Source organism: Streptomyces boetiae (genome assembly GCF_031845405.1).
In the GTDB taxonomy this organism is placed as follows: Bacteria; Actinomycetota; Actinomycetes; order Streptomycetales; family Streptomycetaceae; genus Streptomyces; species Streptomyces boetiae.
Map to the genome: position 1 here is coordinate 57,672 of NZ_JAVREN010000007.1, position 113,024 is coordinate 170,695.

A 113,024-nucleotide genomic window follows, 5' to 3' on the forward strand; every position below is an offset into this window, starting at 1 on the left:
AGGGGCTCAACCTCCCGGGCGTGGCCGTCTCGGTGCCCGCCCTCTCCGCCAAGGACGTCGAGGACCTGCGCTGGGCGCTGCGCACCGGCGTGGACATCGTGGCACTCTCCTTCGTCCGCGGCGGCGACGACATCAAGGACGTGCACCGGGTGATGGCCGAGGAGGGCCGCTTCCTCCCCGTCATCGCCAAGGTCGAGAAGCCGCAGGCCGTGCGCAACCTCCAGGACATCGTGGACGCCTTCGACGGCATCATGGTCGCCCGCGGCGACCTGGGCGTCGAAGTCCCGCTGGAGGACGTGCCGTTGGTGCAGAAGCGCGCCGTCGCCCTGGCCCGCAGGAATGCCAAGCCGGTCATCGTCGCCACGCAGATGCTCGACTCCATGATCGAGTCCTCCCGGCCCACCCGCGCCGAGGCCTCCGACGTGGCCAACGCCGTGCTGGACGGCACCGACGCGGTGATGCTCTCCGGCGAGACCAGCGTGGGGCGTTATCCCGTGGAGACGGTCCGGACGATGAGCCGGATCGTCGCCGCCGCCGAGGAGGATGTCCTCGGCCGGGGCCTGACGCCGCTGGCCGAGGGCAGCAAGCCGCGCACCCAGGGCGGGGCGGTGGCGCGCGCGGCGGCCGAGATCGGGGACTTCCTCGCGGCGGGGCTGCTGGTGGCGTTCACCCAGAGCGGGGACACCGCGCGCCGCCTCTCGCGGTACCGCTCGCCGATCCCGCTCCTGGCGTTCACGCCCGACGAGGGGACGCGGGCGCAGCTTGCCCTGACCTGGGGCGTGGAGTGCCACCTGGTGCCCACGGTGCAGACCACCGACGAGATGGTGGCGCAGATGGACGAGCAGTTGCTGCGGCTCGGGCGCTGCCGGCCCGGGGACCTGGTCGTGATGACGGCCGGCTCCCCGCCGGCGACGCCGGGGACGACGAACCTGGTGCGCGTGCACCACGTGGGGGAGGAAGTGCCGCGGCGCGGCGTGTGATGTGAGACCGGTCTCTTCGGGACCGGTCCTCGCGGTGTGCCGGGTGCGGGATTCGAACCCGCAAGCCCTCACGGGCAGAGGTGTTTGAGACCTCCGTGTATCCCCTTCCACCAACCCGGCCGGATGGGCCCGGTCAGTGTACCGGCTCCGCCGCCGGGCGGGCGACTCGGTAGTCTCTTGGATTGCCCCTACCAGGCAGAAACCGAGGAGCACCGTGAGCACCCCCGACGCGCGCGACGAGTCCACCACGCCCGCGGAGGCCGCCGGCCCGGCGGCTCATGTTCCGCCCCATACCACCCGCGTCGTCATCGCCGAGGACGAGGCGCTGATCCGTCTCGACCTCAAGGAGATGCTCCAGGAGGAGGGGTACACCGTCGTCGGTGAGGCCGGGGACGGCGAGCGCGCCGTCGAGCTGGCCCGGGAGCTGGTGCCGGACCTGGTGATCCTCGACGTCAAGATGCCGGTGATGGACGGTATCTCGGCCGCCGAGAAGATCGCGGGGGAGGGGCTGGCCCCGGTGCTGATGCTCACCGCCTTCTCCCAGCGCGACCTGGTGGAGCGGGCCCGGGACGCGGGCGCGATGGCGTACCTGGTGAAGCCGTTCAGCAAGAGCGACGTGGTGCCGGCCATCGAGATCGCCGTCTCCCGCTTCAACGAGCTGAAGACGCTCACCCAGGAGGTCGCGGACCTCGCCCAGCGGCTGGAGACACGAAAGCTGGTGGACCGCGCCAAGAGCATCCTGCAGACCCAGTACGGGCTGACCGAGCCGGCAGCGTTCCGCTGGATCCAGAAGACCTCCATGGACAGGAGGCTGTCGATGCATCAGGTCGCGGAGGCCGTGATCCAGGACGCGGAAGAAAAGCGACAGAAGAACCAGAAGTAATCCCGCGCCACTCCGCCTGCCCGCGGTTTGGCCGGTAGTTAACTGTCTGTTAATTCCCCCCAAAAAGGTACAGAGCGCGCCCGGGATTGTGTCCCGGGCGCGTTCTCGTTCTGTTTCCGGTGTATGCCACAGGTCACGAGGCGATCACATCTGTCGCGATGGTGTGTCCGTGCCGCTTGCGTGGCAATAGATTCCGCTGCACGCCGCACCGGTGCGCCCTGCGTGACGGGCAGCCCTGCGGTTCCACATGATCTGGGCCCGTTCCAGGGGGTTTTCGAAGTGCGCAAAACATCGGTCGTAAGACTCGCGATACCCATCGCCATCGGCGCTCTCGTGCTCAGCGGGTGCGGTGGCGGCGGCGACAGCGGGACGACCTACAAGATCGCTTATCAGGGGCCGCTCTCCGGCAGCAATCCCGCGCTCGGCGAGAACATGCAGCAGGGCATTCAGCTGGCCATCGAGGAGGCCAACGAGAGCGGGGACTACGACTTCGAGATCGAGTACCTGGCGGCGGACGACGAGGGCGAGGAGGGCGCAGCCCCGGCCGCGGCCCAGATCGCCATCGGGGACCCCGACGTGATGGCCGTCATCGGCCCGGCGTTCTCCGGCCCCTCCAACGCCTCCCTCCCGCTCTACGGCGAGGCCGGCCTGGCCGCCGTCACCACCTCCGCCACGCTCCCGGCGCTGACCGAGGACGAGGAGCACTCCTCCTTCCTGCGGGCCGTCCCCGACGACAACGCCCAGGGCCCGGCGATGGCGCAGTTCCTGGCCGCCCAGGACGGCGTGGAGAACGTGATGGTGATCGACGACGTCACCGCCTACGGCGAGGGCCTGGCCGAGGTGGTCGTCTCCTCGCTGGAGGAGGAGGGCCTGACGGTCCAGCGCGAGAGCGTCCCGCAGAGCGAGCAGGACTACTCCGGGGCGGCCCGCACGGTGGTGCGGTCCGGCGTCGACGCTTTGGTCTACGCGGGTTACTACCAGGATCTGGGTCCCTTCGCCTCCCAGCTGGCCGACGCCGGCTTCGACGGGATCGGCGTCTCGGGCGACGGCTCCAACGACGACGAGTTCATCAACCTGGCCGGGGACGCCTCCGAGGGCTGGTACCTGACCTGCCCGTGCACCAGCGCCACGGACGACGAGGCCACCACCGAGTTCGCCGAGCGCTACGAGGAGGCGTACGGCGAGGCGCCGGGCACCTACTCGGCCGAGTCCTACGACGTGGCCAACATGATCATCGAGACGATCGCCTCCCTCCAGGACGACGTCAACCGCGAGAGCGTCCTGGAGGCCCTGACCGGCGCGCAGTTCGAGGGGCTGACCAAGACCTTCTCCTTCGACGAGAACGGGGAGCTGGCCGAGCAGGTCATCTACCTCTACCAGGTGGACGGCGGGCAGCGCGGCTACCTCGGCCCGGTCGAGGAGCTGGTGGGCGGCTGAGCCCGGCCGCGGGCCGGCGGGCGGGACGTGGGGCGCGACCCGCCCCGCCCCCGCCGGCCCGCCGCCCGGACCAGCCGCTCGATTCCCACGAGGAAGTCTTCGTCCATGTCCCTTTCCGATATCTGGGACGTACTTGTCCTGGGTGTGGTGATCGGCTCGTTGTACGCCGTCATCGCCATTGGCTACACACTTGTCTACGGTGTCCTGCAACTCCTGAACTTCGCGCACAGCGAGGTCTTCATGGCCGGCGGATTCGGCGGGCTCATCGCGCTCACGCTGATAGATCCCGTGGCCTCTCCCACCGCGTTCCAGTCCGTCCTTTATGTCGCCGGCGGCATTGCCGGCGGCGCGGCCCTGGGCGGCGCGGTCGCATTCGCGCTGGAGAAGGCCGCCTATCTCCCGTTGCGGAGACGGCACGCGCCACGGCTGGTCTTTCTCATCACGGCCATCGGCGCGTCCTTCTTTCTGTACAACTTCGCGGGCAAGCTCTTCGGCCGCGACCCGGTGGCCATGCCGGAGATGTACGACAACCACGAGGTGTTCACGCTGCTGGGCGCGCCGCTGAACGTGACCCAGCTGCTCATCGTGGCCTCGGGCATCGTGATGCTTCTGGTGGTCGATCACATCGTCAACCGCACCAAAATGGGCGCGGGAATCCGCGCGGTGGCCCAGGACCCCGAGGTCGCCTCGCTGATGGGCGTGAACATCGACAAGGTCGTCTCCCGGACGTTCGTCCTGGGCGGCCTGTTGGGCGGCGTCGCCGGCTTCCTCTTCGGCACCAACCTCCAGGTGGAGTTCACCATGGGCTTCCTGCCCGGCATCACCGCCTTCGCCGCCGCCGTGCTCGGCGGCATCGGCAACGTCCGCGGCGCGATGCTCGGCGGCCTGACCCTGGGTGTGGTCGAGTCCTTCACCGTGGAGATCTGGGGCGGGCCCTGGCGGTACGTCGGGGCGTTCGCCGTCCTGGTGCTGGTGCTGATGTTCCGCCCGACGGGCATTCTCGGCGAGCGTGTGGGGAGGACGGCGTGAGCGCGACGACGGTGGAACGGAAGAGGCCCTCGGCTGCCCGGCTGCGGCGGCGCGTCTGGTACCGGGAGCCGCGGGTGCGGCGCCTGTTCGTGCTGCTGGCCACGGCCGTGGTGCTGGCCAACGTCACCGGCGCCCAGGGCGTTCGCGGCGACCTCTTCGCCGCGCTGGAGGAGAACACCACCTCCGGAACCCTCGGGGTCTGGCTGAGCCTGGCCGTCGCGGTCTGGCTGGTGCGCGAGTTCGGGCACGACGCCATCGGCCGCGTGACCGGGCGGGTGCGCCAGGAGGTGGCCCGGCCCCACAGCGGCCCGGCCGACCTGCTGCCCGCCGGCGAGCGCGGCGCGCTGAAGGCCGCCACCTGGCTGCCGGTGGTCCTCATCAGGACCGTGCGGCTGGTGACGGACCTGCTGCGCCGCGTCGCCTGGCTGCGCTGGAGCGCGCTGGGCGGGCTGCTGGCCTACCTCATCGCCCTGCCCCTGCTGGTCTCGGCGTTCTGGCAGACCGTCCTGGTCGACCAGATCGGCATGTTCGTGCTCGTCGCCATCGGCCTGAACGTCGTCGTCGGCTGGGCGGGCATGCTCGACCTGGGCTTCATCGCCTTCTTCGCGATCGGCGCCTACAGCGCGGCGTACTGGACCGGCGGGCTGCCGACCGCGCCCCCGGTGGAGCTGAACAACTTCCTGGTGATCCCCATCGCCGTGGTCACCTGCCTGATCGCCGGCGTGCTGCTGGGCGCGCCCACGCTGCGGCTGCGCGGCGACTACCTGGCCATCGTGACGCTCGGCTTCCACGAGATCGTCTACCTGGTGGCGCAGAACTGGACCGGCTTCACCGGCGGCCCGCGCGGCGCGCAGCTCGACCGGTTCTCCGTGGACCTGGGCTTCTGGTCCTACGAGTGGGGTCTGGACCCGCGCCCCTACTACTGGCTGCAGCTCGGCTTCGTCGTCGTGGTCATCTTCCTCTTCCTGAGGCTGGAGCACTCCCGCGTCGGCCGGGCGTGGACGGCGATCCGGGAGGACGAGGTGGCCGCGGCGGCCACCGGCGTGGACACGGTCCGCTTCAAGCTGCTGGCGTTCGCCATCGGCGCCTCCACCTCCGGGATCGCCGGGGTGATCTACGCCAGCAAGCTCGGCTTCATCAACTCCGAGATGTTCGTGGTGCTGCTGTCCGTGCTGGCCCTGTCCTACGTGGTATTCGGCGGCATGGGCTCCGTGCCCGGTGTGCTGCTGGGCGCCGCGCTCCTGGTGTGGCTGCCCGAGTACCTGCGCGACTCGGTCGACCCGCAGGACCGGTACATGTACCTGGGCGGGCTGCTGGTCCTGATGATGATCTACCGGCCGCAGGGCCTGCTGCCCTCGCGGCGCAGACAGCGCGAGCTGCGGATGGCGGAGCAGGGCACCGGCGGCGCCGACGCCCTCGGTGCGCAGCCGGGAGGTGCGGTGGCATGACGGCGGACGCGCTCACGAAGAACGCCCCCGGCGCGGGCGCCCCGGCCACGCCCGTGCTGGAGGCGACCGGGGTCACCCTGCGTTTCGGCGGCCTGACCTGCCTGGACGACGTGCGGCTGCGGATGTCCCGCGGCGAGATCCTGGCCGTCATCGGGCCCAACGGGGCGGGCAAGACCTCCCTGTTCAACTCCCTCACCGGCGCCTACGTCCCCCAGCGGGGCACCATCACCTTCCTGCCCCGGGGCGGCGGCGCGCACGAGCTGCGCGGTCGCAAGCCGCACCGGGTCAGCCGCCTCGGCGTGGCGCGGACGTTCCAGAACATCCGCCTCTTCGGCGCGCTGACGGTGCTGGAGAACGTCAAGATCGCCGTGGAGACGCGGCAGCGGACCGATCCGATCTCCATCATGCTGGGCCTGCCCAACGCCCGCCGCGACGAGCGGGAGAGCGACCGGCGGGCGCACGAGATGCTGCGGTTCGTCGGCCTGGAGGGGCGGATCAACGAGCTGGCCTCCGCGCTCAGCTACGGCGAGCAGCGGCGCCTGGAGATCGCCCGCGCGCTGGCCACCGCCCCGGAGCTGCTGCTCCTGGACGAGCCGGCCGCCGGCACCAACCCGACCGAGAAGCGGGACCTGGAGACCCTGATCCGGCGCATCAACCGCGACCTGGGCGTCAGCGTGCTGCTCATCGAGCACGACATGCGGCTGGTGATGTCGGTCGCCGACCGGGTCGTGGTGCTCAACTTCGGCCGCGTCATCGCCGAGGGCGCGCCGGCCGAGGTGCAGCGGGACGCGGCGGTGATCGAGGCGTACCTGGGCGCCTCCGCCGAGGAGGACCGCGCCGCGGTCGCCGAGGTGACGGGCGAGGAGCCGATCGAGGAGCCGGGGCGGGACGGCGATGACTGAGGAAGGGACGGAGAGCGCCTTGGTGAGCGTGGGTCTGGACAAGGAGCCGGGCGCCGCCGCGGCCGGGACGGCGCAGGCGGGCCCCCCGCCGCTGCTGGAACTGCGCGAGCTGCACGTCTACTACGGGGTGATCGAGGCCCTCAAGGGCGTCAGCCTGGCCGTCGCCGAGGGCGAGGTCGTCGCGCTGCTGGGCGCCAACGGCGCGGGCAAGTCCACCACCCTCAAGGCCGCCTCCGGCATGCTGTCCCCCCGCACGGGTGAGGTCTGGCTGCGCGGCGAGCGGGTGGACGGCATCGCCTCGCACGACCTGGTGCGCCTGGGCATCGGGCACGTCCCCGAGGGGCGGCGCGTCTTCCCCCGGATGACGGTGCTGGAGAACCTGCGCATGGGCGCCTACCGCCTGCGGCGCCCCGACCCGGCCGACCTGGAGCGGGTGTTCACCCTCTTCCCGGTGCTGGCCGCCCGCCGCAAGCAGGTCGGCGGCACCCTCTCCGGCGGCGAGCAGCAGATGCTCGCCATCGGCAGGGCGCTGATGGGCAAGCCGGAGCTGCTGCTGCTGGACGAGCCCTCCATGGGCCTGGCCCCGCTGATCGTGCAGCAGATCTTCGAGATCCTGCGCGAGATCAACGCCCAGGGGACGACGCTGCTGCTGGTCGAGCAGAACGCCTCCCAGGCGCTCCAGCTCGCGGACCGGGGCTACGTCCTGGAGACCGGCGCGGTGGTCATGTCGGACGCGGCCCCGGCCCTGCTGTCCGACCCGCGGGTGCGGGCCGCCTACCTCGGTGAGGTCGCCGACTAAGCGGAGGAAGGGGGCGCCGGGCGAGAGGTGGTCACGGAGTGACGCCCGCGGCGGGCCCGGTGCCCTCCTGCGGCTGCTGCCCCTGCTGGGCGGCGGGCCGCAGGGCGCAGGTGAGGCGGGCGGTGCACACGCGCTTGCCCGCCTCGTCCGTGATCACCACCTCGAAGACCGCCGAGGTGCGCCCGGTGTGCGCCGGCGTGGCCACGCCCGTGACCGTGCCGGAGCGCACCGCCCGGTGGTGCGTGCAGTTCAGGTCCACGCCCATGGCGATCTTGTTGGGGCCGCCGTGCAGCATCGCCCCGATCGAGCCCAGCGTCTCGGCCAGCACGGCGGAGGCCCCGCCGTGCAGCAGGCCGTAGGGCTGGGTGTTGCCCTCCACGGGGAGGGTGCCCACGACTCGCTCGGGCGCGGCCTCCAGAATGGTCAGCCCCATGCGTTCGCCCAGCCGCCCCGCCGAGAACAGCGCGGGCAGGTCGACGCCGGAGGCGGCCCACTGCGCGACGACCTGGGCGGGGAAGCCGGAGAACCCGGAGGACGCTGTGCCGTTGTGCTCTGCCATGGGGCCGGTTCTATCAGGTCCCGCTCATCCGGCGGCGACGGGAGTGATCCGGATCACCACCGACTTGCTCGTGGGCGTGTTGCTGACGTCCGCGGTCGCGTCCAGCGGGACCAGGACGTTGGTCTCCGGGTAGTACGCCGCCGCGCAGCCGCGCGCGGTGGGGTAGTGGACCACCCGGAAGCCCGGCGCGACGCGCTCCGAGCCGTCCGTCCACTCGCTGGTGAGGTCGGCCAGCGCCCCGTCCGTCAGGCCCAGTTCGCGGGCGTCCTCGGGGTGGACCAGCACCACCCGGCGGCCCCCGGTGATGCCCCGGTAGCGGTCGTCCAGGCCGTAGACGGTGGTGTTGTACTGGTCGTGCGAACGCAGCGTCTGCAGCAGCAGCCGCCCCGGGGGGATCTCGGGGCGTTCCACCGGCGCGGCCGTGAACCGCGCCTTGCCCGTGGCGGTGGGGAAGCGCCGGCTGTCCCGGGGGGCGTGCGGCAGCGCGAACCCGCCGGGGTGCGCGACGCGTTCCTCGAAGTCCTCGAAGCCCGGCACCACCCGCGCGATCCGCTCCCGCACCGCCCGGTAGTCCGCCTCGAACTCCTCCCACGGTGTGGCGCTGCCCTCGCCCAGCGTCGCCCGCGCCAGGCGGCACACGATCGCCGGCTCGGACAGCAGCTCCTCGCTCGCCGGCCGCAGCCGCCCGCGTGAGGCGTGCACCATGCCCATGGAGTCCTCGACGGTCACGAACTGCTCGCCCGCCGCCTGCACGTCCCGCTCGGTGCGGCCCAGCGTCGGCAGGATCAGGGCGCGGGCGCCGGTGACGCAGTGCGAGCGGTTGAGCTTGGTGGAGACGTGCACGGTCAGCCGGGCGCGGCGCATGGCATTCTCCGTCACCTCGGTGTCCGGGCTCGCCGCCACGAAGTTCCCGCCCATCGCCAGGAAGACGTGGGCGCGCCCGTCGCGCAGCGCACGGATGGCGTTGACCACGTCCAGACCCTCCTCCCGCGGCGGCTCGAAGCCGAACTCCTCGCGCAGCGCGTCCAGCCACGCCTCCGTCGGCCGCTCGGTGACGCCCATCGTCCGGTCGCCCTGGACGTTGCTGTGGCCCCGGACCGGGCAGACCCCGGCGCCCGGGCGGCCGATGTTGCCGCGCAGCAGCAGGAAGTTGACGACCTCCCTGATCGTGGGCACGGAGTGCTTGTGCTGGGTCAGGCCCATCGCCCAGCACACGATCACGCTGCGGGAGGCGAGGACCATCTCGGCCGCCGCCTCGATCTCCTCCCGGCTCAGCCCGGTGGCCGCCAGTGTCTCCTCCCAGTCCGCCTCCCGCGCGGCGGCGGCGAACTCCTCGAAGCCGTCCGTGTGCTCCCGCACGAACTCCTCGTCCACCGCGCCGGGGCGCTCCAGGATCAGCCGGTTCAGCAGCCGGAAGAGGGCCTGGTCGCCGCCGATGCGGATCTGGAGGAAAAGGTCGGTCAGCGCGGTGCCGCGCCCGGCCAGGCCGCTGGGCCGCTGCGGGTTGTCGAAGCGCTCCAGGCCCGCCTCGGGCAGCGGGTTGACGCTGATGATCCGGGCGCCCGCCCGCTTGGCCTCCTCCAGCGCCGAGAGCATCCGGGGGTGGTTGGTGCCGGGGTTCTGGCCCGCGACGACGATCAGGTCCGCGCGGTGGAGGTCCTCGATCAGCACGCTGCCCTTGCCGATGCCGATCGTCTCGGTCAGCGCGGAGCCGGAGGACTCGTGGCACATGTTCGAGCAGTCCGGGAGGTTGTTCGTGCCGAACTCCCGGGCGAAGAGCTGGTAGAGGAACGCCGCCTCGTTGCTCGTGCGGCCCGAGGTGTAGAAGAGGGCCTGATCCGGGCTCTCCAGCGCCCGCAGCTCCCCCGCGATCAGTGCGAACGCCTCCTCCCACGCCACCGGTTCGTAGTGCGAGGCCCCCTCGGCCAGGTACATGGGGTGCGTGAGGCGGCCCTGCTGGCCCAGCCAGTACCCCGAGCGTCCGGCCAGCTCCGCCACGGAGTGCCGCGCGAAGAACTCCGGCGTCACCCGCCGCAGCGTGGCCTCCTCGGCGACGGCCTTGGCGCCGTTCTCGCAGAACTCGGCGGTGTGCGGCGAGGACGGCTCGGGCCAGGCGCAGCCCGGGCAGTCGAAGCCCGTGGGCTGGTTGACCCGCAGCAGGGTGAGGGCGGTGCGGCGCACGCCCATCTGCCTCCGGGCCATGCGCAGGCTGTGCCGGACGGCCGGAAGCCCGGCCGCGGCGTGCTTGGGGGGACCGACGGCGGGGGAGTCCTGGACGGGGTCTTCGGCAGGGGGTCTCGCGGGCATGCCGGGATCGTGCCACGGCCGTCGGGGAGTGTCACTGCTACGTGGCAGTATCGGGGCGTGGCTGAGAACGAGGCAGGCAGGGCCGGGACGAACACGGGGACAAGCGCCGCGACAAGCGCCGCGACGAGCGCCGGGGCGGACCCCGGGGAGACCGGGGCGGCCCCCGGTGCCGAGGACGTGCAGCGCACGGCCGGGGCGGTGGCGGAGGCCGCGGCCCGGCGCGAGGGCGAGCCCCCGCGCCTGCTGCTGCTGGACGGGCACTCGCTGGCGTACCGGGCGTTCTTCGCCCTCCCCGCGGAGAACTTCACCACCACCGTCGGCCAGCCCACCAATGCCATCTACGGCTTCACCTCCATGCTGGCCAACACGCTGCGCGACGAGGCGCCCACGCACCTGGCCGTCGCCTTCGACGTCTCCCGCACCACCTGGCGCTCCGAGCGGTACGCCGCGTACAAGGCCACGCGCTCGGCCACGCCCGACGAGTTCAAGGGCCAGGTCGAGCTGATCGGCGAGCTGCTGGACGCGATGGGCGTGCGGCGCTTCGCCGTCGCCGGGTACGAGGCGGACGACGTGATCGCCACCCTGGCCACCCGCGCCGCCGACGAGGGCTTCCAGGTCTCGATCGTCACCGGCGACCGGGACGCCTTCCAGCTCGTGGGCGACCGCGTCACCGTCCTCTACCCCACCAAGGGCGTCTCCGAGCTGACCCGCTTCACCCCGGAGAAGGTCCAGGAGAAGTACGGCCTGCCGCCCGCCAAGTACCCCGACTTCGCCGCCCTGCGCGGCGACCCCTCGGACAACCTCCCCGGTATCCCCGGCGTCGGCGAGAAGACCGCCGCGAAGTGGATCAACCAGTTCGGCTCCCTCGACGAGCTGGCCGAGCGCGCCGACGAGGTGAAGGGCAAGGCCGGGGAGAACCTCCGCGCCCACCTGGAGGCCGTCCGCCTCAACCGCGTCCTCACCGAGCTGGCCCGGGACGTGGACCTGGGCTGCGGCCCGGCCGACCTGCTGCGCCGCCCCTACGACACGGCCGCCGTCACCGTCCTGCTCGACACCCTGGAGTTCCGCAACGCCAGCCTGCGCGAGCGGCTGTTCGCCGTGGACCCCGGGGCCGACGACGGGACCGCCGCCGCGGCGGCCGGGGCCGCGGCCGGCCCCGAAGTGGACGGCACGCTGCTGGGGCCCGGGGCGCTGGGCCCCTGGCTGGCCGCCCACGGCGAGGGGCCGCTGGGCGTGGCCACCCTCGACGACTGGAAGCTGGGCTCCGGGTCCGTGCGCGCCGTGGCCCTGGCCTCGGCCGCGGGCCCGGCCGCCTGGTTCGACCCCGCCGCCCTGGGCGAGGAGGACGAGGGCGCTTTCGCCGCCTGGGCCGCCGACCCCGGCCGCCCCAAGGTCGTGCACCACGCCAAGGCCCTGATGCGCGTCCTCGCCGAGCACGGCTGGGAGCTCGCCGGCGCCGGCATGGACACCGCCCTGGCCGCCTATCTCGTTCAGCCCGGCCGCCGCTCCTTCGCGCTCGACGGCCTCAGCACCGAGTACCTGGGCCGCGAGCTCCAGCACGCCGCCGAGGGCGACGGCCAGCTCGCCCTGGGCACCGACGAGACCGCCGAGGCCGAGCTGCTGATGCTCCAGGCCCGCACCGTCCTGGACCTGGGCGAGCTGTTCCGCGCCCGGCTGGCCGAGGTCGGCGCCGACGGGCTGCTGGACGATCTGGAGCTGCCGGTCTCCGGGCTCCTGGCCCGCATGGAGCGCGCCGGAATCGCCGCCGACCGCGCCCATCTGGAGCGCCTGGAGCAGCAGTTCGCCGCCGCAGTCCAGCACGCCGTCGCCGAGGCCCACGCCTCCGTCGGCCACGAGTTCAACCTCGGCTCGCCCAAGCAGCTCCAGGAGGTCCTCTTCGGCGAGCTGGGCCTCCCGAAGACCAAGCGCACCAAGACCGGGTACACCACCGACGCCGACGCCCTGGCCTGGCTGGCCGCGCAGACCGAGCACGAGCTGCCGGTCATCATGCTGCGCCACCGCGAGCAGGCCCGGCTGCGCACCACCGTCGAGGGCCTGATCAAGACCATCGCCCCCGACGGGCGCATCCACACGACCTTCCAGCAGACCGTGGCCGCCACCGGCCGCCTCTCCTCCACCGACCCCAACCTCCAGAACATCCCCGTCCGCACCGACGAGGGCCGCGCCATCCGCCGCGGCTTCGTCGTCGGCGAGGGCTTCGAGGGCCTGCTGACGGCCGACTACAGCCAGATCGAGCTGCGCGTCATGGCCCACCTGTCCGAGGACGACGGGCTGATCGAGGCGTTCACCACCGGCGAGGACCTGCACGACACGGTCGCCTCCCAGGTCTTCGGCGTCGACCGCGACTCCGTGGACCCCGAGATGCGCCGCCGCATCAAGGCCATGAGCTACGGCCTGGCCTACGGCCTGTCCGCCTTCGGCCTCTCCCAGCAGCTGACCATCACCCCGGACGAGGCCCGGAAGCTGATGGACACCTATTTCGAACGCTTCGGCGGCGTCCGCGATTACCTGCACCGCGTGGTGGAGGAGGCCCGCGCCACGGGGTACACCGAGACGCTCCTGGGCCGCCGCCGCTACCTCCCCGACCTCACCAGCTCCAACCGCCAGCGCCGCGAGATGGCCGAGCGGATGGCGCTGAACGCCCCGATCCAGGGCACCGCGGCCGACATCGTGAAGATCGCGATGCTCCGCGTCGACCGGGCCCTGCGCGCCCGGGGCCTGGGCACCCGGATGCTGCTCCAGGTGCACGACGAGATCGTGCTGGAGGTCGCGCCGGGGGAGCGGGAGCCCGTGGAGGCCATCCTCCGCGCCGAGATGCCGGCGGCCGTGCAACTGCGCGCGCCCCTGGACGTGTCCATCGGCTGGGGCGACACCTGGGAGTCGGCCGCGCACTGACCCCCGGGCGGCGTGTGCCCGAGCTTGGGCCATGACTTCACTTCTTGTGCGCAGTGTGCTGTCCCAGCGTGCACAATCCACACATTGGTTGCCTCTGGGGCCCCAGTGCCTTCTGGTCCCGAACGGCGGTCTGTCGTACTGTCGTTCCGGTCAACGGCGACGCGACGGCAGATGGAGGGACGCCACGTGGCTTTGCGCACCCGGAGGATCCGCAGGGGAATCACGGGCTCGGCGGTCGCCGCGGCGGCCATGGCCGCGCTGACGGCCTCTCAGGCGCCCGAGGTGCTGGGCGGGCCGTCCCGCACGGAGCCCCCGCGGGTCGCGGCCGAGGACCCGGCCGCCGAGGACGACAAGGCACCCGCGCGGCCCGTCGAGCTGCCGTACCACACCGACCTGCCGCCGCTCGACGTCGCCGAGCCCGAGGAGGGGGGCGACGGCGCCGAGGAGGCCGGCCCGGTCATCACCGGCCCCGCCCAGGCCGGGATACCCGCCACCGTGCTGGACGCCTACCGCCGGGCCGCCGAATCCCTGGCCGAGGCCGCCCCCGGCTGCCACCTCGAGTGGGAGGTCCTGGCCGCCATCGGCCGGGTCGAGTCCGGCCACGCCCGCGGCGGCGCGGTGACCGCCGACGGCACCACCGTCCAGCCGATCCTGGGCCCCGTGCTCAACGGCACCGGCTTCGCGCACATCAGCGACACCGACGGCGGCGACTGGGACGGCGACACCACCTTCGACCGGGCCGTGGGCCCGATGCAGTTCATCCCCTCCACCTGGGCCCGCTGGGGCGCGGACGGCAACGGCGACGGCGCCGCCGACCCCAACAACGTCTACGACGCCGCCCTCGCCGCCGGCCACTACCTGTGCGCCTCCGGCCGCGACCTCTCCGTCCCCTCCGACCTGGACCGGGCGCTGCTGAGCTACAACCACTCCTGGGACTACGTCCGCACCGTCCGCGCCTGGCTCGACTTCTACCGCGGCGGCGCCCACGAGGTCCCGGACGGCGCGGGCACGCTCCCCACCACGCCCGGCGCGGGCAATCCCGAGGCCGTCGAGCCGGAGGAGACCGGGGCCCCGGCCCCCGGCCGGCGGGAGCGGCCCACCGAGTCCGCCGACACGGCCGAGCCCACGGAGCCGGCGGTGCCCTCCGAGTCCGGGGATTCGGGCACCGGCGAGCCGACGGACCCCGGCACGGGCGAGCCGACCGAGCCCGGGGAGCCCACGGAGCCCGGCGACCCCACCGACCCGGAGTGCCCCGTCGGCCCGGACCCCTCCGAGCCCTCTCCCTCTCCCTCTCCCTCTCCCTCTCCCTCGCCGGAGCCGGCCCCCACCCCCGAGCCCTCCCCGACGCCGGAGCCGGCCGAGCCCGGCGAGCCCACGGGCCCAGGCACGGGGGAGCCGGGAGAGCCGGGAGAGCCCACCGACCCCGCCTGCCCGGACCCCACCGGCCCCTCGGAGCCCGGCGAGCCGACGGACCCGGGCACAGCCGAGCCCACCGAGCCGGCCGAGCCGTCGCCGTCCCCCACCTCCGGCGCCACCGAGTCCGCCCCGCCTGCCCGTCGCGCGGAGTGACCGTCGCTCGCGCTCAGTGAGCCGTTCCCCCGTGCGGGCCGGCTGCCGTAAGCTGTCCGCTTCCCCTCCGCCCGCGCGCCGCGGGCGGAGGCGCGGGAGCCCGCCGCTCGACCGGCCTCCGGCCCCGCTGACCTGGGAAGTGCCAGATTTGGCCCGATAGGACCCCACGTGGGGCGAACCGCGCATTGACCCTGCCCCCCGGCGCCCGTATGCTATAAGACGCGCTGCGGGCCTGCGTGCCTCGGACGGAGCAGGCCGCTCGCACCTGTTGTATGTCCCCTCGGTTGTCGAGGCGCTTGACCGGTTCGCGGACCTTTTCGAGAGCGCTTCTCAGGCTGTCCGGCTTCGGCAGTGCGATAAGGGCCTCGGCGTAGCAGTGCCGACGACACATGTCCGTACCGGAGCCCTTTACCACATGACGAGCAGCACCGAGCCCACCGTGACCACCCCGCAGGTTGCGGTCAACGACATCGGTTCCGAGGAAGCCTTCCTCGCCGCGATCGACGAGACGATCAAGTATTTCAACGACGGCGACATCGTCGACGGCGTCATCGTGAAGGTCGACCGGGACGAGGTCCTGCTCGACATCGGTTACAAGACCGAAGGCGTCATCCCCTCGCGTGAGCTGTCGATCAAGCACGACGTCGACCCCAACGAGGTCGTGGCCGTCGGCGACGAGATCGAGGCGCTCGTCCTCCAGAAGGAGGACAAGGAGGGGCGCCTGATCCTCTCCAAGAAGCGCGCGCAGTACGAGCGGGCCTGGGGCACGATCGAGAAGATCAAGGACGAGGACGGCATCGTCACCGGCACCGTGATCGAGGTCGTCAAGGGCGGCCTGATCCTCGACATCGGGCTGCGCGGCTTCCTGCCGGCCTCCCTGGTCGAGATGCGCCGCGTGCGCGACCTCCAGCCCTACGTGGGCAAGGAGCTCGAGGCCAAGATCATCGAGCTGGACAAGAACCGCAACAACGTCGTCCTCTCCCGCCGCGCCTGGCTGGAGCAGACCCAGAGCGAGGTCCGCCAGACCTTCCTCACCACCCTCCAGAAGGGCCAGGTGCGCTCCGGCGTCGTCTCCTCCATCGTCAACTTCGGCGCCTTCGTGGACCTGGGCGGCGTGGACGGCCTGGTCCACGTCTCGGAGCTGTCCTGGAAGCACATCGACCACCCCTCCGAGGTCGTCGAGGTCGGCCAGGAGGTCACCGTCGAGGTGCTGGACGTCGACATGGACCGCGAGCGCGTCTCGCTGTCCCTGAAGGCGACCCAGGAAGACCCGTGGCAGCAGTTCGCCCGCACCCACCAGATCGGGCAGGTCGTGCCGGGCAAGGTCACCAAGCTGGTGCCCTTCGGCGCGTTCGTCCGGGTGGACGAGGGCATCGAGGGCCTGGTCCACATCTCCGAGCTGGCCGAGCGCCACGTGGAGATCCCCGAGCAGGTCGTCCAGGTCAACGACGAGATCTTCGTCAAGGTCATCGACATCGACCTGGAGCGCCGCCGGATCAGCCTCTCCCTCAAGCAGGCCAACGAGAACTTCGGCCCCGACCCGATGGCCGTCGAGTTCGACCCGACGCTCTACGGCATGGCCGCCTCGTACGACGACCAGGGCAACTACATCTACCCCGAGGGCTTCGACCCGGAGGCCAACGACTGGCTGCCCGGGTACGACAAGCAGCGGGAGGAGTGGGAGCGCCAGTATGCCGAGGCGCAGCAGCGCTTCGAGCAGCACCAGGCGCAGGTCATCAAGTCCCGCGAGGCGGACGCCCAGGCCGAGGCCGAGGCCTCCGGCGGTGGTGGTGGCGGCGGCGGTACCTCCGGCGGTGGCGGCGGCGGGTCGTACTCCTCGCCCCAGCCCGAGGACTCCGGCGCGCTGGCCTCCGACGAGGCCCTGGCCGCGCTCCGCGAGAAGCTGGCCGGCGGCCAGAGCTGAGCCGCCCGGCGGCCCCGCGCCGCCGCGGCACATCGCAACGAGGGCCCGCTCCGTCACCGACGGGGCGGGCCCTCCGCGTCGGTATGCGTACCGGCGCGGGCTTCCGGGAACGTGCCGGGGGGGGGGAATCACCTCGCGGCACGGTGCGTTGTCCTGTGCGTACGCGACACAGCGGAAGGGGTGCGGTGACGGTGCGAGATCCGCAGGAGTTGTACGCATGGGACCCCGAGGGCCTGGCCCGGGCCGACGAGGCAACGGGCGGTGAGCGGGGCGCCGGACCCGTCCTGATCTACCACTTCGAGGGCTTCATCGACGCCGGGGAGACGGGGGGCCAGCTCATCGAGGAGCTGCTCGACGGCCGCCCCGCGACCACGGTGGCCCGCTTCGACCACGACCGGCTGGTGGACTACCGCGCCCGCCGGCCCCTGATGACGTTCCGCCGCGACCGCTGGACCGCCTACGAGACGCCGGAGCTGACCCTGCGCCTCCTCCACGACGCCACGCACCAGCCCTTCCTCGTCCTCTCGGGCCCCGAGCCCGACGTGGAGTGGGAGTCCTTCGCGGCGGCGGTGCGCCAGATCGTGGAACGCCTGCGCGTGCGGCTGGCCGTGACGTTCCACGGCATCCCGATGGGCGTTCCGCACACCCGCCCCGTGGGCCTGACGCCGCACGGGAACCGCGCGGACCTCGTCCGCGGCCACCGCGGCGTCTTCGACGAGGCCCAGGTGCCCGGCAGCGCGGCGGCGCTCGTGGAGTACCGGCTGGCCGAGGCGGGTCACGACGTGGTGGGCGCGGCGGCGCACGTGCCGCACTACATCGCCCGCTCGCGTTACCCCGACGCCGCCCTGGTCGTGCTGGAGGCGGTCACGGCCGCCACCGGCCTGGTCCTGCCCGACGCGGCGCACGCGCTGCGCAGCCGCGCCCTGAAGACCCAGGACGAGATCGAGCGGGAGCTGGCCGAGGGGGACTCCGAGCTGGTCGCCGTCGTCCGCGGCCTGGAGCAGCAGTACGACGCCCTCGCCGGGGCCGCCTCCCGCGGCAGCCTGGTGGCCGAGCCCGCGGAGCTGCCCTCGGCCGAGGAGCTGGGCGAGGTCTTCGAACGCTTCCTGGCCGAACGCGAGGACGGGGGCGAGGGCCCCACCGGGTAGCCTGCGGGCATGCTCACTGTGGGACTCACCGGCGGCATCGGCGCCGGAAAGAGCGAGGCGGTCCGGCTGCTGGCCGCACACGGCGCCGTGATCGTGGACGCCGACCGCATCGCCCGCGAGGTCGTCGCCCCCGGCACTCCCGGACTCGCCGCCGTCGCCGCCGAGTTCGGGCCCGAGGTGCTGGCCCCGGACGGCTCGCTGGACCGCGAGCGCCTGGGCCGCATCGTCTTCGCCGACGAGGAGCGCCGGCGGGCGCTGAACGCCATCGTGCACCCCCTCGTCGGCCTGCGCTCCGCCGAACTGGCCGACGCCGCCCCGCCGGACGCCATCGTCGTCCACGACGTCCCGCTCCTCGCGGAGAATCACCTCCAGGAGGCGTACGAGGCCGTGATCGTCGTGGACGCCGCCGAGGAGACCCGCCTGGAGCGCCTGGTGCGCCTGCGCGGGATGACCGAGGAGGACGCCCGCGCGCGGATGGCCGCCCAGGCCGGCCGCGAGGAGCGCCTGAAGATCGCCGACCACGTCCTGGACAACAACGGCACCGTGGAGGACCTGGAACGCCAGGTGGAGGAGCTGTGGCGGGAACTGCGCTCCCGCGCCGGGCACTGACCCGGCCACGTGAGCGGCATGGAGCTGGAAGGCGCCGTCGCCGTGGTCTCCGCCGTCGCCGGGGGAGCCGCCTCCGAGGCCGGGCGCCACGCCTGGGGGGCGCCGCTCACCCTCGCCCGGCGGGCCGTCGGCCGCCCGGAGCCCGGCCCCGCGGCGGCAACGGACCCGGCGGGCGCCGGTCCGGACGGCGCGGAGCCCCCGGATCGGCCGCCGCCGCGACGCCCGAGGGGCCGGATCCGGACACGGTGGACCCCGCGGACCCGGAGGCCGTGCCGGCGCTGACGGGGCGGATCGCCGCCGCCGCCCGCGCCGACGAGGCGTTCGCCGCCGGGCTGCTGCGCTGGGCTGAGCTGCACCGCACCGCCGCCCCGGCGACCGTCGACGTCATCTCCGGGCAGGCGCAGGTCCGTACCGCGGTGCGGACCTGCACGGTCCTCGGTGGCATCCACCTCGGCGGCCTCTAGATCCTCCGCGCCTGCCGCCGCTCTCGACGCCCTCCCGCACGCCCCGGCGCGCGCACGCGCGCCCGAGCCGCTCCCGCCGTGCCCGATTCGCTGGTGCGAAGGGCGGGCTGCCGGGGCGTCAGACCTCGGGCAGGCCGGGGATGTCGGGGAGGGAGGGGCCCTCCCGGGTGACGAAGGAGCAGTAGGTGTAGACGAATTCCGTGCGCAGGTCGTCCGGCCTGGCCACGGGGGTGGTGTCGGCGCCGATCGAGCGGTGCAGGAAGTAGTAGCGGCCCGCGGGCAGGCGCAGCGTGAGGGAGGGGTAGTCCACACCGCTGTCGGAGCAGGCGCCGTCGCCGGGGTCGGAGGCGTAGGTCTCGCAGCCCTCGCAGGCCGCCAGGGTCCGGCTGCCGGTGTCGGGCCCGGTGTAGAGGATCTCCCGCTCGTAGGGCGAGTCGTTCAGGATACGCAGCGTCACGGGGCCGCCGCCCGCGTCGCCGTCGGGCGGCAGCTCCTCTCCGGCGGCGGGCAGCTCCTGCGCTATCCGGGCGGCGATGAGGATGTCGGCGGCGTGCTCGCCGCGGTCGTGCCCGGGGTGGTTGTCGACGAGGTCGCGCAGCAGCGTCTCGGCGTTGGCGTACTGCCCGTTGAGGAAGCCGAACCGGCCGCACTGGTACAGCCCCTCGGGCTCGGCCTCCCGGCCCTCGGCGGTCAGGGTGGCGAACTCCTCGCCCGGCAGCTCGGCCAGGAGCCGGTTCAGGGCGCGCAGGTCGTCCAGGCCCGGGCAGGGCGTTTCCCCGGAGAGGGCGTCGAGGGACGCCCGCTGCCGGGCGTCCAGCTCGGCGGGCAGGCCGGCGGCCTCGTCGGAGCCGGCGTGGTCGCCGAGGAGTTCGGTCAGCGGCTGGGCCGCCGAGGCGGGGTCGGAGGCGGCGATCCGCTGGAGGCCGCAGTCGTGCAGCGGGCCGGGCAGGTCGCCGGCGGCGCGTTCGGCCAGCCGCCGCGCCTCGGCGTCCTCCACCTCCCCCGGCAGGGACTGGAAGAAGCGCAAGGGGGAGAGGGCGGCGCAGCGGTCCCGCCCGGCCGTTTCCCCGCCCGGGGCGGTGGCGGCGGCGTAGAGGTCGTCCAGCCGCCCGCGGACGGTGCCGGCCGCCCGCGTGTCCGGGTGCTCGCGGCGGACGGCGACGTAGGCGTCGACGGCCGAGCGGTAGAGGTCCCGGGCCTCCCCGAAGGGGCGCGCGCCGGCGCGTTCCACCTCGGCGTCGGCCGCGGCGAGCCGGTCGCGCAGGTCGCTCTCCAGCGCCTCGCGGCGGGCGTTCTCGAAGAGCAGCACGCTCCCGGCGGGCAGCGACAGCAGGAGCACCCCGGCGGTCACCGGGAGCCAGGCCCGGGAGTGGCCGCCGAGCACCGGCGGCCGGCCCAGGCGCCATCCGTCCAGCGCGAAGAGGACCAGGGCGGCGGCGTAGAGCGCCGCCCACGGCCCGGGTATGCCGTCCGCGTCCGGGGGGAGCACCGCCAGGAGCAGCGTCCCGGTGGCCACCCAGCACAGGACGGCCCGGGAGCGGCGGCGCAGATAGAGGTAACCGGCGCCCAGGCCGCTGAGGTTGAGGAGGGCGGCCGTGGCGGCGGTGCGGGCGTCGCGGGGCCGGCCCGCGCTCGGCGGGTAGGCGGGCGGCGGCGGAGCGGAGGGCGGCGGCGGAGGAGGAGTGGGGGAGCCGGAGACGGACACGTCGGGCCTCCTGAACCGATGGGTGGCTGCGTCAGGACGGACGGTGACCGGGCGTCCCGCGGTTCCCGGCCCTGCCGTCCTGATGCGCCAACGGCCGGGCGCGGCGCGGAACTTGGTCACCGTACCGGCCGCCGGAGACTAGCGGGACCTCCCGGGACCGGGCCCGGCGCGGGCCGTTGCGCCCCTCACGCCCGGTGAGCGCCCTAGGGGCGGCGGCGGGCGCCCAGGCGGCGGGTGAGGCGGCGGGTGCGGTGGCGCAGCCCGCGCACGCGGCGGTGCACGGGGTCGGTGACGCGCTTGACCTGGGTGGCCACGCGGCCGGCGCTGGTCTCCTGGGAGACGCGGTCCAGCTCCTCGGCGAGGTGGACGGACCGCTTCTCGATGTCCAGTTCGTCCAGCATCCGGTCGATGTCGTTGAGGATCGAGCCGTGAAGCTGCCAGTGCCGCGGGTGTTCCTGGACGCGCTCCAGCAGGACCTTGGCGACGTGCTCGCGGCTGGTGCGGGCCGCGTCCAGCTCGACGGCCAGGAAGGACTCGGCCTCGTCGGCGGCGGCGCTGACCTGGCTGGTGATCAGCGTCGCGAAGCTGTCCACGGCGCCGGCGAGGTTGGTCATCACCTCGTGCAGCGCGGGGGCGACCTCCGGCGGGAAGAGCGGCTCGTCCTCGGCACGGCCCTCGGCCTGGCGGGCGGCCAGGTCGGTCATGCTGCGGGTGAGGGTGCGCATCAGCACCCCGCAGACCTCCAGGGTGTCCAGGCCGGTGCGCAGCACGATGCGGGTCAGCAGCGGCTCCTTGACGCGGGGGTTGAGGCGGGTGCTCTCCTCTGCCTGGTGGATGGAGGCGTCGACCTCGGCGATGTCGTGGTCCAGGCGCCTGGCCTCGTCGAGGCGGGCCGCGGCGCGCGGCAGCTGGGTGCGGTCCTCCTCGGCCTGCTCGCCCAGGTGGGTGAGGAGGCGGCGCATCCTGCGGGCCTGCGTCTCGATGTCGGCGCTGGCCGAGCCGACCCATACGGGCGGGACGAAGATGACGTTGATCAGCAGCCCCATGACGGCGCCGATCAGGGTCTCGGCGATGCGCTCCATCGCCGTCTCGGCCACCTGGGAGACGCCCAGGACGAGCATCCCGCTGATCGCCACCTCGGGGACGAACTCGTCCACCCGCGCGAGGTGGCCGATCACGAGCGTGGAGAGGATCAGCAGGCCCAGGGACCACCAGGTGAGCCCCATCAGGGTGCTGAAGCCCGCGGCGACCAGGACGCCGAGCACCACGGCCCCCACCCGGCGCGCGCCGGTGGTGAGCGTGGAGAAGAGGGTGACCTGCACGACCAGGAGGGCGGTGAGCGGGGCGAGCAGCGGCGCCGAGACGTTGGTCAGGTGGTCGGCGGCGACGTAGGAGACGGTGGCCGCCGCCGTGGACCTGAGGGTCTGGACGACGATCGGCCGGCGGGCGCGCCTGACCAGTGCGGTGAGGGTCGAGGGCACGTGGGCCACGCCCGTCCCCTTTCGTGCGGATCGGCTGATCGGGCAGGGATCTCGGGAGAAATGTACGAAAAGGATGACCTGTCGGGAGGGAACGGCGTGAATCCGGCGCTCTGCGCGTCCCCCTCGGGAAGGCGCCCGCCGGGGGCTCGCGTGCGCTGCGGAGCGTCAACGCCAGGGGTGGCGGCTCCCCGCTCCGGTTTGCGTTCGCACGCACCGCGGGCGGGCCGTACACGAGGCCGCGGCGGGGCCCGGAACCGGCCCGCGGGCCGGTGGCGCCGGGGCCGGAAGGGGTGAGAGGAGGTGAACTCCGGGGAAGGTAGACCGGAAGGGAGCGGTCCGGTTCCGCCCCGCCTCTTCCCCTGGCGGACACGGAACGTAAGCTTCCTGGTAGCCGCTCAGCCCGCGGCCGGTCCCCGCCGATTGCGGATTAAAGTATCTTGGGGAGTGCGGGATTGTAGCGGGGTCATATACGTGCAGTAGCGAGGTCAGCATGCCACTCCCTGTGAACCAGCGTATCGGTCACTACATCAAGAGGGTCGAGCAGCAGCTGGTTTCGTCGAAGCAGTCCGTACTGCGGCCGTTCAAGATCAACGTGCCGCAGTACACGGTGCTGCTCGTGCTGTCGCAGGAGGCCGGGCTCTCCGGCGCGGCGCTGGCGCGCCGGTGCATGGTCACCCCGCAGACCATGTCCTCGGTGCTGGCGACCCTGGAGGGCCGCGGGCTGGTCGAGCGGCGCAACCACCCGGTGCACAGCCACATCCTGGAGACCCGGCTCACCCGCGCCGGGCGGACGCTGCTCAACCGCGCCGACGAGGCCGTCACCGAGGTCGAGCAGCGGCTGACGGACGCCTTCGCGCCGGACGAGACCGAGCAGTTCCTGGCGCAGCTCGAGCGCTGCATGTCCGCTCTCGGCGGGGAGCCGAGCGCCGCCGCCGGGTGAGCGCCCGCGGCGGGCGTGCGGCGGGAGGACCCCCTGGCGCGGCCGGGGGGCTTTGCGTTGCCGGTGCCCGCCTGCTGCTTTCCGGGCTACTGGACGGTACATTTTCCGGACCGGACGCACCGCGTGCCGCCCAGGGGACCGGCGGCCCGGGGCTGCGCGCGCCCACCCGGTGTCATGTGCCGCACCAACAGAGCCCGGGAAGTGAATTGTGAGAGCTATAGCCCGTCTCGTCCCGATCATCGCGATGGTCGCGCTGGCCACCGTCGCGTGCAGCAGTGACGATTCCTCGGGCGGCGAGGAGGGGCAGGGGCAGGAGCTGCCGACGCCCGAGGGCACGCCGCCGCCCGTGGGGTCGGGCGATCCGGACCCCGAGCGCGCGGGCCGGTGGGTCACCGACGACGGCACGCTGGTGCTGGAGCTGACCGAGGACGGCCGGTACTCCGAGGACATGAACGGCCAGGAGGACGCCTTCCAGGGCGACTGGACGGTCGAGCGGGACTACATCTCCCTCGTCGACGACTCGGGTTACCAGGCCCTGGGGTGGTTCAGCGACGAGGACACGCTGCTGCTGGGCGAGACGCTGCTGGAGCGGGAGGACTGAGTCCCCCGCGGGTGTCCCCGCCGCGTCCCCCGCGGCCGGGCCGCCGGGGCCCGCGCGTTCCGTGCGCCCTCGGGGGGCCGCCCGCGGCGCGGGGTCGCGCGGGGGGCGGCGCGGCCCTTCAGCCGGCGTGCAGGGCCTGGAAGAGCAGGTCGCGGATCTCGCACCAGCGGGTGAAGAGGTCGGCCGGGCCGGAGCCGGTGGCCACCAGGTGCTGGATGCCCAGGAGCGCCGCCACGAGCGCGCGGGCCGCCGCCTCCGGGTCGACTCCCTCCCGCAGCTCGCCGTTGAACTTCGCGAGCGTCAGCAGGGCCGCCAGGAGCTTCGTCCACTCGGCGTGGGGCAGGGGCAGGCCGGGGATCGCCGGCCGCTCGAACTGGAGCTGCGCGACGGCCCGGGTGACCGGGTCGTTCTGCAGGGAGACGCAGGCCCGGTTCAGGATCTCCTCGGCGGTGTGCAGGGCGTCCAGCCCCTTGGCCTGCACCTCCCGGATCAGCGGTGGCAGGCTCGCGCTGTGGGCCGTGGCCAGGGCCAGGGCCAGCTCCTCCTTGGAGGAGAAGTGGAAGTAGACCGCCCCCTTGGTCATGCCGGTCCGGTCGGCCACGTCCTGGACCGAGGTGGCGTGGTACCCGTGCTGGGCGAACAACTCGCCCGCGGCGCGCAGGATCTCGGCGCGGGTGCGTACCGCCCGCTCCTGCTTGGGTCGTGCGCGGAGGCGCTGCTGAGTCGTCACGGGAGTGCTGACCTTCCGACGGGTATGCGAGTGGATCGGACGGGAGGCGACCGACAGGGGGGAAGTGACGGGCACTCAGCGGTCGTTGACGGTTCAATTCTGCGCCCACTGTGAGCCCGATGTGAATACTTCGTGCAACGCCTTATTCGAAATGTGTCATACCTGACCGCCCCCCTGGCGCCTGCCGCCCCACCCGCCCCGAAGTCGCGGGGGCGGTGCGGCGGCGATAACATTCCCGCTGGATGGTATGTAATTCCGAGCCCCGATCGTTCGGCGGGAACTGAAGCCCGCAGGCGGGAACGGGCCCGCCGCCCCCGGGCGTCGCTGCTGGAGGCCGCGGCCGAGGGGTTCATCCGGCATGGTTACGAGGGTGCCACGCGGGGCGGCGCCGCGGAGCGCGTGGGGATGTCAAAGGGTGCGCTCTGCGCGCACTTCGGGTCGAAAGAGGCGTTGGCAGCAGACCTCGTGCGCGGTTTTTCCGCGGGGGTGCGGGGGGTGGGATCGGCCTCCCGGGCGGCGGAGGAGCGGGGCTCCGCGTTCGGGGGACTGCGGCTGGCGACTACGCAGGGTGCCCACCGGCTCTCGGGGGATGTGCGGATGCGAGCGGCCCTGCGGCTGCTGATGGAGCGTGAGGGGGCATATGACGGGAACGTTGCGGGAGGGATGCGCGAAGGCGCACTTCTGGAGTCGATGCGCGCCGGCCTGCGCGGTATGGTGCGCCGGGCCCAGCGGGAGAAGTCGCTGGTCGCCTCCTGTCTGGCGGACCGCGTCGCGTGCCTGCCGATGGCCACCGCCTCCGGGGCGCCGGACCCGTGTGCGGGTCCGGCGGCGGATGCGGCCGAAAAGCATGTACCCGAGGCAGATGTGGAGCTTCTTCTGGGGCTGTTGCGCGCCGGTAACGAGCTGTCCCATCGGTAACATTCTTCCCATGTGACCGACGCCACAGGCGAGTTCTGGCCTCTCTGGCAAAAATCCCGGCAGGCGCCCTGCGAAAATCACTCATCCGGAAGGTATGTTTTTCAGGCGTGGAGAACCTGACCGCTCCACGCCAACCTTCTGCGGGGGAGGCACACAGAACATGTCGTTCTCGACACAGCCGGCGCCCAGTGCCAAGAGCCAGGAGGAGGTCTCACCCACTCACGTCCAGTCGATGCTCCGCGGTGTCAGACGGATTCCGTCCCTGTACCGGAAGTATCTGACGTGGTTGAACTCCAAGCGGCCCTTAGCGCTGCACAGCCTGCCGGTTCTTACGCAGGCCGAGCTGTCCGTCGCCACCAGTGAAGTGCTGCGCGCCGGAAGCCAGGAAGGCGGTTCCGTGATCTACGCGGGGGGCGGCACGCTCGCGGAACCCAAGATGAGTCTGCTGCCCGAGGACATGTACGTCGGGGAGGTGCACGGCAGTTGGAGCCCGCTCGACCAGGGGGACGTGCTGGCCAACCTGTTCCCCGGGGACCGGCTGTGGCCGGCCCAGTCCTTCTACAACCGCCTGGCGACGCGCTCGGGGGCCACCGTGCTGCCCGTCGGGGGCGTGCCGGACAGCCAGCTCGAACGGTGGCTGGCCTTTCTGGGGAATCAGGGCGTCACCGCGATCGCGGCGCCGCCCGACACACTGCAACGGCTCCTGGTGCTCTGTGAGTCCGGGCTCGGGCCCCGCTGGCTGCGCAAGCTGCTGATCGGCGGGCCCTTCCACGACCCCACCCCGGAGCGGCTGATCAGCCAGCGGCTCCCGGGCGTCCAGGTCTGGCAGCTCTACGGCTCCGCCGAGGCGTGGATGGTCGGTCACCGTGGACCGGGCTGCGCCGAGGACGTCTTCCACCTGCTGCCGCACCAGCACGCGGAGATCGACGGGGACCGCATCCTGGTCACCACGACCGGGGTGCACCGGGCGCCGCCGCTGATCCGCTACGTCATCGGGGACCGCGGGGTGCTGGCGCCCTGCGCCTGCGGGCGTCCGGGCCGCACCATCCGGGTGCTGGGCCGGCTGGAGTCCTCCGTCACGGTTCAGGGCCGCCCCATCCGGCCCGACGAACTGGTGGGCCTGGCCATCCAGATCGGCGAGGTGGCCGCGGCGCAGGTCGCGGTGAGCCGGACCGACGCGGGGGCGGAGCAGCTGCAGCTTCGGGTGCGGCTCGCCGAGGGCGTTCCGGACGACGACTACACGCGCGACTGGATACGGCATCAGGTGCTCTCCGGGCATCTGGCGCTGGAGGGGGTGGCCGAGGAGGAATCGGACGCCTTCGAGGTGGTCGCCGTGGACCAACTGCCGGGCCTTGAGGCGTTACCGGGACTGAGGTGACGGGGCCGGGGCGAGCCTCGCCCCGGCCGGAGTGACGGACAGGCGGGCGGCGTCCTTGCGGGCGCCGCCCGCCGCCCGTTTCCGCGGCCCTGCGGAACGCCCCGGGCGCTCCGCAGGGCCGCGTTGTCCCGTGGTGCCGGTGCGGCGGGCGGAGCCGGGGGGAGGGGGCCCGCCGCACCGGCCCGCGGGGCCGGGCCCGGCTCAGGCGGCCAGGGGCCCGGCCTCGGGGGTGGACGAGGGGCCGGCCGCGGGGTTGGCCAGCGGGCGGGGCTCGCCGAGCACCGTGGTCAGCTCCTTGCGCAGCCGCGGCAGGTCCCCGAGGTGCCCGTGGGCGGCTATGTGCCCGTCGGGGCGGATGAGGTAGTAGCCCTCGCGGGCGCAGCCGGTGAGCCGGCGGGTGGGCGCGGCGGCCAGGCCCGTGAGCCGGACCTGCGGGTAGTCGCCGGCCACCGTCTCCAGGGCCTTGCGCCAGGAGGAGGCAGGGCCGCGGTCCACGGCCGCCAGGGTCCAGCGGCCGGGGTCGGCGTCGGGCCCGGCGATGCCGTGGGGGACGGCGAGTTCGCGCGGGAAGACGGCGCCGATCTGGAGGCGTCCTGGCAGCCGGCCCAGCAGGCGGCAGGCGGTGCGCCCGCCGGGGCGCTGGGTGTCGCGGACCACCGGGTAGGCGATCCGGCGGCCGGCCATGACGGGGGCGTAGAAGCGGGCGAAGCCGGCGCGCTCCGCGAGCTGGAAGGCGGCGTTGCGCACGACGACCTCGCCGGGGCGCTTGACCATCCAGGCGCGGGTCTGGATGTCGGTGTCGCGCACCACGCGCTTGGCGACGGCCGAGCGCTCGGGGCCGTAGCTCAGCAGCAGGTCGGAGGGCGCCTCGCCGCGGATGACGGCGGCCAGCTTCCAGGCGAGGTTGTGGGCGTCCTGCAGGCCGGTGTTCAGGCCCTGGCCGCCGGCGGGGCTGTGCACGTGGGCGGCGTCGCCCGCGATGAAGACCCGGCCCAGCTGGAAGTCGTTGGCGTGGCGGGCGTGGACGCGGAAGACGCTCTCCCACACCGGGTCCTTCAGCCGCACACCGCGCGGGCCGCGCTCGTCCACCACGCGCTGCATCTTCTCCATGCTCACCGACTCGCCGGGGGGCAGGGAGCAGAAGAACCGGAAGACGTTGTCCGGCAGCGCCACGATCACCAGCGCCCCGGCCGGTGACTGGTAGTACAGCGCCTGGTCCACGGGGAGTTCGCCGTCGATGTGGCAGTCCACGAGCGCGAAGGCGGTCTCGTAGGTGCTGCCGCTGAATCCGGTGCCGAGCTGGGCGCGCACGGCGCTGCCGGCGCCGTCGGTCCCGGCCACGAACGGCGCGTGGGCGCGTTCGATGCGGCCGTCGGCGTGCTCCAGCACGGCGGTGACGCCGTCCGTGCGGTCGATGCTGCCCGAGTAGTCCATGCGGTCGAACGTCAGCAGCCGCACGCCGCGTTCGACGGTGCCGCCCAGCTCGGCCAGGCGGGTGCGCAGGATCCGCTCGGTCTCGTTCTGGGGCAGGCAGACGGGGACCAGCGGCTCGGGGAAGTCGAAGGTGGCCAGGTGCTGCCGGTCGGAGAAGTAGCTGAAGGCGTTGATGTCCAGGCCCGCCTTGCGCAGCTCCCCGAGGATGCCCAGGTCCTGGAAGAGGTCCATGCTCCGGGGCCACACCAGCAGGGCCTTGGGGAAGGGGGAGGGCTCGGGCGCCCGGTCGATGATCCTGACCCGGATGCCGCGGCGCAGCAGTTCGCAGCCCAGCATCATCCCCGTCGGGCCGCCGCCGACCACGAGGACGTCGTAGGCGTCGTCCGGGCCCTGCTGCCGCGTGCCGCCCTCGGCGGCGGTGTCGCTGTGCGTACCCATGACTCTCTGACTCCCTGCCTTTCACAACTCATTGACGATGGCGAATCAGATCTCTTATGGTTGTCAGGAATCATATGGCAATTCGGAGCCTGAGGGTAGGGAGACGTCGATGAACGAGGAGACGGCGGCCGGAACGTCGGCCGGCCTCGCCTCGGGCCCCCTCGGCACCAGCGCGCCCGGCCCGGCGGGGGACCAGGTCAGCGCCAGGATCGCCATCCCGGTCAGCGACGACCGCGGCCCGGCGGGGCCCTCCGTCACACCCGGCGCACGCCGGGGCGGTCCCGCCGAGCACCTGTCCTTCTCGCACGACCATCCGACCGATGCCCAAGGAGTTCTTCCATGACCTCAGCGCCCTCCACCCGGCAGGACGCACCCGCGAACGCGAACGTCAACGCGCCGCGTGCCGAGCTCGGTTACAGCCAGACCGTCGACCGTCTGCTGGTCCACCGTGACGCGCTCGGCGAGGTGTTCCTCACCGACCTGCGCTCCCTGGACGAGAAGAACTACGCCGCCGCCGCGCAGCTGCCGCGTTCGCACGCCTACTACGGGGACCACCTGCTGCGGCCCGGCCACCACGACCCGCTGCTGATCCTGGAGGCCGTGCGCCAGGCCGCGATCGGGGGCGCGCACCGCTTCTACGGGGTCCCCGAGGACCACAAGTTCATCCTCACCCACCTGCGGCTGCACCTGGCCCACCCGCAGCGGGTGGCCGTCGGCCCGACGCCGTTCCCCATGGCGATGCACGTCCAGATCGTCAACCGCAAGGAGCGCGAGGGCCGCGTCACCGGCCTCGACTACGAGGTCGAGCTGTCCGTCGGCGGCCAGCACATCGGCTGGGCCGAGACCGGCCTGCGCTTCCGCTCGCCGACCAGCTACCTGACGCTGCGCCTGAGCCACCGCGACGGCGTGGCCCTGCCCTCCTCGGCCACCCACCCGCCGCTGACCGCCGGCACCCCGGTGGCGCCCTACCTGGTGGGCCGTTCCTCCCCGGACAACGTCGTCCTGGTGAACGCCAGCACCCGGGAAAACCTCGGCCGCGCCCTGCTGCGGGTGCCCATGGACCACCCGAGCATGTTCGACCACCCGCAGGACCACCTGCCCGGCATGGTCATCGCCGAGGGCGCCCGCCAGCTCGCTCTGTTCACCGCGCTGGAGGTGCGCGGGATGTCCACCAGCAAGGTGCTGGCCACGGACGTCCACGTGCGCTTCGAGCGCTTCGGCGAGCTGGAGGACGAGGCGGTCCTCACCTCCCAGGCCGGCGACCGGGTGCAGCTGGCCCCGTCCGACCCCGGCGTCTACTACACGCAGGGCGGCCTCCTGGAGCTGGAGGACGAGAAGCCCGGCGCGCCCCTGGAGCAGGTGCCCGTGCGGGTGACCGCCAAGCAGAACGACCAGGTGCTGTGCGTCTTCGACTTCACCCTGACGCGGATCACCGCCCCGTGACCTCGCGGGGAAGGCACACGGACTTCGAGGGGAAGGCACACGCCGTGACGACCGATCTCCAGGACGCCGCGCCGGCCGCGCGCCCGGTGGTGTTCTCCGACGTCGACGAGACCCTGATCAGGGTCAAGAGCATGTTCCGTTTCCTGCGGTTCTACCTCGCCCGGCGCGGGGAGCCCGACAGCACCTACGACCGGCTGGCCGGCGAGCTGAAGGCCATGGCCGCGGTCGGCAACCCGCGCAGCGAGGTCAACCGCGCCTACTACCGCTTTTTCGCCGGGGAGGAGGCGACGCGGCTCGCCGCCGCGGGCTGGGAGTGGTACGACCGTGAGGAGGCCGAGCCGGGCGGGCTCTACCACCCCGAGGTGCGCCGGGCGCTGGCCGGGCACGCCGCCCTGGGACAGCCGGTGGTCCTCATCTCCGGCTCGTTCTTCGCCTGCCTGGAGCCCATCGCCGCGGCCACCAACGCCACCTGGGCCATCGGCACCCGCCCGCTGATCCACCGGGGCGTCCTGACCGGCTCCGTGCTCCTGCCGGTCATCGGCGCCGCCAAGGGCCGTGTGGCGCACGCGGTGGCCGCCGTGCGCGGCGCCGACCTCGGCGACAGCACCGCGTACGGGGACCACATCAGCGACCTCGACCTGCTCGACGCCGTCGGCCACCCGGTGGTCGTCGGCGACGACCCGGAACTGACCGCGCACGCCGACCGCCGGGGCTGGCGGCGGATGGCGGTCGGCCAGCCAGGAGAACTGGAGAAGGTATGAACCCGATAGGCATCCTCGGCACCGGCTCCTTCCTGCCGAGCGTGGTCGTCAGCAACGAGGAGATCGCCGAAGGCGCCGGCGTCACGGCCGAGTGGATCACCCGCAAGACGGGCATCCGCGAACGCCGCCGGGCCGAGGGTCATCAGGCGACGTCCGACCTGGCCGCCGTCGCCGCCCAGCGCGCGCTGGACCAGGCCGGCATCCGGGCCGAGGAGGTGGCGTACATCGTCCTGTCCACCTCCACGCCGGACCGGCCCCAGCCGCCGACCGCCAGCTTCGTCCAGCACCTGATCGGCGCCGTCAACGCCGCGGCGTTCGACGTCAACGCCGTGTGCAGCGGCTTCGTCTACGCGCTCTCCGTCGCGGAGCGGATGCTGCGCCCCGAGCCCGAGGGGCGCTACGCCCTCGTCATCGGGGCCGACATCTACTCGCGCATCCTCGACTACTCGGACCGCAAGACGGCCGTGCTGTTCGGGGACGGGGCGGGGGCCGCGGTGCTCGGGCGGACCCCGGCCAGCCAGGGGCTGCTGTCCACCAGCCTGGTCAGCCGGGGCGACCAGCACGGCCTCATCGGCGTGCCGGCCGGCGGGAGCCGGATGCCCGCCTCGGCGCAGACCGTTGCCAGCGGCTCGCACTACTTCCGGATGGACGGCCGGGGCGTGCGCGCCTTCGTGCAGGAGAACCTCCCGGCCGCCGTCCACGCCCTGCTCGACTCCGCGGGCGTGCGGCCCGAGGAGGTGCGCCACTTCGTGCCGCACCAGGCCAACGGCGTGATGCTGGCCGAGGTGTGGCCCGAACTGGGGCTGCCCAACGCGGAGTTCCACCTCACCGTGGAGCGCTACGCCAACACCGGGTCCGCGTCGGTGCCGATCACCCTGGACCACGTGCACCGCGGCGGGTCGCTGGCCGAGGGCGACATGGTGCTGATGGTCGGCTTCGGCGGCGGCATGGCGATCGGCTCCTCGCTCATCCGCTGGTCCAGGACGCTCAACGCCCGCCCGCTGAGCGACGTGCTGCGCGACCGCCGGCCCGTGCCGGTGGCCGCCGCGGCGGACTGAGCCCGCCGGGGCGTGCGACGGCCCCGGGCGCCGAGGCGGCGGCGCCCGGGGCCGTTCCCCCCTTTTCTCCCTCCCCGGTCCTGGGGCCCGCTCAGCGGGGCTGCTGCCCCGGCGCCGTCGCCGGGGCGGGGGCGGGGCGGCCGGGCGCGGCGGGCCGCGAGGCGCCCGCGGTCCAGCCGGCCAGCAGCCGCAGCGAGGTCTCCGACTCCGAGCCGGCCGCCACGGTGTACGTCACCAGGGCCTGGTCGGGGTCGTCGGGCAGCGGCAGCGTCTCGTACGCCATCGTGTACTCGCCTACCGCCGGGTGGCGCATCAGCTTGGTGCCGTGGGTCTTCTCCTGCACCGTGTGCCCGGCCCACAGGCGGCGGAAGACCTCGCTGCCCAGGGACAGCTCCCCGATCAGGCTGGCCATCTCCGGCTCGCCCGGGTGCCGTCCGGCGTAGGCGCGGAGGTGGCCCACGCACTCCTTGGCGATCTTCTCGAACTCCACGTACCGGTCCGGGCCCTCGAAGAGGAAGACGTGCTTGGCGACGTTGCGGTCCCGCGGGGCCAGGGCCCCGAAGTCGGCCACGGCCACGGAGGCCAGGGCGTTCCACGCCAGCACGTCCATGCGCCGGCCCATCACGAAGGCCGGCACGTCGTGCAGCGACTCCAGCAGCCGCAGCAGCCCGGGGCGGACCCGCTGCGGGCGGGCCGCGCGCCTGCGGCCCTGCGCCGGGCGGGCCAGGTTGCGCAGGTAGGTCCGCTCGTCCTCCCCGAGCTGGAGCGCGTCGGCCACCGCGTCCAGCACGGCGTCCGAGACGTTCCGCGTGCGGCCCTGCTCCAGCCGGATGTAGTAGTCGCTGCTGATCCCGGCCAGCAGCGCCAGCTCTTCCCGCCGCAGGCCCGGCACTCTGCGGCGGGCCGACCCGGTGGGCATCCCGAAGTCCTCCGGCCGCACCGCCGCGCGCCGGCTGCGCAGGAAGTCACCCAGCTCAGACATGGCTTCATTATCGGCGGTGCGCCCGGCCGTTGACTGGTCCTGCCGGACCCAGGCTCGGCGGGCCCCGGCGCGCGGCCGTTTCCCCCGCCCCGGGCCGCCCGCGTAGCATCGAGCGGCCCGCGGCCCTTCGCCGGCGGGCGGCCCGACCGTGACCACCCCGCGACCGCACCGGAGGACGCCGTGCCGCCGAACCCGTCCGGCGGCCCCGGCTTCCGGCCCGTCACCTGGGAGCGGCTCACCGCCGCCCTGGCCGATCGCCTGGCCGCCGCACCCGCCGACGCCTGGCAGCGCGTGCTCCTCGACGGCGCCCCCGCCGCCCGCCCCCAGCGGCTGGCCGACAGCCTCGCGGAAGCCCTGCGCCTGCGCGGGCGGCCCGCGCTGACCGTCGCCACCGCCGGCTTCCTGCGCGCCGCCTCCCTGCGCTACGAGTTCGGCCGCCGCGACCCCGGGTCCTACTACGAACGCCGGCTGGACACCGGCGCCCTGTGGCGCGAGGTGATCACCCCGCTCGACCCGGGCGGCTCCGGCCGGGTGCTGCCCGACCTGTGGGACCCCGAGCGCGACCGGGCCACCCGCAGCCCCTACACCTCCCTCCCGCCCGGCGGCGTGCTGCTGCTCCACGGCGCCTTCCTGCTCGGCCACTGGTTCCCCGCCGACCTCACCGTCCACCTCGCCCTCACCCCGCCCGCCCTCGCCCGCGCCACCCCCGAGGACGAGCGCTGGACGCTGCCGGCCTACGCCCGGTACGAGGCCGAAGTCGCCCCCGCCGAGGCCGCGGACGTCGTCGTCCGCGTCAACGACCCCTCCCGGCCCGCCTGGTCGGGAGGCCTGTGACCGGAATCACTTACCCGGACGGGTGGTCTCCGGTCGGGCGGCCCGGCTTCGCGGGGAAGCTGCGACACTGGGTGTTCGCACGCAGGCGCACAGTGATGAGGGGTGGTGCGGATGGACGACGACGAAGCGGTGAGGCCGTACTCCAAGGAGGAGGTGCTGCACGCCGTGGCGCTGATCAAGGCCCATCTGGCCGAGGACGAGGAGGCGGTGCGCGTCCTCCAGGACGAGAGCGAGGAGAGCGCCCGCCAGTGCGCGCGCTCCATGTTCGCCCTCGCGCACGTCATCGTCTTCGGCCAGATCATCCCCGAGATGTGGGTCATCAAGCGGAACCTCGACTTCGGGCACACCAGCCGCGTGCCCGAACTCAACCTCGCCATCCACGTGCTGAAGCGTATGGAGGAGCGGATCGGCCTCGCCCACGTGCACCCCGTGGTCGGGGCCCTGTCCGCCGGGGACGTGATGGACCTGATCGTCCAGTGCACCGGGACCTCCATGGAGGAGGTCCCCGGCTTCCTGGACACCGTCCGCGAACGCACCCTGCGGGCCGCCGGGTTCTGACCGGGCCGGGGCGCCCGCCGCCCGCGCCGGGGGCCGGGCGGGCGCCTCAGACCAGGCGGCGTATCTCGCCGCGGACCCGGTAGAAGCCGCCGGGCGCGGCGTGCACCGCGTCCACCACGTACCGGGCGCCCGCCTGCCGGATGTGCCGGGGGAACTGGACGTTCCACGCCGGGTCGAAGCCCTCGCTGACGATCCGCATCCGCAGGCGCGAGCCCTGCGAGAAGCACTCCACCACCACGCCGCCGCTGGGCACCGCGCTGACCGTCTGCACCGCCTCCGCGGGCGTGTACGTCGGCAGCGCCGCCGCGGACTTCACGTCCACCGCCTGCGGTACCGAACCCGCCCGGGCCGCCGCGATGGCCGCCTCGCTCGCGTCCACGCACACCAGCGAACCGTCCGTGGTGACCAGGTACAGCTTCTCGTCCAGGTACTGCATGGACAGAGCCGAGCCGCCGCCCGTGGACAGCTTCCACAGCCGCGTCCCGTCCCGGCCGAAGCAGTACACCGACGAGGCGGCGTCGCCCGCGAAGACGTACGCGCCGCCGGGGGAGGCCGCGCAGGAGTACACCACCGAGTCGCAGGCGTAGGTGGCGGCCACCAGGCCCGTGTCCTTCGACAGCCGCTGCACCACCCGCCGGTCGGTGCCGGCGTACACGTCCTCGGCCTCCTGCCAGCCGAAGAGCACCGAGCCCCGGGTCTCCGTGTGCCAGATCTCGCCCCCGCCGTCCGGGGCGTAGGCCGTCACGCCGCCGCCGTGCCCGTGGTACACCGCGCGGGCGTCGCGCCGCACCATCCACGCGTGGTCGCCCTTGCTGCGCCGCGCCCACTGGAACTCGTCCTCGTGGTCGATCACGGTCAGGCCGCCGTTGCGGTCGGCCACGTGCAGCACGCCCTCGCGGATGTCCAGCCAGAAGATGTCGACGTCCGAGGCGATCTCGTAGGCGGCGAAGGGAAGTTTGCTGCTGAGGTCGTAGACCGTGCCGTCGTCGCAGCCGGCGTAGATCCAGAAGTCGTCCGCCACCAGGCACTTGACGCCGTCGGGCAGCCGGTACCGGGCCAGGACCTCGCCGCCGTGCGAGACCGTGTAGACGTCGCCCGACTGATTGCCCACCCAGCAGCGGTCCTCGTCGATGTGGATGCCGAAGGCCGACGCCCCCGTGCGGAACCGCCACAGCACCGGCGCCACCGCGCGGGCCGTGGACGGCGCCGAGGTCACCTGACGGCGCGTCACCGCGCGGGCGGCGCGCTGCCCCTGCACGGCCGGGGCGTATCCCTTGCGCACCTTCTCGCCGATCTTCCGCGCGGCGGCGGCCTGTGCCTTCTCCGGGGTCGGGAAGGAGGTCGTCTTCACCTGCCCCTCCGTCCCGATGCGGCCGTACCGGACCGTCACCGCCGTGCCGTTCACCAACACCTCGTAGAACTTGTGCGCACCTCCGCCGTCTTCGGACAGCTCCAGGTACGTCCTGGTCTCGGGCACGGCTCGCTCCTCCCCGCACGGTCCCCACGACCGCGATCAGTTGACCCGAACGTTAAACCCCGCCACTGACAGTCCCCGCCACGGCTCCCGGCGCCCGCCCGGCCCGGCCGCGCTGTCAGCCCCCGGCGATAGCGTGGTGGTCATGGATCAGCAGCAGCGCACCGAGAGCGCCGAAGTGCCAGGCCGCAGCGGCCCGTCGGCCACCACCGAGGTCGACCCGCGCGCCGTCGGGCCGGTCCGCACGGCGTACGCCCCCGAGCCGGACGGCGACCCGGACCCGGGCGAGATAGTCTGGACCTGGGTCCCCTACGCGGAGAACGACGGCCGGGGCAAGGACCGCCCCGTCCTGGTCGTGGCCCGCGACCCGCGGACGGACACGCTGCTGGCCGTCCAGCTCTCCAGCCGCGAGCGCGACCACGACGAGGACTGGCTCCCGCTGGGCTCCGGGCCCTGGGACCGCTCCGGGCGCGACTCCTGGGTGCGGCTGGACCGCGTGCTGAGAGTTCACCCCGGCGGCATGCGCCGCGAGGCGTGCGCCCTGGACCGCGCCCGCTTCGGCCACGTCGTGCACCGCCTCCAGCTCCGGCACGGCTGGCGCTGAGGCCCATGACCTCCACGACCCCCGCCCAGGCCCCGCCCTCCGGGCCCGCCGAGGGCATACGCTTCGTCGTCCTCGACTGCGAGACCACCGGCTTCAGCCCCGAGAGCGGCGACCGCATGGTCTCCCTCGCCCTGGTCACCGTCGAGGACGGGCTGATCACCGACCGCTGGACGAGCCTGGTCGACCCGGGCCGTGACACCGGCCCCGTCCACATCCACGGCATCACCAACGACGAGGCCGCCGCCGCCCCGCCCTTCTCCGCGCTGGTCCCCGAGATCCTGAGCCGCCTCGAAGGCGCCGTCCTGGTCGCCCACAACGTCGGCTTCGACCTGCGGTTCCTGGCCATGGAGCTGGAGCGGGCGGGCACCGGCCGGCTCCCCGAGACCGCGGTGGACACGCTGCGCCTGGCCCGCCGCTACCTCCCGGAGCTGGACAACCACCGGCTGACCACCTGCGTCGCCGCCCTGGGCATACCGCACCGCGCCCACCGCGCGGACTCCGACGCCGAGGTCACCGCCGTGCTGCTGGCCGAGCTGCTGCGCCGCGCGGCCGAGGAGGGCCAGGCGGAGCTGTCCCTGCTGAGCGCGCCCGCGGCCGACGTGCTCCGCGAGGAGCGGCGCAAGCGGGCCCGCTGCCACGCCGGCCTGCCGGGCATCTCCCAGGAGCACCGCGCCGCGCACCGCCTCATCGCCGCATGGGAGGGGGGCACCGCCGGCTGGCAGCGGGCCCTGGAGACGCTGCGCGCCGAGGACTGCGCGGACGCCGGCCGCCTGTGGGGCTGGTTCGGCGGCATGCTCTGCGGCGAGACCTCCGTCTTCGGCCCGCCGCAGCCGGCCGCCGCCCGTCAGGCCCTGCTCACCGGCCTGCGCCTGCGCCTGGCCGACGCGGCGGCGGGCGCGGCCGGGCGCGAGGACATCGGCCAGATCGTCACGCACCTGGCCACGCTCGACCGGGGCAGCCGCTCCCCGGCGCACCTGCTGGAGCTGTTCCCGGGGCAGGCCGCCGCCGTCGCGGCCCTGCCCGGCTGCGGCGCCTGCTGGTCCTGCGACGCGGTCGCGCTGTGCGACACCGGCAGCGCCGGCGCCGCCCTCGTCTCCCACTACGGCCCGGCCACCGGCGAGCCGGACGAGCTGGCCGCCCGCCTGCCCCCGCTGGCCGACGCCGGCGACCTCGCCGCCCTCGGCCGCGGCGCCCGCTACGCCGGGCAGCAGTGGGAACGCCGGGGCCGCGCCGAGGACGCCGTGCGGCTGTGGCACTGGGCGGTGGACCGGGGCGCCCGGGACCTCGTCCTGCTCGGCCGCCTCTCCCTGTACTACGAGCGGCGCGCGGGCGACGACGCGGCGGCCCTCGCCGTGTGCGAGCGGGCCCTGGCCGCCCGCCGCGAGGGCGCCGCCGCCGGGCGCCCCGCCTGGGAGGCCCTGGCCCGCCGGGCCGAGCGCTGCCGCCGCCGTCTGGCGGGCGCCCTGTCCTAGAGTGATTCCGCTCCGTGCGGCCCCCCCGCGAGCCGCGCGGGGGGCCGCACGCCGAGACGAAGGAGTCGCCGTGACCGAGCCGCTGCCGCCCCTGGCCCCGATGCCCGCCGACTGGCGGCGGGCCCTGGCCGTCGCGGCCCACCCCGACGACCTGGAGTACGGCGCCGCCGGGGCCGTGGCGGAGTGGACGGACGGCGGCCGGGAGGTGGCGTATCTCCTCGTCACCCGGGGCGAGGCCGGGATCGACACCCTCGCGCCCGCCGAGAGCGCCCGGGTGCGGGAGGCCGAGCAGAGGGCGAGCGCCGCCGTCGTCGGCGTGCACTCCGTGTCCTTCCTCGGTCACCGGGACGGTGTGATCGAGGAGGGCCTGGAGCTGCGCCGCGATCTGGCCGCCGCCATCCGCGCACACCGCCCCGAGCTGCTGATCACCCTCAACCACCGCGACACCTGGGGCCCCGGGCGGCAGTGGAACACCTCCGACCACCGCGCCGTGGGCCGCGCCGTGCTGGAGGCCGCCGGGGACGCGGGGAACCGCTGGATCTTCCCCGAGCAACTGGCCGGCGGGACGCTGACGCCCTGGGGCGGGGTCCGCTGGGTGGCCGTGGCCGGGTCCCCGCGGGCCACCCACGCCCAGGAGATCGGCGAGCGCGCCTTCGGGCGCGCCATCGCCTCCCTCGCCGAGCACCGCACCTACCTCTCCGCCCTGGGCGACGACGCCCCCGAGGACTACGCCAGGGAGCTGCACACCACCCTCTCCGAGGCCGCCGCGGCGCGCTTCGGCGGGCGCCGGTGCGTTGCCTTCGAGCTGTTCGAGCGCTGAATCCCGCGCCCCTTCTGTGGCGCTCCACACAGCATTTCCGGGTCCCACGAGGGCGATTAGTAGCGAACGGAGACGAAAGCCCGGGACTTTCGTCCCGTGCGCCGGGGAAATTCGTGGGGATTGACCGCCGACGTTCGGCATCGGCATCGAAGATGCAGGTCAGAGCGGGTTTCATCCACGGAGCGTGGGCAGTCGGGGCCGATCCGGGGCTCCCGGCGACGTCTTTCCCTCTTTGCTCAGGGGGCCTATTCCGCCGTTTCCGGCTACGGGGCAGGGTCGTAATAGGGGTGCTTGTCGGGGGTCGAACCGGCGGTTATCAATGAACGTGTCCGGTCCACTTCGTCCGGATTTCCCCGAATCTGCGAGGTAGTCCCCCCATGCCGAACAGCACCATCAACCGCGTCCGCACGACCCTCCGACTGCGTTCCCGCGCCGCCGCCCTGGCGACCGCCGGTGTGACCGCGTCCGTGGTCCTCACGGGTGTGGCGGTGGCGGCCGAGGACGCGCACCTCGACGTCTTCTCCGCGCAGACGGTCAGCGAGGCCGCCGATGCCACGCGCGGCCAGGCCCAGCAGGCCGCGGCCGGCGCCGCGGACAAGGCGGAGAAGAAGGCCACCGACTGGGTCTCGCCCATAGCGGACGACTACTCCCTGTCCGCGACCTACGGGAACAGCGGTGACCGCTGGGCCTCCAAGCACAGCGGCCAGGACTTCGCCGTCCCGACCGGCACCCCGGTCCAGTCCGTCCACGGCGGCACCGTCGTCAAGGCCGGCGGCAACGGCGCCGGCGACGGCCCCGCGTACGGCAACGCGGTCGTGATCGACCACGGCAACGGCACCTACACCCAGTACGCGCACCTGTCCGAGGTCGGCGTCAAGGTGGGCCAGAAGGTCACCGCCGGCCAGGAGATCGCCCTCTCCGGCAACACCGGCAACAGCTCCGGCCCGCACCTGCACTTCGAGGTCCGGACCACCCCGGACTACGGCTCGGCCATCGACCCGATGAAGTTCCTGCGCGACCACGACGCCCAGGTGTGAGGCGGCAGGTCACGCACCACCCGGCCGGAACCCCCGGCCCCCGGCCCCGGCCGGTCAGCGCGGCGGCCCGCCCGCGGCACTCCTCGCGAGTGCGCGGCGGGCCGCCGCGCTTTCCTCTCGTCCATGGGCTCCCCTCTTCCGGGGGCCCCTATGCCCCGGGAGCGCTCGCGGCCCCCGGGACGAGCCTCAGAAGAGCGGAGCGGGCAGCACCCCCTCCAGGGCCAGCAGGGCCCGCTTCGTCTCCAGGCCCCCGCCGAAGCCGCCCAGGGCTCCGCCCGAGGCGACCACGCGGTGGCAGGGAACGACCACGGGCAGCGGATTCGCCCCCATCGCCGCCCCGACCGCCCGCGCCGCCTCCGCGGAGGCCGGGCCCCCGCCGCCCGCGGCCCGCACCCGGGCCGCCAGCTCCCCGTAGGTCACCACGCTGCCGAAGGGCACCGAGGCCGCAAGCTCCCGCAGCGCCCGCCGCCCGTACCCCGAGGCCAGCGACCAGTCCAGCGGGAGCCGGAAGGCGCGCAGCCCGCCCGCGAAGTACGCCTCCAGCTGCGCCGTGGCGCGGTCCAGGACCGGGTCGCCGCCGGAGGAGGGCGCCGAACCCAGCAGGGCCTCCAGCTCGCCCAGGGCGCGCCGCCGACCCCGCTGATCCGCGTGGAAGACCACCCGCACCAGGCCGGCGCCGGTGGCGGCCAGCAGGAGCGGGCCGATGGGGGAGGGCCGGACGGTCCACGACCACGGCCGTTCACCGCCCGCCGTCCCGGCCGCAACCGCCTCGCCGCGGACGGCGGAGGCGTCGGGGGCGGCATCCGGGGCGGCGGCGTTCTCGGCGGCACGGTTCATGCCCCGCACCCTAGGCCGCCCCACCGACAGCGCCCCCGCGGGGCCGCTCCCGGGGGCCGCCCGCTCAGTCCTCGCGGCTCAGTCCTCGCGCAGCTCCGCCAGGGCCAGCGCCACCACGTCCGGGACGTTCGTGATGATGCCGTCCACGCCCAGGCCCGCGACCCGCTGGGCCGTCGCCTCGTCGTTGATCGTCCAGGCGTGCACCTCGACCGGGTCGCCGTGCGGCCCGTCCACCGCCTGCAGGGCCTCCACGTAGTCGGCCGTGAGGTCCCGGTGACGGGGGTTGATCTGGTCCGCGAACGCGGCGTACGCCGGAACGTCCGCCACGGCCGGGGTGCCGATGAACCCGGTCTCCACCCGCGGCGCCAGCTCGTGCACGGTGCGCACCGAGTCCGCGTCGAAGCTCTGCACCACCAGGCGCTCCCCGGGGTGCCGCTCGGCCAGCCAGCCCTCCTCGCCCAGCACCTCCAGGATGTCCTCCTCGATGCCCGGGTACAGCTCGGGAGACTTGATCTCCAGCAGCAGCCGCTGGCCGTTCGCCGCCAGCCGCCCGGCGAACTCCGCCAGCGTGGGAACGCCCTCGCCGGCGAACTCCTCCCCGAACCAGCTGCCCGCGTCCAGCCGCGCGATCTCGGCGGCGGCGAAGTCCGCCACATCCCAGGGGGCCCGGTCGGGGAACAGCTCCTCGACGTCCGTGGTGCGGTCCAGCGTGGTGTCGTGCACCAGGACCAGCTCGCCGTCCGCCGTGCGCTGCACGTCGGTCTCCACCCACACCGCGCCCAGCCCCGCCGCCGCGTCGGCGGCGGCCAGGGTGTTCTCGGGGGCATAGCCGGAGGCGCCGCGGTGGGCCACGATCAGCGGCTCCTCGCCCGGGGCCGCGGCGGCCTCGGCCACGCCCCCCGGCCCGGCGGCGGGGGCCAGGCCCAGGGCGACGAGCGTGAGGCCGAGCAGCCACCTGGCCCACTCGGCGGGGGAGGAGAAGGGCATGGCGGGACTCCTAGCATCCGGTGACGCCAACGGGGTGGAGGCTGCCCGCCCGCCGGAAACTCGCGGGGAGGGGAACGGTGACGGAGAGCTGAACAGCACGGGACCGCCCGCCACCGCCATCCGGTTGTCAGTGGGGGGCCGTACGGTGGATGCCATGCGGCCCGTTTCAGAGATCACACGCACGACCGCGCCCTTCGAGGTCGTCAGCCCGTACCAGCCCGGCGGGGACCAGCCCGCCGCCATCGACGAGCTGGAGAAGCGCGTCAGGGCGGGCGAGAAGGACGTGGTGCTGCTCGGCGCGACCGGCACCGGCAAGTCGGCGACCACGGCGTGGATGATCGAGCGGCTGCAGCGCCCCACCCTCGTCATCGCGCCGAACAAGACGCTGGCCGCCCAGCTGGCCAACGAGTTCCGCGAGCTCCTGCCGAACAACGCCGTCGAGTACTTCGTGTCCTACTACGACTACTACCAGCCCGAGGCGTACGTCCCGCAGACGGACACCTACATCGAGAAGGACTCCTCGATCAACGAGGAGGTCGAGCGCCTGCGCCACAGCGCGACGAACTCCCTGCTCACCCGCCGCGACGTGGTCGTGGTCGCCTCCGTCTCCTGCATCTACGGCCTGGGCACCCCCCAGGAGTACGTCGACCGCATGGTGCCGCTGCACGTCGGCCAGGAGATCGACCGGGACGCGCTGCTGCGCCGCTTCGTCGACATCCAGTACGCCCGCAACGACCTGGCCTTCACCCGCGGCACCTTCCGGGTGCGGGGCGACACCATCGAGATCTTCCCGGTGTACGAGGAGCTGGCCGTCCGCATCGAGATGTTCGGGGACGAGATCGAGGCCCTCTCCACCCTCCACCCCCTCACGGGCGAGGTGATCGACGACCCCGGCCACCTCTACGTCTTCCCGGCCACGCACTACGTCGCCGGCCCCGAGCGGATGGAGCGGGCCATCTCCGGCATCGAGGCCGAGCTGGCCGCGCGGCTCTCCGAGCTGGAGGGGCAGGGCAAGCTGCTGGAGGCCCAGCGGCTGCGGATGCGCACCACCTACGACATCGAGATGATGCGCCAGATCGGCACCTGCTCCGGCATCGAGAACTACTCGCTCCACATCGACGGCCGCGAGTCCGGCAGCCCGCCGTACACCCTCCTCGACTACTTCCCCGACGACTTCCTGCTGGTCATCGACGAGTCGCACAACACCGTCCCCCAGATCGGCGCGATGTACGAGGGCGACGCCTCCCGGAAGCGGACCCTGGTCGACCACGGCTTCCGCCTGCCCTCCGCGGTGGACAACCGGCCGCTGAAGTGGGAGGAGTTCCTGGAGCGGATCGGCCAGACCGTCTACCTCTCGGCCACGCCCGGCTCCTACGAGCTCTCCCGCGGGGACGGCGTGGTGGAGCAGATCATCCGCCCCACCGGCCTGGTCGACCCCGAGGTGGTCGTCAAGCCCACCGAGGGGCAGATCGACGACCTGGTGCACGAGATCCGGCTGCGCGCCGAGCGGAACGAGCGGGTGCTGGTCACCACCCTCACCAAGAAGATGGCCGAGGACCTCACCGACTACTTCCTGGAGCTCGGCATCCGCGTGCGGTACCTCCACAGCGACGTGGACACCCTGCGCCGCGTCGAGCTGCTGCGGGAGCTGCGGGCCGGAGAGTTCGACGTCCTGGTGGGCATCAACCTCCTCCGGGAGGGCCTGGACCTCCCCGAGGTGTCCCTGGTCGCCATCCTCGACGCGGACAAGGAGGGCTTCCTGCGCTCCGGCACCTCCCTGATCCAGACCATCGGCCGCGCCGCGCGGAACGTCTCCGGCCAGGTCCACATGTACGCCGACCGCGTCACCGCGGCGATGGAGCGCGCCATCGAGGAGACCAACCGCCGCCGCGCCCGCCAGATCGCCTACAACGAGGCCCGCGGCATCGACCCGCAGCCGCTGCGCAAGAAGATCAACGACATCGTCGCCGCCATCGCCCGCGAGGACGTCGACACCCGGGAGCTGCTGGAGACGGGGTACCGGCAGGCGGGCGAGGCCCGCCGCCCCAAGGCCCCGGTGCCCACCGCCCCCGCCGGCGGGGGCCGGGCCAAGCCCAAGGAGCTGACCGACCGGCCCGCCGCCGAGCTGGCGGAGACGATCGAGCAGCTCACCGAGCGGATGCGGGCCGCCGCCGCCGAGCTGCAGTTCGAGATCGCGGCCCGGCTGCGGGACGAGGTCTCCGACCTGAAGAAGGAGCTGCGCCAGATGCGCGAGGTCGGCCTGAGCTGAGGCCGCCCGGGGGGGGCGGGCCTGCCGCGCGCCCGGCGCGCGGCAGGCCGTCGCTCAGCGCTTGCGCGCCGCCGTCCTCCTCGCCCGCGGGCGAGGCGCCGACGCGTCGCTGACGCGGTCGCCCAGCAGCTCCCGCAGGAACTTGCCGGTGTGGCTGGCCGGGACGGCGGCGACCTCCTCGGGGGTGCCCTCGGCGACGACCGTGCCGCCGCCGCTGCCGCCCTCGGGGCCCATGTCCACCACCCAGTCCGCCGTCTTGATGACATCGAGGTTGTGCTCGATGACGATCACGGTGTTTCCCTTGTCGACCAGGCCGGAGAGGACCTCGATCAGGCGGCGGATGTCCTCGAAGTGCAGGCCGGTGGTCGGCTCGTCCAGCACGTACACCGTGCTGCCGGTGGAGCGCTTCTGCAGCTCGGAGGCGAGCTTCACCCGCTGCGCCTCGCCGCCGGAGAGGGTGGTCGCGGGCTGGCCCAGGCGGACGTACCCCAGGCCGACGTCGTGGAGCGTCCGCAGGTGCCGGGCGATGGCGGGCACCGCCTCGAAGAAGCCGAGGGCCTCCTCGATGGGCATGTCCAGCACCTCGGCGATGGACTTGCCCTTGTAGTGCACCTCCAGCGTCTCGCGGTTGTACCGCGCGCCGTGGCAGACCTCGCAGGGGACGTACACGTCGGGCAGGAAGTTCATCTCGATCTTGATGGTGCCGTCGCCCGAGCAGTTCTCGCAGCGCCCGCCCTTGACGTTGAACGAGAAGCGGCCCGGCAGGTACCCGCGGACCTTGGCCTCGCTGGTCTCGGCGAACAGGCGCCGGACGTGGTCGAAGACGCCGGTGTAGGTGGCGGGGTTCGACCGGGGGGTGCGGCCGATGGGGGACTGGTCGACGTGCACCACCTTGTCCACCAGGTCGTCGCCGGAGACGCGGGTGTGCCGCCCGGGGACGGTCTTCGCGCCGTTCAGCTCGCGGGCGAGGTGGGTGTAGAGGATGTCGTTGACCAGGGAGGACTTCCCCGAGCCCGAGACGCCGGTGACGGCGGTCAGCACCCCGATGGGGAAGCTGACGTCGACGTTGCGCAGGTTGTTCGCCCGCGCGCCGTGGACGGTGAGCCGGCGGTCGTGGTCCACCGGGCGGCGCTCGGCGGGCGTGGCGATGGACCGCTCGCCCGAGAGGTACTGCCCGGTGAGGGAGTCCTTGTTCTTCAGAAGCTCGGCGAGGGGGCCGCTGTGCACCACCCGGCCGCCGTGCTCCCCGGCGCCCGGGCCGATGTCCACCACCCAGTCCGAGGTCTTGATGGTGTCCTCGTCGTGCTCCACGACGATCAGCGTGTTCCCCAGGTCGCGCAGGCGCACCAGAGTCTCGATCAGCCGGTGGTTGTCCCGCTGGTGGAGGCCGATGGAGGGCTCGTCCAGGACGTAGAGGACGCCGACCAGGCCGGAGCCGATCTGGGTGGCCAGCCGGATGCGCTGGGCCTCGCCGCCGGAGAGGGTGCCCGCGGCGCGGTCGAGCGAGAGGTAGTCCAGGCCGACGTCGACCAGGAACCGCAGCCGCTCGTTGACCTCCTTCAGGACGCGCTCGGCGATGGCCTTCTCCCGGTCGGTGAGCGTCATCCCGCGCAGGAACTCGGCGCACTCGCTGATCGACATCCCCGCGATCTCGGCGATCGACCGGCCCTGCACCGTGACCGCCAGCACCAGCGGCTTAAGCCGCGAGCCCCGGCAGGCCGGGCAGGGGGCCTCGCGCATGTACCCCTCGAAGCGCTCGCGGCTGGAGTCCGTCTCGGCCTCCGCGTGCCGCCGGCGGATGAAGGGAACCACGCCCTCGAAGGCCGTGGTGTACGCCCGCTCCTGGCCGTGGCGGTTCTCGTAGCGGACCTCGATCCTGGCCTTGTGCCCATGGAGGAGGGCCTTCTTCGCCCGCTGGGGCAGGGCCTCCCAGGGCACGTCGGTGCGGAAGCTGAGGGCGTCGCCCAGAGCGCCGATCAGGAGGTTGAAATAGCCCTTGGTGTGCCCGTGCGACCAGGGGTGGATGGCGCCGTCCTCCAGCGTCCGCTCCGGGTCGGGGATGATCAGCTCCGGGTCCACCTCCATCCGGGTGCCGATGCCGGTGCACTCCGGGCAGGCGCCGAAGGGGGAGTTGAACGAGAAGGAGCGGGGCTCCAGCTCCTCGAAGGACAGGTCGTCGTACGGGCAGTACAGGTGCTCGGAGAACATCCGCTCCCGCTGCGGATCGTCCTGGGGGAGATCCACGAAGTCCAGCACGACCATGCCGCCCGAGAGGCCCAGCGCGGTCTCCACCGAGTCGGTGAGCCGCCGCTTGGCGCTCTCCTTGACGGTCAGGCGGTCCACGACCACCTCGATGGTGTGCTTCTCCTGCTTCTTCAGCTTCGGCGGGTCGGCGAGCTGGACCGTGGCGCCGTCCACGCGGGCGCGGCTGTACCCCTTGGTCTGGAGGTCGGCGAAGAGGTCGGCGAACTCGCCCTTGCGCTCGCGCACCAGCGGCGAGAGCACCTGGAAGCGGCTGCCCTCCTCCAGTGCCAGCACCTTGTCCACGATGGCCTGGGGCGACTGCCGGGCGATGGGCCGGCCGCACTCCGGGCAGTGCGGCCGGCCGATGCGTGCGAAGAGCAGCCGCAGGTAGTCGTAGACCTCGGTGATGGTGCCGACCGTCGAGCGGGGGTTGCGCGAGGTGGACTTCTGGTCGATGGACACGGCGGGGGACAGGCCCTCGATGAAGTCCACGTCCGGCTTGTCCATCTGCCCGAGGAACTGCCGCGCGTACGCGGACAGCGACTCGACGTAGCGGCGCTGCCCCTCGGCGAAGATCGTGTCGAAGGCGAGCGAGGACTTGCCCGACCCGGACAGCCCCGTGAAGACGATCAGCGAGTCGCGCGGAAGGTCGAGCGAGACGTTCCGCAGGTTGTGCTCGCGAGCGCCACGAACGATGAGTCGGTCGGCCACGCGGGATGGCACCCTTCCTGAGTGAAAGCTTCCGGAGGGAAGCCCAGGCCCCCACCGGGCGCGGGGGACCCGTCCAAGACTAAGAGGGGCCACTGACAGGCGTCCCCCGCGTGCCCGGGGCCCGGAGATTCACCCTATAGCACGTGCGTTCGATTCCCGGCGTTTTTGCCGTACCTTCACTCGAAGGAGTGGCCGCCCCGTTAGCGTGTGGATCATGAGCCGACCCACCGCCGACCTCTCCGGCCTCACCGACGCCACCGCCGGCCTCCTCGCCGCCGCCGATGCCCTGGACGACGCCGCCGTCGCCGCGCCCTCCCTGCTCCCCGGCTGGACCCGCGGCCACGTCCTCGCCCACCTCGCCCGCAACGCCGACGCCCTGCGCAACGTCCTCGCCGCCCGCCCCATGTACGCCGACGAGGCCGCCAGGAGCGCCGAGATCGACCGCGACGCCGACCGTCCCGCCGCCGCACACCGCACCGACCTGCGCGAGAGCGCCGCGGCGCTCGCCCGGGCCCTGGACGCGGTCCCGGACGACGGCTGGGACGCCACCGTAACCCTGCGCGGCGGCGTCACCGACACCCGCGCCCGCGTCCCCCTGCGCCGCTGGGTCGAGGTCGAGCTGCACCACATCGACCTGGGCGCCGGCCGCACCGTCGCCGACCTCCCCGGTGCCTTCCTCGACCGCGCCCTGGAGTACTTCGCCGACCGCTTCTCCGGACTTCCCGGGCTGCCGCCGGTGCTGCTGCGCGCCGAGGACGGCCGCGCCTGGCGCACCGGGCGCCCCGACGAGGAGCCGCAGGTCGTCGCCGGCACCCCCGCCGCCCTGGTCGGCTGGCTCAGCGGGCGCACCCCCGGCACCGGCCTGACCACGGCCGGCCTCCTGCCCGAGCTGCCGCCCCTGTGACCACCCCGCCCCAGGATCCCTGAGGGGCCGCGGGCCCCGTGATCCGCGGCCGGCGGTCTGAGAGACTGCGGCCATGTCCTACACCGGGAAGGTCACGGTCGGCGGGCCCGCCTCCGCCCACGAGCTGGCGAAGCTGATCATCACCAAGGTCGCCGTCGGCCCCATGGAGAACAACGCCTACCTGCTGCGCTGCCGGGACACGGGCGAGCAGCTGCTCATCGACGCCGCCGCCGAGCCGGAGACCCTGCTGGCGCTCATCGGCCCCGACGGCGTCGCCGGCGTGCTGACCACCCACCGCCACCCCGACCACTGGCGGGGCCTGGAGGAGGTCGTGCGCGCCACCGGCGCCGTGACCTGCGCGGGCCGCGACGACGCCGAGGGCATCCCCGTGGCCACCGACCGCACCATCGCGGACGGTGACGAGATCGCTGTCGGGAACTGCCGCCTGACCGCCCGCCACCTCGTCGGCCACACCCCCGGCTCCGTCGCACTGATCTACGACGACCCCGACGGGCACCCCCACGTCTTCACCGGCGACTGCCTCTTCCCCGGCGGCGTCGGCAACACCCACGGCGACCCCGAGGCGTTCGCCCGCCTGCTGCACGACGTGGAGACCAAGCTCTTCGCCCCCCTGCCCGACGAGACCTGGGTCTACCCGGGCCACGGCGCCGACACCACGCTCGGCGCCGAACGCCCCCACCTGGCCTCCTGGCGGGAACGCGGCTGGTGACCCCCGGCGGCGACCGGTCACGGAGTGTCAGTCCCCCGCAGTAGGGTTGCGTCCATGGCCGACCCCTCCAGCTACCGCCCGAAGCCCGGCGAGATCCCCCCCTCCCCGGGGGTCTACCGCTTCCGCGACGAGCACCGCCGGGTGATCTACGTGGGGAAGGCCAAGAGCCTGCGCCAGCGCCTCTCCTCCTACTTCCAGGACATCTCCGGCCTCCACCCCAGGACCGCCACCATGGTCACCACGGCCGCCTCCGTGGAGTGGACCGTGGTGGCCACCGAGGTCGAGGCCCTCCAGCTGGAGTACTCCTGGATCAAGGAGTTCGACCCCCGCTTCAACGTCAAGTACCGCGACGACAAGAGCTACCCCTCCCTCGCCGTCACGCTGAACGAGGAGTTCCCCCGCGCCCAGGTCATGCGCGGCCCCAAGCGCAAGGGCGTGCGGTACTTCGGCCCCTACGCCCACGCCTGGGCCATCCGCGAGACGGTCGACCTGCTGCTGCGCGTCTTCCCCGTCCGCACCTGCTCCGCCGGCGTCTTCAAGCGGGCCCGCGCCGTGGGCCGCCCCTGCCTGCTGGGGTACATCGAGAAGTGCTCCGCCCCCTGCACCGGCCGCGTCACGCCCGAGGAGCACCGCGCGCTGGCCGAGGAGTTCTGCGACTTCATGGCCGGCCGCACCGGCGCCTACCTGCGCCGCCTGGAGGAGCGGATGCACGAGGCCGCCGAGGCGATGGAGTACGAGCGGGCCGGCCGCCTGCGCGACGACATCGAGGCCCTGCGCCGCGCCATGGAGAAGAACGCCGTGGTCCTCGCCGACGCCACCGACGCCGACCTCATCGCCCTGGCCGAGGACGAGCTGGAGGCCGCCGTCCAGATCTTCCACGTCCGCGGCGGCCGGGTCCGCGGCCAGCGCGGCTGGGTCACCGACAAGGTCGAGCACGTCACCACCGCCGGCCTCGTCGAGAGCGCCCTCCAGCAGCTCTACGGCGAGGAGAGCGGCGAGGGCGTCCCGCGCGAGGTCCTGGTGCCCGCGCTGCCCGAGCCGCCCGAGCCCGTCGCCGAGTGGCTGGGCGCCCGCCGCGGCTCCCGCGTCAGCCTGCGCGTCCCCCAGCGCGGCGACAAGCGCGACCTGATGACCACCGTCGAGCGCAACGCCCAGCAGGCCCTCGCCCTGCACAAGACCAAGCGCGCCTCCGACCTGACCACCCGCTCCCGCGCCCTGGAGGAGATCGCCGACGCCCTCGGCCTGGACTCCGCGCCCCTGCGCATCGAGTGCTTCGACATCTCCCACCTCCAGGGCGAGGACATCGTGGCCTCCATGGTCGTCTTCGAGGACGGCCTGGCCCGCAAGAGCGAGTACCGCCGCTTCCAGATCAGGGGCTTCGCCGGGCAGGACGACGTCCGCTCCATGCACGAGGTCGTCGGCCGCCGCTTCCGCCGCTACCTGCGCGAGCGGGAGCGCACCGGCGAGTGGGCCGTCGAGGAGCCGGGCGACGGCCCGCACGGGGAGGCCGCCGAGGACGCCGGGGAAACGCCCGGCCCCCGCACCGAGGACGGCCGCCCCAAGCGCTTCGCCTACCCCCCGCAGCTCGTCGTCGTGGACGGCGGGCAGCCCCAGGTCGCCGCCGCCCGCCGCGCCATGGACCAGCTGGGCATCGACGACGTGGCCGTGTGCGGCCTGGCCAAGCGCCTGGAGGAGGTCTGGCTCCCCGGCGAGAGCGACCCGGTGATCCTGCCCCGCGCCAGCGAGGGCCTCTACCTCCTCCAGCGGGTCCGTGACGAGGCCCACCGCTTCGCCATCCGGTACCAGCGCGGCAAGCGGTCACAATCGATAAGAAGGGGTCCCCTCGACGCCGTGCCCGGCCTCGGGGAGACCCGCAAGAAGGCCCTGCTCAAGCACTTCGGCTCGGTCCGGCGGCTGCGCACCGCCACGATCGAGGAGATCTGCGAGGTACCCGGCTTCGGACGCCGCACCGCGGAGACCGTGGCCGCCGCCCTGGCCGCCCAGGCCCCCGCCGCCCCCGCGGTCAACACCGCGACCGGCGAGATCCTGGACTGAGACGGCCGCCGCACCCGCGGCACCCACCAGAACGACCGCACCACCCGGGGGACGGAAGAGATGAGCGAACAGACCCGAGGCGAGGAACAGCCCGCCCTTCAGCCGGCCGACGAGGAGACGATCCCGGAGCTGGTGATCATCTCCGGCATGTCCGGCGCCGGCCGCAGCACCGCCGCGAAATGCCTGGAGGACCTGGGCTGGTTCGTGGTGGACAACCTCCCGCCCGCCCTCATCCCCACCATGGTCGACCTCGGCGCCCGCTCCCAGGGGAACGTCGCCCGCATCGCCGTGGTGGTCGACGTCCGCGGCCGGAGCTTCTTCGACAGCCTCCGCGAGTCGCTGACCGACCTCGACGCCAAGGGCGTCACCCGCCGCGTGATCTTCCTCGAAGCCTCGGACAACGCCCTCGTCCAGCGCTTCGAGTCGGTCCGCCGCCCCCACCCCCTCCAGGGCGAGGGCCGCATCGTGGACGGCATCGCGGCCGAGCGCGACCTGCTGCGCGAGCTGCGCGGCGACGCCGACCTGGTGATCGACACCTCCCACCTCAACGTCCACGAGCTGCGCGCCAAGATGGACGCCCAGTTCACCGGCGGCGAGCCCGGCCTGCGGGCCACCGTCATGTCCTTCGGCTACAAGTACGGTCTCCCGGTGGACGCCGACCACGTCGTGGACTGCCGCTTCCTGCCCAATCCGCACTGGGTGCCCGAGCTGCGCCCCCACACCGGCACCAGCGAGGAGGTCGCGGGGTACGTCTTCGACCAGCCCGGCGCCAAGGAGTTCCTGGACCGCTACGCCGAGCTGCTGTCCCTGATCGCCGCCGGCTACCGCCGCGAGGGCAAGCGGTACGTCACCGTCGCCGTCGGCTGCACCGGCGGCAAGCACCGCAGCGTCGCCGTCTCCGAGCGCCTGGCGCGGCGGCTGGCCGCCGACGGCATCGAGACGGTCGTCGTCCACCGGGACATGGGGCGCGAATAGGCATGCCGCGCAGGGGCGACCGGCAGCGCCGGACAGCGCAGAGCCCGGTCCGGGACGTACCCCGGTCCGCGCGCCCGCCACGCCGCGGCCGGCGCGGGGCCCAGCCCAAGGTCGTCGCGCTCGGCGGCGGCATGGGCCTGTCCGCCTCGCTCACCGCCCTGCGCCGGATCACCGGCGACCTGACCGCCGTCGTCACCGTCGCCGACGACGGCGGCTCCAGCGGCCGGCTCCGCGACGAGCTGGACGTCCTGCCCCCCGGCGACCTGCGCAAGGCTCTGGCCGCCCTGTGCGGCGACGACGACTGGGGCCGCACCTGGTCCGAGGTCATCCAGCACCGGTTCAAGAGCGGCGGCGCCCTGCACGACCATGCCGTGGGCAACCTCCTGATCGTCGCCCTGTGGGAGCAGATGGGCGACCACGTCGCCGCTCTGGACCTGGTCGGCAAGCTCCTGGGGGCCCACGGCCGGGTGCTGCCGATGTCCGCCGTCCCGCTGGAGCTGGAGGCCGTCGTCCGCGGCCATCGCCCCGGCAGCCCCGAGGAGCTCAGCCGCGTCCGTGGCCAGGCCGCGGTCGCCCTCACCCCCGGCGAGGTGCGCCAGGTGATGCTCGTCCCGCACGACCCGCCGGCCGTCCCCGAGGCCGTCGCCGCCGTCCTCGACGCCGACTGGGTGGTCCTGGGCCCCGGCTCGTGGTTCTCCTCCGTCATCCCCCACCTGCTGGTCCCCGGCCTGCTCGACGCCCTCACCCGGACCAAGGCCCGCCGGGTGCTCTCCCTCAACCTCGCGCCCCAGCCCGGCGAAACTGACGGCTTCTCACCGCAGCGTCATGTGGAGGTTTTGGTACAACACGCCCCTAAACTCGCCTTCGACGTGGTGCTGGCAGACCGGGCCGCCGTGCCCGACGAGGAAAGCCTGCGCCGGGCGGCCGAGCGGCTGGGAGCCGAGGTCCATCTCGCGCCGGTGGCCGCCGCCGGGGGACTCCCCGCCGGCGGCGGCTCCGCGCGGCACGACCCCGAGCTGCTGGCCGCCGCGTACGACCGTATTTTTCGGATGCATGGAAGGATCGGCCCATGGCGATGACGGCTGCGGTGAAGGACGAGATCTCCCGGCTTCCCGTCACCCGCACCTGCTGCCGCAAGTCGGAGGTGTCGTCCATCCTGCGCTTCGCGGGCGGCCTGCACCTGGTCAGCGGGCGCATCGTGATCGAGGCCGAGCTGGACACGGGCATCGCGGCCCGCCGCCTGCGCCGGGACATCCTGGAGATCTTCGGCCACACCTCCGACCTCGTGGTCATGGCCCCCGGCGGCCTGCGCCGCGGCAGCCGCTACGTCGTGCGCGTCGTGGCCGGAGGCGACCAGCTGGCCCGCCAGACCGGCCTGGTCGACGGCCGCGGCCGCCCCATCCGCGGCCTGCCTCCGCAGGTCGTCTCCGGCGCCACCTGCGACGCCGAGGCCGCCTGGCGCGGCGCCTTCCTCGCCCACGGCTCCCTCACCGAGCCCGGCCGCTCCTCCTCCCTGGAGGTGACCTGCCCGGGCCCCGAGGCCGCGCTCGCCCTGGTCGGCGCCGCCCGCCGCCTCCAGATCGGGGCCAAGGCCCGCGAGGTGCGCAGCGTGGACCGCGTCGTGGTCCGCGACGGCGACGCCATCGGTGCCCTCCTCACCCGCCTCGGCGCCCACGAGTCGGTGCTCGCCTGGGAGGAGCGCCGCATGCGCCGCGAGGTGCGCGCCACCGCCAACCGCCTGGCCAACTTCGACGACGCCAACCTCCGGCGTTCCGCCCGAGCCGCCGTCGCCGCCGGCGCCCGCGTGCAGCGCGCCCTGGAGATCCTCGGCGAGGAGGTGCCCGACCACCTCGCCGCCGCCGGCCGGCTGCGGATGGAGCATAAGCAGGCATCCCTGGAGGAGCTGGGGGCCCTGGCCGACCCGCCGCTCACCAAGGACGCCGTCGCCGGCCGCATCCGCCGTCTGCTGGCCATGGCCGACAAGCGTGCGCAGGACCTGGGCATCCCGGGCACCGAGGCCAGTCTGACCGAGGAGATGGTGGGCTGAGCGGCCCCGCCTCGGCCCCCGTCCGCCGCACCGGGACACGGCTGGGCGGTGTCCCCCGCCGAAGGCGGGCGCGGTAGGGTCGAGAGTGGTCGGGGACATCCCAATACAGCCTCGCCGGTGCTCGTTTCACCGGCGTACCAACGAGGAGATCGGTTCGTGACGGTCCGCGTAGGAATCAACGGCTTCGGCCGCATCGGTCGCAACTACTTCCGCGCACTCCTGGAGCAGGGAGCGGATGTCCAGATCGTCGGCGTCAACGACCTGACCGACAACGCAACCCTGGTGCATCTGCTGAAGTACGACAGCATCCTGGGCCGCCTCAAGGAAGAGGTGACCCACACCGAGGACAGCATCACCGTCGGCAACCAGACCTTCAAGACGCTGGCGGAGCGGGACCCGGCCGCCCTGCCGTGGGGAGAGCTCGGGGCGGACATCGTCATCGAGTCCACCGGCATCTTCACCAAGCGCGACGACGCCGCCAAGCACCTGGCGGCCGGCGCCAAGAAGGTCCTCATCTCCGCCCCGGCGAAGAACGAGGACATCACCATCGTCATCGGCGTGAACCAGGACCAGTACGACCCGGCCACCCAGGACGTCATCTCCAACGCCTCCTGCACGACCAACTGCGTCGCGCCCATGGCCAAGGTCCTGGACGAGAGCTTCGGCATCGTCAAGGGTCTGATGACCACCGTCCACGCCTACACCAACGACCAGCGCATCCTCGACTTCCCGCACAAGGACCTGCGCCGCGCCCGCGCCGCCGCGCTGAACATCATCCCCACCACCACCGGCGCCGCCAAGGCCACCGCCCTCGTCCTCCCGCAGCTGAAGGGCAAGCTCGACGGCATCGCCATGCGCGTTCCCGTGCCCACCGGCTCCGTCACCGACCTCGTGGTCGAGGTCGGCCGCGAGGTCACCGCGGACGAGGTGAACGCCGCCTTCCGTGCCGCCGCGGACAGCGAGCTGAAGGGCATCCTGGAGTACACCGAGGACCAGATCGTCTCCTCGGACATCGTCAACTGGCCCGCCTCCTGCACCTTCGACTCCTCGCTGACCATGGCGCAGGGCAACCAGGTCAAGGTCGTCGGCTGGTACGACAACGAGTGGGGCTACTCCAACCGCCTCGTCGACCTGACGGTGTACGTCGGCGAGCGGCTCTGACCGACGCCGGGTGCGGGGCCCGCAGAGCGCGCGTGACCGCGCCCTGCGGGCCCTCGCGCTCATGCGCGCCACCGGCGCGCCCCCGTGCGTTCCCCTGTGTCAGCCACGCGAGCAGCAGCGAGTAGACCCCAGGAGTCCACACCAGCCATGAAGACCATTGACGACCTCCAGGTCGCCGGGCAGCGGGTGTTCGTCCGCGCCGACCTCAACGTCCCGCTGGAGGGCGGGGCCATCACCGACGACGGCCGCATCCGCGCCGCCGTCCCCACCATCGCCCGCCTCACGCAGGCCGGCGCGAAGGTGATCGTCGCCTCGCACCTCGGCCGCCCCAAGGGCGCCCCCGACCCGCGGTACTCGCTGGCCCCCGTCGCCGGGCGCCTGGGCGAACTGCTCGGCGCGCCCGTGGCGTTCGCCCCCGACACCGTGGACGAGGGCGCCCGGGCCGCCGTCGCCGCGCTGGAGCCCGGCCAGGTCCTCCTCCTGGAGAACCTCCGCTTCAACGCCGGCGAGACGAGCAAGGACGACGCCGAGCGCGGCGCGTTCGCCGACCGCCTCGCGGACCTGGCCGACGCCTACGTCGGCGACGGCTTCGGCGCGGTCCACCGCAAGCACGCCTCCGTCTACGACCTCCCCGCGCGGCTCCCGCACGCCGCGGGCGGCCTTATCGCCACCGAGGTCGGCGTCCTGGAGAAGCTGACCGAGAACGTCAGCCGCCCCTACGCCGTCGTGCTGGGCGGCGCCAAGGTCTCCGACAAGCTCGGCGTCATCGACCACCTGCTGGAGCGGGCCGACCGCATCCTCATCGGCGGCGGCATGGCGTACACCTTCCTCAAGGCCCAGGGCCACGAGATCGGCGACTCCCTCCTCCAGGAGGACCAGGTCCCCGTCGTCCAGGAGTACCTGCGCCGGGCCGCCGAGCGCGGCGTGGAGTTCGTCCTGCCCGTCGACGTGGTCGCCGTCAAGGACTTCCCCGACCTGGAGACCAAGGCCCCCACCTCCCCCCAGGTGCTGTCCGCCGACGCCATCCCGGCCGGCCTGATGGGCCTGGACAGCGGCCCCGAGACCGGCGCCCTGTACGCCTCGAAGCTGGCCGACGCCGCGACGGTGTTCTGGAACGGCCCGATGGGCGTCTTCGAGCACCCCGACGTCGCGGCGGGGACCCGGGCCGTCGCCCAGGCCCTCGTGGACAGCCCGGCGTTCAGCGTCGTGGGCGGCGGCGACTCGGCCGCCGCGGTCCGCATCCTCGGCTTCGAGGAGTCGGCTTTCGGCCACATTTCGACCGGCGGCGGAGCGAGCCTGGAGTACCTCGAGGGCAAGACGCTCCCCGGCCTCGCCGCACTGGAGGACTGAGCAGATGGCGACCCGCACCCCGCTGATGGCGGGCAACTGGAAGATGAACCTCAACCACCTGGAGGCCATCGCGCACGTCCAGAAGCTGGCGTTCGCGCTGACCGACAAGGACTACACTGAGGTCGAGGTGGCCGTCCTGCCGCCGTTCACCGACCTGCGCTCGGTCCAGACCCTGGTGGACGGCGACAAGCTGAAGATCAAGTACGGGGCGCAGGACATCTCCGCCCATGACTCCGGCGCCTACACCGGCGAGGTCTCCGGGCCGATGCTGGCCAAGCTCAACTGCGCCTACGCCGTCGTCGGCCACTCCGAGCGCCGCCAGTACCACGGCGAGAACGAGGAGATCTGCAACGCCAAGGTGAAGGCCGCCTACCGGCACGGCCTGACCCCGATCCTGTGCGTCGGCGAGCCCCTGGAGGTCCGCAAGGCGGGCAGCCACGTCGCGCACACCCTGGCCCAGCTCGACGGCGGGCTGAAGGACGTTCCCGCCGAGCAGGCCGCGAGCATCGTCATCGCCTACGAGCCCGTCTGGGCCATCGGCACCGGCGAGGTCGCCACCCCCGAGGACGCCCAGGAGGTCTGCGGCGCCATCCGGGCCCGGCTCGCGGAGCTGTACGACGCGGACCTCGCCGCGGGGGTGCGCATCCAGTACGGCGGCTCGGTCAAGTCGGGGAACGTCGCCGCGATCATGGCCCAGCCCGACGTGGACGGGGCGCTGGTCGGCGGGGCCGCGCTGGACGCGGACGAGTTCGTCAAGATCGTCCGCTTCCGCGACCAGTAACGCCACGCCCGCGTGTACGCTGTCCGGGGGCCGGCCGTGGCCGGCCCCCGGTTGTCCGTCCGTCGCCCGCCGAGAGAGTAGACCCGCACCCATGATGGAAACGGCGTTCCAGATCGCCCTGATCGTCTTCAGCTTCCTGCTGGCGCTCCTGGTGCTCATGCACAAGGGCAAGGGCGGCGGCCTTTCCGACATGTTCGGCGGCGGCATGCAGTCCTCCGTCGGCGGCTCCTCCGTCGCGGAGCGGAACCTCGACCGGATCACCGTGGTGGTCGCCCTGATCTGGGTGGGCACCGTGGTGGGGCTCGGCCTGCTGATGCGGAGCTAGCAGCCGGGGACGAAGTCCCGGCCCGCGTCGCAAGTCAGTAACTCCGGGCACTGGACTGGCGTTGAGCCTTGCATACACTGAGGACTTCGCAGGATGTCAGGCAGGGAGTAACGACCGTGGCAGGTGGCAACGCGATCCGGGGCAGCCGGGTCGGGGCGGGGCCCATGGGTGAGGCCGAGCGCGGCGAGTCCGCCCCCCGGCTCAGGGTCTCCTTCTGGTGCGCGAACGGGCACGAGACACAGCCCAGCTTCGCCAGCGACGCACAGATCCCGGAGACGTGGGACTGTCCGCGTTGCGGATTCCCCGCGGGCACGGAGCGCGACGCCCCGCCGGACCCGCCGCGGACCGAGCCCTACAAGACGCACCTCGCGTACGTCCGCGAGCGGCGCAGCGACGCCGACGGCGAGGCGATCCTCGCGGAGGCGCTCGCCAAGCTCCGCGGCGAGATCTGACCCCGCGTCCCGAGGTCCCCAGCGCATGAGCACCGGATGCCCGGCCCCGGCTCCCCGCCGGCGGCCGGGCTCCGGCGCGTTCAGGGGGCTCCCCGGCGAGGCCGCGCACCCGCATCGTCTAGCGTGGTGAGCGCGGGGGCCGAGTGACGGCGAGCGATGGGTTGGTTGCGGATGAACGCTGCTGGTCGGGTCAGGCTGGACCGGACGCCGGAGTGGAGCGCGCTGGCGAAGCACCGGGAGCAGTGGGGGGAGGTGGGGCTGCGCGAGCTGTTCGCCCGCGATCCCGGCCGGGCCGAGCGGTACGTGGTCCGGGTCGGGGACCTCCACATCGACTACGCGAAACAGCTCGTGACGGACGAGACGCTGCGGCTGCTGCGCGAGCTGGCCGCCGCCTCGGGCGTGACCGGCCTGCGGGACGCGATGCTGCGCGGCGAGAGGATCAACGTCACCGAGGACCGGGCCGTCCTCCACACCGCCCTGCGGGCCCCCCGGGACGCGGTGATCGAGACCGGCGGGGAGAACGTCGTGCCCGGCGTCCACGCGGTCCTGGAGCGGATGGCCGGCTTCGCGCGGCGGATCAGGTCGGGGGAGTGGACCGGGCACACCGGCCGCCCGATCCGCGCGGTGGTCAACATCGGCATCGGCGGCTCCGACCTGGGCCCGGCCATGGCGTACGAGGCGCTGCGGCCCTTCACGGCGCGGGAGCTGGCGTTCCGCTTCGTCAGCAACGTGGACGGCGCGGACCTGCACGAGGCCGTGCGCGACCTGGACCCGGCCGAGACGCTGTTCATCGTGGCCTCCAAGACCTTCACGACGGTCGAGACCATCAGCAACGCCACCTCCGCCCGCCGCTGGCTGCTGGACGGCCTCGGCGGCGACGAGGCGGCCGTGGCGCGGCACTTCGTGGCCGTGTCGACCAATGCGGAGAAGGTCGCGGCCTTCGGGATCGACACGGCCAACATGTTCGAGTTCTGGGACTGGGTCGGCGGCCGGTACTCCTACGACTCCGCGATCGGCCTGGCCCTGATGGTGGCGATCGGTCCCGAGCGGTTCGGGGAGATGCTGGCCGGATTCCGGCTGGTGGACGAGCACTTCGCGACCGCGCCGCTGGAGGAGAACGCTCCGGTGCTGCTGGGCCTCCTCGGCATCTGGTACGGGGCGTTCTTCGACGCGCAGGCGCACGCCGTGCTGCCCTACAGCCACTACCTCTCCCGGTTCACGGCCTACCTCCAGCAGCTCGACATGGAGTCCAACGGCAAGTCCGTGGACCGCGAGGGGCAGCCCGTCACCTGGCAGACCGGCCCGGTGGTGTGGGGCACGCCCGGCACCAACGGCCAGCACGCGTACTACCAACTGCTGCACCAGGGCACGAAGCTGATCCCGGCCGACCTCATCGGCTTCGCGCGGCCCGTGGCCGAGCTGAGTGCGGACCTGGCGGGGCAGCACGACCTGCTGATGGCGAACCTCTTCGCGCAGGGCCAGGCGCTGGCGTTCGGCAAGACCGCCGAGGAGGTGCGCGCCGAGGGCGTGGCCGAGGAACTGGTGCCGCACCGGACGTTCCCGGGGAACCGGCCCACCACGACGATCCTGGCGCCGGAGCTGACGCCCTCGGTGCTGGGGCAGCTGGTGGCGCTCTACGAGCACAAGGTGTTCGTGCAGGGCGCGGTCTGGGACATCGACTCCTTCGACCAGTGGGGCGTGGAGCTGGGGAAGGTGCTGGCCAAGCGCGTGGAGCCGGCGCTGGCCGAGGGCGCCGAGGTACCCGGCCTCGACCCGTCCACGGCCGCCCTGGTCACCCGCTACCGGCAGCTCCGCGGGCGCTGAGCCCTTGCCGGGCCCGGAAGTCCCACTGGTCAGGCCCCCCGCGAGCGTCCAGCACCGGGATGCTCACGGCGCCTGGGGCAACGCCCCTGGCCGGGCAGGCCCGGAGCGCGCGGGCTCGCGCGGAGCCGCATGGGCAACGCCTGTGGCTGGCGCCCGGTGGCGGCGTCCGGTAGTGCCGGGAGCGTCCCGGAACCGCATGGGCAACGCCCGCCGCCGCAGGGTGTCCGGACGCGGAGCGCTACGCGCGGGGCAGTGCCGAGGCCGCCGTCTCGTCGACCAGCCAGAGGGTGCGTTCCGTGCCGCGCGCGCCCGCCGCGGGGGCCGTCGCCGGGTCCGCGCCCGAGAGCGCGGTGGCGGCGGCCTCCGCCTTGTCCGGGCCCGCCGCCAGCAGCCACACCTCGCGGGCCGAGCGGATCGCCGGCAGGGTCAGCGAGATCCGGGTGGGCGGCGGCTTGGGGGAGCCGGTCACCGGCACCACCCAGCGCTCCTCCTCCCGGACCCCGGGCAGGCCCGGGAAGAGGGAGGCGACGTGTGTGTCCGGGCCCAGGCCCAGCAGCAGTACGTCGAACGCCCCGGGCGCGGCGGCCAGTTCGGCGGCGTATGCCTTGGCGGCGGCGGCCACGTCCGCCCCGTGGGGGCCGTCGGAGGCCGGCATCGGGCGCACCCGCGCCGGGTCCAGCGGCAGGCCGTCCAGGAGCGCCTCGCGGGCCTGCGTGGCGTTCCGGTCCGGGTCGCCCTCGGGCAGGAACCGCTCGTCGCCCCACCACAGGTCCACCCGGCCCCAGTGGACGGCGTGCCGCGCGGGCGCGGCGGCCAGCGCGGCCAGGACGGCGATGCCGTTGCGCCCCCCGGTCAGGACCAGGGAGGCGCTGCCGCGGGCGGCCTGGGCGTCGGCCAGGGCCGTCACCAGCCGGGCCGCCGCGGCGGCGGCCAGCACCTCGGCGTCGCGGTGCACGAGCACCGCGGGCGGCGCCCCCGTCACGAGGCGCGCTCCGCCGGCGCCTCCGCGGCGGCGGGCGCCGGTCCGCGCTTCTCTCCGCCCCGGGCCCTGTCCGGCGGGGGAGCGGAGGCGAACTGCGGGGTGCGGAGCGTGGCGACCCCGTGCCGCACGGCGTGCGCGTACGCCTCGTCCGGGTCCAGGCGCCGCAGCTCCTCCGCGATCAGCTCGGCCGTGGTGCGCCGGTTGAGCGCCACGTGCCGGTCGGGCTGGCCGGGGACCGACAGCGTCGCGAGGGAGCCGTCGGGCCGGTCCAGGCGGATCGCGCCGTCCTCGGTGCTCAGCCGCACCGCGGTGATGCCCGGGCCCGGCGAGACGGCCCGCTCCACCGGCACCGACAGCCGGTCCGCGAGCCACAGGGCCAGCAGCTCGGTGCTCGGGTTGTACTCCTCGCCCTCCACCACCGCCGCGGTGATCGTTCCGTGCTTCTGGTCCAGGGCCGCCGCCAGGACGCTGCGCCAGGGCGTGATCCGGGTCCACGCCAGGTCGGTGTCGCCCGGCGCGTACGCCTCCGCGCGCGCTCCCAGCGCCGCCACGGGGTCCTCGGTGGACGCCGCGTCGGTGATCCGGCGCTGCGCGAGGGTCCCCAGCAGGTCGGTGGCGGGGGAGCGCGGGGACTCCTCCGGCCACCACACCACCACCGGCGCGTCCGGCAGCAGCAGTGGCAGCACCGCGCTGTAGGCGTGCGCGGCCAGCTCGCCGTGGAGGCGCAGCAGCACCGTCTCGCCGTTCCCCACCTCGCCGCCGACCCGCACCTCGGCGTCCAGGCGGGCCGTGGCCCGCTCCCTGGGGGAGCGCCCGGGGCGGCGGATGACGACCAGGATGCGGGAGGGATGCTCCTTGGACGCCTCGCTGGCCGCCTTCAGCGCGTCGTAGTGGTTGCCCTCGTCCGTGACGATGACCAGGGTCAGCACCATCCCGACGGTGGACCCGACCGCGCGGCGGGCCTGCACCAGGGCCGAGTTGATCTTGCTGGATGTGGTGTCGGTGAGGTCGATGTTCATGGCCGGCGCCAGCTCCGTCCGTCACGTGCGAGCATCTCGTCCGCCTTCGCGGGGCCCCAGGTGCCGGCCGTGTAGGGCTCGGGCCTGCCGTGCCCCGCCCAGAACTCCTCGACCGGGTCGAGGATCTCCCAGGACCGCTCGACCTCCTGATGCCGCGGGAAGAGGTTCGCGTCGCCGAGGAGGACGTCGAGCAGCAGCCGCTCGTACGCCTCCGGGCTGGACTCGGTGAAGGACTCGCCGTAGGCGAAGTCCATGGTCACGTCCCGGATCTCCATCTGCGTGCCGGGCACCTTGGAGCCGAAGCGGACCGTCACCCCCTCGTCCGGCTGCACGCGGATCACCAGGGCGTTGTGCCCAAGCTCCTGCGTGTCGGTGGCGTCGAAGGGGGAGTAGGGCGCCCGCTGGAAGACCACCGCGATCTCCGTGACGCGGCGGCCCAGCCGCTTGCCGGTGCGCAGGTAGAACGGAACGCCCGCCCAGCGGCGGTTGTCGATCTCCAGGCGCATCGCGGCGTAGGTGTCGGTGGCCGAGGCCGGGTCGATGCCCTCCTCCTCCAGGTAGCCGAGCACCTTCTGGCCGCCCTGCCAGCCGCCCGTGTACTGGCCGCGCACGGTGTGCCGGCCCAGGTCCTCGGGGAGCTTGACCGCGCTGAGCACCTTCAGCTTCTCGGTGACCAGCGCGTCCGCGTCGAAGGAGGAGGGCTCCTCCATCGCCGTGAGGGCCAGTAGCTGGAGCAGGTGGTTCTGGATCACGTCCCGGGCCGCGCCGATGCCGTCGTAGTACCCGGCCCGGCCGCCGATGCCGATGTCCTCGGCCATCGTGATCTGCACGTGGTCGACGTAGCTGCGGTTCCAGATCGGCTCGAACATCGTGTTGGCGAAGCGCAGCGCCAGGATGTTCTGGACCGTCTCCTTGCCCAGGTAGTGGTCGATCCGGAAGACGTCGCTGGGCTGGAAGACCTCGTGCACCACCTGGTTCAGCTCCCGGGCGGAGCCGAGGTCGTGCCCGAAGGGCTTCTCGATCACCGCGCGCCGCCAGGAGCCGGCCGGCGCGTCGGCCAGGCCGTGCTTCTTGAGCTGCCGCACGACGGTGGGAAAGAACTTCGGCGGCACCGACAGGTAGAAGGCGAAGTTGCCGCCTGTGCCGCGCTCCTTGTCGAGCTGCTCGATCGTGGAGCGCAGCGTGACGAACGCCTCGTCGTCGTCGAAGACGCCGGAGACGAACCGCATGCCCTCCGCGAGCTGCCGCCACACCTCCTCCCGGAAGGGGGTGCGCGCGTACTCCTTGACCGAGTCGTGGACGACCGAGGCGAAGTCCTCGTTGACCCACTCGCGTCGGGCGAAGCCGATCAGCGAGAAGCCCGGCGGCAGGAGCCCGCGGTTGGCCAGGTCGTAGACCGCGGGCATCAGCTTCTTGCGGGAGAGGTCACCGGTGACGCCGAAGATGACCAGCCCCGACGGCCCCGCGATGCGCGGGAGCCGCCGGTCCTGGGAGGTGCGCAGCGGGTTGTCGGGGGCGCCGCTCATCGGGCGCCCCCGTCCCGCCGGGGCCGTACCCCGTATCCGGCCACGAGGCTCAGCCCTCCCCCGCCAGTCGCTCAAGCTCGGCGCGTGTGGAGTCCAGCAGCCCGTTCCAGGCCGTCTCGAACTTCTCCACGCCCTCGTCCTCCAGCAGTTGGACGACCTCGTCGTAGGAGATGCCGGCCTTCTCCAGCGCGTCGAGGTCGGCGCGCGCCTCCTCGTAGGTGCCCGCGACGCTGTTGCCCCGGATCTCGCCGTGGTCCTCGGTGGCCCGCAGCGTGGCGCCGGGCATGGTGTTCACCGTGCCGGGGGCGACCAGCTCCGTGACGTAGAGGGTGTCGGAGTAGGCCGGGTCCTTCACGCCGGTGGAGGCCCACAGCGGGCGCTGCGGGTTGGCGCCCTTGCGGGAGAGGGCCTGCCACCGGTCGGCGGCGATGACCTCCTCGTACGCCTGGTACGCCAGGCGGGCGTTGGCCACCCCTGCCTTGCCGCGCAGCGCGGCGGCCTCCTCGGTGCCCTGCGCGTCCAGGCGCTTGTCGATCTCGGTGTCCACCCGGGAGACGAAGAACGACGCCACCGAGTAGATCGTCGACAGGTCGAGCCCGCGGGCCGCGGCCTGCTCCAGACCGGCCTGGTAGGCGTCCATCACCTCGCGGTAGCGCTGGAGCGAGAAGATCAGCGTGACGTTGACGCTGATGCCGCGCCCGATGGTCTCGGTGATCGCGGGCAGCCCGGCGCGGGTGGCCGGGATCTTGATGAAGGTGTTGGGCCGGTCCACCAGCCACGCGAGCTGCTTGGCCTCCGCGACGGTGGCCCGCCCGTCGTGCGCCAGGCGCGGGTCCACCTCGATGGAGACCCGGCCGTCCAGGCCGCCGGTCGCCTCGTACACCGGGCGCAGCACGTCGGCCGCGTCCCGCACGTCGGCGGTGGTGATCATGCGCACCGCCTCCTCGACGGTGACGCGCCGGGCGGCGAGGTCGGCCAGCTGCTCCTCGTACCCCTCGCCCGCGGAGATGGCCTTCTGGAAGATGGACGGGTTGGTGGTGACACCCACGACGTGCTGCTGGTCGAGCAGTTCGCCCAGGTGGCCGGAGCTGATCATCGTGCGGGACAGGTCGTCCAGCCAGATGGCGACGCCTTCCCGGGAGAGCCGCTTGAGTGCGTCGGTCATGTGAATCGCGTCTCCTGCTGTCTCGTCATCCGGTTCAGCGCTCGGCCGCGGCCACGGATTCCCGCGCGGCCTGCGCCACGGCCTCCGGGGTGATGCCGAACTCGCGGTACAGGGTCTGGTAGTCGGCGGACGCCCCGAAGTGCTCCAGGGAAACGATCCGCCCCGCCTCGCCGACGAAGCGGTGCCAGGTCAGGCCGATGCCCGCCTCGACGGCCACCCGCGCGCGCACGCCCGGCAGCAGCACCCGGTCCCGGTAGGCCGCGTCCTGCTCCTCGAACCACTCCACGCAGGGCACGGAGACCACGCGGGTGGGGATGCCCTCGGCCTGGAGCTGCTCGCGGGCCGCCAGCGCGATCTGCACCTCGGAGCCGGTGGCCAGCAGCACCGCGCGCGGCGTGCCCCCCTCGGCCTCGGTGTGGACGTAACCGCCGCGCGCCGCGTCCTCGTTCGCCGCGTAGACCGGGACGTTCTGCCGGGTCAGGGCCAGCGCGTGCGGGGCGTCCCCGCGGCGCAGGAGCTCGCGCCAGGCGATGACCGTCTCGTTGGCGTCCGCGGGACGCACGACGTTCAGGCCCGGGATGGCACGCAGCGAGGCAAGGTGCTCGACCGGCTGGTGCGTGGGGCCGTCCTCGCCCAGGCCGATGGAGTCGTGCGTCCACACGTAGGTGACCGGCAGCCTCATCAGGGCCGCCAGCCGCACGGAGGGCCGCATGTAGTCGGAGAAGACGAGGAACGTCCCGCCGTAGACGCGGGTGTTGCCGTGCAGGGCGATGCCGTTCATCGCCGCGCCCATGGCGTGCTCGCGGATGCCGAAGTGCACGGTGCGGCCGTAGGGGTCGGCCTCCGGCAGCGGGTTGCCCGCGGGCAGGAAGGAGGAACCGGCGTCGATGGTGGTGTTGTTGGACCCCGCCAGGTCGGCCGAGCCGCCCCACAGCTCCGGGATCACCGCGCCCAGGCGCTGCAGCACGGTGCCCGAGGCCTTGCGGGTGGCCACCGAGGCGCCGGCGTCGAAGGAGGGCAGCTCCTTCTCCCAGCCCTCGGGCAGCCGCCCGGCGCTGATACGGTCGAACGCCTCGGCGCGCTCGGGGTTGTCGGCGCGCCAGGCCGCGATCCGCTTCTCCCACTCCGCCCGCGCGCTCTGGCCGCGCTCGACGGCCCCGCGGGCGTGCGCCAGGACCGCGTCCTCGACCTGGAAGTGCCGCTCGGGGTCGAAGCCCAGGACCCGCTTGGTGGCCGCGACCTCGTCCGCGCCCAGCGCCGAGCCGTGCGCGGCCTCGGTGTTCTGCGCGTGCGGGGCCGGCCAGGCGATGATCGAGCGGGCCGCGATGATCGAGGGCCTGCCGGTCTCCTCGCGCGCCGCGGCGAAGGCCGCGTACAGGGCGTGCGGGTCGAGGTCGCCGTTCTCCTTGGGCGCCACGCGCTGCACGTGCCAGCCGCAGGCGTCGAAGCGCCCGAGCACGTCCTCGGAGAAGGCCGTGGCGGTGTCGCCCTCGATGGAGATGTGGTTGTCGTCGTAGAGCAGCACCAGGTTGCCCAGCTCCTGGTGGCCGGCGAGCGAGACGGCCTCGGCGGCCACGCCCTCCTGGAGGTCGCCGTCGCCGGCGAAGACCCAGACCGTGTGGTCGAAGGGGGAGGTGCCCGGCTCCGCCTCCGGGTCGAACAGGCCGCGCTCGTAGCGGGCGGCCATCGCCATGCCCACCGCGTTGGCGACGCCCTGGCCCAGCGGGCCCGTCGTGGTCTCCACACCGACCGTGTGGCCGAACTCGGGGTGGCCCGGGGTCCGCGAGCCCCAGGTCCTGAAGGACTTCAGGTCGTCCAGCTCCAGGCCGTACCCGGCGAGGTAGAGCTGCGTGTAGAGGGTGAGGCTGGAGTGCCCCACGGACAGCACGAACCGGTCCCGGCCGGCCCAGGCCGGGTCGGAGGGGTCGTGCTGCATCAGCTTCTGGAAGACCAGGTAGGCGGCGGGCGCCAGGCTCATGGCGGTGCCGGGGTGGCCGTTCCCGACCTTCTGCACGGAATCCATCGCCAGGACCCGGGCCGTGTCAACGGCCCGCTGGTCCACGTCGGTCCATTCAAGTTCTCTCGTGGTCGGTGTCTCGCTCACCCTGCGTCAGGGCTCCTCTCCGGATCTGTCGGGCCGGGGCGGCTGCTCCGCCCGGCGGCGGAGTGCGGCTCTCCGGGCGGTGTCGAGCCTACCTCCGGCACCCGGGGGCCCAGGGCGTCGCGCGGCCTCCGGCGGCCCCGCGCGCGGACCGCGCTTCCAGGGTGCACCGCGGCGCGCCATCCGGCATGCCGGGCGGCTGGGCAACACGGGGGACCCGGCGACAAGCGGCGCAAGCCGGGCGTCTAGAGTGACCGGGTACGCGCCACCTGCCGGTTCGCCGGCCGGAGCCGCGAGATGTGCCCGCAGCACCAGCGTCATTGCCGTAGAACTCGCAGAACCAGGGGTGTCCGTGACGGCCGTCGATTCCCGTCCCGCGGCAGGGCCCGCACCGGGTCAGGACCAGTGGTCGCCGGGAGACCGGGTCAAGGGGTTCGTCGCGCTGACGAAGCCGCGCATCATCGAGCTGCTGCTGATCACCACGGTGCCGGTGATGTTCCTCGCCGAGCAGGGCGTTCCCGACCTGTGGCTGGTCGTGGCGACCTGCCTGGGCGGCTACCTCTCGGCGGGCGGGGCCAACGCCCTGAACATGTACATCGACCGGGACATCGACGCGCTGATGGAGCGCACCCGGCAGCGCCCGCTGATCACCGGCGTCGTGCGGCCGGGCGAGTGCCTGGCGTTCGGCCTGGCGCTCGCGGTGATCTCCACGGCGTGGTTCGGCCTCACGGTCAACTGGGTCTCCGCCGCGCTCTCGCTGGGCGCGCTGCTCTTCTACGTCGTCGTCTACACGATGCTGCTGAAGCGGCGCACGGCGCAGAACATCGTCTGGGGCGGGATCGCGGGCTGCCTGCCGGTCTTCATCGGCTGGTCCTCCGTCACGGGAACGCTCTCCTGGGCCGCCGTGGCCCTCTTCCTGGTGATGTTCTTCTGGACGCCGCCGCACTACTGGCCGCTGTCGATGAAGGTGAAGGACGACTACGCCCGGGTCGGCGTGCCGATGCTGCCGGTGATCGCGGCGAACACCGTGGTGGCGCGGCAGATCGTGGCGTACAGCTGGGTGATGGTCGCGGTCTCGCTGACGCTGTGGCCGCTGGGGTACACCGGCTGGTTCTACCCGGTGGTGGCGGCGCTGGCCGGCGGCTGGTGGCTGTGGGAGGCGCACGCGCTGCAGGCGCGGGCGCGGGCCGGGCTGCGGGGCGCGAAGCTGAAGGAGATGCGCCTCTTCCACTGGTCGATCACCTACGTCTCGGTGCTCTTCCTCGCCGTCGCGATCGACCCCTTCCTGCGCTGAGCCCTCGTCTTCCCGCGCCGAATCCGCGCCGTGCCCCCGGGTTTACCGGAGGCTACTCACCGGTAGGATGAGCGGCATGACCGAGAGCACCAAGACTTCCCCCGACGAGACGCCCGCGGACGGGCCGTCCGCCCCGCCCGCGGTGAGCGGGCGCGAGGTTAAGCGCCTGACCCGCCGGGTGCGTTCCTTCGCCGCCGCGCACGGCGGCGCCGAGGGCCAGATCGCCTACCTCGGCATCCGTGGCCACCGGCTGGTGCTGGTCGGCACCGACGGCGCCTGGGGCGACGTCGTGTCCCCGCACCGCGCGGCCCTGGAGGGCGCCGCCGAGGCCGCCGGGGTGACCCTGCGCGAGACCTTCGACGGCGAGATGGCCGCCCGCGTGCGCACGGGCCCCTACGAGTGGACCCGCATGGCGGGCATCCAGCTCGGCGGCCCGAGCAACACTTCGCCTGCGGCGGCCTGAGCGCCCCCCCGGGAGCTGCCCGCCCTCGCCCGGCCCGCGGCCGGGCGAGCCGCGGCGACCGTATCCGGCGTGATCCGCCCGGCTCTGCACGGGCCGGGCGTCTGCCCGCGCGGGTCGTCGCGGAAAGCCTTAGGCGGCGCCGGCCGGCTCGCGGTCGGTGCGGGCGGCCGGTGCCGGGCGGGGAACGGCCGCGGGGTCCTCGCCGTCGCGGGACGGGCCGCGGTCCCGGGTGGCCAGGAGGAGGCGCAGGGCCGCGATCCACACCAGGGTCGAGCCCAGCAGGTGGATGCCGACCAGCAGCTCCGGCTCGTCCAGGAAGTACTGGGCGTAGCCGACGACGCCCTGGCTGAGCAGCACCAGGAACAGCTCCGTGGCCCTGGCGCGGGGCGCGGCGGCGGCGCCCGCGCGCCGCAGCAGCAGCCAGACGGCGGCCGTGCCCAGCACGACGGCCCAGGCCAGCGCCGAGTGGACGCGGGTGACGGCCTCCCAGTCGAACGGCATCCGCTCGATGTCGCTGCTGTCGCCGGCGTGCTTCCCGCTGCCGGTCACCGCCGTGCCCGCCACGACCAGCGCGGCCGTCAGCAGCGTCAGGCCGAGCACGGCCCGCCGCAGGGGCGGGTTCACGGCCGGGCGGGCCGGCTCGTCGCCCTCCCGCGCGCGCTGCCAGCTCACGGTGGCCGCGGTGATCAGCGCCATGGCGGCCAGGAAGTGGGCGGCCACGATGAAGGGGTTCAGCTCGGTCAGCACCGTGATGCCGCCCAGCACGCCGTTGAACATCACCACCCAGAACTGGGCCCAGCCCAGCCGGGTCAGCGGGCGGCGGCGCGGCTTGGCGCAGCGCGCGGCGACGATGAACCAGACCACGGCCGCCGTCACCACGTAGGCGAGCATGCGGTTGGTGAACTCGATCAGCCCGTGCAGCCCCATCTCGCGGGTGGCGACCAGGCTCTCGTCACTGCACCGGGGCCACGTCTCGCAGCCCAGGCCCGAGCCGGTGAGGCGGACGGCGCCGCCGGTCACCACGATGACGACGCTTATGACCAGGGCCGCCGTCGCCGCCCGCCGCACGGTCCGCGGGCGGGGGGTGAACCGGCCGGCGAGGTGGGCGAGGGGGTTTCGCACGGCTTTCAGCACACCGCCATGGTAGGCGCCCGCTTGTGCGTGTTTTCACGAGCCCCCCGGGAACGTCCCTCCCGGCCGTGGCGGCGCGCGCCTGGCCGGCGGCGGCCCGCCCGGGGCGTTGCTCCCCGCGTCACTCCCAGCGGAACCAGCGCGCCGCGGCGCCCAGGCCCGCCGCGGCCCAGGCGGCCAGGACGGCGGCCTCGCCCCAGGGCAGGCCCTGGCCCTCGCGCAGCACCGCCCGCAGGCCCTCGGAGAGGGCGCCCGAGGGCAGCAGGGCCAGCGCGTCCGCGACCGGCCCGGGGAACTCCTCCAGCGGCACGATCACGCCGCCGAAGAAGAGCAGCAGCACGAAGACGAGGTTGGCGGCGGCCAGCGTCGCCTCGGCGCGCAGGGTCCCGGCCATCAGCAGCCCCAGGCCCGTGCAGGCCGCCGCGCCCAGCAGCATCAGGGCCGCGGCGGCGGCCGGGTTGCCGTGGGGGGACCAGCCAAGGGCCAGGGCAACGGCCGACAGCAGCGCCGTCTGGAGGGCCAGCACCGCCAGGGCCGCGCAGGTCTTCCCGGCCAGCAGGCCCCAGCGGGGCAGCGGCGAGGCGCCCAGGCGCTTGAGGACGCCGTAGCGGCGCTCGAAGCCGGTGGCGATGGCCTGGCTGGTGAACGCGGTGGCCAGCACGGCGACGGCCAGCACCCCGGGGGCGAGGAAGTCCACCCGCTCGCCCTCGCCGGGCCCGGTGACGTCCACCACGTCCACGGTGCCGAACAGCACCAGCAGCAGCGCGGGGATGATCACGGTCAGCAGCAGCTGCTCGCCGTTGCGCAGCAGCATCCGCAGCTCCAGCGCGGCCTGGGCGGCGATCATCCGCCCGGCGGGGGCGGCGCCGGGGCGCGGGGCGTACCGGCCCTCGCGCGGGGCGGCGGGGGAGGCGCCCCGGGGTACCTGGGTCATGGGCGCAGCTCCTTGCCGGTCAGCTCCAGGAAGACGTCCTCCAGGGTGTGCCTGCGGGTGGTGATCCGGTCGGCGAGCACGCCGTGCTGGGCGCACCAGGCGGTGACGGTGGCCAGCAGGCGCGGCCCGACGTCCCCCGTGATGCGGTAGCTGCCGGGCGTGGGCTCGCTGGCCTCGCTGCCCTGCGGGAGCGCCGCCCGCAGCGAGACCAGGTCCAGGCCGGGCCGCCCGGAGAAGCGCAGCACGTCCGAGGCCGGGCCCCGGCACAGCTCGGCGGGGGTGCCCCCGGCGATCACGCGGCCCGCGTCCACGATGGCGACGCGGTCGGCCAGTTCCTCGGCCTCGTCCATGTGGTGGGTGGTGAGCACCACGGTCACGCCGTCCGCGCGCAGCTCGCGCACCAGGTCCCAGGTGGCGTGCCGGGCCTGGGGGTCGAGCCCGGCGGTCGGCTCGTCCAGGAAGACCAGCTCGGGGCGGCCCACCACCGCCAGGGCCAGGGCCAGCCGCTGCTGCTGGCCCCCGGAGAGGCGCCGGTAGGGGGTGCGTCCGCACGAGGCCAGCCCCAGGCGTTCCGCCAGGGCGTCGACGTCCAGCGGGTGGGCGTGCAGCCGGGCCACGTGGCGCAGCATCTCGGCGGCCCGCGCGCCGGGGTAGATCCCGCCGCTCTGGAGCATCACCCCGATCCGGGGGCGCAGCGCGGCGCCCTGCGTCACGGGGTCCAGACCCAGGACGCGCAGGCTCCCCGCGTCCGGGGCCAGGTAGCCCTCGCACGCCTCGACGGTGGTGGTCTTGCCGGCGCCGTTGGGGCCGAGGACGGCCGTCACGGCGGCGCGCGGCACGGTGAGGTCGAGCCCGTTCAGCGCCGTCCTCGCGCCGTAGCGCTTGACCAGGCCCACGGCCTCGACGGCCGGTCCCGCGCCCGGGGTACCCCCTGCGGTCTGCATGGGTGGGAGTGTAGAAACCCGGCCGGGGCGCTCCCGCACCCGGTGGGAGGTTAGGCATGCCTTACGTGATGTACTGCATCCGGGCTGGTCAGGACGCGGCTTGCTGCCGCCGCGCGAATTAAGCAACAATGACGTTGTGAAAAACGGCAGTGAGCGGGAGACGACCCCGGAGGCCGCCCAGGCCCCCGGCGGCCCCGCCGTGCCCGTGGGCGACGGGGAGCAGTCCGGCACGCGGCGGCGGGTGGCGCGTTCCATCCTCGGCCACGGCCCCTCCACGGCCGCCGAGCTGGCCGACCGGCTGGGGCTGACCCAGGCCGCCGTCCGGCGCCACCTCGACGCGCTGGTCGCCGACGGCCTGGTCGAGCCCCGAGACAAGCGGGTCTACGGCTCCCGGGGCCGCGGCAGGCCGGCCAAGGTCTTCGCGATCACCGACCGCGGGCGCGACGCCTTCGACCAGGCGTACGACGAGCTGGCCGTCGAGGCGCTGCACTGGATCGAACGCGGCGCCGGCGGCGGCGCCCGCGGCGAGGCGGCCGTCCTCGCCTTCGCCCGCGCCCGCGCCGAGGCCCAGGCCGAGGCGTACGGCCGTTTCCTGGAGGGCGTGCCCCCCGGCGAGCGGGCCGGCGCGCTGGCCCGGGCCCTCTCCCACCACGGGTACGCGGCCACCGTCCGCCCCGCGCCCGCAGCCGCCGGCGAGCAGCTGTGCCAGCACCACTGCCCGGTGGCGCACGCCGCCGCCCGCTTCCCCCAGCTGTGCGACGCGGAGACCGAGGTCTTCTCCCGCCTGCTGGGCAGCCACGTGCAGCGCCTGGCCACCCTGGCGCACGGGGACGGCGTGTGCACCACCTTCGTCCCCGCGCCCGAGCACGCCGCGGGCCGCCGCGAGGCGTCCCCGCCCGCCGCGGGCGGGGCCCCCGGGGACCCGCAGGTCCCACAGGACCCGCCGCCCGGGCCCACCACGACCGATTCCACCACCGCACCACCACGCATCGCCGGGAGGAACCCCGCATGACGCTCCCCACGGAGACGGCCCACCCCGAGCTCGACGGGCTGGGCAAGTACGAGTACGGCTGGGCCGACTCCGACGAGGCCGGGGCCGCCGCGAAACGCGGGCTGTCGGAGGACGTCGTCCGCGACATCTCCGGCAAGAAGTCCGAGCCGGACTGGATGCTGCGGATGCGGCTGAAGGGCCTCAAGCTCTTCGGCAAGAAGCCCATGCCCACCTGGGGCTCCGACCTCAGCGGCATCGACTTCGACAACATCAAGTACTTCGTGCGCTCCACCGAGAAGCAGGCCCAGAGCTGGGAGGACCTGCCCGAGGACATCAGGAGCACCTACGACCGCCTCGGCATCCCGGAGGCGGAGAAGCAGCGCCTGGTGGCCGGCGTCGCCGCGCAGTACGAGTCCGAGGTCGTCTACCACCAGATCCGCGAGGACCTGGAGAGCCAGGGCGTTCTCTTCCTGGACACCGACACGGCGCTGCGCGAGCACCCCGAGCTGTTCCAGGAGCACTTCGGCACCGTCATCCCCCCGGGGGACAACAAGTTCGCCGCGCTGAACACCGCGGTCTGGTCCGGCGGCTCGTTCATCTACGTCCCCCCGGGCGTGCACGTGGACATCCCGCTCCAGGCGTACTTCCGCATCAACACGGAGAACATGGGCCAGTTCGAGCGGACCCTGATCATCGTCGACGAGAACGCCTACGTGCACTACGTCGAGGGCTGCACCGCCCCGATCTACAACTCCGACTCGCTGCACTCCGCGGTCGTGGAGATCATCGTCAAGAAGGGCGGCCGCTGCCGCTACACGACCATCCAGAACTGGTCCAACAACGTCTACAACCTGGTCACCAAGCGGGCCGTCGCCTACGAGGGCGCGACCATGGAGTGGGTCGACGGCAACATCGGCTCCAAGGTGACGATGAAGTACCCGGCCGTCTACCTCATGGGCGAGCACGCCAAGGGCGAGACGCTGTCCGTGGCCTTCGCGGGCGAGGGCCAGCACCAGGACGCCGGCGCCAAGATGGTCCACATGGCCCCCCGCACCTCCTCCAACATCGTCTCCAAGTCGGTGGCCCGGGGCGGCGGGCGGACCTCCTACCGCGGCCTGATCGAGATCGGCGAGGGCGCCGAGGGCTCCAAGTCCAACGTCCTGTGCGACGCGCTGCTGGTGGACACCATCTCCCGCTCCGACACCTACCCCTACGTCGACGTCCGCGAGGACGACGTCACGATGGGGCACGAGGCCACCGTCTCCAAGGTCAGCGACGACCAGCTCTTCTACCTGATGAGCCGCGGCCTGTCCGAGGACGAGGCCATGGCGATGATCGTGCGCGGCTTCGTCGAGCCGATCGCCAAGGAGCTGCCCATGGAGTACGCCCTGGAGCTGAACCGGCTGATCGAGCTCCAGATGGAGGGCGCGGTCGGCTGACCGCGCGCCGCCCCGGCCCGCGGCCCCGCGGGCCCCGACCCCCAGTCCGAGCAAGAGAGTGAGCACGACGAGACCCATGGCTGAGGCCCAGAGCACCGGAGCCGCCGCCGGAGGAGCGGTCGCCGTGGCCGCCGACTCCACGGTGGCCACCCGGATGAGCGCGCCCCCCTCCTTCGACGTGGCGGACTTCCCCGTGCCGCACGGCCGCGAGGAGGAGTGGCGTTTCACCCCCCTGGAGCGGCTGCGCGGGCTGCACGACGGCACCGCGACCGCCGACGGCTCCGTCAAGGTGGAGGTGGACGCGCCCGAGGGCGTCACCGTCCGCACCGTCGGCCGGGACGACCCGCGCATCGGCCGGGCCGGCAAGCCCGTGGACCGGGTCGCGGCCCAGGCGTTCAGCTCCGTGGAGAAGGCCACGGTCGTCTCGGTGCCCGCCGAGACCGTGCTGACCGAGCCGGTGCGGGTCGGCCTGCACGGCGAGGGCGGCGTGACCTTCGGGCACACCGTCTTCGAGATCGGCGCCTTCGCCGAGGCCGTCCTCGTCCTGGACCACACCGGCGACACGGTGCGCGCGGCCAACGTCGAGTTCCAGATCGGCGACGGCGCCAAGGTCACCGTCGTCTCCGTCCAGGACTGGGACGACACCGCCGTGCACTGCTCCCAGCACAGCGTCCTCGTCGGACGCGACGCCCGGTACCGCTCCGTCGTCGTCACCTTCGGCGGCGACGTCGTCCGCCTCCACCCCCGCGTCAGCTACGCGGGTCCCGGCGGCGAGGCCGAGCTGTACGGCCTGTACTTCACCGACCGCGGCCAGCACCAGGAGCACCGCCTCTTCGTCGACCACGACGCGCCCAACTGCCGCAGCCACGTCGCCTACAAGGGCGCCCTCCAGGGCGAGCGGGCGCACGCCGTGTGGATCGGGGACGTGCTCATCCGCGCCGCCGCCACCGGCACCGACACCTACGAGCTGAACCGCAACCTCGTCCTCACCGACGGCACCCGCGTCGACTCGGTGCCCAACCTGGAGATCGAGACCGGCGAGATCCAGGGCGCCGGCCACGCCTCGGCCACCGGCCGCTTCGAGGACGAGCAGCTGTTCTACCTGATGGCCCGCGGCATCCCCGCCGACGAGGCCCGCCGCCTGGTCGTGCGCGGCTTCTTCGCCGAGCTGATCCAGCAGATCGGCGTCCCCGACGTCGAGGAGCGGCTGATCGCCAAGCTGGACGCGGAGCTGGGGGCGTCGATCGCATGACCGCCTCCCCCCACGCCTCCGCCTTCTCCCGCGTCTGCGCCCTCGCCGACCTCGACGAGGACGCCCCCCTGCGCGTCGAGCTGGACGGCACGCCCGTCTGCCTGGTCCGCACCGAGGGCGAGGTCTTCGCCGTCAGCGACACCTGCTCGCACGCGAACGTCTCGCTCTCCGAGGGCGAGGTGGACGACTGCCGCATCGAGTGCTGGCTGCACGGCTCCACCTTCGACCTGCGCACCGGAAAGCCGTCGGGGCTGCCCGCGACCCGCCCCATCCCCGTGTACACCGTCAAGATCGAAGGAGACGGCCCCGACGCGGCCGTGCTCGTCTCCCTCACCCAGGAGTCCTGAGGCACCCCATGGCAACGCTTGAGATCCACGACCTGCACGTCTCCGTCGACGGCGAAGGCGGCCCCAAAGAGATCCTCCGCGGCGTCGACCTGACCGTGAAGCAGGGCGAGACGCACGCCATCATGGGCCCCAACGGCTCCGGCAAGTCCACCCTGGCCTATTCGCTGGCCGGCCACCCCAAGTACACGGTCACCTCCGGCACCGTCACGCTCGACGGCGAGGACGTGCTGGCCATGTCCGTCGACGAGCGGGCCCGCGCCGGCGTCTTCCTCGCCATGCAGTACCCGGTGGAGGTCCCCGGCGTCTCCGTCTCCAACTTCCTGCGCACCTCCGCCACCGCCGTCCGCGGCGAGGCCCCCAAGCTGCGCACGTGGGTCAAGGAGGTCAAGGAGGCCATGGCCCGCCTGGAGATGGACCCCGCCTTCGCCGAGCGCAACGTCAACGAGGGCTTCTCCGGCGGCGAGAAGAAGCGCCACGAGATCCTCCAGCTCGAGCTGCTGAAGCCCAAGGTCGCCATCCTGGACGAGACCGACTCCGGCCTGGACATCGACGCCCTGCGCATCGTCTCCGAGGGCGTCAACCGCGTCCGCGCGGCCGGGCAGACCGGCACCCTGCTGATCACGCACTACACCCGCATCCTGCGTTACATCACGCCGGACCACGTCCACGTCTTCGCGGGCGGCCGGATCGTCACCTCGGGCGGCCCGGAGCTCGCCGACCAGCTCGAGGCCGAGGGCTACGAGCAGTACACGAAGGGGGGAGCCTCATGAGCACATCGTTGCCGGGTCTCCTGGACACCGAGGCGATCCGCAAGGACTTCCCGCTCCTGGACCGGACCGTCCACGACGGCAAGCAGCTCGTCTACCTCGACAACGCGGCCACCTCCCAGAAGCCGCGCCAGGTCCTGGACGCGCTCAACGACTACTACGAGCGCCACCACGCCAACGTCCACCGCGGCGTCCACGTCCTGGCCGAGGAGGCCACCGCGCTGTACGAGGGCGCCCGGGACAAGGTCGCCGCGTTCATCAACGCCCCGAGCCGCGACGAGGTCATCTTCACGAAGAACGCCTCCGAGTCGCTCAACCTGGTGGCCAACATGCTCGGCTGGGCCGACGAGCCCTACCGCGTGGACGCCGGCACCGAGATCGTCATCACGGAGATGGAGCACCACTCCAACATCGTCCCCTGGCAGCTTCTGGCGCAGCGCACGGGCGCGACGCTGCGGTGGTTCGGCCTCACCGACGACGGCCGCCTCGACCTGTCGAACATCGACGAGATCATCACCGAGCGCACCAAGGTCGTCTCCTTCGTCCTGGTCTCCAACGTCCTGGGCACGGTCAACCCCGTGGAGGAGATCGTCCGCCGCGCCCAGCAGGTCGGCGCCCTGGTCGTCATCGACGCCTCCCAGGCCGCCCCGCACATGGCCCTGGACGTGCAGTCCCTCCAGGCCGACTTCGTCGCCTTCACCGGGCACAAGATGTGCGGCCCCACCGGCATCGGCGTGCTGTGGGGGCGGCAGGAGCTGCTGGAGGACCTGCCGCCGTTCCTGGGCGGCGGGGAGATGATCGAGACGGTCACCATGTCCTCCTCGACCTACGCGCCCGCCCCGCACAAGTTCGAGGCAGGCACCCCGCCGATCGCGCAGGCCGTGGGCCTGGGCGCGGCCGTGGACTACCTCACGGCCATCGGGATGGACCGCGTCGCGGCCCACGAGCACGCCATCACCCGGTACGCCCTGGAGCGCCTGTCCGAGGTGCCCGACCTGCGGATCATCGGCCCGGCCGACGGCGACGACCGGGTGGCGACGATCTCGTTCACGCTCGGCGACATCCACCCGCACGACGTGGGCCAGGTCCTCGACGAGCAGGGCATCGCGGTCCGGGTCGGCCACCACTGCGCCCGCCCGGTCTGCCTGCGCTACGGAATTCCCGCGACGACGCGGGCGTCGTTCTACCTGTACTCCACCCCGGCCGAGGTCGACGCCCTGGTGAGGGGACTGGAGTACGTCCGCGGCTTCTTCGGATGAGGGCGGTTTGACCACGTGCAGCTGGAATCGATGTATCAGGACGTGATCCTGGATCACTATAAGCACCCGCACGGGCGCGGCCTGCGCCCCGGCGACGCCGAGGTGCACCACTCCAACCCCACCTGCGGGGACGAGATCACCCTGCGGGTGCGGTACGAGGGAGAGGTCGTCGCCGACGTCTCGTACGAGGGCCAGGGCTGCTCGATCAGCCAGGCCAGCGCCTCGGTGCTGAACGAGCTGCTCGTCGGCCGCAAGCTCCCGGAGGCCCTGGGCATCCAGCACACCTTCCTGGAGCTGATGCAGTCCCGCGGCCGGATCGAGCCGGACGAGGCGATGGAGGAGGTGCTGGAGGACGCGGTGGCGTTCGCCGGCGTCTCGAAGTACCCGGCGCGGGTGAAGTGCGCGCTGCTGAGCTGGATGGCCTGGAAGGACGCCACGGCCCGGGCACTGGGCGAGGCGGCGGTGGCCGCGGCCGTTGAGGAGAGGGTGTGAGCAGCGTGAGCGACACGGAGACCGTCCCGGGCGCCCCGGCGGGCGAGGAGGAGATCCTTGAGGCGATGATGGACGTCGTCGACCCCGAGCTGGGCATCGACGTGGTCAACCTCGGCCTGATCTACGGCATCCACGTCGACGAGAGCAACGTCGCCACGGTCGATATGACGCTGACCTCGGCGGCCTGTCCGCTGACGGACGTGATCGAGGACCAGGCCAGGACGGCGACCGAGGGCCTGGTGTCCGACCTGAAGATCAACTGGGTCTGGATGCCGCCGTGGGGCCCCGACAAGATCACCGACGAGGGCCGCGACCAGCTCCGCGCCCTGGGCTTCAACGTCTGACCGCACGGAGCGGGCCACGGCCCTTGGCCACGGCCGCGGTACCGGTCTCGGTCCTGCCCGCCGGCCTGGGCCTCAGCGTCTGAACGCCATGTGGCTCCGGCCACGGCGCTCTGGCCCGGCTTCGGCCCCGGCCCCGGCCCCGGCTTCGCCCGGGGCTGGAGGCCACGGACTCCTGGGCCCGGCTCCGCCCGGCGCCACGGTCCCGGGCCTGCCCGCGGCCACGGCCCGGCGATGTGCCGGTTCCGGCCGGACGAGGTCCCCCGTCCCGGCGACGCACGAAGGCCGGTCCGCATCCCCCACGAGGGGGCGCGGACCGGCCTTCGTCGCGCCGGGCGGGGCTTGCGGCCCGCGTCGGGGCCCGGGGCGCGCGGCGGGCCACGCGGAGCGGGCCGTCACCGAGCGGGTGCCGACGCGAGTCGGCGCCCGCTACGCGTGGTCGACGAGCTGCGCGTGCCCCTGGGTGCGGGCGCAGTGCGCGCAGCAGTAGAAGTGCCCGTCCTCGGTCTCCAGGCCGTGGCCCATGATCCGGCACTGGCAGTTCTCGCAGATCGGCGCCATCTTCTGCACGGCGCACTCGAAGCTGTCGAAGGTGTGCGTCTGCCCGGCGGCGCGCACCTCGAAAGCCATCCGGTAGTCGTTGCCGCAGACCTCGCACTCGGCCATCGGTCTCGCTCCTCGCGTCGGGGATGTCGGGGGACAGGCACGGGGCCCGGTCGCCGCAAGGATCGCGGGAGGCCGCCCCGGGCCGCCCGGCGACGCGCAGGGCAGTCACTCCACCGGCGTTCCCGCCATCGATATGGACGGGCGTACGCATCGATGTGTACGCTCGTCCACATGCCTTATGTGCTGCTGAGCGCCGCCATCGCCTCCGAGATCGCCGGCACCCTCCTGATGAACCGCAGCGACGGCTTCTCCCGCCTGTGGCCCTCGCTGGGCACCGCCGTCTGCTACCTCGTCGCCTTCGCCTTCCTCGCCCAGACCCTCAAGTCCCTGGACGTGGGCGTCGCCTACGCCATCTGGTCCGGCGCCGGAACAGCCGTCATCGCCGCCATCGGGATGCTCTTCCTCGGCGAGGCCGTCACCGCCGCCCGCGTCGGCGGCGTCGCCCTGGTCATCGCGGGCGTCGCCGTCCTCAACCTCGGCGGCGCCCACTGATGGCCGCCCGCCGCTACGACCCCGGCCGCCGCGACCGCCTCGTGGACGCCGCCGTCCGCGTCGTCGCCGAGCGCGGCATCGACGGCCTCACCCACCGCGCGGTCGCCGCCGCCGCGGACGTTCCCCTCGGCTCCACCACCTACCACTTCACCGACCGCGACGCCCTGCTGCTCGCCGCCCTGGAGCGGATCAACGACGCCTGGCTGGAGGACTTCGCCGGACGCCTCGCCGCCCTCGACCCGGCCGTCCCGCTCCCCGAGCACCTCGGCCGTTACATCGCGGACTGCCTCGGCCCGCGCCGCGAGGAGACCGAGCTGGCCTACGAGCTGTACTTCGCCGGCCTGCGCCTGCCCGCCGTCCGCCCCCTGGCCGCCCGCTGCCTGGACCGGATGGCCGAGCTGGTGGCCCCCCTCGTCCCGGATCGGGACACCGCCCGCGCGCTGGTCGCCGCCTGCGACGGGCTGATCATCCAACTGCTGCTCACCGGCCGCCCCTACGACCCCGCGCGGGCCGGGGCGATCCTCGCGCGCCTGCTCCCGGGGACCGGTTCGCCCCCCGCGCCCGCCACCCGCTAGCGTCGGAGCCATGACCGACGCAGCACCCGCAACGCCCACCGGCCCCACCGGCGCCGTCGCCGCCGGCCTCGCCACCCTCGCCGACGACGGCACCGTGCTCGACACGTGGTTCCCCGCCCCCGCCCTCGACGCCCACCCGGGCGAGGCCGGCACCGAGCGGCTGACCCCCGTGGCCGCCGCCGAACAGCTCGGGGAGGCCGCCGGACGCGCCCTCGGCCCCGACCCGGTGCGCGGCGTGGAGGTGGTCGCGGTCCGCACGGTCATCGCGGACCTGGCGGACAAGCCGGTGGACGCGCACGACGTCTACCTGCGCCTCCACCTGCTCAGCCACCGCCTGGTCCGCCCCCACGGCCTCAGCCTGGAGGGCCAGTTCGGCCTCCTGGCCAACGTCGCCTGGACCAGCCTGGGCCCCGTCCCCGTGGAGGAGATCGAGCGCGTGCGGCTGGCCGCCCGCGCCGAGGGCCGCGCCCTGAACGTCACCAGTGTCGACAAGTTCCCCCGGATGACCGACTACGTCGTCCCCTCCGGCGTCCGCATCGGGGACGCCGACCGCGTCCGCCTCGGCGCGCACCTCGCCTCCGGCACCACCGTGATGCACGAGGGCTTCGTCAACTTCAACGCCGGCACGCTGGGAACGTCCATGGTCGAGGGCCGCATCAGCGCCGGCGTGGTCGTCGGCGACGGCTCCGACATCGGCGGCGGCGCCTCGATCATGGGCACGCTCTCCGGCGGCGGCAAGGAGACCATCACCATCGGGGAACGCTGCCTGCTGGGCGCCGAGGCCGGGATCGGCATCTCGCTGGGCGACGACTGCGTCGTGGAGGCCGGCCTCTACGTCACCGCCGGCACCCGCGTCACCCTCCCCGACAGCGAGATCGTCAAGGCGGCCGTCCTCTCCGGCGCCCCCAACCTCCTTTTCCGCCGCAACTCCACCACCGGCCGCGTCGAAGCCCTCCCCCGCACCGGCACCTGGGGCGGCCTCAACGAGGCCCTCCACAGCCACAACTGACCGCGCCGGGCGCCAACCCGCCACGGCTTGCGGCTAGTCTGACGGCCGTGCGCGATGTCGTGGCGGGGATGAATTTTCTGTGGCAGGGCCAGCGCTGGGTCTTCGGGCACCGGCGCTGGCTCCGGGTCGGGCTGCTGCCCGCGCTGATCACCCTGGTGCTCTACACGGCTTTGCTCGCCGTGCTGGTGTGGCGGATCGACGAACTCGCCGCCTGGGCCACGCCCTTCGCGGACGACTGGGACTCCGGGGGGCGCACGGCCGTCCGCGTGGCGTTCGGCGCGGTCGTCATGCTGGCGGCGCTCCTCGCGGCGGTGCTGACGTTCACGGCCGTCACGCTGATCATCGGGGACCCGTTCTACGAGGCGCTGGGCGAGGCCGTTGCCCGGGACGCGGGCTGGGGGCTGCCGGACACCGGCCTGCCGTGGTGGCGGGAGATGTGGGTCTCGCTGCGGGACAGCGTGCGGATGCTGCTGCGGGCGCTGGCCTTCGCGGTGCCGCTGTTCGTGCTCGGCTTCGTGCCGGTCCTGGGGCAGACCGTGATCCCCGTCCTCGGCTTCGCCGTCTCCGGCTTCTTCCTCACCGCCGAGCTGACCTCCCTGCCGCTGTCCCGCCACGGCGTCCCCCTGCGCGAACGCCTGCGCCTGCTGCGCCACCGCCTCGCCCTGACCCTCGGCTTCGGCGTCCCGCTGGTCCTGGCGTTCCTGATCCCCTTCGTCGCCGTCCTCCTCATGCCGGGAGCGGTGGCCGGCGCGGTCCTCCTGGCCCGGAGCACACTGCCTGCGGCCGGCGCCCCAGCAGCCCCGGGGGCCTTCGGGCCCCCCATCCCCCCGGGCTCTCCTGGGGGATACGGTCCGCCGACGGCGCCGGGCGCGCGAGGCCTCTAGCGGGGACGGGGGCGGGCCCGTCCGGATCGGGCTCCCGTGGTGTCGGGGCGGGTGGCGCGGGTGGCGTAGAGGACGGTGTGGGCCTGCATCGTGAAGCTCTCTCCGCTGGTGAAGTGCAGGCGTTTTGCGTTGCGGGGGAGGGCGGTCATGTCCTCGATGGTGAATGCCTGGCCTGCGATGAGGAGTTGGTCTCCGACGCGGATGGTGTGGGTGTCCACGGCGACGCCCATGGCGACGCGGGCGTTCATCGGCGCCCCGCGTTCCGGCCGGGGCGGGCCCCCGCAAGGGGCCACGCGGCGCCCCGGAGGATCATCGGGACGCTCATGCCGCACTCTCTTCCGCCAGCCGCGCACCCCGGGATTCCGCCACCCGCAGGGCGTCGCCCAGGCACTCCGCCAGCCGCCGGGCCGCGAAGCGCAACTCCCGGACGGTCGCGGACGGCTCCGCGATCAGCGGCCGGGCGCAGCGCAGCACCGCGTCTCCGGCGGCCAGTTGGGCGTTCTCCAGCTCATCGGCCAGGGTGAACAGGTCCCGGTTCGCGCTGTCCGCACTGAGGTAGGCCGGTCCGCCGTCCTCGCCGGGCCAGGGCAGCAACCGGCGGGCGGGGGCCTGCCGCAATCCCTCGGTCGGGGCCTTCTCGTTGCGTGTGGTTGACGTAGGCTCGCGCATGGCTGCCTGTCTCCTCGGGTGGTCCATGGCCCCGGACGCTGATCCCGTCGCGGGGCCGTCTCGTTGACCCGATCCTGGGGCAAACGCGACCGGTACGGTGGGAGTTGGCGTTGACGACCCCTTGACTACCGGAGCGATCATGGACGTCGGAAACGTGCGTGCGGCACTCGCCCGGAAGGGGTTGAGTGCGGCCGAGGCGGCCCGCCGGATGCGCTACGACCCGGCCTATCTGTCGCGTGTCCTCAACGGCCGGCAGGCGCCGTCACCGGCACTTCAACGCTCCCTCGCGGCGCTGCTCGGCCTGGACGAGGACGACGAGCGCGCCGCGTACGCGATGCGGCACCCGACCCGGCTCGACCGGGCGGCCGTGGATGCTCTCGCGGGTGCCCTGGCGGCTCAGCGGCGTGCCGATGACGTGGTCGGCCCGGTGCCGCTGCTGCCCGCCGCCGAGACGCACCGGACGGTGCTGCTGGGGCTGCTGCGCGACGCGCGCGGCCCGGAGCGCGACGCGCTGGCCGAAGTGGTGGCCGAGCACTGCGCGTTCCTCGGCTGGCTTCACGTGCAGATGCGGTCCGGCCGTGCCGTGGCGGTGCTCCATGAGGGCGAGCGGATCGCTCGTGAGGTCGGGTCGGGCCCGCTGATCGCGCAGTCCCGGAACTTCCTCGCCTGCCACTGGCGGACGCGCGGCGACCACCGCCGGGCGGCCGAGCACTTCGACGCGGTGACCCGCACGGAGGGCGTCCACCTGACGCAGCGGGCCGCGAACATGGCGCGTGCGGCCGAGCAGACGGCGAAGGCCGGCGACAAGGCGGCTGCGAGGACACTGCTGCGGGCGGCGGAACGCCTGGGGGAGCGCGCCGCGAACCAGGACCCGCCCGAGGCCGCCTACTGGCTGCGGGGGCAGGCGTTCCAGCTTCTGAACCAGGGCATCGCGCACGCCGCCCTCGGGGACGAGATCGCCGCCCGGCGACACATCGCCGCCGGTCTTGCCGGAATCCCCGCCGAGCACCTGGCGGCGCCCTGGATCAGTGACTACGTGAGTCCCGCGCGACTGCGGGAGCTGTCGCCGGGGTGATGCGCGGCGCCCCGGCCTCAACCCCCCAGTGCCGCCCGCAAAGCGGTCGTCACCCGGGTCGTCAGGGACTCGTCCGCGGGGAGGAGGGGTGGGCGGGGTGGGCCGCCGGGGAGGCCGGCGGTGTGGAAGACGGCCTTGACCGTGACCGTTCCGGGGGCCTCGGTCATCAGGGCGTGGATCAGGGGGAGCAGGGCGCGGTGGCGGGCGGCGGCCGTCGCGGGGTCGCCCGCGAGGTGGGCGTCCAGGACGGCGCGGACCTGGGGGCCGGCCACGTTCGCCGCCGTGCTGACGCAGCCCGCCGCGCCGATGGAGAGCAGGGGGAGGTTCAGCTCGTCGCTCCCGCTGTAGTACGCCAGGTCCGTCTCGTGCAGGACCAGGCCCGCCTTGAACAGGTCGTAGGAGCAGTCCTTCACGGCCACGATCCGGGGGTGTTCGGCCAGCCGCCGCAGGGCGCCGGGCGTCAGCGCCGTGCCCTCGCCCGTGCGGGCCGGGATGTCGTAGAGCATCACCGGCAGGTCCGTGGCGTCCGCGACCGCCCTCAGGTGGCGGACGACCGCCTCCTCGCCGGGCCGCGAGTAGTAGGGCGTCACCACCAGCAGCCCCGAGGCCCCGGCCCCCGCCGCCGCGCGGGCCAGCGCGACCGAGTGCCGGGTGTCGGCCGTTCCCACGCCCGCGATCACCGGCGCGCCCCCGGCGGCCTCGGCCGCCGCCCGCACCACCGCCGCCTTCTCCGCGTCCGTCGTGGTCGGCGCCTCGCCCGTCGTGGCGTTGACCACCAGCGCGTCGCAGCCGCCGCGCCCGGTCAGGTGCGCGGCCAGCTTCGCCGTGCCGGGCAGGTCCAGCTCGCCGTCCTGGGTGAAGGGCGTGATCATCGCGGCGGCGAGGCGGCCGAAGGGGGCCGCGGGCAAGGGGGCGGAGGGGGCCGGGGAGGCCGGGGGCATCGCGTTCATGCCCCGGAGTCTCGGGCCTCCCCGGCCCTCGGGTCCACCGGGTTCACCGGGTTCACTCCACGGTGGGCAACGCCCTCACAGCCGGAAGCGGATCACCTGCGGGTCGTGGTCGCTGGCCTGGTCGGCGAACTCGGCGTTCAGGTGCACGATGTCGTAGTCGAAGCGGCGGATCGCCGGCGAGACCAGCGTCTGGTCGAGCACCTGCGAATTCCCCTGGAAGACATAGGTGTAGCGCTCGTGCGGCGGCAGCGAGAGCACCGCGCTCTCCAGCGCCCCGCCCGCCGTCAGCGCCCGCGTCACCGGCGAGAACTCGAAGTCGTTGATGTCCCCGAGCACCACCACGGCCGCGTCCCGCTGCGCCGCGCGCAGTTCCCGCACGAAGCCGTTGACCGCCTCGGCCTGCGCCAGCCGCTGCTCCTCGGAGGAGCGCGCGGGCGGCTGGTAACGCCCGTGCAGCGGCTGGTCCCCGCCCTTGGAGGCGAAGTGGTTGGCGACGACGAAGACCGTCTCGCCCCGGAAGACGAACTCGGCGGCCAGCGGCTTGCGGCTGTCCTCCCAGGCCGGGTTCGCCGGGTCGATCCGGCCGGGGGAGGCGGTCAGCCGCGCCCGGCCGTCCTCGCGCACCACCTCGGTGCCGGTGGTCGCGTCGCCGCCGGCCCGCTCGGTCAGCGAGACCCGCTCGGGGTTGTAGAGCAGGACGTTGCGGATGTTGCCGCCGGGCTGCCCGCCGTCCGCGCCGTCCTCCGGGTCGACGGAGGTCCAGGCGTAGCGCGGGCCGCCGGCGGCGGCGATGGCGTCGGTGAAGCGCCGCAGGGTCTCGTCGGCGGCCACCGTGCCGTCGTTCGCCGGGCCGCTGTTGTCCTGGATCTCCTCCAGGGCCACGATGTCGGGCGAGGCCAGGCCCGCGACGACGCCCTCGGCCAGGCGGTCGAACTTCGCCTGCGGGTTGCCCGGATGGAGGTTCTCGACGTTGTAGGTGGCGATGGCCAGCTCGCCCTCGCGCTGCGGCCGGGCCGCCTCGGGCCGGTTGCCGCCCGGCACCACCTCGCCCAGCCCGCGTGCCGCCAGCAGGTACCCGCCGAACTCGTCGTAGTCCAGCGGCCCCTCGGCCGGCCCGGTCAGCAGGTCCCCGGTGTTCGCCGTGGGGAAGGGCTCCTGGGCGACCGGCACCAGCGACTCGATCTTCAGGCGCCCGCCGTTCTGCGCGTCGTAGGAGGCGTACCGCTGCCCGCCGCCCGCGGTGCGGTTGCGGTGCGGCTCCAGCGTCACCCACAGCTCGTAGAACGACGTGCTCGGGCCGACGACGCGGGAGTCCCCGATCCCGACGTTCATGCCCTCCAGGGACTCGTACAGGTCCAGGGCGTAGCGGTCGGGCCGCAGCGGCAGCCCCTCGATGGAGCCCTCGGCCGCCGGGTCGCCCTCGGGGGCGTAACGGTGGGGCAGCGCGCGGGCGTTGAGCGCGAAGGGCGCGGGCAGGGCGTTGCCCGAGGACTCCACGGTCACGGTGGGCCGGGAGATCTGCGTGACGGACTGCACGCCCGAGCCGGCGCCGCCCGGGTAGTACTCGCCGACCGTGCCGCTGACCCGCACCGCGTCGCCCACGGCCACGCGCGGCGTCGAGCTGGTGAAGACGAAGACGCCCTCGCTGGTGGCCGCCGAGGCGTCGGGGTCGGGGTCCTGGATCCAGAAGCCGCGCGAGCCGTAGCCGCGCACGCCGGTGACGACGCCGGGAACGTCCGTCACCTGCTGCCCCGCGTACGGGGACACGCGGGTGGTGCCCTGGATGTCGTGGACGCGCACGGCGCCGGGCTCGGCGGCGGCCGGGGACGGCTGCGCTAGGAGCGCGCCGCACAGGCCGGCGACGAGGAGCGCGCCGAGGGCGGCGCCGCGCCGCCCCGTGGGGCGTGCGCCGGGGCGGGACGGGCGGGGCGTGGCTGCTGCGGACAAGGGACCCTCCGGGACGGGAGACGCGAACGGGAACGGCGGGACGCCGGGCGTGGGGGACGGGACGGCGGGGGAGAGGGGCCACGGACGTGAGGGACGGACGTGAGGGACGCTACGCGCGTAAAGCTCCCGTAGCGCCGGGCGACTTGTCAACGCCGTCCGGACGGCGGGGCCCCGACGCCCGGGTGAACGGCCGGAACGCGCGCGGCCGTTGATCATCCGTCGGCGCGCGGGCGCCCCCGGGCTGATCTAGGCTGGTGGGCGGCCCAGCCTCCCCGACGAGGAGCGATTGTGAACCCCGGCGACGACGAACGTCCCACCCTCCCTCCCGTGCGGCTGCCCGAGGAGGCCGAGCTGGCCAGAGCGGCCCTGGCCGCGCCCCTGCTCGCGCGCGCCGCCCGGCTGGCGCGGTGGGCCCCGGAGGGTCTCGCGGTCGCCGGGGACGGCGAGCTGCCGCCCGCTCAACTGGCGGCTGCCCGGTCCCACTTGGGTCTGTCCGCGGGCGGCGTGGGCGACGAGGAGGCGGCCGACGCCTGGCAGTTCGCGCTCGACGCGGGCCTGGTCGAGGTGAGGGAAGGCGCCGCGGGGGTGGAGGCGGCGCCGGGCCCGGCCCTGGCGTTCCTCGCCGGGGGCGGCTCCCCGGCCGGCGTCCTGGAGATCTGGGGCGCGGGCCTGGAGGGCGCGCTGACGGACGCGGCGGCCCCGCCGCTGGACGGGCTGCTGGGCGAGGCGGCGGACTGGGAGGCGGCGGTCGGCCCGGACGGCGAGCTGGACCCGGACGCCCTCGACCCCGAGACCCTGGCCTGGGCGCAGGAGAACGCCGCGCTCGAACTGGGGCTGACCCTGGCCAATCTGTACGTGATGGCGGCGGCCGGGGACGGCGCGGTCGTCGGCGGTCACGGCGCGGCCGTTCCGCTGCCGGTGCTGGCCGCCGTGGTCACCCGGGCCGACGAGCGCGAGGAGCCGGGGGAGGAGCCGGGCGAGGAGGCGCTGGCCGAGGTCTGGCGGGTGGTGCGGACGCTGGACGCGCAGTTCCGCGTCCTGGCCGCGACCGGGCTGGTGGCGTACGAGCCGCCCGCGCCCGGGGCGCTGGACGACCCGGCCGGGCCCACCGCCGCCCCTGCCCCGGTCGAGGATGAGGACGGCGACGAGGGCACTGACGAGGACGCGCGCTACGGCCGCGTCCGGCTCACCCCCCTCGGCCTGTACGGCGTGCGCCGCCGCCTCCTCGCGGACGGCTTCGACGCCCCGCTGACCGGGGAGCTGGCCTCCTCGGACGCGGCAACGCTGCTGGCGGCCCTGGCCCTCCACCCCGAGGGCGCCGCCCACGAGGAGGCCCGCCTGTGGCTGGCCGGGCGCGACCCGCTGGGCGCGGCCCGCGCGTTGCTGGCCGCCGCCCGGGGCGCCGACCCGGAGGGCCCCGGCCGCCGGATGGCCTGCCAGCTCGTGCTGGCACAGCTCGACGAGCGGGCGGAGGCGGCCGTGCGCGAGGTGCTGCACGACCGGGAGCTGGGCGGCCTGGCCCGGGTGTGGCTGGCCGGGCGCGGCGCGCCGGACGTTCCGCCGCCGGGGGAGGACATGGTGTCCTGGCTGGCCATCGACACCCTGGCCGCCGAGCTGGCCACGGCCCCGCCGGACGTCGACCCGGCCGCGCTGCGCGAGCTGGTGGCCGAACTGGCCGCCCACGACGCCGCGTTCCTCGACCGGGCCTGGCGCACGGACCACCCGGCGGCGGCCGAGGTGCTGGAGGCCGTGGGCCGCCTGCACCCGGATAAGCAGGTGGCCAAGCGCGCCCGCGCGGCGGCCCACAAGTCGCGCACGCGGCCCTGACGGGAGCGGGCCCGCGCGCGCCGTGGGCCGCCCCGCCCCGCGGCTAGGGCGTGGCGAGCAGCGGGCGGAGGAACGCAAGCACGTCCTGGAGGGAGGGCCCCACCACGTCGTGGGCCACCCCGGGGTAGGTGGTGTACGTCAGCTCCTCGCCCGCCTCGCGCAGGTCGCCCACGAGCTGGTTGGTCATGAACTGCGCGACCGTCTGGTCGTCCTCGCCCTGGCCGATGAACACCGGGTCCTGGTAGCCGCTGGTCGGCACGTCGAACATGGCGCCCATCGCCGCAGCGAACGAGTCGTCCAGCGGGCGGCTGAGCAGCTCGCCGATGTTCACGCCCTGGGTACGCTCCCACTGCTGGGCGTTGCACAGTGTCTCGCCCGCGGTGACCAGTTCCTGGCCGAGCGGGCTCAGGTAGGCGTTCATGTCGAACTCCGGCGCGGCGGAGACCCGCACCCCGGCGAAGATGTAGGTCAGCAGCGGGACGAGCTGCGGCACGAGCGTGACCTGCGGGTCGAAGCGGGAGATGATCGGCGTCAGGTTGGAGGGCGGCGCCAGGGCCACCGTTCCGCGGAAGTCCAGCTCCGGCGCGTACTCCGGCGCGAGGCGGCCGGTGAACATCGCGGCGTGGCCGCCCTGCGAGTGCCCGCTCACGGCCCACCGGGCGGCGAACGTCCCCGGCGAGAACGCCCGCGCGGCCCGCGCGATGTCGATGACGCCGCGCGCCGCGACCTCCCCGTTGAGGTAGGGGTGCAGGCCCGGCCCGCCCAGGCCCGCGTAGTCGGTGGCCACGACGGCGTACCCGGCCCGGAGCAGTTCGCTGAACCGGCCGTAGGAGGCCGCCAGGGTGGGGCTGCCGGAGGGCGCGCAGGTGTCGCCGAGCCCGGTCGTGCCGTGGGCCCAGGAGATCACCGGCCAGCCGCCGGCCGGCGTCGTGCCGCTGGGCGCGAAGATCAGGCCGCTGACGACGGCGGGGGCGCCGTCGACGGTGGTCGAGGAGTAGGTGACGCGGGCGGCCAGCCCGGCTCCCTGGGGGCGCTGCGCGGCCGGGAGGAACGCGAAGCTGTGCATCCGGCCGGTCGTCGTGGACGCGGTCGTGGACGCGGCCGGGGCGGCGGCCTGTACGGCCGTGGCGACGCCCGCCGGGGTCCCCGCCCGTTCGGCGGCCGAGGCGGAGGGGACGCAGACGCCGGTGGCGCAGCCGAGCACGGCGGAGGCGAGGGCGGCGGCAACGGCCGCTCTGAGCGGGGTCATGGGCGGAGGGTAGCCACCGCTCCGGCCTCGCGGCGGCGCGCGCCCGGGAATTGCTGAGGGGACGACGGCCGGGGCGCGCCGGGTTGGCATCCGGGCGACAATCCCGGCCGGCGCTCACGCGGCGATCCCGGGGCGATTCCGCCGGGCGGGGCACCTCCTCCGCACGCCCCCGGGCGGGCAGAATGCCCCCCGTCCCCGGCCCTCCCGTTGCGTGAAGGTGCGTGTCCATGCCACGAGCGAGCAGCGGCGTCCCCCGGCGCCTCGAGGAGTTCTTCCGGATCGGCGCCCGCGGGTCCAGCCTGGGCCGCGAGGCGCGCGGCGGCCTGGCCACGTTCTTCACGATGGCCTACATCCTGGTGCTCAACCCGATCATCCTGGGCGGCGCCACCGACATCGACGGCGACCGCCTCTCCGGCGAGCAGCTGGTCACCGTCACCGCCCTGGTCGCCGCCGTGATGACGGTCCTGATGGGCCTGACCGCCAACCTGCCCCTCGCCCTGGCCGCGGGCCTGGGCATCAACGCCCTGGTCGCCTTCCAGCTCGCCCCGCGCATGACCTGGCCCGACGCGATGGGCCTGGTCGTCATCGAGGGCCTGATCCTGTGCGTGCTCTCCGCCACCGGGCTGCGCGAGGCCGTCATGCACGCCATCCCGACCGCGCTGAAGCAGGCCATCGGCGTGGGCATCGGCCTGTTCATCGCGCTGATCGGCTTCGTGGACGCCGGGTTCACCATCGGCCGCGAGGGCTCCCCGCCGCTCGCGCTGGGCAGCCCCGAGGGCGAGCTGCGCGGCTGGCCGATCCTCGTCTTCTGCCTCGGCCTGCTGCTGACGCTGGCGCTCCTGGCCCGCCGGGTGCGCGGCGCCATCCTCATCTCCATCCTCGTCACGACCCTCTTCGCGCTCCTGGTCAACGCCGTGGCCGACATCGCGGACGAGGCGTGGGGCCTGACCGCCCCGTCCCTGCCGGACGACGTGGTCGCAACGCCCGACTTCGGCCTGGTGGGGAACGTCAGCCTGTTCGGGGCGTTCGGCGAACTGAGCTTCCTCACGGTCGTTCTGATCATCTTCACGCTGTTCCTGACCGACTTCTTCGACACGATGGGCACGGCGGTCGGCGTCACGGCGGAGGCCGGCCTGCTGGACGAACGCGGGCGCGTCCCCCGCCTGGGCCGCCTGCTGTTCGTGGACGGACTGGCCGCGGCGGCCGGCGGAGCGGCCTCCGCCTCCTCCAACACCTCCTACGTCGAGTCGGCGGCCGGCGTCGGCGAGGGCGCCCGCACGGGCTTCGCCAACCTCGTCACCGGCGGCCTCTTCGCCCTGGCCCTCTTCTTCGCCCCCCTCGCCGCGGTCGTCCCCTCGCAGGCCGCGGCCCCGGCCCTCGTCGCGGTCGGCTTCCTGATGATGACGGGGGTCGGCCGCATCGACTGGAGCGACCACTCCCTGGCCATCCCGGCCTTCGTCACGATCGCCGTCATGCCCTTCACCTTCTCCATCACCAACGGCATCGGCGCGGGCTTCATCGCGTACGCCACCCTCAAGCTCGTCCTCGGCCGCGCCCGCGAGGTCAGCTGGCTGATGTGGGGCGCGGCGGCCCTCTTCGTCGTCTACTTCGCGATCAACCCGGTCGAGCAGCTCTTCGGGGTGGCGTAGTGCAACCCCGGGGTTGCGCAGTGCCGGACCTTTGTGCAACTCTGGGGTTGCGCATTTGGGCGCAGTGAAACGAAGGAGCACGTCATGACGGATGACCGCATCGAGCGGGAGATCGTGATCGCGGCGGCCCCGGAGAAGGTCTGGCCGCTGGTGGCCGAGCCCGGGTTCTGGGTCACCGGCGACGAGGGCCCGCGTGGCGCGCAGGCCGAGGAGGGCCAGCTCCTGGTGGCCCGGAACTCGGCACACGGCGAGTACCCGATGCGCGTGGAGAAGGTCGATCCGCCGAGGTATCTGGCGTACCGCTGGGTGAGCGCGTTCCCCGGCGAGGAGCTGCGCGAGGACAATTCCACGCTCGTGGAGTTCACCCTGACGCCCGAGGGCGACGGCACCCGGCTGCGCGTCGTGGAGAGCGGGTTCGCCGCTCTGCCGACGCCCGAGGACAACCGCCGCAACGTGATCAAGGACCACACCGGCGGGTGGGAGCAGTGCCTCGCCGCACTCACCGCCCGGGCCGCCTGACCCGGCCGTGGTGGATCGACCGACCGCCGACGGCGATGCCGTCGACAGCGTCCTGGCCGCCCTGGCCGACCCGACCCGCCGTCAGTTGCTTGACCTGCTCTCCGCGCGGGGCCGGGCCACCGCGACCACACTCGCCGGGGAGCTGCCGATCTCGCGTCAGGCGGTCGTCAAGCACCTGGCCGTTCTGGACGCGGCCGGGCTGGTCAGCGGCGTCAAGGCGGGACGGGAGGTGCGGTACACGGTGCGCGCCGAGGCCCTGGACGCCACGGCCCGCTGGATGGCCGCGCTCGCCTCCGACTGGGACCGCCGCCTGGCCAGGATCAAGCGCGCCGCGGAGGCGGCCGAGCGGGACGCGCGGTAGCCCGTCCGCCGTGCCCCGTTCCGCATCCGCGCCGCGCCCACCCGCCGAAGGAGAACCATGCTGGACACCACCCCGCTCCGGGACGCCTACGGAGCACTGCTCAACGCTGCCGCCACCGTGGCCGCATCCGGCGATACGGGCCCCGCCCCGCCGGCCGGCGAGTGGAACGCCGACCAGATCCTGGCGCACGTCGCCCTCGTCAGCGCCGCCACCATCACCGCCGTCACCTCCGCCGCCGCCGGGGCGACCACGACGTACGACAACCGCACGGCCCAGGACACCTGGACCCTCGACCGCGTCATCACGCTCGCCGGCGGCGGCGCGGGGCTCCGCGACCGCGTCCGTATCCAGGCGGAGGCCCTGTGCGCACTCGGGGGGCCGATGCTCAGCGAGACCGAACTCGACACCCTGGTGCCCACCCTGCTCCTGTCCAACAACACCGTCCTGGTCGACCAGCCCGTGCGCCTGAGGGACCTCATCACCGGCCTCGCGGACATCGAGCTGCCCGGCCACACGCGGCAACTCCTGGCCCTTCTGCCAACAGGCGCTGGGCCGGACGAGCCGGCCCCGGGAGAAGACCAGGGCGTCGTCGCGGCAGGCGCGGCGTCGGAGACGACGTCGTAGCCCTGGGCGCGGCCCCGCAAGACACCCGCTGCAACGTGGTGCTCACCGCTCGGGGGAGAGCTGGATCAGGTCCCACCGGTTCCCGTACAGATCCCGGAAGACGGCTACCCGGCCGTACGGCTCCTGGCGCGGCGCCTCCTCGAACGCCACGCCGGCCGCCCTCATGCGCGCGTGATCCCCGTCGAGGTCCGCCGTGTTCAGGAACCAGCCGACGCGCCCCCCGGTCTGGTCCCCGACCCGGGCGGCCTGCTCACCGCCCGCCGCCCTCGCCAGCAGAACGCCGGTCTCCCGCGCCCCCGGCGGCCGGACGACCACCCAGCGCTTCCCGTCCCCGACCGGCGTGTCCTCCAGCAGCTCGAATCCGAGGACCCGCACGTAGAAGGCGATCGCCTCGTCGTAGTCCCGCACGACCACGGTCACCAGTCCCAGATGCGCCATCCGGCGATCATCCCCGTCCCCGCCGGGAGGGCGTTCGCCGGGAGGGGCATCCGCTACGCCCCCGCCCGGCCCGGGGTCACGAAGCCCTGCTCGTAGGCGGCGATGACCGCCTGGGTGCGGTCGCGGGCGCCGAGTTTGGTGAGGAGGGAGGCGACGTGGGACTTGACGGTCTCGGGGCCGAGGGTGAGGCGGGTGGCGATCTCGGCGTTGGTCAGGCCCTCGGTCATCAGGCGCAGGACCTGGGCCTCGCGGGGGGTGAGGCGGCCACGCAGGGCGTCGGCGCGGGCGGTGCGGGCGTGGGCGGCGGCCAGGGCGCGGATGGCGGCCGGGAAGAGGAGGGAGTCGCCCGAGGCGACCAGGCGCACCGCGCGGACCAGCTCCTCCGCCGAGGACCGCTTCAGCAGGAAGCCGCTGGCGCCGGCCCGCAGCGCGTCGTAGACGTAGGAGTCGTTCTCGAAGGTGGTCACCACGACGATCCGCGGGGGCCGTTGCATCCCGCCCAGCAGCAGCTCGGTGGCGCGGATGCCGTCCAGCTCGGGCATCCGCACGTCCATCAGCACCACGTCGGGCTCCTTGGCGCGTACCACCGCCACGGCCTCCGCGCCCGTGGCCGCCTCGCCGGTCACCTCCAGGCCGGGCTCGGCGGAGAGGATGGCGCGCAGCGCCCCGCGCACCAGGGCCTCGTCGTCCGCGATCACGATCCGCACGCTCACGCGGGCCTCCCGACGGGCAGGGGCAGCCGGGCGGTCAGCCGCCAGACCGCCGGGTCCCCGGCCGGAACGCCCCACCGCGCCCGGCCGCCGAGCAGCGCCGCGCGCTCCGCGACACCCCGCAGCCCCCGGCCCCCGCCCCCGCGCCGTCCGCCGTCCGAACCACCGTGCGGCGGAAGGGCGTTGTCCATGGTGAGCACCAATTCCTGCCGGGCGGGGCCGGGGGTCTCCAGCGCGATCCGCAGGCGCAGCCGCACCGGCGGGGGGCCGGCGTGGCGCAGGGCGTTGGCCAGGCCCTCCTGCACGATGCGGTAGCCCTCGCGGGAGATGACGGGCGGCAGGGGCGCCGGGGGGCGCCCGTCGCAGCGGACGTCGAGTCCGGCGGCCCGGCTGCGCGCCAGCAGGGCGTCCAGGTCCGCCTCCAGCGTCGGCGCCGGGGCGCGCTGGTCGGCGCTCGCGGGGTCCTCGGCGCGCAGCAGGCCCAGGACCGCGTCCAGCTCGGCGACCGCGTTGCGCGCGGTGTCCTCGATGGCGGCCAGGGCCCCCCGCGCGAACTCCCGGTCGCTCTCCAGCACCCGGCGGGCGGCGGCGGCCTGGAGGGTGACCGCGCCCAGGGCGTGCCCGACGGAGTCGTGCAGCTCGCGGGCCAGCCGGTTGCGGGCCGCCAGGTCCGCGGCCCTGGCCTCCGCGGCGGCCAGCCGGTCGGCCGGGGCGGGGCCTAGCAGCGCCGGGGCGAGCCGGGCCAGCAGCGCCCCGGCCGCAGCCGCCAGGGCGGGAAGGGCGGCGAGCAGGGCCAGGCCCACCGCGGGCGCGGCCCCCGCCGAGCCGAAGGCGTAGGGCAGCGCGGCCTCGCCGAGCGCGCTCTCCCGCAGCCGCGCCGAGAACGGCAGCGCCAGCAGCACCGCGGCCAGCGGCGGAACGGCCAGCGTCAGGCCGCTGACCAGCGCGCCGATCCCGGCGTGCAGCGTGAACCAGGCCGCCGTCCGCCGCCGCGCGGCCCAGGAGGCGGGCGGCCCCTCGGCCAGCTCCCCGGACTCCACCGAGCACAGCGCGCGGGCCGCGCCCGCCGAGAGCGGGCGCACCAGCGGGAAGAGGCCGGTGGCGGCGACCAGCGGCAGGGCCAGCGCGTAGGCGAGGAGCTGCCGGCCCAGGTGCGTGGGCAGCTCGGTGCCGCGGACGGCGACCCCGAGGACAACGGCCGTCAGCAGGAAGTACGGCATCAGCAGCGCGCCGCCCAGCAGCAGGTGCACCCAGCGCAGCCGCAGCCTGCGGCCCGGGACCCTCACGGGCGGGACGCCCCTGGGCGGGCGGCGGCGCGGGCCGCCAGGAGGCGGGCGCCCAGCGCGAGGATCAGCGTTCCGGCGAGCACCTGGCCAGCGTAGGACAGCAGGGTGACCGCCGGGATCCGCTCCCCGGGCAGGGCCGTGCCCCGGGTCAGCGTGGCGGCCAGCAGCAGCCAGCCGCCCCAGGCCGCCAGGGCCGCGCTGCCGGTCCAGGCCGCCGCGAGGGCGCCGGGCAGGGGCAGCCGCGCCAGGCGGCGGGGCCGGAAGGCCGTCAGCAGCGCGCCGCCGGCCGCCGCGGCGGCGAAGAGGACGGCGAAGACCGCGGTGACGAAGAAGGTGACGTCTCGCCCGTCGGCCTGCTCGGGCGCCAGCCCGGCCGTGGAGCCGGCCAGCCACAGCGCGTCCGGCACGGCGGTCGCGGTGGCCAGCGCCGCCGTGGCCACGGCCGCGGCCCGCCACGCGCGGGAGGCGGGCGGCGCGGTCAGCCGCCCGGCCAGCAGGTGCCCCCAGCGGTCGCGGATGTAGAGGGCGAACAGGCCGCCGAGCGCGAGGGCCTGGACGCCGAAGCCGCCGTAGACCAGGCCGAAGACCCACGGCGCGAGGAAGGCGTCCTCCCCCTCCTGCCCCCCGGCGGGCGCGGCGTCGGTGAGCAGGCCGACGGCCAGCGAGACCGGGTAGCCGGTGACGATCGGCGCGAGCAGGCCGGTGGCCGCCCACAGCGGCAGCAGCAGGAGCCAGGCGGGCAGGCGCCGCCCCCAGGGCCGGGTCAGGGCGAACGCCAGCACGATCACGCAGGCGTCCATGGCGGCGGTCAGGGCGTTGGCCGCGGCGAGCGTGGCCGCGCCGTCCGGGCTGCGCAGCTCGCTGCCGGGCGGGATGCCGACGTGACTGCCGCACAGCCAGGCGACCTTCAGGGCCAGGTAGGGGACGCAGGAGGCGATGGCCAGGGCGCGCAGCAGCGGGCGCGCGCCGGGGCGCGACCGCCGGGGCCGCCCCCCGCGCACGCTGGGGGCGGAGGGGGTAGCCGACGCGCCGGGTGCGCCCGGAGCGCGGGTCCGGGCGGCGGAGGGGCCGGTGGCTACGGTGGGGGACGGGGCGGAGGAAGGGGAAGCGGTCATGGCTCCACGGTCCCGTCGGGGCGCTCCTTGGCGCGTCCTGCCCGGTGGCGAACCGCCTCCCCCGTCCGGGGGATGCGTGAACGACCCGGGTGAATCGGCCGTACGTGCGCAGGTGGCCGACTGTTCACCTTGGTGGCCTCTCGGCGCCACTGTCCGCTTTTAGCCTCACCGCATCATCACGTCGGCCGCACCAGCGTAAGGACCCGTCATGGCAGTACACGGCCCGGTCTTCCCCGAGATCGACCCGGACGAGATCAGCTCCAACCCGTCCGGCAACCGCACGTTCGGCGAGGTGGTCCGGAGCCGGCTCTCCCGGCGGGCAGCGCTGCGGGGCGGCACGGCCGCGGCCGCCGGGTTCCTCGTCGCGGCCGGGCTGAACGGCGGGGCGGCCTCCGCCGCCACCGCCCCCGCGCAGGCGGCCCCCGCGCGCGGCGGGCACCGCGGGCTGCTCGGCTTCGAGCCCGTGCCGACGAGCTCCGAGGACGCCTTCACCGTGCCCGAGGGCTACGAGACGCAGGTGATCATCCCCTGGGGCACCCCGATCCGCCCCCACGGCCCGCGCTGGAACAAGGACGCCTCCAACTCGGCGGCGGAGCAGGCCCAGCAGGTCGGCATGAACCACGACGGCATGCACTTCTTCCCGCTCGGCCACGGCCGGGAGGGCAGCCGGCGCGGGATGCTGGTCCTCAACCACGAGTACGTCGACCAGCAGCTCCTCTTCCCCGACGGCGACGCCGAGATGACGGCCGAGAAGGTGGCCAAGGCCCTGGCCGCGCACGGCGTCAGCGTCGTGGAGATCGAGCGCGGCCGGGACGGGACGTGGCGGGTGGCCGACTCCCGCCGCGCCCGCCGCGTCACCGGCGCCACCCCCGTCACCTTCTCCGGCCCCGTGGGCGCGGACCACCCGGCGCTGCGGACGGGCAGCCGCCCGCTGGGCACGCTCAACAACTGCTCGAACGGCGTCACCCCGTGGGGCACCTACCTGGCCTGCGAGGAGAACTGGAACGGTTACTTCGGCACCGAGGACGCCTCCTGGAGCCCCACGGCCGCCCAGGCCCGCTACGGCGTCTCCACGTCCGGCTTCGGCTATCGCTGGCACCTGGCCGACCCCCGCTTCGACCTGGCGGCCACCCCGAACGAGATCAACCGCTTCGGCTGGGTCGTCGAGATCGACCCGATGAACCCCGGCGCCATCCCGGTCAAGCGCACCGCGCTGGGCCGCCTGAAGCACGAGGGCTGCACGGTCACCGAGTCGCGCGGCCGTGTCGTGGCGTACACCGGCGACGACCAGGACGGCGACTACATCTACAAGTTCGTCGGCACCGGCTCCTGGCGGGTCCAGCGGGCGCTGGGCCGCAGCCCGCTGGACCACGGCACCCTGTACGTGGCGCGCTTCGACGACGACGGCTCCGGCACCTGGCTGCCCCTGACCCACGGTACGGGCCCCCTGACCACGGCCAACGGCTGGGCCGACCAGGCGGATGTGCTGCTGCGCACCCGCGAGGCGGCCGACGCGGTCGGCGCCACGAAGATGGACCGCCCGGAGTGGATCGCCGTCAACCCCCGGAACCGCGACGTCTACTGCACGCTGACCAACGGCAGCGGCTGGGACAACGCGGTCACCCCGCGCCAGCCCAACCCCTACGGGCACATCGTGCGCTGGCGCGAGCGGGGCCGGGACCACACGGCCACCACCTTCGAGTGGGAGATCTTCGTGCTGGCCGGCGACCCGGCCCACGACCCGTCGGTGGAGCTGGCCCCGGAGGACGTCTTCGGCTCGCCCGACGGCCTGGGCTTCGACGACGACGGCCGCCTGTGGATCCTCACCGACGTCTCCAACTCCACGCAGAACCTCGCCTCCCGGGGCCACGAGAACATCGGCAACAACCAGATGCTGGCCGCCGACCCCCGCACCGGCGAGATCCGCCGCTTCCTGACCGGGCCGCGCGGCTGCGAGATCACCGGCCTGGCCTTCACCCCCGACCAGCGCACGCTGTTCGTCAACGTCCAGCACCCCGGCGAGGCCACCAGGGCCTGGGGCGAGCCGACCCCCGCCGACCCCCGGGCGGTCAGCAACTGGCCCGACTTCGACCCCGAGGGCCGCCCGCGCTCCGCGACGGTCGCCATTCGCCGCACCGACGGCGGCGTGATCGGCGCCTGAGCGCCGGGGCCTCCCGCCCCACCGACCGGCGCGCCCGGCCCCGGCTCAGCTCCCGTGCCGGGCCAGGGCGCGCCACTCGCCGCGCGCCTCGCCCCCGGCGTTCAGGCGTAGAAGCGCTCGCGCACCGCGCCCGTCAGCTCGCGGACGCGGGCGATCTCGGCGGGGGAGAGCCGGTCGCGGTAGGTGGTCAGCGCGGCGCGGCTGTCCATCGGCTGGTAGGCGGTGCGCGACAGGCCGCCGCGCAGGCTCCAGGACATGGCGCGCGTGGGGGCGTTGTCCGCCGAGGTGGCGCGGTGAACGGCCTCCCTGGCGGGGCCGTTCCAGCGCAGTCCGCACAGCCGGTACAGCTCCTCGAAGGCGGTCATCGGGTCGCCGGCCAGGTCCTCGTAGCGGATCACGTGCAGGGAGGGCGTCTCCTTGCGCAGCGCGTCCACGGCCCCGTACGTCACGCGCCACAGCTCGGCGTTCTTGGCCAGCTCGTCCTGGCTGCCCACCAGCTCCCGCAGCCGCGCGGCGTGCTCGCCCAGCAGGTCCCGCATCAGCAGGGGCTGTTCGAGCAGCTCGTGGACGTAGGTGGTCCAGCCCAGCTTGCGCCAGCTCCCGGCCCAGGAGACGGGGTCGCGCACCAGCACGATCGCCACCGCGCCCAGCCGCCGGGCGAACCAGGCGGCGGAGAGCGTCGCGTAGGGGTCGTCCAGCAGCGCGCGGCGCCCGCGCAGGCGGCCCGCGGTGAAGGCGGAGGCGTTCTTGGCCAGGCGCGCGAGGTCGGGCAGCGAGCGGTTGACGCGCAGCTCGGCGGCCGTGCGGTAGCGCAGCCGGACGGTGTCGCGGAACGCCCGCAGCCACACGTCCTCGTTGTCCTCGCAGATGTACTGGAACGCGTGGCTGACCGAGGCGTTGAGCACCCCCGGCGAACGACCGGGCGGGCGGCTGGGGTTGAGCGGCTCGTTGACGTACACCAGCTCGCCGCCGGCCTGGAGCATCTTGCCCGTCCAGCTCGTGCCGCTGCGCGGCAGCCCGGTGACCAGCACCGGCCGCCCTGCCGGTTGACGGGCGTTCATCGGGCGCTCTCCCGCCGGGCGCGGCGGGGCAGGGGCAGCAGGGGGCGGCGCGCCGGGCGGGACATCAGCTCGCCGACCAGGGAGTCGAACCGGGCGACGGTGCCCGGCAGGTCGCCGGCCCCGTCGCGGGCGGCGAACGCCCCGGGGTCGCGCAGCGCGGCGGTGACCAGCTCGCGGAACTCCCCGGCGCCGGCGGCGATGCGGATCAGCCCGGCGCCCTCCAGGCGCCGGGCGAAGAGGACCTGGTGGTCGTCCACGTGCTCCCCCAGCTCGGGGCGGCGCGGCACGACGATGGGCACCTTGCCCGCGCCGCGCGCGTCCATCACCGAGCCCGGCCCGCCCTGGCAGACGACGACGGCGGCCTCGGCCAGCGCGGCCAGCAGCTCGTCGTGCGGCATCATCGCCGCGGCCCGCACGCCGGGCGCGGCCGGGGCGCGGGTGGAGCCGTGCTGCACGGTCCAGCGCACCTCGGGCGCGTCGGCGGGCCACTGCTCGATCCACGTCATCAGGCGGTCGAAGGGGTGGTGGTCGGTGCCGACCGTCACCAGCACGCCCGGCGCCTGCGCGGCGGTCACAGGACCTTCCCGACCGTCACCGAGCCGCTGTAGAGGCGGCGCTGCTCCTCCCACTGCACGAGGAAGAGGTCGCTGACGGGGCGGCAGAGCCGCCCGGTGACGGTGGGGGTGTCCACGCGGTCGAAGACCTCCAGGTAGGTGGTGCGGATGCCGCGCGCCCTGGCCACCCAGAAGAACGGCACCGCGACCCCGGCGCCCGAGCTGACGACCAGGTCGGGGCGCCAGGAGGGCACCAGACCGGCCGCGAGGCGGAGGTTGCGCAGCAGGTTGGGCACGTTGCGCGTGGTGGGGTGGTGCGCCCAGCGGACCTCCTCGCCGGCCAGCAGGGAGCGGGCGTCGGCGGTGTCGAAGGTGACCCACAGCCGCTCGTGGCGGCTCCACCAGGCGGAGAGGCGGTGCAGCTGCGCCAGGTGCCCGCCGGAGGAGCAGACGAGCAGGACGCGCAGGCGCTCGCCGGAGCGCTCGGGCAGCGGGCCGGGCGGCGGGGTCGGCAGCGGTGCGGGCGGCGGCGTCATGTCTGATGTCCCACGGGGTGTGCCGGAGCCTTCCTGAGTCGGTAGCCGTAGCGGAGCATGCCCGGCGCGGTCAGCGCCGTGACCAGGGCGCGGTCCCGGGGCGGGAGCGCGCCGCGCCAGGCGTCGTCGAGGCGCAGCGGGACGGTGCCGCTGTCGAAGCGCATGGGGTTGCCGGAGACGCTGTGCTCGGCGGCGAGCTTCAGCTCGGGGGGCCGGCCCGGGCCCGCGGAGGGCGTGAGGAAGTCCAGGTCTGCGGGGGCGAGTTCGGCGCCGGCCAGGGCGGCGATCTCCCGCAGCACGGCGTCCGGCTCGGCGACGAAGCGCTCGTAGCGCAGCACCGCGGCGTCCTCGTGCACCATCCGCAGCACGTCGAGCAGGCCGTTGAACGCCGTCCACCGCGCCGCGAGCTTCGGCACCGGGACGCGGGCCATGTAGGCGTCGCTCCCGCTGCCCTCGGGGCGCCGCACGCTCTTGGCCCAGGAGTGGGCCACGCCGCGGCTGTCGCGGGTGACGTGCAGCAGCCGCAGGTCCACGCCGGGCAGGCGGCGCAGCACGGCGGCGTAGGAGACGTGCTTGGAGGAGTCGACCACGACGCGGCAGCCGCCGACGTCGCGGATCGCGGCGTACAGCGGGGACAGCAGCCCGGCCAGCTCGTCGAGGCGCCGGCGGAACGCGGCCGGCGGGCGCGGGCCGAGGAGCTGCGGGAGATAACGGGTGCGGTCCACGCGGTGCTTGAGGCCCGCGACCCGGGCGCAGTCCACGGCGTCCCAGCCGCCGTAGGCGCGCTCGCCGACCTCGGTCCAGAACGGGCAGGAGCGGAACGTGCTGCCGCAGCCGCACAGTTCGTCCAGGCCCGCGCCGCGGGTCCACAGGAAGACCAGCTCGCCCACGTGGAAGAAGCCGGGGAGGCCGCCCAGGGCGCGCGACAGGACGGTGCTGCCGCTGCGGCCGAGGCCGCCGATGTAGAGCACGCGGACGCGGTCCATCGAAGAACTCTCCCTGTCTCGGTGCAGGGAGAGCCTAGGGGAGCCGAAAGCCGGTTCGCTTTATCAACTCGTATTAACACAGTAATGCCACAGGGGCGGGCAATTGTAAAAGCCGTGCGATCGCAAATGGTCCGGCGGCCGGATTTCGCGCCGATTCCGCGATGCCCTCCCGCGATTCCCCCCGGCCCGCGCGCCGCTGGCTACACTCCGCCAGGCATGGGCCAGGGATGCAGCCGAGACAGCCGACGCGGGTCGCCCGCGGAGCACGGAAGGGGCCGGCCCTGACCACCACCACGACCGAGGGGACCGAAGGCACCGAGGGGGCCGGGGGCCCGGCCCCCGGCCGCGCCGGCGGGCGCCGCGCCGACCTGGCGGGGGCCGCCCGGGGCGGCGCCCTGGGCCTGGCCGGGGCCGGGGTCGCCGCGCTCGGCGGCTTCCTGCTGACCGCCGTGGTCACCCGGGGCCTGGGCCCGGCCGGCGCCGGCGTCTTCTTCGAGACCTTCGCCCTCTTCACCATCCTGGCCGCCGTGGGCACCGCGGGCGCCGACACCGCGCTGCTCTACGCCGCCACCCGCGCCCGCGCCCTGGGCCGGGTCCCCGAGCTGCGGCGGGTCCTGGCCGTGGCCCTCGGCCCGGCCCTGGCCGCCGCCCTCGTCCTGGCCGCGGCCGTGTGGCTGGCCGCCCCCGTGCTCTCCCGGCTCCTGGTGGACCCCGCCCACCGGGACGACGGCACCGGCTACCTGCGCCTGTTCGCGCCCTTCCTGGTCCTGGCCATCCTCGGGCTGATCGCCGTGCAGGCCACCCGCGGCTTGGGCGGGCTGCGCACGTTCGTCCTGCTCCAGCAACTCGCCCTGCCGCTGGGCCGGGTGGCGCTGGTGGCCCTCGTGCTGCTGCTCGGCCTCGGCGGCCTGGCCGTGCCCCTGGCCTGGGCCGTGCCCCTGCTGCTCGTCTGTCCCCTCGCCCTGCTCGCCCTGTTCCGCGGCCTGCGCCGCGCCGAGAGCCGCCACGCGGCGGGGGAGGCCACGGGTGTCAACGCCGCCGAGGCGGGCGGCGGTTCGCGGGCGCCGCGTCCGCTGGGGGCGATCGCGCGGGAGTTCTGGGGCTACGCGGCCGGGCGGGGCTTCGCCCAGGCGTTCACCCAGTCCATCGTCTGGTTCGACGTCATCCTCGTCGGCGCGCTGCGCTCCGCCCACGAGGCCGGGGTCTACGCCGCCGCCAGCCGGTTCGTCACCACCGGCACGCTCGTCATGCAGGCCATGCGCCTGGGCACCCAGCCGCAGATCGGCGCCGCCCTCGCGGTGGGCGACACGCGGCGGGCCGAGACCCTCTACCGCGCCACCACCCAGTGGATCACCGCCTCCTCCTGGCCCCTCTACCTGGTGCTGGCCACCTTCGGCCCCCAGGTCCTGCGCGTCTTCGGCGGGGAATTCTCCGAGGGCGCGGACGCCCTGTCCGTGCTGGCCGTCGCGATGCTCTTCAGCCTGGCCACCGGCAACGTCAACACCGTGCTGCTGATGGCCGGCAAGAGTCGCTGGAACGCCGCCAACACGGTCGTGGCGCTGGCCGTCAACGTCGGCCTGAACCTGCTGCTGGTCCCGGACCACGGCATCATCGGCGCCGCCTGGGCCTGGGCGGCGAGCATCCTGTGCGAGCGCCTGATGGGGCTCTACGAGGTGCGCGTGCTGATCGGACTGCGCGGCCACGGCCGGGGGTTCTTCCTCGGCGCGGCCCTCTCGGCGCTGGTCTTCGGCGCGGGCGGGGTGGCGGTGCGCGCCCTGGCCGGCTCCGGCCCCGGGGCGTTCGCCGCCTACCTGGCCGCCTCCTGCGCCGTCTACGCCGCCGCCCTGTGGGCCTTCCGCGACGCGCTCGAACTGCCCTCGCTGGTGGACTTCGTACGCGCCCGGGGCGGGCGCGCGGTGCGCGGCGGCCCGGTGCGCGTCGGCACGGTGCCTGAGCCCCGCCCGGGTCCGCCGCCGGCCGGGCCGGGGCCCGGGAACGGCCCCTAGCCCGGCCGCTCCGCCCCGCCGGGCGATGCCGGGGAAGTCGGGGCCGGGGTCGCCGGGTGATGCCGGGGCGCCGCGGCCTCAGCCTCGCCCGGGGACGCCGGGGCCAGGAACGCCGGGGCCGATGCCGTCCAGACCGGGATCGCCGGGGCCCGTGCCGTCCGCTCCGGGTCCGGGAACGCCGGGCCGGGGGCCGGGGAATGGCCGGTCGGGGTGAGGCGTGCCGCCTGATCCGGGCACGGATGGCGGGGCCGAGGGACCTGCGTAGCCTTCGCGGAACGGGCCTTCCCCGGCCGGCGGGTCCGTCTCCGGGAACGGCGCGAGGACCGGGCCGGTGCGGTGGCGCCCGCCCGTGCGGGGGGCCGGGCGCCGCCCGGTGGCCGTGACCAGGAGGCAGCCGGCCACGGGCGTGCCCAGGCGCTCCAGGGACGTGGTGAGGGTCGCCAGGTCGGCCCGGGGCGTGAACCCGGCCTCCGCCACCAGCAGCGCGGCGCCCGCGGCCCCGGCCAGCGACAGCACCTCCGAGCGGCTGAGTTCGCCGGAGGCGTCCAGCACCACCCAGCCCAGGTGATCCGTCAGCCGGGTCACCAGCATCCGGAAGTCCTCGCTGCCCAGCAGCTCGCGCAGGCCGCCGTCGCCGTCGAAGGCGACCCGCAGCCCGCCCACCGCGGTCGGGCGCAGCACCGGGCCGGGGCCGCCGCCGAGCGCGTCCAGCGCGTCCGGGCCGCCGTGCCCGGCCCCCGCCGGGGGAACGGCGCCCTCGGCCGCCGCCAGCGGGCCCGGGCCCGCGGCCTGCCCGCCGCGCCAGCCGGGCGCCAGCAGCGCCACGGGGTTGCGGGCCTGGCCCAGCGCCACCGCCAGGTTGGCGCCCGGCGTGCCGCGCCGCCCGGCCCGCGCGCCCGCGGTGAGGTCCACCACCAGCACCACCCGCGACTCCCGGCGCCGCAGCGCCGCCGCGAGCTGGGCCCGCAGCTCCCGGTACGCCTCCGCGGCCCGGCTCTCGGGGTCGTCCACCAGGGGCAGCGCGGCCCCGGCCGGGATCTCGGCGAGCACCGGGGCGCCGGTCAGCGCGGTCGCCTCGCGGGCGCCCGGCAGCCGCCGGTCGAAGCGGTCGCGGGCGAAGGCCGCCGCCACCGCCAGGATCAGCACCGCCAGGGTGCCCGCCCCGAGGAAGGCCGCGCCGCCGAACGGCCCGGCGGGGGTGGCGTTCTCCGGCTCGCGCAGCACCGTGCCGGGCGTGAAGGACAGGGAGCGCAACTGGCCGCGCCTGTCGCTGAGGTTCTGCACGCTGCGCTGGGCCAACTGGCGTTCGCCCTCCGCCTGCTGGGCCTCGGCCGAGCCCGTCAGGGCCCCCGCCAGCGCCGCCTCGGCGGCCCGCAGCTCGGCCTCGGCCTCCGCCAGGGCCTCCTCGGCGCCGGTCAGCATCTCCTCCTGCCGCGCCCGCGCCTGGGCCTCGCGGACCTCCAGGTAGGCGGTGGCGAAGGCGGCGGCGCCCTCGACGGCGGCGGCCCGGGTGCCGGCCCGGTAGGCCAGTGTGAGGGAGGCGGTGTCCGCGGCGGCGGTGACCGCCAGGCCCGAGCGCAGGGCGGCCGGCTCCTCCTCCCGCTCCGTCAGCTCGGCGGCGCGCGCGGCCACCTCGGAGGAGAGGGCGTTCTGCGCCTCGGCCTCGGCGTTCACGAGCTGGTCGGGGGAGCGGCCCGCCGCGAAGGGGTCGGTGCCCACCGGGTCGATCCGCACCACGGCCGCCGCCTCGTAGGAGGCGGGCAGCAGGAACAGGGAGCCCGCGAGGACGGCCAGGCCGAGCAGCGCGACCGCGAGCACGACGCGCCACCGGCGCACCGGCACGGCGGCGTAATGCCGGACATCGACGGATTGCGGGTCGGATGCGCCATTCATGAACCCTCGTCAGCACCTTCTCGTCAAATGACGCGTAAAATAACGCGTTCGGCTTTGTCATTCCCGGAGTGCGACCGCACGGGCAGTCCGCCCGACGATACCCGGGGGGCTCGGGGCCACCGGCCCGGCCCCACGTTAATTCGGTGCACATATAAGCACCGTATGAACAAAATTTCGGAAGGTTGGCGCCCGTATCGTGCCGCATATTCAGCCTTCCCCTGCGCTCCGACCATACTGATCAGCCGCGACAACCCCGCGACAACCCCGCGACAGCGCCGGCGAGACGGCCGGCGATCAGCCAGCGACGAGGTGCCCCCGCCATGACCGACAGCCCGCGTCCCGCCGCCCCCGCGCTCGGGTCCGGAGCCCCGACCGTCAGCGTCGTGGTGCCCACCCGGGACCGCCCCGAGCTGCTGGCGCGGGCCGTGGCCGCCATCCTGGGGCAGGAGTACGAGGGAACGGTCGAGTGCCTGGTCGTCTTCGACCGCTCCGAGCCCGTCCCCGTCCCTGCGCCCACCGGCCCCGGCCGCACCCTGCGGCTGCTGCGCAACGACCGCGCCCCCGGCCTGGCCGGCGCCCGCAACACCGGCATCCTCGCCGCCGGGGGCGAGCTGGTGGCGTTCTGTGACGACGACGACGAGTGGCTGCCCGGCAAACTCGCCGCCCAGGCCCGCCTCCTGGCCGAGTACCCCGACACGCCGCTGGTCTCCACCGGCATCGTCGTCGCCCACGACGGCCGGGACTTCCCCCGCCTCGCCCCCGACCGCCCGCTGGAGCGCGCCGACTTCCTGCGCGACCGCATCATGGAGGTCCACCCCAGCACCGTCCTGGCGCGCCGAGCCGTCGTGCTGGAGCGCATCGGCCTGGTGGATGAGGAGATACCCGGCGGCTACGGCGAGGACTACGAGTTCCTGCTGCGCGCCGCCGACGCCGGGCCCGTCCGCGCCGTGCACCAGCCGCTGGTGCGCGTGCTGTGGCACGCCAGGTCCTTCTTCTCCGACCGCTGGCCGATGATCATCTCCGCGCTGCGCTACCTCGTCGCCAAGCACCCCGACTTCCGCGCCGACCCCATCGGCATCGCCCGCATCGAGGCCCAGCTCGCCTTCGCCTACGCGGGGCTCGGCGATAGGCACGCCTCCCGCCGCTGGGCGCGTCAGGCGTTCCGCCACAACCCCCGTGAACAGCGCGTCTACGCCGCCCTGCTGGCCGGCTCCGGGCTGGTGCGCGCCGACACCCTGGTCCGGCTCGCGCACCGGGCGGGCCGGGGCATCTGATGACCGCGCCGCCCGCGCCGCCCGCCCCCGGCAGCGCGCCGCCGCGCCCGGGTCCCGGGGCCGCGCCCCGGGCCGTGCGGTGGATCTCGGGCCCCGGGCGGCCACTGCCGCGCTGGCCGCTGTACGCGCTGTTCGTCGTCTTCCCGCTGTGGTGGGTGCTGGGCCTGGGCGACATGATCTGGCCGCTGTTCGCGCTGCCGATGACCGTGCTGCTGATCCGGCACGGCGAGCTGCGCGCCCCGCGTGGCTTCGGCGTGTGGCTGCTCTTCCTGGTCTGGATGTTCGCCTCGGCCGCCCAGGTCGACACCGGCGGCCGGATGATCGGCTTCTGCTACCGGGCCCTGATCTACCTGGCCGCCACCGTCATCTTCCTCTACGTCTACAACGGCACCGAGCGCGACCTGCCCACCCGCCGCATCGCCATCGCCCTCACCGTCTACTGGGCCGCCGTCATCGCCGGCGGCTACCTGGGCGTGCTGATGCCCCACGGCTCCCTCACCACGCCCATGGCCCGCCTGATGCCCGCCGGCCTCCAGGCGAACGAGCTGGTCTCGCACATGGTCACCCCCCGCTTCACGCAGGGAAACCCCGACGGCTTCTGGCAGAACGAGCCCCGCCCCTCCGCCCCCTTCGCCTACACCAACGGCTGGGGCCACACCTACGCCCAGCTCATCCCGTTCGTCCTGCTGGCCCTCGGACTCCTGCGCGGCACCCGGGCGTTCCGCGTCGTGCTGATCCTGCTGCCGCTCTCCCTCGTCCCGGCCTTCCTGACCGTCAACCGCGGCATGTTCATCGCCCTGGGGCTGGGCCTGGCGTACGCCGCGCTGCGGATGGCCGCCCGCGGCAACGCCCGCGGACTGCTGGCCCTGGGCGCCCTGCTGGTGGCCGCGCTCGGCGTCGGCGCCGCGCTCGGCCTCCAGGACCGGGTCGCCTCCCGGGTGGAGAACAGCCAGACCAACGAGACCCGCCTGGCCGTCTACCGGGAGGCGTTCGAACGTACGCTGGACGCGCCGCTGTTCGGCTACGGCGCGCCGCGCCCCTCGGTGCTCGGCGAGGGCGTCCCGGCCGTCGGCACCCAGGGCCAGTTCTGGAACGTCCTCTTCTCCCACGGCTTCCTTGGCGCCGCGCTGTTCTTGGGCTGGTTCTGCCTGCTGGCCTGGCGCACCCGCCGCGCCCCGACCGCCACGGCGCTGTGGACGCACGTCGTGCTGCTGATGACCACCGTGATGACCTTCTACTACGGCCTGATGGACTCCGGCCTGATCATCGCCATGATCGCCGGCGCGGTCGCCCTGCGGGAGAACGCCCGCCACCCGCGCGTCCACGTCCAGGCCGCCCCGCTGCTGAGCGCCGGCCCCCGCGCCGCCCCCGACCCCTGACCCGCGGGCCCCCGACGCGGGGCCCCATACCGGACCGCCCCTCACGGAAGGGAGCACGGCCATGCCTCTGTCCGGACGCCTGCCCAGGCTCCGCGCCGCCGCCGCCGTCACCGCCGCCCGCGCGCCCCGCCCGGCGCGGCACCGCAGACGCCGCGCCCGCGGCACCGTCGCCGCGGCCCTCGTCGCCGCCGTCCTCGGCGCCCTCACCGTCTCCGGGCCGCCCGCCTCCGGCTCGCCCGAGGCCGCCGGGGACCCGCGGTGCGCCCTCGACGAGCAACTGGTCGCCGACTGCGGCCTGCTGTGGGGCATCTACACCAACCGCGAGGGCCGCGGGAACCTCTACCGCGACATCACCGGCATCGAGGAGGACGCGGGGCGGCCGTTCGACGTCGTCCACCGCTACAAGGACTTCTCCGGGACGGGCGCCTCCGGCGTCTTCCCCACCCGCTACGAGCAGCGGCTGGGCGAGGAGGGCCGCATCCTCTTCTACAACTGGACCACCCGCCGCCACGACGGCGCCGGCCGCGCCACCTGGGACGACGTCGCCGCCGGCCTGCACGACGAGCGGGTGGTCCGCCCCGCCGCCCGCCGCCTCGCGCGGTGGGACCGCCCTGTCTTCCTCGCCTTCGACCACGAGGCCGAGGGCGAGCGCCACCCCAATCAGGGCGAGGGCGAGGACTACGTCCGCGCCTGGCGCCACGTCCACGAGATCTTCGAGGAGGAGGGCGCCGACAACGTCCGCTGGGTGTGGGTCAGCGTCGGCTGGACCGGCCACGCCGACGTCATCCGGTCCTTCTACCCCGGCGACGCCTACGTGGACTGGATCGGCTGGGACCCCTTCAACTACTACGTCTGCCGCAACCTCGACTGGCGCACGCCCGAGGAGACCATCGGTCCGTGGTACGAGTGGCTGGAGGACAACGGCTTCGGCGACAAGCCCTGGATGCTCGCCGAGTACGGCTCCGTCGCCGACCCGCGCGACCCCGAGGCCGAGGCGCGCTGGTACCGCAACCTCGTGCCGGCGCTGCGCCGTTACCCCCGCATCCGCGCCGTGAACCTCTTCGACACCCACAAGAAGTGCGACACCCGCGTCACGGACGAACCCGCCGTGATGGAGGAGTGGAGCGCGGCCGGACGCCACCCCTACGTCTCCCGCTACCGCTGAGACTCCGCAGCCGCTCACCCACCGCGCATACCCACTGCGCACGTTGTGCCGCGCGGCGTACAACCCCCAGGGCCCCTCAACGGTCCCCTTTGTCGCCCCTTTCCGTCCCATCCGTCTCTTCATCCCCGGAAGTTCACCCCGTCATGACATTCTCTCCGCCGCTCGCCCGCCCCTTCCGCCCGGCCGCCGCCGCCCGTCGCCGCGCGCCGTCCTCGCCCTCGCCGGTGCGGATATGACCGCCCCCACCCCCCAGCAGGGGGCCGTCCCGCTGGTGCCGCACTCCCCGGCCACGCCCGCCGCCGCTCCGGAGCGCGCGTCCGCCGCCCGCCCGCTGCGGGCCGTCCGCAAGCAGGCCCCGCGCGCCACCGGCGCGGCCAGGACCCTGCGGTGGAAGCGCCGGTACGCCATCCTGCTGGTGACCGCGGACGCCGCCGTCGCCGGCGCCGCCGGCGTCCTCGCCTGGGTGCTGCGCTTCGGCGCCAGCCACCTCGCCTACCTGCTGTTCTCCGTGGCCGCCCTGCCGCTGATCTGGGTCGTCTTCCAGGCCCTGGCCCGCGCCTACGACCCGCGCTTCCTCTTCATCGGCCCCGAGGAGTACCAGCGCACGCTGCTCACCGGCGCGGCCGTCACCTCCGCCGTCGCCGTCGTCTCCTACGGCGCCAAGCTGGAGGTCTCCCGCGGCTACCTGGCCCTCGCCCTGCCCGGTGCCGTGGTCCTGGACCTCACCGTCCGCTACGCCATCCGCAAGTGGATGCACCGCGGCAGGGTGCGCTCGGGCCGCTTCATGCAGCGGGTGATGGCCGTCGGCCACGAGCAGTCCATCGTCGCGCTGGCCAGGGAGCTGCACCGCCACCGCTATCACGGCATGCAGATCGTGGGCGCCTGCCTGCCCACCGCCCGGCCCCACCAGCCGTGGGTGGAGGGCATCGACGTGCCCGTGCACGGCTCCTTCGCGGACGTGGCCACCGCCGTGGACCAGGCCCGCGCCGACACCGTCGCGGTGCTCTCCTGCCCCGAGCTGCAGGGCGCCGAACTCCAGCGGCTGGCCTGGGAGCTGGAGCGCAGCAGCGTGGACCTGCTGGTGGCCCCCGCGCTGATCGACGTGGCCGGCCCGCGCACCACCATCCGGCCCGTGGACGGCCTGGCCCTGGTCCACGTGGACCACCCCACCCTCTCGGGCGGGCGCCGCGTGGCCAAGGAACTCATCGACCGCGCGGGCGCGTTCTGCATCCTGCTGCTCATCTCCCCGCTGCTGGCGGCCATCGGCCTGGCCATCCGGCTCACCAGCCCGGGCCCCGCGCTCTTCCGCCAGACGCGGATCGGGCGGGACGGCGAGGCGTTCACCGTGCTGAAGTTCCGCTCCATGTACATGGCCGCGGAGGAGCGGGTGGCGGAGCTGCGCTCGGCCAACGAGCACGACGGCGTCCTGTTCAAGATGCGCGACGACCCGCGCGTCACCCCGCTGGGCCGTTTCCTGCGCCGCTACTCCCTGGACGAGCTGCCGCAGCTGTTCAACGTCCTGGGCGGGAGCATGTCCCTCGTCGGTCCGCGCCCGCCGCTGCCCAGCGAGGTCGCCCAGTACCCGAGCGACATGTACCGGCGTCTTGTGGTCAAGCCGGGGATGACGGGGCTGTGGCAGGTCAGCGGGCGCTCGGACCTGTCCTGGGACGAGACGGTGCGCATCGACCTGCGCTACGTGGAGAACTGGTCGCTGGCCCTGGACGCGATGATCCTGTGGCGCACGCTCTTCGCCGTGGTGAGGTCCCGGGGCGCGTACTGACCTTCGGGGCGTGAGGGGCGGGCGGGAAGGGGAGTCGAGGGCGCGGGGCCGGCCCGACGGCCGGCCCCGCGCGGGGACCCCGGCCCAGCGAGCCCCGCGCGCGACTCCAGGTCTCAGGGGGCCGAGGGCGGCGGCACCCGGTCGAGGTCGAGCAGGCTGTAGCCGTAGGCGTTGGCCCGCGCCTCGAAGCGCTCGCACAGCGAGCGGAACCGGCGCCGCCCCAGCGGGTCGGAGGCCCGCGCCATCGCCTCCCAGCGCTCCCGGTAGGGGCCGCTGCGGTCCTGGACGCTCCCGGCTGCTATCGGCCCGTCCAGGCCCAGGAACGCCCGCACGCCCTCCAGCGTCTCCTCGGGACGGGCCACCAGGTTCTCGTAGGAGAGCGTGTGCAGCCGCGCGACGCGGGGGGCGTCCGCGCGCAGCGTGTCGTGGGCGCGGAACCAGTTCTCGAAAAGGGTGGACAGGCGGGTGCGCGGGGCCCACTTCTTCGTGGACAGGGTGACGATCACGGGGTGGCGGGCGATGACGACGAACCGGGCCTCGGGGAAGAGGTGCTGGAGGAAGCGCGTCATCATCAGGTTGGCCGGGGACTTCTCCACCAGGAACGGCCGCCCCAGGTCCCAGTGCCGGCCCCACTCGGCGATCAGCCGTTCGCGGTTCTCCGGGCGGGCCAGCGGCGAGTCCTCCGTCATGTGCGCGGCGGGGGAGAGGGCGAAGCGGCCGGGGCCCGAGCGGGTGCGCTCGGCCGCGGGGCGGTAGACCGTCTGCAGGTACTGGCCCTCGTCCTCCTTCGCGCCCGTCTCCGAGAAGCCGCTGACCTGCGGATGGGTGGCCAGCGCCCGCGCCAGCGGGGTGGTGCCGCTGCGGTGCAGCCCGCCGATGAACACGAAGACCGGCCCCGGCTCCGGCGTCCCCGCCGCGGCCGTCGCCGCTCCCGTTCCCGCACCCGTGTCCGTCACCCGGCACTCCCTTCCCGGCCGCGATCGACCCGGTCGCCCTGCGTGGTTCCCGGCATTCTTCCGCACCCGTCGGCGCGGCCCCAGGGCGGGCCCGCGCCGACGGGTGCGGCTCACGCGCGGCTCACCCCACGGGGGTGAAGTCCCGCGCGCCGATGAACTCCGGGCGCCGCACGGGCGCCGCGAACGGCTCGACGGCCGCGTTCTCCACGCTGTTGAACACGATGAACACGTTGCTGCGCGGATAGGGCGTGATGTTGTCGCCCGAGCCGTGCATGCAGTTGCAGTCGAACCAGGTCGCCGATCCGGCCGGACCCGTGAAGAGCCGGATGCCGTGCCGGTCGGCGAAGCCGGTGAGCGCCTCGTCCGAGGGCGTTCCGGCCTCCTGCATCTGGAGCGACTTCTTGTAGTTGTCCCGGGGAGTCTCGCCCGCGCAGCCGAGGAACGTCAGGTGCGAGCCCGGCATGATCATCAGCCCGCCGTTGGTGTCGAGGTTCTCCGTCAGCGCGATCGACACCGAGACCGTCCGCATCCGCGGCAGCCCGTCCTCGGCGTGCCAGGTCTCGAAGTCCGAGTGCCAGTAGAAGCCGCTGGCCCCGAACCCCGGCTTGACGTTGATCCGGCTCTGGTGGACGTACACGTCCGAGCCCAGGATCTGCCGGGCGCGGCCGGCCACGCGCGGGTCGCTCACCAGGCGGGCGAAGACCTCGCTGATCCGGTGCACCTCGAAGACCGACCGGATCTCCTGGGACTTGGGCTCCACGACGGAGCGCGGGTCGGCGCGCACGGCCGGGTCGGCGATGAGCCGGTCCAGCTCTGCCCGGTAGGCCAGCACCTCCTCGGCCGTCAGCAGCCGGTCCACGGTGGCGAAGCCGTCGCGCGCGAAGCCGGTCAGCTCGCCGTCCGTGAACGGCCCCGGCGCGCCCGGTTCGGACCACACCACCGGGTCCTGCCGCGGGGTGGCGACCTCCGTGGCGCCCCGGGTGGGGTAGAGGTCGGCGGTGCGCTCGGGTGCGGTGGTCATCGGCATGTGCTCCCTTCTCTCGTGCTCCCGCTGCCCGGGACGGCGCCGGTCAGGCGCCGGCCTCGGTCAGCAGCGGGTAGACGCCGTTCTCGTCGTGGTCCTCCCGCCCGGTGACCGGCGGGTTGAAGACGCACAGCACGCGCAGGTCCGTCTTCGGCCGCAGCGTGTGCTTCTCGTGGCCGTCCAGCAGGTACATCGTCCCGGGGCGGATCCAGTGCTTCTCGCCCGTCTCGTCGTTGGTCAGCTCGGCCTCGCCCTCGACGCAGAACACCGCCTCCACGTGGTGCGCGTACCACATGCTGGTCTCGGTGCCGGCGTACAGGACGGTCTCGTGCAGCGAGAAGCCCACGCCCTCCTTGGCCAGGATGATGCGCTTGCTGCGCCAGGTGCCCGAGGCCGAGCGCACGTCCCGGTCGGTGCCCTCGATGTCCGCGATGGACCGTACGATCACCGCTCTTCTCCCTTC

At 74.0% G+C, this 113,024-nt stretch carries 103 protein-coding genes, 1 tRNA gene and 1 pseudogene (1 of these 105 only partly in view); 67 read left to right on the forward strand and 38 right to left on the reverse strand.

The annotated features are described in order from the left end of the window. A protein-coding gene (gene pyk / locus RM780_RS06805) for a pyruvate kinase (RefSeq protein ID WP_311629609.1) crosses the window boundary here: on the forward strand, window positions 1–980 show its 3' portion. Its footprint begins 463 nt before the window's first position; only the last 980 of its 1,443 coding nucleotides appear in the window; its start codon lies off the left edge, out of view; its stop codon occupies window positions 978–980. A 37-nt stretch (window positions 981–1,017) separates the two neighbouring features. Here the strand turns inward: pyk and RM780_RS06810 are convergent. Further along, window positions 1,018–1,100, reverse strand: a tRNA-Leu gene (locus RM780_RS06810). A gap of 94 nt (window positions 1,101–1,194) precedes the next feature. Between RM780_RS06810 and RM780_RS06815 the strand changes: the two genes are divergently transcribed. From RM780_RS06815 to RM780_RS06840, 6 genes are all read left to right on the forward strand, one after another. Next, a complete protein-coding gene (locus RM780_RS06815; RefSeq protein ID WP_311629610.1) occupies window positions 1,195–1,863 on the forward strand; it encodes an ANTAR domain-containing response regulator in 669 nt (222 codons plus the stop codon). Between the two features lie 279 nt (window positions 1,864–2,142). Next, window positions 2,143–3,300 carry a branched-chain amino acid ABC transporter substrate-binding protein gene (locus tag RM780_RS06820; RefSeq protein ID WP_311629611.1) on the forward strand — a complete coding sequence of 386 codons (1,158 nt, stop codon included), beginning with the start codon at window positions 2,143–2,145 and terminating at the stop codon, window positions 3,298–3,300. Between the two features lie 105 nt (window positions 3,301–3,405). After that, complete coding sequence (locus RM780_RS06825; RefSeq protein ID WP_311629612.1) at window positions 3,406–4,329, forward strand: branched-chain amino acid ABC transporter permease; 924 nt, start codon at window positions 3,406–3,408, stop codon at window positions 4,327–4,329. Continuing rightward, window positions 4,326–5,777 (forward strand): branched-chain amino acid ABC transporter permease, encoded by a 1,452-nt coding sequence (locus tag RM780_RS06830; RefSeq protein ID WP_311629613.1) that lies wholly within the window; start codon window positions 4,326–4,328, stop codon window positions 5,775–5,777. The genes RM780_RS06825 and RM780_RS06830 overlap by 4 nt, the downstream gene beginning before the upstream one ends. Beyond that, entirely contained in the window at window positions 5,774–6,679 is a 906-nt protein-coding gene (locus RM780_RS06835; RefSeq protein ID WP_311629614.1) for an ABC transporter ATP-binding protein, read from the forward strand. Before RM780_RS06830 ends, RM780_RS06835 begins: the two co-directional genes overlap by 4 nt. Before the next feature lie 28 nt (window positions 6,680–6,707). Next, window positions 6,708–7,478 (forward strand): ABC transporter ATP-binding protein, encoded by a 771-nt coding sequence (locus RM780_RS06840; protein ID WP_311629725.1) that lies wholly within the window; start codon window positions 6,708–6,710, stop codon window positions 7,476–7,478. Window positions 7,479–7,509: 31 nt separating this feature from the next. On the opposite strand, the gene RM780_RS06845 is transcribed toward RM780_RS06840, so the two are convergent. Together RM780_RS06845 and RM780_RS06850 are read right to left on the reverse strand one after the other, a co-directional pair. After that, window positions 7,510–8,037, reverse strand: coding sequence for a PaaI family thioesterase (locus RM780_RS06845; protein WP_311629615.1), 528 nt, complete (start codon window positions 8,035–8,037; stop codon window positions 7,510–7,512). A gap of 24 nt (window positions 8,038–8,061) precedes the next feature. Then, window positions 8,062–10,344, reverse strand: coding sequence for an FdhF/YdeP family oxidoreductase (locus RM780_RS06850; protein ID WP_311629616.1), 2,283 nt, complete (start codon window positions 10,342–10,344; stop codon window positions 8,062–8,064). A gap of 198 nt (window positions 10,345–10,542) precedes the next feature. Here RM780_RS06850 and polA point away from each other — a divergent pair, with 198 nt between their 5' ends. From polA to RM780_RS06880, 6 genes are all read left to right on the forward strand, one after another. Continuing rightward, entirely contained in the window at window positions 10,543–13,260 is a 2,718-nt protein-coding gene (gene polA, locus RM780_RS06855; RefSeq protein ID WP_311629726.1) for a DNA polymerase I, read from the forward strand. A gap of 249 nt (window positions 13,261–13,509) precedes the next feature. Continuing rightward, on the forward strand, window positions 13,510–14,829 hold the full coding sequence (locus tag RM780_RS06860) for a lytic murein transglycosylase (protein ID WP_394812909.1): 1,320 nt from the start codon (window positions 13,510–13,512) through the stop codon (window positions 14,827–14,829). A gap of 415 nt (window positions 14,830–15,244) precedes the next feature. Then, a complete protein-coding gene (gene rpsA, locus RM780_RS06865) occupies window positions 15,245–16,753 on the forward strand; it encodes a 30S ribosomal protein S1 (protein ID WP_311629618.1) in 1,509 nt (502 codons plus the stop codon). A 191-nt stretch (window positions 16,754–16,944) separates the two neighbouring features. Beyond that, window positions 16,945–17,901, forward strand: a complete 957-nt coding sequence (locus tag RM780_RS06870; RefSeq protein ID WP_311629619.1) for a proteasome assembly chaperone family protein — start codon at window positions 16,945–16,947, stop codon at window positions 17,899–17,901. A gap of 9 nt (window positions 17,902–17,910) precedes the next feature. Continuing rightward, a complete protein-coding gene (coaE, locus tag RM780_RS06875) occupies window positions 17,911–18,510 on the forward strand; it encodes a dephospho-CoA kinase (RefSeq protein WP_311629620.1) in 600 nt (199 codons plus the stop codon). 245 nt (window positions 18,511–18,755) lie between these two features. Beyond that, the gene (locus RM780_RS06880; RefSeq protein ID WP_311629621.1) at window positions 18,756–18,974 is read left to right on the forward strand and encodes a hypothetical protein; all 219 of its coding nucleotides are present in this window, start codon (window positions 18,756–18,758) and stop codon (window positions 18,972–18,974) included. A 118-nt stretch (window positions 18,975–19,092) separates the two neighbouring features. On the opposite strand, the gene RM780_RS06885 is transcribed toward RM780_RS06880, so the two are convergent. Both RM780_RS06885 and RM780_RS06890 read right to left on the reverse strand, forming a co-directional pair. Beyond that, complete coding sequence (locus RM780_RS06885; protein ID WP_311629622.1) at window positions 19,093–20,679, reverse strand: hypothetical protein; 1,587 nt, start codon at window positions 20,677–20,679, stop codon at window positions 19,093–19,095. 203 nt (window positions 20,680–20,882) lie between these two features. Continuing rightward, window positions 20,883–22,169: an FUSC family protein gene (locus tag RM780_RS06890; RefSeq protein ID WP_311629623.1), complete on the reverse strand. Its 1,287-nt coding sequence runs from the start codon at window positions 22,167–22,169 to the stop codon at window positions 20,883–20,885. 481 nt (window positions 22,170–22,650) lie between these two features. Here RM780_RS06890 and RM780_RS06895 point away from each other — a divergent pair, with 481 nt between their 5' ends. Both RM780_RS06895 and RM780_RS06900 read left to right on the forward strand, forming a co-directional pair. Next, window positions 22,651–23,100: a MarR family winged helix-turn-helix transcriptional regulator gene (locus tag RM780_RS06895; RefSeq protein ID WP_311629624.1), complete on the forward strand. Its 450-nt coding sequence runs from the start codon at window positions 22,651–22,653 to the stop codon at window positions 23,098–23,100. A gap of 208 nt (window positions 23,101–23,308) precedes the next feature. Beyond that, window positions 23,309–23,701, forward strand: a complete 393-nt coding sequence (locus RM780_RS06900) for an Atu4866 domain-containing protein (RefSeq protein ID WP_311629625.1) — start codon at window positions 23,309–23,311, stop codon at window positions 23,699–23,701. A gap of 118 nt (window positions 23,702–23,819) precedes the next feature. Here the strand turns inward: RM780_RS06900 and RM780_RS06905 are convergent, their stop codons facing one another. Beyond that, a complete protein-coding gene (locus RM780_RS06905) occupies window positions 23,820–24,431 on the reverse strand; it encodes a ScbR family autoregulator-binding transcription factor (RefSeq protein ID WP_311629626.1) in 612 nt (203 codons plus the stop codon). 153 nt (window positions 24,432–24,584) lie between these two features. On the opposite strand from RM780_RS06905, the pseudogene RM780_RS27810 reads away from it, so the two are divergent. The 3 genes and pseudogenes from RM780_RS27810 to RM780_RS06915 all read left to right on the forward strand — a co-directional run. Next, a pseudogene (locus RM780_RS27810) lies at window positions 24,585–24,878 on the forward strand (TetR family transcriptional regulator); the annotation flags it as partial. Between the two features lie 150 nt (window positions 24,879–25,028). Continuing rightward, window positions 25,029–25,349, forward strand: a complete 321-nt coding sequence (locus RM780_RS06910) for a hypothetical protein (protein WP_311629627.1) — start codon at window positions 25,029–25,031, stop codon at window positions 25,347–25,349. Between the two features lie 436 nt (window positions 25,350–25,785). Next, window positions 25,786–26,727 carry a phenylacetate--CoA ligase family protein gene (locus RM780_RS06915; RefSeq protein WP_311629628.1) on the forward strand — a complete coding sequence of 314 codons (942 nt, stop codon included), beginning with the start codon at window positions 25,786–25,788 and terminating at the stop codon, window positions 26,725–26,727. A gap of 201 nt (window positions 26,728–26,928) precedes the next feature. On the opposite strand, the gene RM780_RS06920 is transcribed toward RM780_RS06915, so the two are convergent. Next, window positions 26,929–28,599 (reverse strand): FAD-dependent monooxygenase, encoded by a 1,671-nt coding sequence (locus tag RM780_RS06920; RefSeq protein ID WP_311629629.1) that lies wholly within the window; start codon window positions 28,597–28,599, stop codon window positions 26,929–26,931. 109 nt (window positions 28,600–28,708) lie between these two features. Here RM780_RS06920 and RM780_RS06925 point away from each other — a divergent pair, with 109 nt between their 5' ends. Genes RM780_RS06925 through RM780_RS06940 form a run of 4 tightly spaced genes read left to right on the forward strand, consistent with a single transcriptional unit; the run spans window position 28,709 to window position 31,861 of the window. After that, on the forward strand, window positions 28,709–28,942 hold the full coding sequence (locus RM780_RS06925; RefSeq protein ID WP_311629630.1) for a hypothetical protein: 234 nt from the start codon (window positions 28,709–28,711) through the stop codon (window positions 28,940–28,942). Beyond that, window positions 28,939–30,042 carry a ScbA/BarX family gamma-butyrolactone biosynthesis protein gene (locus RM780_RS06930; protein ID WP_311629631.1) on the forward strand — a complete coding sequence of 368 codons (1,104 nt, stop codon included), beginning with the start codon at window positions 28,939–28,941 and terminating at the stop codon, window positions 30,040–30,042. Before RM780_RS06925 ends, RM780_RS06930 begins: the two co-directional genes overlap by 4 nt. 44 nt (window positions 30,043–30,086) lie before the next feature. Next, on the forward strand, window positions 30,087–30,803 hold the full coding sequence (locus RM780_RS06935; RefSeq protein ID WP_311629632.1) for an HAD family hydrolase: 717 nt from the start codon (window positions 30,087–30,089) through the stop codon (window positions 30,801–30,803). After that, window positions 30,800–31,861 (forward strand): 3-oxoacyl-ACP synthase III family protein, encoded by a 1,062-nt coding sequence (locus tag RM780_RS06940; protein WP_311629633.1) that lies wholly within the window; start codon window positions 30,800–30,802, stop codon window positions 31,859–31,861. Before RM780_RS06935 ends, RM780_RS06940 begins: the two co-directional genes overlap by 4 nt. 91 nt (window positions 31,862–31,952) lie before the next feature. On the opposite strand, the gene RM780_RS06945 is transcribed toward RM780_RS06940, so the two are convergent. Continuing rightward, entirely contained in the window at window positions 31,953–32,843 is an 891-nt protein-coding gene (locus RM780_RS06945) for a helix-turn-helix domain-containing protein (RefSeq protein WP_311629634.1), read from the reverse strand. A gap of 180 nt (window positions 32,844–33,023) precedes the next feature. Here RM780_RS06945 and RM780_RS06950 point away from each other — a divergent pair, with 180 nt between their 5' ends. Next, window positions 33,024–33,677, forward strand: coding sequence for a nucleoside/nucleotide kinase family protein (locus RM780_RS06950; protein WP_311629635.1), 654 nt, complete (start codon window positions 33,024–33,026; stop codon window positions 33,675–33,677). Window positions 33,678–33,788: 111 nt separating this feature from the next. Next, window positions 33,789–34,235 (forward strand): DUF6224 family protein, encoded by a 447-nt coding sequence (locus RM780_RS06955; RefSeq protein WP_311629636.1) that lies wholly within the window; start codon window positions 33,789–33,791, stop codon window positions 34,233–34,235. Between the two features lie 46 nt (window positions 34,236–34,281). Here the strand turns inward: RM780_RS06955 and RM780_RS06960 are convergent, their stop codons facing one another. Continuing rightward, window positions 34,282–35,712: a WGR domain-containing protein gene (locus RM780_RS06960; protein ID WP_311629637.1), complete on the reverse strand. Its 1,431-nt coding sequence runs from the start codon at window positions 35,710–35,712 to the stop codon at window positions 34,282–34,284. A gap of 142 nt (window positions 35,713–35,854) precedes the next feature. Here RM780_RS06960 and RM780_RS06965 point away from each other — a divergent pair, with 142 nt between their 5' ends. The 4 genes from RM780_RS06965 to RM780_RS06980 all read left to right on the forward strand — a co-directional run bounded on the left by RM780_RS06965 (window position 35,855) and on the right by RM780_RS06980 (window position 39,642). After that, window positions 35,855–36,313: a type II toxin-antitoxin system PemK/MazF family toxin gene (locus tag RM780_RS06965; RefSeq protein ID WP_311629638.1), complete on the forward strand. Its 459-nt coding sequence runs from the start codon at window positions 35,855–35,857 to the stop codon at window positions 36,311–36,313. A 5-nt stretch (window positions 36,314–36,318) separates the two neighbouring features. Beyond that, window positions 36,319–37,785 (forward strand): 3'-5' exonuclease, encoded by a 1,467-nt coding sequence (locus RM780_RS06970; RefSeq protein ID WP_311629639.1) that lies wholly within the window; start codon window positions 36,319–36,321, stop codon window positions 37,783–37,785. Window positions 37,786–37,885: 100 nt separating this feature from the next. Further along, entirely contained in the window at window positions 37,886–38,605 is a 720-nt protein-coding gene (locus RM780_RS06975) for a PIG-L deacetylase family protein (protein ID WP_311629727.1), read from the forward strand. A gap of 377 nt (window positions 38,606–38,982) precedes the next feature. Continuing rightward, a complete protein-coding gene (locus RM780_RS06980; protein ID WP_311629640.1) occupies window positions 38,983–39,642 on the forward strand; it encodes a M23 family metallopeptidase in 660 nt (219 codons plus the stop codon). A 186-nt stretch (window positions 39,643–39,828) separates the two neighbouring features. Here the strand turns inward: RM780_RS06980 and RM780_RS06985 are convergent, their stop codons facing one another. Both RM780_RS06985 and RM780_RS06990 read right to left on the reverse strand, forming a co-directional pair. Next, window positions 39,829–40,479: a methylated-DNA--[protein]-cysteine S-methyltransferase gene (locus tag RM780_RS06985; protein WP_311629641.1), complete on the reverse strand. Its 651-nt coding sequence runs from the start codon at window positions 40,477–40,479 to the stop codon at window positions 39,829–39,831. A 78-nt stretch (window positions 40,480–40,557) separates the two neighbouring features. Beyond that, window positions 40,558–41,466: a glycerophosphodiester phosphodiesterase gene (locus RM780_RS06990; RefSeq protein ID WP_311629642.1), complete on the reverse strand. Its 909-nt coding sequence runs from the start codon at window positions 41,464–41,466 to the stop codon at window positions 40,558–40,560. A gap of 154 nt (window positions 41,467–41,620) precedes the next feature. On the opposite strand from RM780_RS06990, the gene uvrB reads away from it, so the two are divergent. Further along, entirely contained in the window at window positions 41,621–43,735 is a 2,115-nt protein-coding gene (uvrB, locus tag RM780_RS06995; RefSeq protein WP_311629643.1) for an excinuclease ABC subunit UvrB, read from the forward strand. A gap of 54 nt (window positions 43,736–43,789) precedes the next feature. Here uvrB and uvrA read toward each other — a convergent pair whose 3' ends face one another. Beyond that, window positions 43,790–46,690, reverse strand: coding sequence for an excinuclease ABC subunit UvrA (gene uvrA / locus RM780_RS07000; RefSeq protein WP_311629644.1), 2,901 nt, complete (start codon window positions 46,688–46,690; stop codon window positions 43,790–43,792). A 214-nt stretch (window positions 46,691–46,904) separates the two neighbouring features. On the opposite strand from uvrA, the gene RM780_RS07005 reads away from it, so the two are divergent. The 12 genes from RM780_RS07005 (at window position 46,905) to pgi (ending at window position 59,294) form a co-directional block, all read left to right on the forward strand. Beyond that, complete coding sequence (locus RM780_RS07005) at window positions 46,905–47,594, forward strand: maleylpyruvate isomerase family mycothiol-dependent enzyme (RefSeq protein ID WP_311629645.1); 690 nt, start codon at window positions 46,905–46,907, stop codon at window positions 47,592–47,594. A 73-nt stretch (window positions 47,595–47,667) separates the two neighbouring features. Then, a complete protein-coding gene (locus RM780_RS07010; protein ID WP_311629646.1) occupies window positions 47,668–48,324 on the forward strand; it encodes an MBL fold metallo-hydrolase in 657 nt (218 codons plus the stop codon). Window positions 48,325–48,378: 54 nt separating this feature from the next. Further along, on the forward strand, window positions 48,379–50,379 hold the full coding sequence (gene uvrC, locus RM780_RS07015; protein WP_311629647.1) for an excinuclease ABC subunit UvrC: 2,001 nt from the start codon (window positions 48,379–48,381) through the stop codon (window positions 50,377–50,379). A 60-nt stretch (window positions 50,380–50,439) separates the two neighbouring features. Further along, window positions 50,440–51,354 carry an RNase adapter RapZ gene (gene rapZ / locus RM780_RS07020; protein WP_311629648.1) on the forward strand — a complete coding sequence of 305 codons (915 nt, stop codon included), beginning with the start codon at window positions 50,440–50,442 and terminating at the stop codon, window positions 51,352–51,354. 2 nt (window positions 51,355–51,356) lie between these two features. Then, on the forward strand, window positions 51,357–52,433 hold the full coding sequence (locus RM780_RS07025) for a gluconeogenesis factor YvcK family protein (protein WP_311629649.1): 1,077 nt from the start codon (window positions 51,357–51,359) through the stop codon (window positions 52,431–52,433). Next, complete coding sequence (gene whiA / locus RM780_RS07030) at window positions 52,424–53,401, forward strand: DNA-binding protein WhiA (RefSeq protein WP_311629650.1); 978 nt, start codon at window positions 52,424–52,426, stop codon at window positions 53,399–53,401. Before RM780_RS07025 ends, whiA begins: the two co-directional genes overlap by 10 nt. A gap of 156 nt (window positions 53,402–53,557) precedes the next feature. Further along, on the forward strand, window positions 53,558–54,562 hold the full coding sequence (gap, locus tag RM780_RS07035) for a type I glyceraldehyde-3-phosphate dehydrogenase (RefSeq protein ID WP_311629651.1): 1,005 nt from the start codon (window positions 53,558–53,560) through the stop codon (window positions 54,560–54,562). Window positions 54,563–54,709: 147 nt separating this feature from the next. Further along, the gene (locus RM780_RS07040; RefSeq protein ID WP_311629652.1) at window positions 54,710–55,912 is read left to right on the forward strand and encodes a phosphoglycerate kinase; all 1,203 of its coding nucleotides are present in this window, start codon (window positions 54,710–54,712) and stop codon (window positions 55,910–55,912) included. A gap of 4 nt (window positions 55,913–55,916) precedes the next feature. Beyond that, window positions 55,917–56,693, forward strand: coding sequence for a triose-phosphate isomerase (tpiA, locus tag RM780_RS07045; RefSeq protein WP_311629653.1), 777 nt, complete (start codon window positions 55,917–55,919; stop codon window positions 56,691–56,693). A gap of 94 nt (window positions 56,694–56,787) precedes the next feature. After that, window positions 56,788–57,018: a preprotein translocase subunit SecG gene (gene secG / locus RM780_RS07050; RefSeq protein WP_311629728.1), complete on the forward strand. Its 231-nt coding sequence runs from the start codon at window positions 56,788–56,790 to the stop codon at window positions 57,016–57,018. A gap of 116 nt (window positions 57,019–57,134) precedes the next feature. Then, window positions 57,135–57,470, forward strand: a complete 336-nt coding sequence (locus RM780_RS07055) for an RNA polymerase-binding protein RbpA (protein WP_311629654.1) — start codon at window positions 57,135–57,137, stop codon at window positions 57,468–57,470. A 171-nt stretch (window positions 57,471–57,641) separates the two neighbouring features. Beyond that, a complete protein-coding gene (gene pgi, locus RM780_RS07060) occupies window positions 57,642–59,294 on the forward strand; it encodes a glucose-6-phosphate isomerase (RefSeq protein WP_311629655.1) in 1,653 nt (550 codons plus the stop codon). Window positions 59,295–59,532: 238 nt separating this feature from the next. Here pgi and pgl read toward each other — a convergent pair whose 3' ends face one another. Genes pgl through tkt form a run of 5 tightly spaced genes read right to left on the reverse strand, consistent with a single transcriptional unit; the run spans window position 59,533 to window position 66,090 of the window. Beyond that, complete coding sequence (gene pgl / locus RM780_RS07065; RefSeq protein WP_311629656.1) at window positions 59,533–60,276, reverse strand: 6-phosphogluconolactonase; 744 nt, start codon at window positions 60,274–60,276, stop codon at window positions 59,533–59,535. Then, window positions 60,273–61,295 carry a glucose-6-phosphate dehydrogenase assembly protein OpcA gene (gene opcA, locus RM780_RS07070; protein WP_311629657.1) on the reverse strand — a complete coding sequence of 341 codons (1,023 nt, stop codon included), beginning with the start codon at window positions 61,293–61,295 and terminating at the stop codon, window positions 60,273–60,275. The genes pgl and opcA overlap by 4 nt, the downstream gene beginning before the upstream one ends. Next, window positions 61,292–62,821, reverse strand: a complete 1,530-nt coding sequence (zwf, locus tag RM780_RS07075) for a glucose-6-phosphate dehydrogenase (protein ID WP_311629658.1) — start codon at window positions 62,819–62,821, stop codon at window positions 61,292–61,294. The genes opcA and zwf overlap by 4 nt, the downstream gene beginning before the upstream one ends. A 49-nt stretch (window positions 62,822–62,870) precedes the next feature. Then, the gene (gene tal / locus RM780_RS07080; protein WP_311629659.1) at window positions 62,871–63,986 is read right to left on the reverse strand and encodes a transaldolase; all 1,116 of its coding nucleotides are present in this window, start codon (window positions 63,984–63,986) and stop codon (window positions 62,871–62,873) included. Window positions 63,987–64,020: 34 nt separating this feature from the next. Next, window positions 64,021–66,090, reverse strand: a complete 2,070-nt coding sequence (tkt, locus tag RM780_RS07085) for a transketolase (RefSeq protein ID WP_311629660.1) — start codon at window positions 66,088–66,090, stop codon at window positions 64,021–64,023. Window positions 66,091–66,439: 349 nt separating this feature from the next. On the opposite strand from tkt, the gene RM780_RS07090 reads away from it, so the two are divergent. Continuing rightward, a complete protein-coding gene (locus tag RM780_RS07090) occupies window positions 66,440–67,381 on the forward strand; it encodes a heme o synthase (RefSeq protein ID WP_311629661.1) in 942 nt (313 codons plus the stop codon). Between the two features lie 76 nt (window positions 67,382–67,457). Further along, window positions 67,458–67,844 (forward strand): hypothetical protein, encoded by a 387-nt coding sequence (locus tag RM780_RS07095; protein ID WP_311629662.1) that lies wholly within the window; start codon window positions 67,458–67,460, stop codon window positions 67,842–67,844. 129 nt (window positions 67,845–67,973) lie between these two features. On the opposite strand, the gene RM780_RS07100 is transcribed toward RM780_RS07095, so the two are convergent. The 3 genes from RM780_RS07100 to RM780_RS07110 all read right to left on the reverse strand — a co-directional run bounded on the left by RM780_RS07100 (window position 67,974) and on the right by RM780_RS07110 (window position 70,853). After that, window positions 67,974–68,978 carry a COX15/CtaA family protein gene (locus RM780_RS07100; RefSeq protein ID WP_311629663.1) on the reverse strand — a complete coding sequence of 335 codons (1,005 nt, stop codon included), beginning with the start codon at window positions 68,976–68,978 and terminating at the stop codon, window positions 67,974–67,976. 118 nt (window positions 68,979–69,096) lie between these two features. Continuing rightward, the gene (locus RM780_RS07105) at window positions 69,097–69,909 is read right to left on the reverse strand and encodes an ABC transporter permease (protein WP_311629664.1); all 813 of its coding nucleotides are present in this window, start codon (window positions 69,907–69,909) and stop codon (window positions 69,097–69,099) included. Further along, the gene (locus RM780_RS07110; protein ID WP_311629665.1) at window positions 69,906–70,853 is read right to left on the reverse strand and encodes an ABC transporter ATP-binding protein; all 948 of its coding nucleotides are present in this window, start codon (window positions 70,851–70,853) and stop codon (window positions 69,906–69,908) included. Before RM780_RS07110 ends, RM780_RS07105 begins: the two co-directional genes overlap by 4 nt. 136 nt (window positions 70,854–70,989) lie before the next feature. On the opposite strand from RM780_RS07110, the gene RM780_RS07115 reads away from it, so the two are divergent. From RM780_RS07115 to RM780_RS07150, 8 genes are all read left to right on the forward strand, one after another. Beyond that, on the forward strand, window positions 70,990–71,865 hold the full coding sequence (locus RM780_RS07115) for a helix-turn-helix transcriptional regulator (protein ID WP_394812906.1): 876 nt from the start codon (window positions 70,990–70,992) through the stop codon (window positions 71,863–71,865). Continuing rightward, on the forward strand, window positions 71,862–73,283 hold the full coding sequence (gene sufB, locus RM780_RS07120; RefSeq protein ID WP_311629666.1) for a Fe-S cluster assembly protein SufB: 1,422 nt from the start codon (window positions 71,862–71,864) through the stop codon (window positions 73,281–73,283). The genes RM780_RS07115 and sufB overlap by 4 nt, the downstream gene beginning before the upstream one ends. A 76-nt stretch (window positions 73,284–73,359) precedes the next feature. Further along, window positions 73,360–74,535, forward strand: coding sequence for a Fe-S cluster assembly protein SufD (gene sufD, locus RM780_RS07125; RefSeq protein WP_311629667.1), 1,176 nt, complete (start codon window positions 73,360–73,362; stop codon window positions 74,533–74,535). Then, complete coding sequence (locus tag RM780_RS07130; protein ID WP_311629668.1) at window positions 74,532–74,882, forward strand: non-heme iron oxygenase ferredoxin subunit; 351 nt, start codon at window positions 74,532–74,534, stop codon at window positions 74,880–74,882. The genes sufD and RM780_RS07130 overlap by 4 nt, the downstream gene beginning before the upstream one ends. 8 nt (window positions 74,883–74,890) lie before the next feature. After that, window positions 74,891–75,652 carry a Fe-S cluster assembly ATPase SufC gene (gene sufC / locus RM780_RS07135; protein ID WP_311629669.1) on the forward strand — a complete coding sequence of 254 codons (762 nt, stop codon included), beginning with the start codon at window positions 74,891–74,893 and terminating at the stop codon, window positions 75,650–75,652. After that, window positions 75,649–76,908, forward strand: coding sequence for a cysteine desulfurase (locus tag RM780_RS07140; RefSeq protein ID WP_311629670.1), 1,260 nt, complete (start codon window positions 75,649–75,651; stop codon window positions 76,906–76,908). The genes sufC and RM780_RS07140 overlap by 4 nt, the downstream gene beginning before the upstream one ends. A 15-nt stretch (window positions 76,909–76,923) precedes the next feature. Further along, complete coding sequence (gene sufU, locus RM780_RS07145) at window positions 76,924–77,400, forward strand: Fe-S cluster assembly sulfur transfer protein SufU (RefSeq protein ID WP_311629671.1); 477 nt, start codon at window positions 76,924–76,926, stop codon at window positions 77,398–77,400. Between the two features lie 5 nt (window positions 77,401–77,405). Next, window positions 77,406–77,744, forward strand: coding sequence for a metal-sulfur cluster assembly factor (locus RM780_RS07150; RefSeq protein WP_311629730.1), 339 nt, complete (start codon window positions 77,406–77,408; stop codon window positions 77,742–77,744). Window positions 77,745–78,170: 426 nt separating this feature from the next. Here the strand turns inward: RM780_RS07150 and RM780_RS07155 are convergent, their stop codons facing one another. Then, window positions 78,171–78,407 (reverse strand): hypothetical protein, encoded by a 237-nt coding sequence (locus RM780_RS07155; RefSeq protein ID WP_311629672.1) that lies wholly within the window; start codon window positions 78,405–78,407, stop codon window positions 78,171–78,173. A 171-nt stretch (window positions 78,408–78,578) separates the two neighbouring features. Between RM780_RS07155 and RM780_RS07160 the strand changes: the two genes are divergently transcribed. Genes RM780_RS07160 through RM780_RS07175 form a run of 4 tightly spaced genes read left to right on the forward strand, consistent with a single transcriptional unit; the run spans window position 78,579 to window position 81,367 of the window. Continuing rightward, on the forward strand, window positions 78,579–78,899 hold the full coding sequence (locus tag RM780_RS07160; RefSeq protein ID WP_311629673.1) for a DMT family transporter: 321 nt from the start codon (window positions 78,579–78,581) through the stop codon (window positions 78,897–78,899). Further along, complete coding sequence (locus tag RM780_RS07165) at window positions 78,899–79,474, forward strand: TetR/AcrR family transcriptional regulator (RefSeq protein WP_311629674.1); 576 nt, start codon at window positions 78,899–78,901, stop codon at window positions 79,472–79,474. The genes RM780_RS07160 and RM780_RS07165 overlap by 1 nt, the downstream gene beginning before the upstream one ends. Before the next feature lie 10 nt (window positions 79,475–79,484). Beyond that, the gene (dapD, locus tag RM780_RS07170) at window positions 79,485–80,483 is read left to right on the forward strand and encodes a 2,3,4,5-tetrahydropyridine-2,6-dicarboxylate N-succinyltransferase (protein WP_311629675.1); all 999 of its coding nucleotides are present in this window, start codon (window positions 79,485–79,487) and stop codon (window positions 80,481–80,483) included. A gap of 47 nt (window positions 80,484–80,530) precedes the next feature. Further along, the gene (locus RM780_RS07175; RefSeq protein WP_311629676.1) at window positions 80,531–81,367 is read left to right on the forward strand and encodes an EI24 domain-containing protein; all 837 of its coding nucleotides are present in this window, start codon (window positions 80,531–80,533) and stop codon (window positions 81,365–81,367) included. Here the strand turns inward: RM780_RS07175 and RM780_RS07180 are convergent. Together RM780_RS07180 and RM780_RS07185 are read right to left on the reverse strand one after the other, a co-directional pair. After that, a complete protein-coding gene (locus RM780_RS07180) occupies window positions 81,364–81,615 on the reverse strand; it encodes a hypothetical protein (RefSeq protein ID WP_311629677.1) in 252 nt (83 codons plus the stop codon). The two genes, RM780_RS07175 and RM780_RS07180, sit on opposite strands and share 4 nt — an antisense overlap. A 73-nt stretch (window positions 81,616–81,688) precedes the next feature. Further along, window positions 81,689–82,036: a hypothetical protein gene (locus RM780_RS07185; RefSeq protein WP_311629678.1), complete on the reverse strand. Its 348-nt coding sequence runs from the start codon at window positions 82,034–82,036 to the stop codon at window positions 81,689–81,691. Window positions 82,037–82,175: 139 nt separating this feature from the next. Here RM780_RS07185 and RM780_RS07190 point away from each other — a divergent pair, with 139 nt between their 5' ends. Further along, the gene (locus tag RM780_RS07190; RefSeq protein ID WP_311629679.1) at window positions 82,176–83,111 is read left to right on the forward strand and encodes a helix-turn-helix domain-containing protein; all 936 of its coding nucleotides are present in this window, start codon (window positions 82,176–82,178) and stop codon (window positions 83,109–83,111) included. 17 nt (window positions 83,112–83,128) lie between these two features. Here the strand turns inward: RM780_RS07190 and dapA are convergent, their stop codons facing one another. Together dapA and RM780_RS07200 are read right to left on the reverse strand one after the other, a co-directional pair. Beyond that, window positions 83,129–84,052 (reverse strand): 4-hydroxy-tetrahydrodipicolinate synthase, encoded by a 924-nt coding sequence (gene dapA, locus RM780_RS07195; RefSeq protein ID WP_311629731.1) that lies wholly within the window; start codon window positions 84,050–84,052, stop codon window positions 83,129–83,131. Window positions 84,053–84,136: 84 nt separating this feature from the next. Continuing rightward, window positions 84,137–86,008: an endonuclease/exonuclease/phosphatase family protein gene (locus RM780_RS07200; protein ID WP_394812907.1), complete on the reverse strand. Its 1,872-nt coding sequence runs from the start codon at window positions 86,006–86,008 to the stop codon at window positions 84,137–84,139. 288 nt (window positions 86,009–86,296) lie between these two features. Between RM780_RS07200 and RM780_RS07205 the strand changes: the two genes are divergently transcribed. Then, window positions 86,297–87,835 carry a hypothetical protein gene (locus RM780_RS07205; RefSeq protein WP_311629680.1) on the forward strand — a complete coding sequence of 513 codons (1,539 nt, stop codon included), beginning with the start codon at window positions 86,297–86,299 and terminating at the stop codon, window positions 87,833–87,835. Window positions 87,836–87,878: 43 nt separating this feature from the next. On the opposite strand, the gene RM780_RS07210 is transcribed toward RM780_RS07205, so the two are convergent. Beyond that, window positions 87,879–89,084 (reverse strand): lipase family protein, encoded by a 1,206-nt coding sequence (locus tag RM780_RS07210; RefSeq protein WP_311629681.1) that lies wholly within the window; start codon window positions 89,082–89,084, stop codon window positions 87,879–87,881. Window positions 89,085–89,311: 227 nt separating this feature from the next. On the opposite strand from RM780_RS07210, the gene RM780_RS07215 reads away from it, so the two are divergent. From RM780_RS07215 to RM780_RS07230, 4 genes are all read left to right on the forward strand, one after another. Then, window positions 89,312–90,733 (forward strand): NCS2 family permease, encoded by a 1,422-nt coding sequence (locus tag RM780_RS07215; RefSeq protein ID WP_311629682.1) that lies wholly within the window; start codon window positions 89,312–89,314, stop codon window positions 90,731–90,733. 84 nt (window positions 90,734–90,817) lie between these two features. Beyond that, window positions 90,818–91,252, forward strand: a complete 435-nt coding sequence (locus tag RM780_RS07220; RefSeq protein ID WP_311629683.1) for an SRPBCC domain-containing protein — start codon at window positions 90,818–90,820, stop codon at window positions 91,250–91,252. 7 nt (window positions 91,253–91,259) lie between these two features. Beyond that, a complete protein-coding gene (locus RM780_RS07225) occupies window positions 91,260–91,613 on the forward strand; it encodes an ArsR/SmtB family transcription factor (protein ID WP_311629684.1) in 354 nt (117 codons plus the stop codon). A 57-nt stretch (window positions 91,614–91,670) separates the two neighbouring features. Then, the gene (locus RM780_RS07230; protein ID WP_311629685.1) at window positions 91,671–92,237 is read left to right on the forward strand and encodes a hypothetical protein; all 567 of its coding nucleotides are present in this window, start codon (window positions 91,671–91,673) and stop codon (window positions 92,235–92,237) included. 42 nt (window positions 92,238–92,279) lie between these two features. Here RM780_RS07230 and RM780_RS07235 read toward each other — a convergent pair whose 3' ends face one another. The 4 genes from RM780_RS07235 to RM780_RS07250 form a co-directional block, all read right to left on the reverse strand. Then, complete coding sequence (locus RM780_RS07235) at window positions 92,280–92,675, reverse strand: VOC family protein (protein ID WP_311629686.1); 396 nt, start codon at window positions 92,673–92,675, stop codon at window positions 92,280–92,282. 53 nt (window positions 92,676–92,728) lie between these two features. Beyond that, window positions 92,729–93,382: a response regulator transcription factor gene (locus tag RM780_RS07240; RefSeq protein WP_311629733.1), complete on the reverse strand. Its 654-nt coding sequence runs from the start codon at window positions 93,380–93,382 to the stop codon at window positions 92,729–92,731. Between the two features lie 2 nt (window positions 93,383–93,384). After that, the gene (locus RM780_RS07245; protein ID WP_311629734.1) at window positions 93,385–94,605 is read right to left on the reverse strand and encodes a sensor histidine kinase; all 1,221 of its coding nucleotides are present in this window, start codon (window positions 94,603–94,605) and stop codon (window positions 93,385–93,387) included. A 62-nt stretch (window positions 94,606–94,667) separates the two neighbouring features. Then, on the reverse strand, window positions 94,668–95,672 hold the full coding sequence (locus RM780_RS07250; RefSeq protein WP_311629687.1) for a hypothetical protein: 1,005 nt from the start codon (window positions 95,670–95,672) through the stop codon (window positions 94,668–94,670). 322 nt (window positions 95,673–95,994) lie between these two features. On the opposite strand from RM780_RS07250, the gene RM780_RS07255 reads away from it, so the two are divergent. Beyond that, on the forward strand, window positions 95,995–97,947 hold the full coding sequence (locus RM780_RS07255) for a PhoX family protein (protein WP_311629688.1): 1,953 nt from the start codon (window positions 95,995–95,997) through the stop codon (window positions 97,945–97,947). 101 nt (window positions 97,948–98,048) lie between these two features. Here the strand turns inward: RM780_RS07255 and RM780_RS07260 are convergent, their stop codons facing one another. From RM780_RS07260 to RM780_RS07275, 4 genes are read right to left on the reverse strand one after another with little or no spacing between them, the layout of a single operon-like run. Beyond that, window positions 98,049–99,008 (reverse strand): sulfotransferase, encoded by a 960-nt coding sequence (locus RM780_RS07260; RefSeq protein ID WP_311629689.1) that lies wholly within the window; start codon window positions 99,006–99,008, stop codon window positions 98,049–98,051. After that, window positions 99,005–99,583, reverse strand: a complete 579-nt coding sequence (locus tag RM780_RS07265; protein WP_311629690.1) for a glycosyltransferase — start codon at window positions 99,581–99,583, stop codon at window positions 99,005–99,007. Before RM780_RS07265 ends, RM780_RS07260 begins: the two co-directional genes overlap by 4 nt. Continuing rightward, window positions 99,580–100,098 (reverse strand): hypothetical protein, encoded by a 519-nt coding sequence (locus tag RM780_RS07270; RefSeq protein WP_311629691.1) that lies wholly within the window; start codon window positions 100,096–100,098, stop codon window positions 99,580–99,582. Before RM780_RS07270 ends, RM780_RS07265 begins: the two co-directional genes overlap by 4 nt. After that, window positions 100,095–101,084: a hypothetical protein gene (locus tag RM780_RS07275; RefSeq protein WP_311629692.1), complete on the reverse strand. Its 990-nt coding sequence runs from the start codon at window positions 101,082–101,084 to the stop codon at window positions 100,095–100,097. Before RM780_RS07275 ends, RM780_RS07270 begins: the two co-directional genes overlap by 4 nt. 227 nt (window positions 101,085–101,311) lie before the next feature. Here RM780_RS07275 and RM780_RS07280 point away from each other — a divergent pair, with 227 nt between their 5' ends. Beyond that, complete coding sequence (locus RM780_RS07280) at window positions 101,312–103,090, forward strand: MATE family efflux transporter (RefSeq protein WP_311629693.1); 1,779 nt, start codon at window positions 101,312–101,314, stop codon at window positions 103,088–103,090. A gap of 78 nt (window positions 103,091–103,168) precedes the next feature. Here RM780_RS07280 and RM780_RS07285 read toward each other — a convergent pair whose 3' ends face one another. After that, window positions 103,169–104,983 (reverse strand): hypothetical protein, encoded by a 1,815-nt coding sequence (locus RM780_RS07285; protein ID WP_311629694.1) that lies wholly within the window; start codon window positions 104,981–104,983, stop codon window positions 103,169–103,171. Window positions 104,984–105,303: 320 nt separating this feature from the next. Here RM780_RS07285 and RM780_RS07290 point away from each other — a divergent pair, with 320 nt between their 5' ends. The 4 genes from RM780_RS07290 (at window position 105,304) to RM780_RS07305 (ending at window position 110,581) form a co-directional block, all read left to right on the forward strand. Next, window positions 105,304–106,257 carry a glycosyltransferase family 2 protein gene (locus tag RM780_RS07290; protein ID WP_311629695.1) on the forward strand — a complete coding sequence of 318 codons (954 nt, stop codon included), beginning with the start codon at window positions 105,304–105,306 and terminating at the stop codon, window positions 106,255–106,257. Continuing rightward, window positions 106,257–107,636 carry an O-antigen ligase family protein gene (locus RM780_RS07295; protein WP_311629696.1) on the forward strand — a complete coding sequence of 460 codons (1,380 nt, stop codon included), beginning with the start codon at window positions 106,257–106,259 and terminating at the stop codon, window positions 107,634–107,636. The genes RM780_RS07290 and RM780_RS07295 overlap by 1 nt, the downstream gene beginning before the upstream one ends. Before the next feature lie 61 nt (window positions 107,637–107,697). Further along, on the forward strand, window positions 107,698–108,801 hold the full coding sequence (locus tag RM780_RS07300; protein ID WP_311629697.1) for a glycoside hydrolase family 26 protein: 1,104 nt from the start codon (window positions 107,698–107,700) through the stop codon (window positions 108,799–108,801). 232 nt (window positions 108,802–109,033) lie between these two features. Then, window positions 109,034–110,581, forward strand: a complete 1,548-nt coding sequence (locus tag RM780_RS07305; protein ID WP_311629698.1) for a sugar transferase — start codon at window positions 109,034–109,036, stop codon at window positions 110,579–110,581. A gap of 113 nt (window positions 110,582–110,694) precedes the next feature. Here RM780_RS07305 and RM780_RS07310 read toward each other — a convergent pair whose 3' ends face one another. The 3 genes from RM780_RS07310 to RM780_RS07320 form a co-directional block, all read right to left on the reverse strand. Further along, window positions 110,695–111,537 carry a sulfotransferase family protein gene (locus RM780_RS07310; RefSeq protein ID WP_311629699.1) on the reverse strand — a complete coding sequence of 281 codons (843 nt, stop codon included), beginning with the start codon at window positions 111,535–111,537 and terminating at the stop codon, window positions 110,695–110,697. Between the two features lie 121 nt (window positions 111,538–111,658). Continuing rightward, entirely contained in the window at window positions 111,659–112,558 is a 900-nt protein-coding gene (gene thpD / locus RM780_RS07315) for an ectoine hydroxylase (protein ID WP_311629700.1), read from the reverse strand. A 49-nt stretch (window positions 112,559–112,607) separates the two neighbouring features. Then, window positions 112,608–113,009 (reverse strand): ectoine synthase, encoded by a 402-nt coding sequence (locus RM780_RS07320; RefSeq protein ID WP_311629701.1) that lies wholly within the window; start codon window positions 113,007–113,009, stop codon window positions 112,608–112,610. Window positions 113,010–113,024 lie beyond the last annotated feature (15 nt).

Coding starts and splice junctions, on each gene's coding strand:
- RM780_RS06835 (WP_311629614.1), top strand. CDS start 5,774: ATGACGGCGGACGCGCTCACGAAGAACGCCCCCGGCGCGGGCGCCCCG.
- rpsA (WP_311629618.1), top strand. CDS start 15,245: ATGACGAGCAGCACCGAGCCCACCGTGACCACCCCGCAGGTTGCGGTC.
- RM780_RS07220 (WP_311629683.1), top strand. CDS start 90,818: ATGACGGATGACCGCATCGAGCGGGAGATCGTGATCGCGGCGGCCCCG.
- RM780_RS06975 (WP_311629727.1), top strand. CDS start 37,886: ATGCCCGCCGACTGGCGGCGGGCCCTGGCCGTCGCGGCCCACCCCGAC.
- RM780_RS06925 (WP_311629630.1), top strand. CDS start 28,709: ATGAACGAGGAGACGGCGGCCGGAACGTCGGCCGGCCTCGCCTCGGGC.
- RM780_RS07300 (WP_311629697.1), top strand. CDS start 107,698: ATGCCTCTGTCCGGACGCCTGCCCAGGCTCCGCGCCGCCGCCGCCGTC.
- coaE (WP_311629620.1), top strand. CDS start 17,911: ATGCTCACTGTGGGACTCACCGGCGGCATCGGCGCCGGAAAGAGCGAG.
- RM780_RS07245 (WP_311629734.1), bottom strand. CDS start 94,605: ATGCCGTACTTCCTGCTGACGGCCGTTGTCCTCGGGGTCGCCGTCCGC.
- dapD (WP_311629675.1), top strand. CDS start 79,485: ATGACCGACGCAGCACCCGCAACGCCCACCGGCCCCACCGGCGCCGTC.
- RM780_RS06945 (WP_311629634.1), bottom strand. CDS start 32,843: ATGTCTGAGCTGGGTGACTTCCTGCGCAGCCGGCGCGCGGCGGTGCGG.
- RM780_RS06940 (WP_311629633.1), top strand. CDS start 30,800: ATGAACCCGATAGGCATCCTCGGCACCGGCTCCTTCCTGCCGAGCGTG.
- uvrB (WP_311629643.1), top strand. CDS start 41,621: ATGCGGCCCGTTTCAGAGATCACACGCACGACCGCGCCCTTCGAGGTC.
- RM780_RS07285 (WP_311629694.1), bottom strand. CDS start 104,983: ATGAATGGCGCATCCGACCCGCAATCCGTCGATGTCCGGCATTACGCC.
- RM780_RS07165 (WP_311629674.1), top strand. CDS start 78,899: ATGGCCGCCCGCCGCTACGACCCCGGCCGCCGCGACCGCCTCGTGGAC.
- RM780_RS07210 (WP_311629681.1), bottom strand. CDS start 89,084: ATGACCCCGCTCAGAGCGGCCGTTGCCGCCGCCCTCGCCTCCGCCGTG.
- RM780_RS07275 (WP_311629692.1), bottom strand. CDS start 101,084: ATGGACCGCGTCCGCGTGCTCTACATCGGCGGCCTCGGCCGCAGCGGC.
- RM780_RS07160 (WP_311629673.1), top strand. CDS start 78,579: ATGCCTTATGTGCTGCTGAGCGCCGCCATCGCCTCCGAGATCGCCGGC.
- zwf (WP_311629658.1), bottom strand. CDS start 62,821: ATGAGCGGCGCCCCCGACAACCCGCTGCGCACCTCCCAGGACCGGCGG.
- RM780_RS07235 (WP_311629686.1), bottom strand. CDS start 92,675: ATGGCGCATCTGGGACTGGTGACCGTGGTCGTGCGGGACTACGACGAG.
- pgi (WP_311629655.1), top strand. CDS start 57,642: ATGAACGCTGCTGGTCGGGTCAGGCTGGACCGGACGCCGGAGTGGAGC.
- tal (WP_311629659.1), bottom strand. CDS start 63,986: ATGACCGACGCACTCAAGCGGCTCTCCCGGGAAGGCGTCGCCATCTGG.
- RM780_RS06970 (WP_311629639.1), top strand. CDS start 36,319: ATGACCTCCACGACCCCCGCCCAGGCCCCGCCCTCCGGGCCCGCCGAG.
- RM780_RS06910 (WP_311629627.1), top strand. CDS start 25,029: ATGCGAGCGGCCCTGCGGCTGCTGATGGAGCGTGAGGGGGCATATGAC.
- sufD (WP_311629667.1), top strand. CDS start 73,360: ATGGCTGAGGCCCAGAGCACCGGAGCCGCCGCCGGAGGAGCGGTCGCC.
- RM780_RS06850 (WP_311629616.1), bottom strand. CDS start 10,344: ATGCCCGCGAGACCCCCTGCCGAAGACCCCGTCCAGGACTCCCCCGCC.
- tpiA (WP_311629653.1), top strand. CDS start 55,917: ATGGCGACCCGCACCCCGCTGATGGCGGGCAACTGGAAGATGAACCTC.
- RM780_RS07260 (WP_311629689.1), bottom strand. CDS start 99,008: ATGAACGCCCGTCAACCGGCAGGGCGGCCGGTGCTGGTCACCGGGCTG.
- secG (WP_311629728.1), top strand. CDS start 56,788: ATGGAAACGGCGTTCCAGATCGCCCTGATCGTCTTCAGCTTCCTGCTG.
- RM780_RS07230 (WP_311629685.1), top strand. CDS start 91,671: ATGCTGGACACCACCCCGCTCCGGGACGCCTACGGAGCACTGCTCAAC.
- RM780_RS07040 (WP_311629652.1), top strand. CDS start 54,710: ATGAAGACCATTGACGACCTCCAGGTCGCCGGGCAGCGGGTGTTCGTC.
- RM780_RS06930 (WP_311629631.1), top strand. CDS start 28,939: ATGACCTCAGCGCCCTCCACCCGGCAGGACGCACCCGCGAACGCGAAC.
- RM780_RS07280 (WP_311629693.1), top strand. CDS start 101,312: ATGCAGCCGAGACAGCCGACGCGGGTCGCCCGCGGAGCACGGAAGGGG.
- RM780_RS07155 (WP_311629672.1), bottom strand. CDS start 78,407: ATGGCCGAGTGCGAGGTCTGCGGCAACGACTACCGGATGGCTTTCGAG.
- RM780_RS07110 (WP_311629665.1), bottom strand. CDS start 70,853: ATGCAGACCGCAGGGGGTACCCCGGGCGCGGGACCGGCCGTCGAGGCC.
- RM780_RS07215 (WP_311629682.1), top strand. CDS start 89,312: ATGCCACGAGCGAGCAGCGGCGTCCCCCGGCGCCTCGAGGAGTTCTTC.
- RM780_RS07140 (WP_311629670.1), top strand. CDS start 75,649: ATGAGCACATCGTTGCCGGGTCTCCTGGACACCGAGGCGATCCGCAAG.
- RM780_RS07095 (WP_311629662.1), top strand. CDS start 67,458: ATGACCGAGAGCACCAAGACTTCCCCCGACGAGACGCCCGCGGACGGG.
- RM780_RS07295 (WP_311629696.1), top strand. CDS start 106,257: ATGACCGCGCCGCCCGCGCCGCCCGCCCCCGGCAGCGCGCCGCCGCGC.
- RM780_RS07270 (WP_311629691.1), bottom strand. CDS start 100,098: ATGACGCCGCCGCCCGCACCGCTGCCGACCCCGCCGCCCGGCCCGCTG.
- RM780_RS06860 (WP_394812909.1), top strand. CDS start 13,510: ATGGCCGCGCTGACGGCCTCTCAGGCGCCCGAGGTGCTGGGCGGGCCG.
- RM780_RS06965 (WP_311629638.1), top strand. CDS start 35,855: ATGGATCAGCAGCAGCGCACCGAGAGCGCCGAAGTGCCAGGCCGCAGC.
- opcA (WP_311629657.1), bottom strand. CDS start 61,295: ATGAACATCGACCTCACCGACACCACATCCAGCAAGATCAACTCGGCC.
- RM780_RS06990 (WP_311629642.1), bottom strand. CDS start 41,466: ATGCCCTTCTCCTCCCCCGCCGAGTGGGCCAGGTGGCTGCTCGGCCTC.
- RM780_RS06955 (WP_311629636.1), top strand. CDS start 33,789: ATGGACGACGACGAAGCGGTGAGGCCGTACTCCAAGGAGGAGGTGCTG.
- rapZ (WP_311629648.1), top strand. CDS start 50,440: ATGAGCGAACAGACCCGAGGCGAGGAACAGCCCGCCCTTCAGCCGGCC.
- RM780_RS07290 (WP_311629695.1), top strand. CDS start 105,304: ATGACCGACAGCCCGCGTCCCGCCGCCCCCGCGCTCGGGTCCGGAGCC.
- RM780_RS07185 (WP_311629678.1), bottom strand. CDS start 82,036: ATGCGCGAGCCTACGTCAACCACACGCAACGAGAAGGCCCCGACCGAG.
- uvrC (WP_311629647.1), top strand. CDS start 48,379: ATGGCCGACCCCTCCAGCTACCGCCCGAAGCCCGGCGAGATCCCCCCC.
- RM780_RS06980 (WP_311629640.1), top strand. CDS start 38,983: ATGCCGAACAGCACCATCAACCGCGTCCGCACGACCCTCCGACTGCGT.
- RM780_RS06845 (WP_311629615.1), bottom strand. CDS start 8,037: ATGGCAGAGCACAACGGCACAGCGTCCTCCGGGTTCTCCGGCTTCCCC.
- RM780_RS06825 (WP_311629612.1), top strand. CDS start 3,406: ATGTCCCTTTCCGATATCTGGGACGTACTTGTCCTGGGTGTGGTGATC.
- RM780_RS07180 (WP_311629677.1), bottom strand. CDS start 81,615: ATGAACGCCCGCGTCGCCATGGGCGTCGCCGTGGACACCCACACCATC.
- dapA (WP_311629731.1), bottom strand. CDS start 84,052: ATGCCCCCGGCCTCCCCGGCCCCCTCCGCCCCCTTGCCCGCGGCCCCC.
- RM780_RS06920 (WP_311629629.1), bottom strand. CDS start 28,599: ATGGGTACGCACAGCGACACCGCCGCCGAGGGCGGCACGCGGCAGCAG.
- RM780_RS07025 (WP_311629649.1), top strand. CDS start 51,357: ATGCCGCGCAGGGGCGACCGGCAGCGCCGGACAGCGCAGAGCCCGGTC.
- RM780_RS07105 (WP_311629664.1), bottom strand. CDS start 69,909: ATGACCCAGGTACCCCGGGGCGCCTCCCCCGCCGCCCCGCGCGAGGGC.
- RM780_RS07305 (WP_311629698.1), top strand. CDS start 109,034: ATGACCGCCCCCACCCCCCAGCAGGGGGCCGTCCCGCTGGTGCCGCAC.
- RM780_RS07010 (WP_311629646.1), top strand. CDS start 47,668: ATGTCCTACACCGGGAAGGTCACGGTCGGCGGGCCCGCCTCCGCCCAC.
- sufC (WP_311629669.1), top strand. CDS start 74,891: ATGGCAACGCTTGAGATCCACGACCTGCACGTCTCCGTCGACGGCGAA.
- RM780_RS07130 (WP_311629668.1), top strand. CDS start 74,532: ATGACCGCCTCCCCCCACGCCTCCGCCTTCTCCCGCGTCTGCGCCCTC.
- RM780_RS07005 (WP_311629645.1), top strand. CDS start 46,905: ATGAGCCGACCCACCGCCGACCTCTCCGGCCTCACCGACGCCACCGCC.
- RM780_RS07190 (WP_311629679.1), top strand. CDS start 82,176: ATGGACGTCGGAAACGTGCGTGCGGCACTCGCCCGGAAGGGGTTGAGT.
- whiA (WP_311629650.1), top strand. CDS start 52,424: ATGGCGATGACGGCTGCGGTGAAGGACGAGATCTCCCGGCTTCCCGTC.
- sufB (WP_311629666.1), top strand. CDS start 71,862: ATGACGCTCCCCACGGAGACGGCCCACCCCGAGCTCGACGGGCTGGGC.
- thpD (WP_311629700.1), bottom strand. CDS start 112,558: ATGACCACCGCACCCGAGCGCACCGCCGACCTCTACCCCACCCGGGGC.
- RM780_RS06895 (WP_311629624.1), top strand. CDS start 22,651: ATGCCACTCCCTGTGAACCAGCGTATCGGTCACTACATCAAGAGGGTC.
- RM780_RS06915 (WP_311629628.1), top strand. CDS start 25,786: ATGAGTCTGCTGCCCGAGGACATGTACGTCGGGGAGGTGCACGGCAGT.
- RM780_RS07255 (WP_311629688.1), top strand. CDS start 95,995: ATGGCAGTACACGGCCCGGTCTTCCCCGAGATCGACCCGGACGAGATC.
- RM780_RS06985 (WP_311629641.1), bottom strand. CDS start 40,479: ATGAACCGTGCCGCCGAGAACGCCGCCGCCCCGGATGCCGCCCCCGAC.